Source organism: Pseudomonas sp. LS_2 (assembly GCF_042709235.1).
GTDB lineage: Bacteria > Pseudomonadota > Gammaproteobacteria > Pseudomonadales > Pseudomonadaceae > Aquipseudomonas.
Genome location: NZ_JAVAYC010000010.1, coordinates 1 through 114087 on the forward strand (window position 1 = coordinate 1; position 114087 = coordinate 114087).

A 114087-nucleotide genomic window follows, 5' to 3' on the forward strand; every position below is an offset into this window, starting at 1 on the left:
GCTTTGAAAGCGGGCTTTTTTGTATGGCGGACTCAGGAGGATTCGAACCTCCGACCGCTCGGTTCGTAGCCGAGTACTCTATCCAGCTGAGCTATGAGTCCGGGGTTGGTAGTTTTAGACCAGGTTACCACTGGTTGACTGAAGCACTTCGCAAGCAAAGCCACTTCAAGAAATGGCGGACCCAAGAGGATTCGAACCTCTGACCGCTCGGTTCGTAGCCGAGTACTCTATCCAGCTGAGCTATGGGTCCGTTTCGGTAGTTTTAGACCAGGTTACCACTGGTGGAATACAGCGTCTTCAGAAGAAAATCGCCATATTAAATGGCGGACTCAGGAGGATTCGAACCTCCGACCGCTCGGTTCGTAGCCGAGTACTCTATCCAGCTGAGCTATGAGTCCGTGTCTTGCCGCGCATTATAGTTCGCTTCATTCTTTTTCCAAGTACTTTTTCGTTTAATTTCAACGACTTAAGCAACTTGTTAGTTTCGAAGCGCCCTACACGAAAAATGGCGGTGAAGGGGGGATTCGAACCCCCGATACCCTTATGAGGTATACTCCCTTAGCAGGGGAGCGCCTTCGGCCACTCGGCCACCTCACCGCAACACGAGGCGAATATTAAACACACCCCTCCTCGTTTGCAACCCTTTTTTTGAAAAAAACTTCAAAAAAATTAAAGGCTTGGCTCCTCGTCCTTCTCTTTCTTGATCCGCAGGTAGATTTCCTCACGGTGGACGGCCACTTCCTTGGGCGCGCTCACGCCGATACGCACCTGGTTGCCTTTGACACCCAGGACCGTAACAGTGATTTCACCATCACCAATGATCAGGCTCTCGGCGCACCGACGAGTCAGAATCAGCATCGTTTTCTCCTCACGCAATTCATTCAGGGACAACAGTCTTTTGGTTTAGGGCCTGCGCTGGGGACGACAGCGCAGTCTTGCGCAACCGCATGGCGAATGAACACCACGACAGCCAGAAACACGAAGGGCGCGGCAGTAGCCGCGCCCTTGAGGCAATGCCTTACTCGCCCTGTCGGGCAGGTGCGTCCAGCTCGAAGGCGGTGTGCAGGGCGCGTACCGCCAACTCCAGGTACTTCTCCTCGATGACCACCGACACCTTGATCTCCGAGGTGGAAATCATCTGGATGTTGATGCTCTCCTTGGCCAGGGCCTCGAACATACGGCTGGCAACGCCCGCGTGGGAGCGCATGCCGACACCGACGATGGACACCTTGGCAATCTTGGTGTCGCCGATCACTTCACGGGCGCCGATCTCGCGCGCGGTATTCTCCAGCACGCTGTGGGCCTTCTCGTACTCGTTGCGGTGTACGGTGAAGGTGAAGTCGGTGGTGTTATCGTGCGAGACGTTCTGCACGATCATGTCCACTTCGATGTTCGCGGCGCTGATCGGGCCGAGGATCTTGAAGGCGACGCCCGGGGTGTCCGGGACGCCACGAATGGTCAGCTTCGCTTCATCACGGTTGAAGGCGATACCGGAAATGATCGGCTGTTCCATGGATTCCTCTTCATCAATGGTAATGAGGGTACCCGGACCCTCCTTGAAGCTGTGCAGCACGCGCAGCGGAACGTTGTACTTGCCGGCGAACTCCACCGAGCGGATCTGCAGCACCTTGGAGCCGAGGCTGGCCATTTCCAGCATCTCCTCGAAGGTGATCTTCTCCAGGCGGCGAGCCTGGGGCACCACACGCGGGTCGGTGGTGTAAACGCCATCGACATCGGTGTAGATCTGGCACTCGTCGGCCTTCAGCGCCGCAGCCAGGGCCACGCCGGTGGTATCGGAGCCGCCACGGCCCAGGGTGGTGATGCTGCCCTGCTCGTCGACACCCTGGAAACCTGCAACCACCACCACCCGGCCGGCCTTGAGGTCGGCACGGATCTTCTGATCGTCGATTTGCAGGATGCGCGCCTTGTTATGCGCGCTGTCGGTGAGAATACGCACCTGGTTCCCGGTGTAGGACACTGCAGGCACGCCACGCTTGATCAAGGCCATGGCCAGCAGCGCGATGGTCACCTGCTCGCCGGTCGAGACGATCACGTCCAGCTCACGCGGCTCCGGCTGATCGCTGATCTGCTTGGCCAGATCGATCAGGCGGTTGGTTTCCCCACTCATGGCCGACAGTACAACCACCAGGTCATCGCCAGCGTCACGGTGTTTCTTGACCTTGTCGGCCACCTGCTCGATCCGCTCGATGGAGCCGACGGAGGTGCCGCCAAATTTCTGTACGATCAACGCCATTTCAAAGTGCCTCAGCCCACGAAGGGCACCCAGTAATCAATCCAACATGAAGCGGCCGGTGCTAGACCACCGGCCGCTTCATCTTATAGCCCCTGCTCGGCGAACGGCACGGCCAGTGCCAGAGCCTGGTCCAGCGCAGCGACGTCGACGCCACCACCCTGTGCCATGTCCGGACGGCCACCGCCCTTGCCGCCAACCGCCGCAGCGGCCTGCTTCATCAGATCACCAGCCTTGAGTTGGCCGGAGAGGTCCTTGGTCACGCCGGCTACCAGCACGACCTTGCCCTCATGCTCGCTGCCCAGCAGGATCACTGCATGGCCGAGCTTGTTCTTCAGTTGATCGACCAGGGCCAACAGGGCCTTGCCGTCCTGACCATCCAGGCGTGCGGCGAGTACCTTGGCACCCTTGACCTCAACGGCCGCATTGGAGAGATCGTCCCCTGCGGCGCTGGCGGCCTTGGCCTGCAGCTGCTCGAGCTGCTTTTCCAACTGGCGGTTGCGCTCGAGCACAGCCGACAGCTTGTCGATCAGGTTTTCACGGTTGCCCTTGACCAGCTGGGCGGCTTCCTTGACCTGCTCTTCGGCAGCGTTCAGGTAGGCCAGCGCCGCAGCCCCGGTGACCGCCTCGATACGGCGTACACCCGAGGCCACACCGCCCTCGCTGATGATCTTGAACAAGCTGATGTCGCCGGTGCGCTTGGCGTGGATACCCCCGCACAGCTCCACCGAGAAGTCGCCACCCATGCTCAGCACACGCACGGTGTCACCGTACTTTTCACCGAACAGCGCCATGGCGCCCTTGGCCTTGGCGGTTTCGATATCGGTCAGTTCGGTCTCGACCGCGGTGTTCTTGCGCACTTCGCGGTTGACGATGTCTTCCAGGGCCTTGATCTGCTCGGGCTTGACGGCCTCGAAGTGGCTGAAGTCGAAACGCAGGCGCTGGCTGTCGACCAGCGAGCCCTTCTGCTGTACGTGCTCGCCCAGCACCTGGCGCAGCGCTTCGTGCAGCAGATGGGTGGCGGAGTGGTTCAGCGAGGTGGCGTGCTGGACCTCGGCATCGACCTTGGCCTCGACTGGCGAGCCGATCAGCAGCGCACCGCTGGCGACCACGCCGTGGTGCAGGAAGGCGCCGCCGGTCTTGGTGGTATCGCGCACATCGAAGCGCGCAGCGCCCGCTTGCAGGTACCCGGTGTCGCCCACCTGGCCACCGGACTCGGCATAGAACGGGGTGCGGTCCAGCACCACGACACCCTGCTCGCCCTCACCCAGCTGGTCGACGGACTGGCCGTCCTTGTACAGGGCAATGACCTTGCCCTGGCCTTCGGTGGCGTCGTAGCCCAGGAAATCGGTGGCCACATCGACCTTGACCAGGCTGTTGTAGTCCATGCCGAAGGCGCTGGCGGAGCGGGCGCGCTCACGCTGGGCATCCATCTCGCGCTCGAAGCCCGCTTCATCGATGGTCAGCTCGCGCTCGCGGGCGATGTCGGCGGTCAGGTCCATGGGGAAGCCATAGGTGTCGTACAGCTTGAACACCACGTCACCCGGCACGACCTTGCCCTGCAACTGGGCCAGGTCCGCCTCGAGGATGCGCAGGCCCTGCTCCAGGGTCTTGGCGAACTGCTCTTCCTCGGCCTTGAGCACGCGCTCGATGTGCGACTGCTGGTTCTTGAGCTCAGGGAAGGCCTCACCCATCTCGGCGGCCAGGGCGGCAACGATCTGGTAGAAGAAGCTGCCCTTGGCACCCAGCTTGTTGCCATGGCGGCAGGCGCGGCGAATGATGCGGCGCAGCACGTAGCCACGGCCTTCGTTGGACGGCAGCACGCCGTCGGCGATCAGGAAGCCGCAGGAACGGATGTGGTCTGCCACCACCTTCAAGGAAGCCTGGCCGTCGTTGCTGCAACCGATGGCCTTGGCGGCGGCCGCCAGCAGGTTCTGGAACAGGTCGATCTCATAGTTCGAGTGCACATGCTGCATCACCGCACTGATGCGCTCCAGGCCCATGCCGGTGTCCACCGAAGGCGCTGGCAGCGGGTGCAGGATGCCATCGGCGGTTCGGTTGAACTGCATGAAGACGTTGTTCCAGATCTCGATGTAGCGGTCGCCGTCTTCTTCCGGCGAGCCGGGTGGGCCGCCCCAGATGTCGGCGCCGTGGTCGTAGAAGATCTCGGTGCAAGGGCCGCATGGGCCAGTGTCGCCCATGGTCCAGAAGTTGTCGGAAGCGTACGGCGCGCCCTTGTTGTCGCCGATACGCACCATGCGCTCGGCAGGTACGCCGACTTCCTTGGTCCAGATGTCGTAGGCCTCGTCATCGCTGGCATAGACCGTGACCCAGAGTTTTTCCTTGGGCAGGTTCAGCCATTTTTCCGAGGTCAGGAAGGTCCAGGCGAAAGTAATGGCGTCGCGCTTGAAATAGTCACCGAAGCTGAAGTTGCCCAGCATCTCGAAGAAGGTGTGGTGGCGCGCGGTATAGCCGACGTTTTCCAGGTCGTTGTGCTTGCCGCCGGCGCGTACGCACTTCTGGCTGCTGACCGCGCGGGTGTAGGCGCGCTTTTCCTGGCCGAGGAAGCAGTCCTTGAACTGGTTCATACCGGCGTTGGTGAACAGCAGGGTCGGGTCATTGCCCGGAATCAGGGAGCTGGAGGCGACTCGGGTATGCCCCTGCTCCTCGAAGAAGCGGAGGAAGGCTTCACGGATTTCTGCGCTTTTCATAGGTTCTTCCACGGAAACGGCGGCCCTTTGGGCTAACTCGTCGGATCGACGAAACGACGGCAAAGGGCCGCATTATATCGGTCCTGCAGTTCGGGTGCAGTGTGTTTATGCGATAGAAACGATCAATCGGAGGCTTTTTATAGCGCCGATGGGCAAAAAGGGCATGAAAAGATGCCAAGGCCTGGGTTTTGCCGCTGACAAACCCATTAGCGCGCAGGTTGAGGCAAAAGGGAACAGGCGGGGGATGAAAGGAATTTCAGGGGAGCAGAAGCCTTGGAATATGCGCCGCCTTCTTCGCGGAGCAAGCCCGCGCCTGCAGGTAATTACAGCGGGTTCTCCCACGAAGAGGCAGGCACAGCGACCGCAACTAGCCCAGCCGCTGCCCGGAATCCGGCACAACCAGGATGCCCGCACGCAAGCCGTTCTTGACCTTGGGGTTGGGGAAGATGATCCGTGCGCCCTCCTCTTCGACCACCCAGCGCGTCTCGGCCAGGTCCTCGGCCAACAGGTAGCCCTTGCTCAGCTCGGAGAAATTCTCGATGTCCGCCGGCAGGTGCAGATGGAAGCTGTCGCTGTGCTTGATGATCTCGCGCGCCACGCTGAACAGCTTGAGGCCATCCAGGTTCTGCTCGGTCTCAGGCTCGGTGCCTTCGATCAGCTGAACCAGCCGCACTTCGAGCTTGTCGAGGTTGACCTGCTCGTTCTGCCCGAAAGGCCGCGCCTTGCCCAGTTCCAGGGTGAAGGCTTCGGCATCGAGCTGCTCGTAGGTGAACGCGCTGAAGGTGATCGACGGCTTGCTTTGCAGCAGCACCGCCTCCATTCCCGCCGCCGCCAAGCGTGCCAGCTCGCGGCGCGAATGCTTGCGTCCTTCCTTGAACGGATAGAGCGCGAACTGTTCGATCTTCGAACCGCGAATCGCAGTATGCAGGTCGTAATGCAGGCGGGTGCGCTCAGGCTTGCTGAAGAACACCCGGGCGAATTGCTCGAGTTCCGCAGCGCGTAACGCCTCGAACCCACTGGATAGCTCGTGACGGCCATTGAACAGGCGGTTGATGTCCTGCTCGATGTAGCGCTCGCCCTTGCGGATCGCCGCCGGGTTGCCGAACAGGAACAGCACCCGCGCACGCGGCTTGATGGTGCCGTTGGCCACCCCATGCAGGAGTTTTTCCAGCAGCTCGATCGGCGCGGTTTCATTGCCGTGGATGCCGGCCGACAACAGCAGGTCGAGGCCACAGTCGTCGTTCTCCGGCGGACGCACCTCCAGCGCCCCCTCCCCCAGCCAGCGCAGACGCACGCCCCGGGTGGTCACTTGGGTCTTCTCGGCCGGTTCGTGATCGGTCAGGGTCAGCTCAAGCAGTTTGCCAAGGGCGAGCATAGGGCGCTTCCTTAGTGGTGGTGACCGCAGTCCGGGCCGTGCACATGGTCGTCATCGTCGCCCAGGTCGGCAGGTTCCATCTCCAGCTCCAGGGTCACCAAATTGGTGGCCATCGGGCGCAGCAGCAGGTTGGCGTACTCGGTATCGCCCTCCTCCACGTCGACACCGATCAGCAGCTGGCCACGGCCATCCTGCTGGATCCACACTTCCTTGCCCTGCCAGATCACGGCAAAGCGGGTGCAGGAGGTTTCCAGCTGGGTGCCGTCTTCGTCTTCCAGGAGCAGGCGCAGGGCGTCGGACATTGCAAATTCTCTCTTCAAGGGTGGCGTTGGAAGGGATAGACCGAACCCAGCTTGAGGATCTGGGTCAGTTCATCCAGTGCCGTACGGCATTCGTCCAGCAGTTGCGGGTCGGCAAGGTCCGCTTCGCCAAGGCGATCGCGGTAGTGCTTGTCGACCCATTGCACCAGCGTGTCGTACAGCGAGGCGCTCATGATAACGCCTGGATTGACCGCCGCCAGTTCGGTTTCCTTCAAAGCCACGCGCAGGCGCAGGCAAGCCGGGCCACCGCCGTTCTGCATGCTCTGCTTGAGGTCGAATACCTTGACCTCTTTCACAGCGCCTCCCTGGCTGGTCAACTGCCCCAGGTAGCGCCAGACGCGCTCGTTGTTGCGGCATTCCTCGGGCACTACCAGCAACATGGAGCCATCTTCGCGAGACAGCAGCTGGCTGTTGAACAGGTAGGAACGCACTGCGTCCTCTACGCCGACCGCAGCACGCGGCACGCGAATGGCCTGGAAGTTACCGCCCTTGCTGGCCAGTTTAGCTTGCAGTTGGCCAAGTACCGCGTCGGTCTCGAGGAAGGCATCCTCGTGGTAGAACAGCACCTCGCCGTTGCCCACCGAAATCACGTCGTTGTGGAACACACCCTGATCGATCACCGCCGGGTTCTGTTGAGCGTAGACCACGCCATCCTCGCGCAGCCCATGCAGGCGAGCGACTGCCTGGGAGGCCTCGAGGGTCTGGCGCGCCGGGTACTTCTGCGGCGCCGGGTAACGGCTGTCGAAGGCGCTGCGACCATAGACGAAGAATTCCACGCCCGGCTCGCCGTAGGCGCGGCAGAACCGCGTATGGTTGGCGGCGCCTTCGTCGCCGAACTGCGCCACGGCTGGCAGCGCCTGGTGATGGGCGAAGTGCTGCTCATTGGCGAACATCGCGCCGAGCACGCGGCTGGTGGTGGGGTGCTCGATGCTGCGGTGGTACTTGCAATTGAGGTTGGCGGCGGTGAAATGCACGCGGCCGTCAGCGGTGTCGGCACTGGGGCTGACGGTGGCGGCGTTGGCCACCCACATGCTCGAGGCCGAGCAACTGGCCACCAGCAGCGGCATCGCCTCCTTGGCAGCGCGACGGATTACCTCGGCGTCGCTGCCGGTAAAGCCCAGGCGGCGCAGGGCGGCGACATCCGGGCGCTCCTGGGGGGCCAGCACGCCCTGCTTGAAGCCCATGTCGGCCAGGGCTTTCATTTTCGCCAGGCCCTGACGCGCTGCTTCCCGCGGATTGGAGGCTTGTTGGCTGTTGCTTTGCGAAGCCACGTTGCCATACGACAGGCCGCCGTAGTTGTGGGTCGGGCCCACCAGGCCATCAAAGTTCACTTCATAGGATTTCATCGGCTAACTCCGAGACCTGTTGTTATAGGGTGACGCCCGGCGTCAGGGTCGCCGGCAAGGCAAGGCTGGCGGTCTCCAGCGAGGCTACGGGGTAGGCGCAGTAGTCCGCCGCGTAGTAGGCGCTGGCGCGGTGGTTGCCACTGGCGCCCACACCGCCGAACGGCGCACTGCTGGCGGCGCCGGTAAGTTGCTTGTTCCAGTTGACGATGCCGGCCCGGCTGCGCAGCCAGAAGTGCTGGTAGCGGGCGTTGGAGTCCGACAGCAGGCCAGCGGCCAGGCCGTACTGGGTGTTGTTGGACTCGACGATGGCGGCATCGAAGTCGGCGTAGCGGATCACTTGCAGCAGTGGCCCAAAGAACTCTTCGTCGGGACGCTCGGCCACCTGGGTGACGTCGACAATACCGGGCGTCAGCAGCGCTGCCCCGGCCTGCGGCTGGGTCATTTCCAGCAACGCCACGGCACCCTTGGCAAGCAACTCGGCCTGGGCGGCAAGCAGCGCCTGGGCGGCCTGTAGCGAAATCACCGAGCCCATGAACGGTGGCGGCTGCTGGTCGAAGGCACCGACGCTGATGCTGCGGCTGACCTCGACCAGACGGGCGATCAAGCGGTCGCCCCAGGCGCCCTGGGGCACCAACAGGCGGCGCGCGCAGGTGCAACGCTGCCCGGCGGAAATGAACGCCGACTGGATGATGGTGTAAACGGCGGCGTCCAGGTCCTTGACCTCATCGACCACCAGCGGGTTATTGCCGCCCATCTCCAGTGCCAGGATCTTGTCCGGACGCCCGGCGAACTGCTGGTGCAGCAGGTTGCCGGTGCGGCTGGAACCGGTAAAGAACAACCCATCGATGCCCGGATTGGCCGCCAGCGCCACGCCGGTTTCACGGGCGCCCTGCACCAGGTTGAGCACACCGGCAGGCAGGCCTGCTTCGACCCAGCACTTGACCGTCAGCTCGGCTACCCCGGGGGTCAGCTCGCTGGGCTTGAACACCACACAGTTGCCCGCCAGCAGCGCTGGCACGATGTGCCCATTGGGCAAGTGGCCGGGGAAGTTGTAAGGACCGAACACTGCCACCACGCCATGGGGTTTGTGGCGCAGCACGGCGGTGGCATCAGCCAGCGGCCCGCTCTTCTCACCCGTGCGTTCGCGGTAGCTCTGCACCGAGATGGCCACCTTGTTGACCATGCTGGTGACTTCGGTGGCCGACTCCCAGAGTGGCTTGCCGGTTTCCTCGCCAATGCAGCGTGCCAGCTCCTCGGCCCTGGCCTTGAGCTTCTCGGCGAACGCCTCCAACACAGAGACTCGCGCTTGCAGGCTCAGTTGCGCCCAGGCCGGGAACGCCTCGCGCGCGGCCTGTACGGCGGCCTCGACCTGCCCGGCATTGGCGCCTTGTCCTTGCCAGACCACTGCCTGGGTAACGGGGTTCAGCGATTGCAGGGCCTCGCCCTGCCCGGCCTGCCACTGGCCTGCGATGTAATGCGTAGTCATTTACTGAGCCTCCCGGCCGGCGGACAACGGCACGCCGCGCACATGGTCGCCCGCGCCCAGGCGCAGGCGCTTGGCGGTCAATGGATCGACCACCAAGGTGCCAGCCGCCAGGCGGGCCGGGGCTGCGGTAATGCGGCAGTCTTCGCGCTTGCGGTTGTGGATGATATAGGGGGTGGCGTCGTCACCCGGCGTGCCCACGGCCAGCACCAGGGTCTGGCTATCACGCACCGCGCGGATCTTCGCGGTATCGCACTCGATGGCCGGGCCTGCGTCGAAGATGTCGACGTAGCCTTGGTAGTTGAAGCCCTCGCGCTTGAGCATGGCCAACGCAGGCTCGGTGTCCGGGTGCACGCGACCGATGACGGTGCGCGCAGCCTCCGACAGGAAACAGGTGTACAGCGGGAACTTGGGCATCAGCTCGGCGATGAACGACTTGTTGCCGACACCCGTGAGGTAGTCGGCCTGGCTGAATTCCATCTTGAAGAAGTGTCGCCCCAGGCACTCCCAGAAAGGCGAGCGTCCGGCAGCGTCGGACATGCCGCGCATCTCGGCGATGATCTTGTTGCCGAACAGCTCGGGGAACTCGGCGATGAACAACATGCGTGCCTTGGACAGCAGGCGGCCGTTAAGGCCGTTGCGATGGTCGCTGCGCAGGAACAGCGAGCACAGTTCGGAGTTGCCGGTCAGGTCGTTGGCCAGGAACAACGTCGGGATCTCGCGGTAGATCTTCAGTTCCTGGGAGGCGCTGACGGTCAACCCCACCCGGTAGTTGTACCAGGGCTCGCGCAGGCCGACCGCACCGGCGATGGCGCTGATGCCCACCACCAAGCCTTCATCGTTCTCCAGCACGAACAGGTAGTCGGTATCACCACGCTCGGCCTGGCCGCTGAAACTCTTCTCGGCCCAGCCGACCCGGTGCCCGAGGCGTTCCTCGTTGGCCGGCAAGGTGGTCAGCCCGGTGGTGCCGGTGCTGCGAGCCAATTCGATCAGCGCGGGTAGGTCGCTGCTGCGTACGGGACGAACGATCATGCTATCTCCTTGTGCGGCGGCCAGTGCCTGCCGCGAAACGCGCTTGCGTATGCGTGCGGGGGCTCAGGCGGCAACCAGGCGGACACTGCCGCCCTCGCCGACACCCAGTGCCTCGGCGGCCTCACGACTGAGGCTGACCGGCTTGCCGGGCACCCAGTCCAGGTCCAGCAGTACCGCGCGGTAGTCCTGCAACTGGCCGTTGCACACCAGGTACGGGCGCCCCCCCTTGACCTCGGCCTCGTCGAGCTTCACCGGCACCACGCGGCTCTGGGCGATGGAGCGAATGCTCGAGACCCGTGCATGCAGGGTCGGGCCACCGTCGAAGATGTCGATGTAGTGCTCGGTCTCGAAGCCTTCGCGCATGAGGATATCGAAGGTGATCTGCGCCCGTGGGTGTACCTGGCCCATGGCCTCCTGCGCCTCGTCGTGCAGCAGCGGCACGTAGATCGGGTAGTGCGGCATCAGCTCGGCCAGGAAGGTACGGCTCTTCAGACCGCAAAGGCGTTCGGCGTCGGCGTAGTTGAGGTCGAAGAAGTTGCGCCCGATGGCATCCCAGAACGGCGACTCGCCCGCCTCGTCGCTGTAGCCGACTATTTCGGTCACCACCGATTCGGCGAAACGCTCCGGGTGCGAGGCCATGAACAACAGCCGGCCACGGGAATTCAGCTCGGCCCAGCCGCTGTTCACCAGCTCCGGCAGTACATAGAAGCTGGTCAGCAGGCTGTTGCCGGTGAGGTCGTGGCACAGCGACAGGACGTGGATCTTGTTATGGATCTTCAGCTCTCGCGAGGCGTGCACGAAAGTCTCGTTGCGAAAGCTGTAGAACGGCTCGGAATAGCCGGCCGAGGCGACGATCGCCGAACAGCCGGCGAGCTTGCCGCTGGTGCTGTCTTCGAGCACGAAGAAGTAGCTTTCCTCGCCGTTGAAACTCACTTCGGCGGCGAACGAGGTTTCCGAGGCAGCGATCTTGTCGCCCAGGCGCCCGGCGTCGTCCGGCAACGAGGTGACACCAATGGGGCTGTCGGCAGCCATGCGCTGCACTTCGTTCAGATCAGCCATTTGCGCGGGGCGCATCACCAGCATGGTGTCACTCCTTTCGGGAAAGCGGGCCGAAACGGTCGGCACGAAAAAACGGCGGGTACCGTCAGGCAGGCACCCGCACTGGAATCCAGGTATCGCCGGCCCCAAGCAGCTTGGGGCTGGCGAAAGGGGCAATCAGCCCTGGGTCAGCTTGGCCACGGCGCGCTCGAAGCGGGCCAGGCCTTCGTCGATGTCGGCGTCCTCCACCACCAGGCTCGGGGCGAAGCGCACCACGTCAGGACCAGCCTGCAACACCATCACGCCTTCCTTCTCGGCGGCATTGAGTACGTCCTTGGCCTTGCCCTTCCAGGCTTCGGTCAGCACGCAGCCGATCAGCAGGCCAACGCCACGCACCTGGCTGAACAGGTGGTGCTGCTGGCCGATCTTTTCCAGACGCACCTTGAAACGCTCGTGCTTGGCCTTGATGCCGGCGAGAGTCTGCGGGGTATTGACCACATCCAGCACCGCGCAAGCCACGGCGCAGGCCAGTGGGTTGCCGCCATATGTGGTGCCGTGGGTGCCAACCGCCAGGTGCTTGGCAAGCTCGGTGGTGGTGAGCATGGCGCCAATGGGGAAGCCGCCGCCCAGGCTCTTGGCGCTGGTGAGGATGTCCGGGGTGACACCATAGTGCTGGTAGGCGTACAGCGAGCCGGTACGGCCGACGCCGGTCTGCACTTCGTCGAAGATCAACAGCGCGTTGTGCTCGTCGCACAGCTTGCGGGCGCCTTCCAGGTAGGCAAGGTCGGCCGGCACCACGCCGCTTTCACCCTGGATCGGCTCGATCACCACCGCACAGGTCTTGTCGGAGATCTGCGCCTTGAGCGCTTCCAGGTCGTTGTACGGCACGTGGCTGATGCCGGTGATCTTCGGGCCGAAGCCGTCGGAGTACTTCGGCTGGCCACCGACGCTGACGGTGAACAGGGTGCGCCCGTGGAAGCTGTTCAGGGTGGCGATGATTTCGTGCTTTTGCGGGCCGAAGCGGTCGTGACCGACACGGCGGGCCAGCTTGAAGGCGGCCTCGTTGGCCTCGGCGCCGGAGTTGCAGAAGAACGCACGCTCGGCAAAGGTTGCCTCGACCAGTTTGTGCGCCAGGCGCAGGGCCGGTTCGTTGGTGAATACGTTGGATACGTGCCAGAGGGTATTGGCCTGGTCGGTCAGGGCCTTGACCAGCGCGGGGTGGCAATGACCCAGGGCGTTGACCGCGATGCCGCCGGCAAAGTCGACCAGCTCACGACCGGCCTGGTCCCATACTCGGGAACCCTCGCCTCGCACAGGAATGAAGGCCGCCGGCGAATAGTTGGGAACCATGACCTGGTCGAAATCGGCACGTTGCACCGGGGCTTGCTCAACGGACATCTGAGTCTCCTGAAGAGGAACGCTGGCCTGGAAATGGCGAGCGATGGGGGGATTGTAAGGACTGATCGGCGCCTGTCCTTGCTGCCAGGCGACAACTTGTTACAGCGCCAAACCCTGTTTTACCTGGGTTTTCGGCAATGCGACAAACACTGTCGCAATCGCGCAGTGTAACGGGAGAGCGGGGTTGGGTGAACGGGTGTTCACACTGGATGTGGGTTGGACCTCGGACGCATTCGCGGGCACGCCCACTTCTACAGACAGAGCGCCGCTCTCGAGGTTACCGGCGCACCCATAGGTGCGGGCTTGCCGGCGAAAGGGCCGACGCAGACGCACAAGGACGTCAGCCCTTCTCCGCCGGCGCCGAGCTCAGCTCGAACGGGCTGCTGCTACGCCGCTGGTTACGGTCTTCGCGCGGCGTGGCGCCAAAGAAGTTGCGGTAGGCGCTGGAGAAATGCGGCCCGGAGGAAAACCCGCACGACAGGCCGATCTGGATGATCGATTTGCTGGTCTGCATCAGCATCTGCCGCGCCTTGTTCAGGCGCAATTCCAGGTAATACTGGCTGGGCACGCGGTTGAGGTACTGCTTGAAGATCCGCTCCAGCTGGCGACGCGACACGCACACATGCTGGGCGATCTCGTCGGTGGTCAGCGGCTCCTCGATATTCGCCTCCATCAACAGCACCGCCTGGGTCAGCTTCGGATGGCTGGAGCCCAGGCGGTTCTGCAGCGGAATGCGCTGGCGCTCGCCGCCCTCGCGGATACGCTCGACCACCAGCTCTTCGGAAACCGCCCCCGCCAGCTCCGCACCATGGTCGCGGGCCAGCACCGCCAGCAACAGGTCGGTGACGGCCATGCCACCACAGGCGGTCAGGCGGTCGCGGTCCCAGTCGAACAGGTGGCTGGTGGCGATGACCTTGGGGAAGCGCTCGGCGAAATCATCCTGCCAGCGCCAGTGCACCGCCGCCCGATAACCATCGAGCAACCCCAGCAACGCCAGCGGGTAGACCCCGGCGGACAGCCCGCCGATCATGCAGCCAGTGCGCGACAGTTGCTTGAGTGCCGCCGACAGTGCCGAGCCGACCGCCAGAGGCGTTTCGTCAGCCAACAGAAAAAGCTTTTGGCAACCCTCCAGGCGGCCGTTCCACGGCTCGCCGGGCATGCGCCAGGCCCCTTCCTGCGGCGCTTCGGCCTGCAGGAACACCAGCTCGTAGACCACATCCGGATGCACCCGCTGGGCAATCCGCAACACCTCCTCGGCAAGCGCCAGGGTCAGCGGCCGGGTGCCGGGCCAGAGGAGAAAACCGATGCGCTGGGTGGTCATAGGGCGTGGTCCGAAACCTGTTCGAGTCTGTAGCGGCGGGTCATGCCGCGCTCGCTGCGCAGCATGCCCTATTCTGGTGCAAAGGTGCAGCCTTTACTTCAGGCTGCCGGAAAGAAACTGCTTGAGACGCTCGGACTGCGGGTTCACCAGCACCTCGCGCGGGTTGCCACGCTCCTCCACCAGCCCCTTGTGCAGGAACACCAACTGGTTGGACACCTCACGGGCAAAACCCATCTCGTGAGTGACAACCACCATGGTACGCCCCTCCTGGGCCAGCGACTGCATGACCTTGAGCACGTCGCCGACCAGCTCGGGGTCGAGCGCCGAGGTCGGTTCGTCGAACAGCATTACCTCAGGTTCCATGGCCAGGGCACGGGCAATCGCCACGCGCTGCTGCTCGCCGCCGGACATATGGCCGGGGAAAGCATCCTTGCGGTGTGCCACGCCGACCTTGGCCAGGTAGTGCTCGGCCTTCTCCAGCGCTTCCTTCTTGCTTACGCCCAGCACATGCACCGGCGCTTCGATGATGTTTTCCAGAGCAGTCATGTGCGCCCACAGGTTGAAGTGCTGGAACACCATCGACAGGCGCGAGCGCATGCGTTGCAACTGCTTGGCGTCGGCGGCCTTCAGCGCACCGTCCTTGCCGGGCACCAGCTTCAACTCTTCGTTGTTGAGCAGGATCTTGCCGGCATGGGGCTGCTCGAGCAGGTTGATGCAGCGCAGGAAGGTCGACTTGCCCGAACCACTGGAGCCGATGATGCTGATCACATCACCCGCCTTGGCCTCGAGGGAGACGCCCTTGAGCACTTCATGGCTGCCGTAGCGCTTGTGCAGGTCTTGGACTTGGAGTTTGTACATGCTGTCGGTTCTCACAGAGCGTTCAGTGCTTGCGCGGCGCCAGGTAGCCGAGCCAACGGCGTTCGGCCAACTTGAACAGGCGCACGAGGATGAAGGTCAGGCACAGGTAGAACACGCCCGCCGTGATGTAGGCCTCGAAAGGCAGGTAGTACTGGGCGTTGACCGTACGTGCCGCGCCGGTGATGTCGATCAGGGTGACGATCGACGCCAGGCTGGTGGTCTGCAGCATCATGATCACTTCGTTGCTGTATTGCGGCAGCGCCCGGCGCAGGGCCGAAGGCAGCAGGATACGGCGGTACATCTTCACACGCGACATGCCCATCGCCTTGGCCGCCTCGATCTCGCCATGGGGCGTGGCCTTGAGGCTGCCGGCGATGATCTCGGCGGTGTAGGCGCTGGTGTTGATGGCGAAGGCCAGGCAAGCGCAGAAGCTCGCACTCGACAGCCAGGGCCACAGGACGCTTTCGCGCACCGCCTCGAACTGGGCCAGGCCGTAGTAGATCAGGAACAGCTGCACCAGCATCGGCGTGCCGCGGATCACGTAGGTGTACAGCCAGGCAGCGAAGTTGACCACAGGCTGCTTCGACACGCGCATCAGCCCCAGCGGCACCGCCGCCAGCAGGCCGAAGAACAGCGAGAACGCCAGCAGCTTCAAGGTGGTCAGCAAGCCGCCCAGGTACAGCGGCATGGCCTCCCAGATGACGTTGTAGTCGAAGATCATAGTTCAGCCGCCTTTACGCCCACCGAGTAGCGCTTCTCGAGATACTTCAGCGCCAGCAGCGAGACACTGGTGATCACCAGGTACAGCGCCGCTACCGCCAGGAAGAAGGTGAAGGGTTCGCGGGTGGCGTCCGCCGCCTGCTTGGCCTTGAACATCATGTCTTGCAGGCCGACCACGGATATCAGCGCGGTGGCCTTGGTCAGCACCAGCCAGTTGTTGGTGAAGCCGGGAATGGCCAGGCGGATCATCTGCGGCACCATGACTCGGAAGAACACCTGGCGGCTACTCATGCCATAGGCCATGCCCGCTTCGGCCTGGCCCTTGGGAATGCCGAGGAAGGCACCACGGAAGGTTTCCGACAGGTAAGCGCCAAAGATGAAGCCCAGGGTGCCGATACCGGCGATCATCGGGTTGAGGTCGATGTAGTCCTCGTAACCCACCAGCGGCGCGACACGGTTGATGATGTCCTGGCCGCCGTAGAAGATCAGCAGGATCAACACCAGGTCGGGGATACCGCGGATCACCGTGGCATACATATCGCCCAGCCAGGCCAGCCAGCGCACCGGCGACAGGCGCAGGGCCACGCCGATCAGCCCGAGCACGATGGCCAGGGCCATCGACGACAGGGCGAGCTGCAACGTCAGCCACGCGCCATCGAGGATCACCGCCCCGTAGCCTTTCAACATGATTGGGATACCTCAGGCTTGGAAATGAAAAATGGTGCAAACCTCAGAGATTCTGCTGTTTGCACCATTGCACAGATGGGACCGGACAGATTACTTGGCGTCTGGACCGTAGATGTCGAAGGCGAAGTACTTGTCCTGGATCGCCTTGTACTTGCCGTTGGCGCGGATCGCGTCGATGGCGGCATTGATACGGTCGGCGTTGGCCTTGTCACCCTTGCGCACGGCGATACCCACGCCGTCACCGAAGTACTTCACGTCGGTGAAGGACGGGCCAACGAAGGCGAAGCCCTTGCCAGCGTCGGTCTTCAGGAAACCGTCTTCCAGCAGGGTGGCGTCGGCCACGGTGCCATCCAGACGGCCGGCGGTAACGTCGAGGTAGATCTCGTTCTGGGTGCCGTAGGGCACGACGGTGGCGCCTTTCGGAGCCAGCACTTCCTTGGCGAAGCGATCGTGGATCGAACCGCGCTGTACGCCGATCTTCTTGCCCTTGAGCTCATCCAGGCTGTCGCTGACGGCGACGCCTTCCTTCATCACCAGGCGCGCTGGGGTCAGGTAGTAGCGCTTGGTGAAATCGACCGATTTCTTGCGGTCTTCGGTGATCGACATGGACGACAGGATGGCGTCGATCTTGCGCACCTTCAGTGCCGGGATCAGGCCGTCGAACTCCTGCTCGACCCACGTGCACTTGGCCTTCATCTCTTCGCACAGGGCGTTGCCGATGTCGTAGTCGAAGCCGGCGATGCTGCCATCGGGCTGCTTGAAGGCGAACGGTGGGTAGGCGGCTTCGATACCGATTTTCAGCGGTTTCTCATCGGCCTGCGATACCAGGGAAAACACGGACAGCGCCAGGGCGCCAAGCAGTGCGAGCTTCTTCATCAGGTAACTCCATCGGTACGGGGCAATACAAGGCAGTTTGCAACAGCTGCCCGATATGCGAATGGGTACAACGCGAGCCGCGCAGGTTTCGACCAAGGTCGCAGACCACGAGCGAGTGAGTGGCATTTTAACGACAGCCCGGTAGTCGATATTTCTTCAAAGCGACAACTAGTTACAGAAGCGCCTGAACCTGCAGCGGGCGATATTGACAGCCCTCACAAAACATGCAAGAGCTCAAGAGAAATAACCTTTAACCGAAGCAATAAGCGGGCCTATTATTGGCAAAGCCTTGTAATCCGGCAAGTCCGACGGAGCAAGAGCAGAAAACCCTACACATAGGCACCAAGAGAAAGCACTGGGTGTTTCCTCGCGCCCCGCTTTTGTGCGAAAGCGGTGACAGGCCGAGGTTACCGATGAAAGTCGGTAACAGAATGCAAAAACCCCGCCGGTCAGGGCGGGGTCTCGCGTCTACGCCAAGGGGCTGCCAGGCAGCCCTTGCTTCATCAGGCCGTAGCCAGGTTCATGGCCTTGTGGGTGTCGATCAGGTGCTGTACCACACCCGGGTCGGCCAGGGTGGAGATGTCTCCCAGCGCGTCGTACTCGGCCGTGGCGATCTTGCGCAGGATACGCCGCATGATCTTGCCCGAGCGGGTTTTCGGCAGGCCAGGCGCCCACTGGATGACATCCGGCGAGGCGATCGGGCCGATTTCCTTGCGCACCCAGTTCTTCAGCTCAAGACGCAGTTGCTCGCTCGGCTCCTCGCCAGCGTTGAGGGTGACGTAGACATAGATGCCCTGCCCCTTGATGTCGTGCGGCACACCCACCACCGCCGCCTCGGCGACCTTGGCATGGGCGACCATCGCGCTCTCGATCTCGGCGGTCCCCATGCGGTGCCCGGATACGTTGAGCACGTCGTCCACGCGGCCGGTGATCCAGTAGTAGCCATCTTCGTCGCGGCGCGCACCGTCGCCGGTGAAGTACATGCCACGGAAGGTCTTGAAGTAGGTGTCGACGAAGCGGTCATGATCGCCGTACAGCGAGCGCGACTGGCCTGGCCAGGAATCGAGGATCACCAGGTTGCCCTCGGCGGCGCCTTCGATCAGGTTGCCCAGGTTGTCCACCAGCGCCGGCACCACGCCGAAGAACGGACGGGTCGCCGAGCCTGGCTTGAGGCCGGTTGCGCCCGGCAGCGGGCTGATCAGGATGCCGCCGGTCTCGGTCTGCCACCAGGTGTCGACGATTGGGCACCGTTCCTTGCCGACCGTCTTGTAGTACCAGTTCCAGGCCTCGGGGTTGATCGGCTCGCCCACCGAGCCCAGCAGGCGCAGGCTCGAACCATCGGCGCCGGCGACGGCGGCTTGGCCTTCAGCCATCATCGCGCGGATGGCGGTAGGTGCGGTGTAGAGGATGTTGACCTGATGCTTGTCGACGATCTTCGACACGCGGGTGATGTCCGGGTAGTTCGGCACGCCCTCGAACAGCAAGGTAGTGGCGCCATTGGCCAGCGGGCCATAGACGATGTAGCTGTGGCCGGTGACCCAACCGACGTCGGCGGTGCACCAGTAGACATCGCCTGGGCGGTAGTCGAACACCCGCTCATGGGTCAGCGAGGCATACACCAGGTAGCCGCCGGTGGTGTGCAGCACACCCTTGGGCTTGCCCGTGGAGCCGGAGGTATAAAGGATGAACAACGCTTCCTCGGCGCCCATTTCCTTTGGCGCGCAGTGGCTGGCGGCGACCTTCATCAGGTCTTCGTACCAGATGTCGCGGTGCTGGTGCCAGGCGATGTCGCCACCGGTGCGCTTGCACACGATGATCTTCTGCACGCTGTTGGTTTCAGGGTTGGTCAGCGCCAGGTCGACGTTGGCCTTGAGCGGAGTCCGACGACCGCCGCGCACGCCTTCGTCGGCGGTGATCACCACCTTGGACTTGCAGTCGATGATGCGGCCGGCCAGGGCCTCCGGCGAGAAGCCACCGAACACCACCGAGTGGATCGCCCCGATACGAGCACAGGCCAGCATGGCCACCACGGCTTCCGGGATCATCGGCATGTAGATGGTCACCACGTCGCCGCGGTGCACGTCCTGGCCACGCAGGGCGTTGGCGAACTTGCAGACCTGCTCGTGCAGCTCGCGGTAGGTGATGTTGCGGTGCTCGGAAGGGTCATCGCCTTCCCAGATAATGGCGACTTGGTCGCCGCGCTCGGCCAGGTGGCGGTCGAGGCAGTTGTAGGAAACGTTCAGAGTGCCGTCAGCGAACCACTTGATATCCACGTGGTGGTCATCGAAGGAGGTCTGCTTGACCTTGGTGAAGGGCTTGATCCAGTCCAGGCGCTGGGCTTGCTCGCGCCAGAAGCCGTCCGGGTTGATCACCGATTGCTGGTACATGGCCTTGTAGGTGGCCTCGTCGGTCAGGGTGGTGGCCGCAACCTCGGGACGAACGGGATACAGTGGAGCCGCACTCATCTGTGTTACCTCGGTGTAATAGTTGTTTTTGTATGGGACCGTTTTTAACTGCACCAACGCGAACAAGGCCATTCGACGTTGGTAGTACCGACGCCCTCCGGCGCCGCTGAAAATCCATGAGAAGCCTCTGGATCAAGCCCTGCGTCAAGATGAAGAAATACCTGAACGGGTGTTCATGCAGGATTGTTACAGATTCTGTCAAAAGACCGAAAAACTTTATCAAAACGCCCTCTGTTTCATTACCCAGCCCGCCCATAAAATTCGTCTCGCCCACAAAGGCACACTGATTAACTTCGTTTAACTTTCTGTTACGCCCCCACGAAGGCAAGTTAATCCTCATCTAATCCAACCGCTGAAAACTGGTTGTCACGCGGCGCCACAAGTGCCGCGCGCCCCTTCACGACCTTAGACAGGTAATTGAAAATGAAAGCGTTACTGGCATTGGTACTTGGCAGTCTTTGCACCACGGCATTCGCCGATGAAGTGGCCAAGGATGTCGAGCAGATTCCGGTCGAGCAATACAGCTACTCACAGCACCTGGATGTCGCCCGGGTGATCTCCATGAGCGAAGTGCCCAACGTCTGCGAAGTGGTTCCTGCACGCATGACCTACGAGGACTCCAAGGGGCAGCGGCATATTCTCGAGTACCGCGTGATGGGGGGTGGTTGCTCCAACGGCTGATATCGCGCACCGACCGCTTCGCGCCCCGGAAAACCTTCTGCTACAGGTCTTGAATACCACACAAGACCTGTAGGAGCGGGCTCGCCCACGAAGAGGCCAGCACTGAAATCCGAACGCTTGGTTCATTACCCCAGCGACTTGTTCAATGAATAATCACGCAACTTGTTGGCAATCGTCGTATGTGAAACCCCCAGCCTTTTACCCAATGCCCGGCTCGTAGGAAACTCACTCATCAAACTTTCAAGCACCGCTTTTTCAAACCGCCCGACAATATCGCCAAGTTCCCCCTCCAGGGAAAACTCTCCCAACGGCTGGCGCACGCCATAATCCGGCAGCCGAATATGCTCGCCCTTGACCACGCCGCCCTCGCATAACGAAACCGCCTGAAACAACACGTTCTCCAGCTGCCGGACATTGCCCGGCCAGTGGTACTGCGCCAGCTTGTCCATTGCCGTAGGCGCCAAGCGTGGCAAGGCGCAGCCGATCTGGCGGCTGGCCTGATCGAGAAAATGCTGTACCAAACCGTCCAGGCCATCCATGCACTCGCGCAGCGGCGGAATGTGCAACGACAGCACATTGAGCCGGTGGTAGAGGTCCTGGCGGAATTCGCCTCGGGCGCACAGCTCGGAAAGGTCCACCTGGGTCGCACAGATCACCCGCACGTCCAGGTACACCTCTTCATCACTGCCTACACGACGGAAGCAGCCGTCCTGCAAAAAACGCAGCAGCTTCACCTGCAAACGCGGGCTCATCTCACCCACCCCGTCGAGAAACAGTGTGCCGCCCGCGGTCAGCTCCAGCAGCCCCAGCTTGCCTTCGGCCCGTGCGCCCTCGAAGGCGCCTGGGCCATAGCCGAACAGTTCGGTCTCGGCCATGGACTCCGGCAGCCCCGCGCAGTTGAGCGCCATCAACGGCGCCTGCCCTCGCGGGCTGGCGAGGTGGCAGGCGCGGGCGAGCAGTTCCTTGCCGGTGCCGGTCTCGCCTTCGATCAGCAGCGGCGCATCCAATGGCGCCATGCGCCGCGCCTCGCGCACCACCGCTGCCATTACCTTCGAGCTCTGGAAGATACTGTCGAAACCCCGCAGTTCCTGCTTGCGCACGTTGTAGATACGCTCGCCGATGCGGTCGGCGCGGTGCAAGGTGAGCACCGCGCCGGCCAGCGCCTCGCTGTCGTCGTGCTCGGACTGCAAGGGCGCGATATCGGCCAGGAATACGTCGCCATGCACCTTGATGCGCAGCCCATTGACCCGCGACTTGTTGGCCCGCACCAGCTCCGGCAGGTCGAAATCCTCGACGTAGCGCGCCAGCGGCATGCCTGGCACCTCGTCCACCCGCACCCCGAGCAACTGCGCGGCAGCACGGTTGGCGGCGACGATACTGCCGCCCATGTCCACCGACAGCACCGGGAACTCCAGAGCGCCGAGCAGCGCATTGAGCTCCATATGCCGACGCTCGCTGGGCATCAACCCCACACGCTTGACCCCGAACACGCCGGCGATCGACTCGAACTTGGGCCGCAACGCCTGGAACTGCAGGTTCATCAGGTTCGGGCAATGCAGGTAGATGGCGTTGCCGTGATCGCCCCCCACCTCTCCGCGCAGGACGTTGATGCCGTACTCCACCAGCAGGTTGAGGATGTCCCGCAGGATGCCGATGCGGTTCTGGCAGTGCACTTTGATACGCATGGAAGGCCTCGACGCGGCCAGATTTCTGATCGGCTCGCGGAAAATTCGTAAAGAAAAGCTGACAAATTCATCGCCATTGCCAGCCCGATAAACGCGATTTTCCGTCCACGAGGCGGTTTTGTAAAATTTACGTTACGAGAACCACAGAAAAGTCGCTGCCCAAGCCTCGTGCATGCGATGCAAAAAGAAGGATGAAGGGATATTCCTAAGGCATGTCGTGTTCATAACAAGAAAGCCCTCAGCAGGAGCGCCCCATGAAACAGACGCAATACGTGGCCCGCGAGCCCGATGCGCAAGGTTTTATCGACTACCCACAGCAAGAGCATGCGGTGTGGAACACGCTGATCACCCGTCAATTGAAGGTGATCGAAGGCCGGGCCTGCCAGGAGTACCTCGACGGTATCGAACAGCTCGCGCTGCCCCACGACCGCATCCCGCAACTGGGCGAGATCAACAAGGTGCTGGGCGCCACCACAGGTTGGCAGGTTGCCCGCGTGCCGGCGCTGATCCCCTTCCAGACCTTCTTCGAGCTGCTGGCCAGCAAGCGCTTCCCGGTCGCAACGTTCATTCGTACCCCGGAAGAACTCGACTACCTGCAAGAGCCCGATATCTTCCACGAGATCTTCGGCCACTGCCCGCTGCTGACCAACCCATGGTTCGCCGAATTCACCCACACCTATGGCAAGTTGGGCCTGGCGGCGACCAAGGAAGAGCGCGTATACCTGGCGCGCCTGTACTGGATGACCATCGAATTCGGCCTGATGGACACCCCGCAAGGGCAGCGTATCTATGGTGGTGGCATCCTTTCCTCGCCGAAGGAAACCGTCTACTGCCTGTCCGGCGAGCCTGAGCACCAAGCCTTCGACCCGATCGAAGCCATGCGCACGCCGTACCGCATCGACATTCTGCAGCCACTGTATTTCGTGCTGCCCAACCTCAAGCGCCTGTTCGACCTGGCCCATGAGGACATCATGGCCATGGTCCACCAAGCCATGCAGTTGGGCCTGCACGCCCCGAAATTCCCACCCAAGGCGGCCTGAGCCGTCTTGCCGACAACAACTCGAAGCGGAAAAAACCCATGAATGCCTTGAACCAAGCCCACTGCGAAGCCTGCCGCGCCGACGCCCCGCGGGTAACCGATGAAGAACTGGCCGAACTGATTCGCGAAATCCCCGACTGGAACATCGAAGTGCGTGACGGCCACATGGAGCTCGAGCGCGTATTCCTGTTCAAGAACTTCAAGCATGCCCTGGCTTTCACCAACGCCGTGGGCGAAATCGCCGAAGCCGAAGGCCACCACCCGGGGCTGCTGACCGAGTGGGGCAAGGTCACCGTGACCTGGTGGAGCCACTCGATCAAGGGCCTGCACCGCAACGATTTCATCATGTGCGCACGCACCGACGAGCTGGCCAAGACGGCTGAAGGACGTAAGTAACGCCTGACGCATCGCGTCGCTCTTTTCGCGGGCAAGCCCGCTCCTACAGGCCCTGCGTCGTTCGCGAAGCCTGTAGGAGCGGGCTTGCCCGCGAAGCATTTCCCGCCGCCACCCGTCCGCTGTTCGCCCGCAAAAACCGACAAACGCGGCGGAAAAAACTCAATCTGTCATCCAGACTGCTGTATCCTGCCCCAGCTTTTGAAGCTTCCGATACGCGCCTAGCGCTGCCCTTTCACTCACACTTGCGAGGAACGACGAGATGCATGAAATCCCGAATCTTCCCTTCCCAAGCCTGAAACCCGAAGAGCAAACCGCCACCGCCCATGCCGCCGAGCCGGCACCTGCCCAGCAGGATGGTGACGATCAGAACAGCGCCGACCAGGAATAATCGCGCATCCCTCCGACAGTGTGAAAACGGCTGGCTTGCGGACCACCGCCTTCATCACGTTTTCACACCGTCCAGCCAGGTCGTATCTCACTACCCCCATCGCCCTACCGCCTGTACCCATCGTGCGACTCCCCTCAACGGAGTACGCGCCATGCCCCCACTCGACCTGCTCATCGACGCCATCCGCCGACAAGACATCGTGTTGGAAAGTGACGTTTCTGGACCCTATGACCTGCGAACCTCGCTCAGCCTGCACTTCGACCGAGCGTTCGACATCGACGACCGGTTCCCCCAGCAGCTTCAGGACCACCAACTACGCGAAGCCCTGGAACAGGCGCTGAACGGCGAGAAAGCAGCGCGCTATCTGAATGCCTTTTTCAAACGTCCGTCAGACACCGCCGCCACCCCGCACGATTGCGCATTGTTCTTCAGAACCCTGGTAGCACGGGCAACCCCGCAAGCACTGCCATTCCCACCACCTGCCGCCAGTGGCTACCGCGCATGCAGCCTGGCCCAGAAGCTCTGGGCCGGACACCACAGCCTCAAGCACCGCGACGCTTTCCTCATGGCCACCTTGCTGCTGTACAGCGAATTGCCCGATCAAGCGGCGCCTGCCCTTGGCCCGGCCACACCCTTGCAACTCGCCGGTTATCTGGACCTCGATGCCCTGTTGAACGCTCTGCTGGCCATCCCTGCGGGCAGCAATCGCACCGAACACCTGTTCGCGACGCTCGAAGCGCAGTTGTACTTCCATGGCGTGCGCTACCGAGCGCCGACACCCCGCGAATGCGAGGCTGGCTACCAACCCAACGAACACGGCAAGGTCGCCCTGCCCGGCACGGCATTGAACGCGCCGGCCGCACAGGTACTGGATGCCGTGCTGCAATCACAATCGTTCAACCAGTGGGCCGAACGCCTGGCGAACGCTGCGCGGCTTGCAGCGCAGGTCAACCACCGCGACCTGGCCGAGCAGGCCATGGTCGACTGGTTGTACCCACCGCACAGACGGCGCGCAGGTGTCGTGCTGGACTTCGAATTGTTCAGCGAGGAAAACCGCGAGCTGCCCTTCGCCGACATTCGTCGGGACCTGGTCAATAGCCTGCAGAGCAGCCTGGATTGCCGCCCAGCCGCTGCCGAACTGGCCGCGGAACTGCTGTTGCGCCGGTTTGCCCCCGAGCTGCTGCTGGACGACGTCCCGCGCGACCTCCCTTACCAGCCAGACCTGAACTGGGCCAACCTGCGCCAGGGGGTGATGCTGCTGCGCGCCACGCAACGCCCCCTGGAATATGAGCAGGCCGACCAGGCATGTGGCCTGCCGCTCTCGGACATCAGCAGCGCCAGCGAAGCGCTGTACGACACGCTGAGCCAATGGGGCCCGTTGCTGGGCCACATCGACAGCCTGCCGCCGTGGTCGGCGAAGCAATGGCAAGGCATCTACGATCGCTACCTCAACGCCTGGGACCAGGAGCAACTGCAACAGCGTCCCGACCGCATGGCCGAGGCATACCGCCTGCTGGAGGCTGCCAACATCGACCCTGGCGCACGCAATGTCGATGGACAGCTTCACCTGGAGGCCTATATCGATACCCCCTCGACCTATGCGCAAAAAGGCCTGGCGAACGTCACGCAGTGGTTCGACAACGCTTTCGAACAGTGGCTGGAGTCGGCGGCAAAGATCCACGAACAGATGCTGCAACGGTTATTGTCGCAACTGCCCGCCAACTACCTCGAGGCGCTGAACAAAGGCCCGTGGACATGCCAGGCCGCCACCTGGCCCCGCTATGAGTTGGCAGGCCCGGTACCCGCGTACGCCGACAGCCCCGAAGCGCACTGGCGATGGGAAGTGGGCGTCGCAGGCATGCGCATAGTGCTGCCAGGGGAGCAGCACACGACGCTGCTGGAACTGTTCCCACAGACCTTGCAGTGGCGCGAGTCGGACATTCCCGCGAACGCGCCCAAGCACATCATCCTGGGACCGGAGCCCTGCTACGAGGACTACAATGGCGCCCCGCCGGCCTGGGAGGTCGCGCGCATCGCCGTGCGCCTGGTGGAAATCGGCCGCTCGCCTACGCAGCACCTGCTGCAGGCGTTGAAGCACACCTACGTGCAATCCGTGGCCCTGGCCAACGCTGCAACCCTGCGTGCGCTGTGCAAAGGCGCCACACGCCACGAAGCGTTTCTGGCCGAGAAACGCAGTGCCAGCAATTGGCGTTACGCCTGGAATCTGATCAAGAATATCGTGCCGGGCGCATCGTGCATCGCCCCCGAAAACGCAGAGGATGCGGCCGCCTGCATCCTCGACGTGCTGCTGGGAGCAGCCAAGACCACCGCGGCGCTTCGCCGTGCCGCAAGCCCGCTGGCTCGCCTGTATGGCAGCAACGCGCACACCGCAGGCAATGCACGCCTAGGGCTGGTGAAAGCGGCCAAGCGCTGGTCTGAACTTCCCGCCCTGCCCCAAGCGGTCTATGCCCGTCAGCTCGGCCCCAGGCGCTGGCATAGCCTGCCCGAGCTACCCGGCCAGACGTCCTGGCCGCAAACCTTCAAGATCGACCAACCACCTCCGCGCGGCCTGACACCTGAACAATTCAGGGGTGACCCAGCCAGGTCAGGAAGACCATGGCTGACGTGGGAGGGGCATCCATCACCCATCGCGATCGCCCGCAACGATGGCTCCATCGATGCGCTGATCAATGGCGGGGCCTACCGCTATCACCCCGACGAGCCCGGCTACCTACTGCGACGTATCGACACCGAAGCGCTGCCATCGGCACCCGCCCCAACCCTGCAGAGCGCCCCCTACCGCAATGAAGCAGGGCGCTACATTGCGTTGAACTTCGCGCCCCCGGCCAACGATGCGCGCACACCCGTGTTCGGCCAGCAGGTCAGCCATGCCTTCCAGACCCAGCGGATCGAACCGGCCCCCATACGCCTGCAGGACAGCCTGCATCCCGGCGACCGCTGGGCACAGGTCATGGTGTACCAGGGCAAGGTGGTCAGGCACACCGGCCAGCCCAACAAACCGTTACTGGCGCTCAAGGCGCAGGGAGCACAGGTTCAGTTGGGCGTCATCATTCCTCCCGTATACCACCGCACCATCACGGCCGACCCCCTGGCGGAATTCTGGTTCGGGCTACCCGACTCGCTAAGCCCTGCGCAAGTCCAGCTGATCGCACGCGTCTGCCCCCCTGTACACCTCGGTGGGCTGGCCAGGACCGTGCCGGACCGGCGCACCCTGCGCGCAGCGATGATCGACTGGCGGGGCCGTGACTGGATAATCGTAGAGGCGGATACCGGCGTGTTCTATGCCACTCAATGGGACCTTTCGAACTGGCAGGTCCGCCAGCTGAAAGCGCTGAGCGCCGGCACGCTGAGACCGGGCAATGCGCCTGCGCCACTTGCAGGCAACCGGCTGGTTCTGTCGCGAGTGCGCGAAGACAGCATGATCGCGCGCTACCTAGAGGTCAGCGAAACCTACCGCATCGTCGCGACCCGGCCAAACCTGCAACGCGACATCGACAACCTGACCTCACTGCTGCACGACTGGCTGGAACATGGCCGCCCCGCAGCGCCTCGGGGCCCCGACCTGTTCAAAGAGCTGCATGACGCCGCCGAGGCGCGCATGCTGCCCGAATACGCCAGGAACATCCTGACCAACCCAAGCGCCCAGGACGCGCTGACCGGTGTCGACAGAATGAGCCTGGCTGGCCTGAACCGGCAGATCATTCCCACCTCCCGCCCGCTCAGGCAAGCCGCGACAGGGGAACAGGCGCACGTGGCCGAAGTGCTCAACCGCTTGCTGCCCGCCAGCGGCAGCGCGTCGCCGTACACCTCGATGAGTGCCGCCCAACTGCTGAGCGAACCGGGTGCCCAGCAACTGCGCAAGCATCTGTCCGGCGCCAACCTGGCATTCGCCACAGTCACCTTGGACGATGACAGCCGCCGGGTTTATTTCGCACTGTCCGGCGGCGCCAGACATCGTACGATGGTCATCGACACACCACCAGAGACGCCACAGTCAAGGACGTCCTATATCGATGCTCGCCAGCGCATGGAGGGCCAGGCGCCTTCATCACGCTTTAGCGAACTGCCTACCCTGCGACGCCCCGAGCACCTGAACATCACCGAGCACCGTCGCCATCTGGATTCCGAGCGCCTGATCGCCACGGTGCTCAACGCCGATTTGCTCAGCGAGCACGAGCGCGTGCGCAGCATTGAGATATTCACCCTGTTCAGCGCCTGCCGTTCCTGTGGCGGCTACGTGCTGCCGCGCCTGCGCCTGGACTATGGCACCTCGTCCTTCAGCGTCAGTTGGCTTCTTGACTACAAGGAGTAGGCAGCAAGCTGTGGGCGGGGTCGCTGAAGCGAACCCCGCGCGCAGTTAACGCTGGGCGTACTGCAACACCACTTCCAGCGGGTGGCGCATCTGCCGCTCGGTCAAGCGTTTGACCTGGCTGCGGCACGAATAACCCGTGGCCAGCGGCTCGCCTTCGTTGCCCAGCTTGGTCGCCCAGGACTGCTCGAAGATGGTCTTCGACGTCGCCTGGTTGCGCGCCTCGTGGCCATAGGTGCCCGACATCCCGCAGCACCCCGTGGCCTCGGTGACCAGCTTCAGGCCCAAGCGTGCGAACACCTGCTCCCACTGCCTGGTGCTGGCCGGCACGTTGGTCTTCTCGGTGCAGTGGGCCATCAGACGGAAGTTGCCTGCCTGGGTAGCAGCCTGTTCCGGCAACACGTCCATCAACCACTCCTGCGGCAGCAGCACTTTGGGGCAACTCTCCAGCCCCTCCACCTTCTGGTACTCCTGGCGATACACCAGGGTCATGGCCGGGTCCAGTCCCACCAGCGGCACGCCGCAGTCGGCCAGGGCCTTGAGTTGGGTGGCAGTACGGATCGCCGTCTTGGCGAAGGCACCGAGCAAGCCCTGCACGTGCAGCGGCTTGCCATTGGCGCTGTACGGCGCGAGGAACACCCGATGGCCGAGGCGGTGCGCCAGCTCGATGAACGACGCCAGCAGCGGCGTCTCGAAGTAGCGAGTGAAAGCGTCCTGCACCAGCACGATGCTGCGCTCGCGCTGGGCCGGGGTCAGCTCGCGCAGCGCCGGCACGCTGGCCACGGAAACCCGGCAACGGGTCAGGGTGGCTTGGAAGTTGAAACGGCTGATCAGCGGGCTGTCGACCATGCCGACCTTGTCCGCCAGCAGTCGGCTCACCCACTTCGAGCCCATCACCGCGTTATACAGGCCTGGCGCACGGGCAAGGTACGGGATGCTGAACTCCAGCGAGCCGATCAGGTAGTCACGCAGCGGTCGCTGGTAACGACCGTGATACAGCTCCAGGAAGCGCGAACGGAAGTCCGGCACGTTGACCTTGATCGGGCATTGCCCGGCGCACGATTTGCACGCCAGGCAACCGGCCATGGCCTCGTACACCTCATGGGAGAAGTCGGCCTGGCCTTGATTGCGTGCGCGGTTGTTGCGCAGGCGCGCCGGCAGGCCTGTGAGCCACGGCACCCGATTGCGCGCCGCCGCCAGCACGTCGATGTCTGCCGCGCCTTGCAGGCGCAGCCACTCGCGAATCAGCGAGGCGCGCCCCTTGGGAGAGTGCTGGCGCTCGCGGGTGGCCTTCCACGATGGGCACATGGCGTCGTTGGGGTCGTAGTTGTAGCAGGCGCCGTTGCCGTTGCAGTGCACGGCGCTGGCGAAGCTCTGCCACACCCGCTCGTCGATGCTGCGGTCGAGGTCGCCACGCAGGGTCACGCCGTCGACCGGGGTCAGGCCCTCGACGCTGTCCGGTGGCGTGCAGATCTTGCCGGGGTTGAGCTGGTTATGCGGGTCGAACGCGCCCTTGAGGCGTTGCAGCGACGGGTACAGCTCGCCGAAGTACTCGGGTACGTATTCCGAACGCAGGCCCTTGCCATGCTCACCCCACAACAGGCCGCCGTAGCGCTGGGTCAGTGCCGCCACGGCATCGGAAATCGGCTTGACCAGCGCGGCCTGGGCCGGGTCCTTCATGTCCAGCGCCGGGCGCACGTGCAGCACGCCGGCATCCACGTGCCCGAACATGCCGTAGGCCAGGCCATGGCTGTCGAGCAGCGCGCGGAACTCGGCAATGTAGTCGGCCAGTTGCTCCGGCGGCACGGCGGTGTCTTCGACGAATGGCTGCGGCCGCACCTCGCCCTCCACGTTGCCCAGCAGGCCCACCGAACGCTTACGCATGGTATAGACACGGCTGACCGCCTCGGCGCCTTCGGCCAGGGTGTGGCCCAGGCGCTCGACGCTGGTGTCGTCTTGCAGGTGGGCGATGAATGCTTCGACCCGGGCGCGGACCTCGGCCGGCGCGTCGCCGCAGAACTCCACCAGGTTGATCCCCAGGGTCGGGCGCTCGGGGTCGGCTGGGAAATATTCGGCCACGCTGTGCCAGACGATGTCCTTCATTGCCAGCATCAACACCTTGGAGTCGACGGTCTCGATCGACAGCGGCTTGAGCGCCATGAGCGCATTGGCATCGCGCAGGGCGTCCATGAAGCTTGCGTAGCGAACGTTCACCAGCACTGCGTACTTCGGGATTGGCAGCACGTTGAGCTTGGCTTCCACCACGTAGCCCAGCGAGCCCTCGGCGCCGCACAGCACGCTGTTGAGGTTGAAGCGGCCCTGCTCGTCGCGCAGGTGCGCCAGGTCGTAGCCGGTCAGGCAGCGGTTGAGCTTGGGAAAGGTCGTTTCGATCAGCTCGGCCTGGGTTTCCTGGATCTGCCGCGCGGTGCGGTACACCTCGCCGGCTCGGCCCGGCGCGGCGCAGGCCTGCTCCAGCGCGGCATCGTCGATCGGCAGGCTGTGCAGGCGCTCACCGCCCAGCAGCACGCTGTGCAGTTCGAGTACGTGGTCGCGGGTCTTGCCGTAGGTGCAACTGCCCTGGCCGCTGGCGTCGGTGTTGATCATGCCGCCGACGGTGGCGCGGTTGGAGGTGGACAGCTCGGGGGCGAAGAACAGCCCATGGGGCTTGAGCGCAGCGTTGAGCTGGTCCTTGACCACCCCGGCCTGGACCCGCACCCAACGCTGCTCGACGTTGATTTCGAGGATGTTGTTCATGTGCCGCGACAGGTCGACGACGATGCCGTCGGTAAGCGATTGGCCGTTGGTGCCAGTGCCGCCGCCACGGGGCGTCAGGCGCACCTGGCGGAAGCGCTCTTCGCCCATCAGGGCGGCTACACGCGCCACATCGTCGGCATCCCGCGGAAATACCGCAGCCTGGGGCAGGCGCTGGTAGATCGAATTGTCGGTGGCCAGCACCGTGCGAGTGCCATAGTCGGCGCTGATCTGGCCTTGAAAACCGCTGGCACGCAGGGCTTCGAGGAATTTCGGGTAATCGGCGGCGAGCGCGTCGGTTTGCAGCGGGGCGATCATCGAAGGATGGCCTCTTGGTATGGGGCTGATCACGGAAAGCTTGTCTGGCTGGCATGAGTCTGCGTATGCCAGATGACGAATGTGCCAATGTTCCTGTAGTTTCCAGCCCAGGGCAAACGGATAATCCTGCCGCTATCAATGACTTTTATGAATGAATTACCGCCACCTGACACCGTCGATGTCGTTGCTGCTGGCCTTCGAGGCCGCCGCCCGGCATGAAAGCTATACCCGCGCTGCCGCCGAGCTGTCGCTGACCCAGAGCGCGGTAAGCCGCCAGGTGCAGGCGCTGGAGCAGCAACTGGGGCTGACGCTGTTCCGCCGCGAAGGTCGCCAGGTGCAACTGACCGATGTCGGGCGCTTGTACCAGCGCGAGCTCAGCGAAGCGCTCGGGCGCATTCGCAGCGCCACCTTGCAGGCACTGGCCTACCAGTCCGGCGTCGGCACCCTGCGCCTGGCGACCCTGCCGACCTTCGGCTCGAAATGGCTGCTGCCGCGCCTGCACGCTTTCTACGGCGCACACCCCGGCATGCTGGTGCACATTCATTCGCGTATCGAAGCGATCAACTTCGACACCAGCGAGATCGATGCGGCCATCGGTGTTGCCAGTCATGACCTGCCGGGGCTGATCTGTCATCGGCTGCATGCCGAAGAACTGGTGGTGATCCTGCCGCCCCAGGCGAAGGCCGAGGCCCACGGCTGGAGCCCGGCATGCATCAGCGAGCAAGTTCTGCTCAACGTGGCCAACAACCCCCATGCCTGGGGCGAATGGTTCTCCCACCATGCCCTGCCCCACCGGGCCATGCGCCTGGGGCCGAGCTTCGAGCTGACTTCGCACCTGATCCAGGCGGTGCGTGCGGGCATCGGTATCGGCCTGGTGCCCCGCATCCTGGTGCAGGAGGAACTGGCCAAGGGCGAACTGTTCAGCCCCGGGGAGCCGTTCGCCAGCCAGCGCAGCTACTACCTGATCTACCCGCCGCGCAACGAGGCGCTGCCCTCGTTGCGGGCGTTTCGTGGGTGGTTGCTGCAGCAGATCTGACTGACTGAGCGCCTCTACCGGCAACAAAAAACCCGATGCCAGCTGCCCAGCATCGGGTTTCATGTTTTCCATCCAGAGGTTTACTTGGCCACGGACCCCGCCGCCCCGTCAGCCTGCACCTGGCGCTTGCTCTTGACGACGTAGAACAGGTACATCACCACCAGCCACACCGGAATCGCATAGACCGAAACCTGGATGCCCGGGATCTGCAGCATGATCCCCAGGATCAGCACCACGAAGGCCAGGCACAGGTAGTTGCCGTAGGGGTACCACAGCGCCTTGAACAGCGGCTTCTGGCCGGTGCGGTCAAGGTGCTGGCGGAATTTAAGGTGCGAGTAGCTGATCATCGCCCAGTTGATCACCAATGCCGCGACCACCAGCGACATCAGCAGCTCCAGCGCATGATGCGGCATGAAGTAGTTGAGCAGCACCGCCACCAGGGTGAACGCCGCCGAGGCCAGGATCGCCCGCACCGGCACGCCACGCTTGTCGATCTTCGCCAGGCCCGCCGGGGCATCGCCCTGCTCGGCCATGCCATAGAGCATGCGCGCGTTGCAGTAGGTGCCGCTGTTGTACACCGACAGTGCAGCGGTCAACACCACGAAGTTCAGCAGGTGAGCGGCCACATCGCTACCCAGCAGCGAGAACACCTGAACGAACGGGCTGCTGCCGTAGCTGCCGCCAGAGGCGTCGATGCTGGCGACCAGGTTGTCCCACGGGGTCAGTGACAGCAACACCACCAACGCACCGATGTAGAAGATCAGGATGCGGTAGATGACCTGGTTGATCGCCTTCGGGATCACGGTTTTGGGCTTGTCGGCCTCGGCTGCGGTGAAACCGAGCATCTCCAGGCCGCCGAAGGAGAACATGATGATCGCCAGTGCCATCACCAAGCCGCTCACGCCATTGGGGAAGAAGCCGCCGTGCTCCCACAGGTTGGCCACCGAGGCATCAGGGCCGCCGCGGCCACTGGTCAGCAGGTAGGCGCCCAGGGCAATCATGCCGACGATGGCCGCGACCTTGATGATCGCGAACCAGAACTCGGCCTCGCCGAACACCTTCACGTTCATCAGGTTGATACCGTTGATGAGCAGGAAGAACGCCGCCGCGGTCACCCACACCGGGATCTCGGGCCACCAGTAGTGGACATATTTGCCGACGGCCGAAAGCTCCGACATCCCCACCAGGATGTACAGCACCCAGCAGTTCCAGCCCGAGAGAAAGCCTGCGAAACCGCCCCAATATTTATGGGCAAAGTGGCTGAAGGAGCCGGCCACCGGCTCTTCGACGATCATTTCGCCCAGCTGGCGCATGATCATGAAGGCGATGAAGCCGCAAATGGCATAGCCGAGGATCATCGACGGACCGGCGGACTTCATCACGCCGGCCGAGCCCAGGAACAACCCGGTACCGATGGCGCCACCCAGTGCGATCAACTGGATATGGCGGTTTTTCAGGCCACGCTTGAGTTCGCCTGACTGCTGCGAATTGTGTCCACTCATGAACGAAATCACCTGCTTGTTTTTATCTGTGACGAAATCGGACCCACCGCGCTCGTGGCGCAGCGGAATGAGCAAGGTAGCTACCTTGGTTTCTCAAGCTGGGGTATCGCGCCAGGCTCAGGTGCCGGGCAAAACCGCAAGGCTTCGGCGAGAGTGCGTTGTACGCAAGGGGGTCACAGATAAAACGCGGCGCATTGTATACCCCTGCAAGCGCGCAGGGGTCAACGCGCGCGTCATTTTCTGATGAAAAAACGCAGCGGTCCCGAGGAAAAGGCCTTCAAGGGCGAAGTGATCGGCGTGCATGGCGCCTCCATTTGTTGTTGTGATGCCAAGCTCTCCGGCCTGGCTGTTTGCGCTCGGCAATGGCGTTATCTCAACGCCTGGCGCGACGTTGGGCAAGGCATCGAGCAGCACTTGAAGAGGTCGGTAATGCCGAGCCTGGCAAGTTCTATTTACAGGAGGAGAAAAAGCGGAGCGCCGCGAGGGAAATAGATCAAAACCGTAAAGAAATTCTTACAAAGTGGTTCAAAAGGTTTCCACTGACGTGGAAAAAGCCTTGCATATCATCGAGTTGACGTAACTCCTGGAAACAACGGCCACAAAAAAGCCAGCCGAAGGCTGGCTTTTGCACCACAACCGAAGCGATCAGCCGCGCGGCTTACCATGGCCATGACCTGCGGGCTTGTCACCGCTTGGCTTGGCAGGGCGCTTGCGCATCTCGCTGGGACGCTCGGCGACCGCGCTGCCGCGGCTCCCCTTGCGCGCTGGCGCTTCTTCCCGGGCAGGCCGTGCCGGACGCTCGTCCGAGGCCTGCGGGCTGGCCGGGCGCAGAGTCCGAACGCGCTCGCCGCGACCCAGTGGGCGGGTCGATTTACGCTGCATGCGCTCGAGCTTGTCCTTGGCCTTGAGGTTCATCTCCGGCAGCGCAACCGGCTGCAAGCCGACTTCGGCAGAAAGAATGTCGATCTCGCCCTGGCTCATTTCGCGCCAGCGCCCCATCGGCAGGTCGGAGTTGAGGAACACCGGACCGAAGCGCACGCGCTTCAGGCGGCTGACCACCACCCCCTGGGATTCCCACAGGCGACGCACTTCACGGTTGCGTCCTTCCATCACCACGCAGTGATACCAGTGGTTGAAGCCTTCGCCGCCCGGTGCCTTCTGGATGTCGGTGAACTTGGCCGGGCCGTCCTCGAGCATCACACCCGCCTTGAGGCGTTCGATCATCTCGTCGTCGACCTCGCCACGCACACGCACCGCGTACTCGCGGTCCATCTCGTAGGAGGGGTGCATCAGGCGGTTGGCCAGCTCGCCATCGGTGGTGAACAGCAGCAGGCCGGTGGTATTGATGTCCAGCCGGCCGATGTTGATCCAGCGGCCTTCCTTCGGGCGTGGCAGGCGGTCGAACACGGTCGGGCGCCCTTCCGGGTCGTCACGGGTGCAGATCTCGCCATCGGGCTTGTTGTACATGATCACCCGGCGGGTCGCCTCGGCGGCTTCCACGCGTTTGATCAGCTTGCCATCGACGGCAATGGCATCGTGCAGGTCGACGCGCTGGCCCAAAGTGGCCTCGACGCCGTTGACCTTGATACGGCCCTGGCTGATCCAGGCCTCGACATCGCGGCGCGAGCCTACGCCGATGCGCGCGAGCACCTTTTGCAGTTTTTCGCCGGACGGCGGGGTTGGCTGGGTTTCTTGCAGGTCTTTGTCACTCATCTGGGCACCTCCCGGTGTACTAGCAGTGAAAGCGGTTTGGCGAGCGAATGCGCCAAGGGGCGCGAATCATACGTGGTTTGTTGGCGTAGCGCACTGGAGCGTAGAAGTTTTTCGCGGCCAGAACCGGGTTTTCTGCCAGGTGGTCGTGTCGGCATTACCGCCCCGTTCGCGGGCAAACCGGCTCCTACAGGGGGTGCGGCGCACCGTGCAGCAGCGGGCGTGCCCGCGAAAGAGGTTCGGACAAACGCCTCAGGGCTCCAGCTTGCCCTCGACCTGCTCAGCCTGCACGTCCTCGCGCAGGTCCTCGAAATCGGTCTTGAGCCCTTCTTCCATGGCATCCAGTTCCACCAGCAGGCTGCGGAAGCTGGTTTCCTCCTTCGGCGTCACTTCCGTACCCTCGTCCTCCTCCCGCAAGCTGGCATCGGCCAGGGCCTGCAAGTGCGCGGGCACTGGCGCGTCGTCCGGGTCAAGCAAAGGTGCCGGCTCCAGCTCGCGCAGCTCGGCCAGCGGCGGTAGCTCGTCGAGGCTCTTGAGGTTGAAATGGTCGAGGAATGCCCTGGTGGTGGCGAACATCGCCGGCTTGCCAGGCACTTCGCGGTAGCCGACGATGCGGATCCACTCGCGCTCCATCAAGGTCTTGATGATGTTGCTGTTCACCGCCACGCCCCGCACATCCTCGATCTCGCCGCGGGTGATGGGCTGGCGGTAGGCGATCAGCGCCATGGTTTCCAGCAGCGCACGGGAATAGCGCTGCGGCCGCTCTTCCCACAGGCGCCCGACCCAGGGCGCGTAGGTTTCGCGAATCTGCAGGCGATAGCCGCTGGCAACTTCCTTGAGCTCGAAGGCCCGGCCATTGCAGGACTTGGCCAGCACCTCGAGCGCCTTCTTGAACACCGTCGGCGCGGGGCGCTCGGCTTCCTCGAACAGCTCATAGAGACGCTCGAGCGATTGTGGCTTGCCCGAGGCGAGCAGGAAGGCTTCGATCAGCGACGCCAGGTCGCGGGGTTCATTGAGGTTCATGGCGGAAGGCTTGTGCTCTTGCTTCAGTCTGCCCGGGCGCGGACATGGATCGGGGCGAAGGGCTCATTCTGCACCAGTTCGATGAGCGATTCCTTTACCAGTTCAAGAATCGCCATGAAGGTGACCACCACGCCAAGCTTGCCCTCCTCGGCGGCGAACAGCTCGACGAAGGGTACGAAAGCCCCGCCCTTGAGACGTTCCAGCACCTCGCTCATGCGCTCGCGGGTGGACAACGCCTCACGGGTGATCTGGTGGCTCTCGAACAGGTCGTTACGCCGCATCACCTCGGCCATCGAGACCAGAAGTTCCTCCAGGCTGACCTCGGGTAGCAGCCTGCGCACTTTGGCCTGGGGGGCCTCCAGGCGTGGCACCACGACCTCGCGGCCCACCCGTGGCAGCTCGTCGATGCCTTCGGCGGCAGCCTTGAAGCGCTCGTACTCCTGCAAGCGGCGGATCAGCTCGGCGCGTGGGTCGCCCTCTTCTTCCTCGACCTCGCCGGAGCGCGGCAGCAACATGCGCGACTTGATTTCGGCCAGCATCGCGGCCATCACCAGGTACTCGGCAGCCAGCTCCAGGCGCACCGATTTCATCAGTTCGACGTAGCTCATGTACTGACGGGTGATCTCCGCCACAGGGATGTCGAGAATGTCGACGTTCTGCTTGCGGATCAGGTACAGCAACAGGTCCAGCGGGCCTTCGAAGGCTTCGAGGAACACCTCCAGGGCGTCCGGCGGAATGTACAGGTCCACCGGCAGCTCGGTCACGGCCTCGCCGTAGACCAGCGCCAGTTGCAGTTGCTGGGGCGTCTCGAGCAGCTCGGCCGGTGCTTCGGCCACTTCCAACTGACTCACGCGTTGGCCAGGAACGGCGTCGGGTCGCCGCAGCCTTCGCGGATCAGCTCCGGCTCATCGCCCGCCAGGCTGATCACCGTCGAAGCCTTCAGGTCGCCGAAACCGCCGTCGATGATCAGGTCGACATGGTGCTCCAGGCGCTGACGGATCTCGTAGGGGTCGGTCATCGGCTCGTCGTCGCCCGGCAGAATCAGGCTCACACTCATCAGCGGCTCGCCCAGCTCTTCGAGCAGGGCCAGGGCGATTGGGTTGGACGGTACGCGCAGGCCGATGGTACGGCGCTTTTCGTGCAGCAGCAGGCGCGGCACCTCGCGGGTGGCGTTTAGGATGAAGGTGTAGGGGCCGGGAATGTGGGCCTTGAGCAAGCGGAAGGTCGCCGTGTCGATCTTGGCGAACAGGCCCATCTGCGACAGGTCGCAGCACAGCAGGGTGAAATTGTGGTTTTTATCCAACTGACGCAGGCGGCGCACCCGCTCGACCGCACCCTTGTCGCCGATCTGGCAGCCCATCGCATAGGCCGAGTCGGTCGGGTACACCACCACCCCGCCCTTGCGGATGATCTCCACGGCTTGCTTGATCAGGCGCGCCTGCGGGTTTTCCGCATGAATCTGGAAAAATTGGCTCACGTAGTCTTCCTGTTCATACCGCCATAGGCTGTTCATGCTTGAATCGATGCCACAACGGTGGCAGGTCCTCGGGCAATGGCCGATAGGCACCGATCTCGCCCCAGGTGCCGGGGCCGTGGAAGTCACTGCCAGCGCTTGCCAGCAGGCCGAACTCACGGGTAAGGATGGACAGGGTGCCCACCTGTTCGGGCGGCATCATGCCATTGACCACTTCAAGCGCCTGCCCACCTGCCTGAATATAGTCGGCGACCAGCCTTCTGCGCTTGCTGCGTGTCAGTTCGTAGTGCATCGGGTGGGCAAGGCTGACCCATGCATTGGAGTCGCGCAACGTCGCCACAGTTTCCTCCAGGCTCGGCCAATGCAGCTTGACGTCACCCAGCTTGCCGGCGCCCAGCCATTTGCGGAAGGCCTCGCCGCGGTCCCTGACGTGCCCGGCGCGCACCAGGAACTCGGCGAAATGTGGCCGCGCCGGGGCGTTGCCGCTGTCGCCCAGTTCCTGCTGCACTGCCCGCGCGCCTTCCAGGGCGCCGGCCATGCCCTTGCTCGCCAAGCGCTTGGCGATGTCCTCGGCACGTAGCCAGCGCCCGCGATGCAGGGCCTCGATGGCGGCAAGCAGAGGTGGGGCATCCAGCGGGAAATTGTAGCCCAGGACATGAATGGTCGCACCGCCCCAGGTGCATGACAGCTCCACCCCACTGACCCAGCGCATCCCCAGCGCGGCACACGCCTGGCGGGCCTCGGGCAAGCCTTCGAGGGTATCGTGATCGGTCAGCGCCAGGGTCTGCACGCCGTGCTCATGGGCCCTGGCGACCAGTACCGAGGGCGCCAGGGCGCCGTCGGAGGCCGTACTGTGGCAATGCAGGTCAACATTCATGGGAGGAGCGCTTTCGCAGGAATCGATGTTTGTTATTATGCCGCCACATCCCGCTTCTGGCTGCCACCGTGAAACAATTCATCGATTTCATCCCGCTGCTGTTGTTCTTCATCGTCTACAAGCTCGACCCACGCCCCGTCGAAATTGCCGGGCATGGCTTCGAGTTCGGCGGCATCTACAGCGCCACGGCCATGCTGATAATCAGCTCGCTGGTGGTGTATGGCGCGCTGTTCCTGCGCCATCGCCGCCTGGAAAAGGGCCAGTTGCTGACCTTGGTCGCATGCCTGGTGTTCGGCGGCCTGACCCTGGCCTTCCACAGCGAAACCTTCCTCAAGTGGAAGGCGCCGGTGGTCAACTGGCTGTTCGCCCTGGGCTTTGCCGCCAGCCACTTCATCGGCGACCGGGTGCTGGTCAAGCGCATCATGGGCCACGCCCTGACCTTGCCCGATGCCATCTGGACCCGCCTGAACCTGGCCTGGATCGTGTTTTTCCTGGTATGTGGCGCGGCCAACCTGTTCGTCGCCTTCACCTTCCAGGACTTCTGGGTCGATTTCAAAGTGTTCGGCAGCCTGGGCATGACCGTGGTGTTCCTGGTCGCCCAGGGCCTGTACCTGTCGCGCCACCTGCACGACACCGACTCCACCACCCCCGAGACCAAGGACTGACATGCTCTACGCCATCATCGCCAGCGACGTCGAAAACTCCCTGGAAAAACGCCTGGCAGCGCGCCCGGCCCACATCGAGCGCCTGCAGCAGCTCAAGGCCGAAGGCCGCGTGGTGCTGGCCGGCCCGCACCCTGCGATCGACAGCAACGACCCAGGCGCCGCGGGCTTCACCGGTAGCCTGATCGTCGCCGAGTTCGACTCGCTGGCCGCGGCCAAAGCCTGGGCCGATGCCGACCCGTACATCGCGGCTGGCGTGTATGCCAACGTCGTGGTCAAGCCGTTCAAGCAAGTCCTGCCCTGACCCCCGCGCCCCTTCGCAACACTTGATGCGAAGGGGCCAAGCGTGCCCCTCATCAAATCCGACCAACGGCCGACAACCTTCTGAATCGACAAGAATCAGGAGTTCCAATGCGTCAAGGTCCGATGTCCCTGCTGCTTTGCCTGCTGCTGCTCACCCCGCAGGCTTTCGCCGAACAGCCGCTGTCGCTGGAGGCGGGAGCACGTATCACCGAGCTGCAGCAACGCCTGGAAGAAAGCGAGAAACAGCGCAGCGTCCTGACCCAGCAGTTGCAAAATGCCGACAGCGAGCGGGAAAGCGCCCAGCTCACCCGCCTGCGCCAGGAAAACCAGCGCCTGAAGCTTTCGCTCAAGGAAATGCAGGCCAGCGCCCCGCAGCAGCTGTTGAGCGAGCAACAACTGTGGTTCGTGATTGGCTCGGCGGTTGCACTGTTCTGCGTAGTCTGCGGTATCTTAGCCAGCGGTGGACACAGAAGACGCCGGCAATGGTTGAATTGAGTGAAACATGAGCGAGCTGTTACTGATTGATGATGACCAGGAATTGTGCGAGCTGCTGGGCAGTTGGCTGACCCAGGAGGGCTTTTCGGTACGCGCCTGCCACGATGGCGAGAGCGCGCGCCATGCCCTTGACAGCCACGCCCCGGCAGCCGTGGTGCTCGACGTGATGCTGCCCGACGGCAGTGGCCTGGAGCTGCTCAAGCAACTGCGCAGCGACCATGCCGAACTGCCCGTGCTGATGCTCTCGGCTCGCGGCGAGCCACTGGACCGCATCCTCGGCCTGGAGCTGGGTGCCGACGACTACCTCGCCAAGCCCTGCGACCCCCGCGAACTTACCGCCCGCTTGCGCGCGGTGCTGCGCCGCAGCCATCCGGCGGCCACCAGCACCCAGGTCGAGATCGGCGACCTCACCTTCAGCCCGGTGCGCGGGGTGGTCAATATCGACCAGCGCGAAATGACCCTGACCCTTTCCGAAAGCCGCATTCTCGAAGCCCTGCTGCGCCAGCCGGGTGAGCCGCTGGACAAGCAGGAACTGGCCCAGATCGGCTTGGGCCGCAAGCTGACCCTGTACGACCGCAGCCTGGACATGCACGTCAGCAACCTGCGCAAGAAGATCGGCCCGCACCCCGACGGCCGCCCGCGCATTGTCGCGCTGCGTAGCCGGGGCTACTACTACAGTCTGTGAACGCTGCAAGCCCTGTGCTTGCAGTCGGCCTTTACCGAGCCTTTACCCTCCCCTGACCGCCCTTGACCTTGATCTCCCTAGACTGGGCTCATCCGGTAACCACCGGCCCATGAAAGGAGAGATACCATGCGCAAGACCCTTATCGCCCTGATGTTCGCCGCCGCCCTGCCGACCGTGGCCCTGGCCATGCCCGACGGTGGCCCACGCCACGACGGCCCACATCACCGCGGTGGCGCGCCTTACGCCCAGCTGGACCTGACCCGCGACCAGCGCCAGCAGATCGGCAAGCTGATGGGCGAGCAGATGAAGCAGCGTCGCGACATCACCGAACGCTACATGGCCAAGCTGCCAGCAGCCGACCAGAAGGCCATGCAGGATGAGATCAAGGCCGGACACGACAAGACCCAGGGCCAGATCCGCGCACTGCTCAAACCTGAGCAACAGAAGCAGTTCGATGAACTGCAAAAGGAACGCGCCGAGCGCAAGGCCGAGTGGAAGGAGTTCCAGGCCTGGAAAGCTGAAAAAGCCAGCAAGGCCCAGTAAGCTGTCATGCCGATGCCCGGCTCACCCTCTCGGTGGGCCGGGCTTTCGTTATTCAAGGAGGTACTCGTCTTGCGCTCACTGTTCTGGCGGATCCTGGCCAGCTTCTGGCTGGCCATCGCCCTGGTCGCCGGGCTGTCCGTGTTGCTGGGTCACGCACTCAACCAGGACACCTGGATCCTCAGCCGCCACCCAGGCCTCAATACCCTGGCCGACCGCTGGGCCCGGCACTACGAACAGCAAGGCCAGGAGGCTTCGCAAAAATTCCTGGAGCGGCGCAAGCAGCGCTACAGGATCGACGTGCAAGTGCTCGACGACAGTGGCAATGCCGTGGTGCCGGGCACCTTCCCGCGCCGCGCCGCCGCCCTCGAGGCGCGCCAGCACAATGACGAGCGTCGCCTGCCCTGGCGTCGCCTGACCGAGGAGTACACCAGCCCCACCAGCGGTGAAACCTACCTGCTGATCTACCGTATCCCGCGCCCGGAGCTTGCGGCCTGGCACCGTGACAGCCTGCTTTGGCCGCTGAGCGCCATCGGCATCGCGCTAGTGGTACTGACCCTGTTCAGCCTGCTGCTGACCCTGTCCATCACCCGGCCGCTCAGCCGCTTGCGCGGCGCAGTGCACGACCTCGGGCAAACCAGTTACCAGCAGAACAGCCTGGCGCAACTGGCCTCCCGGCGCGACGAGTTCGGTGTGCTGGCCAACGACTTCAACAAGATGGGCGCACGCCTGCAAAGCCTGATCGGCAGCCAGCGCCAGTTGCTGCGGGATGTCTCCCACGAACTGCGCTCGCCGCTCGCTCGCCTGCGGATCGCCCTGGCCCTGGCCGAGCGCGCCGAACCCGAACAGCGTCAGGCGTTGTGGCCGCGCCTGACCCGGGAATGCGACCGGCTGGAAGACCTGATCAGCGAGATTCTCGCCCTGGCGCGGGTCGACGCCGAGCAAGCACACGCCGAGCCTGTGGACCTCAACGCGCTGCTGGGCAGCGTGCGCAAGGACGCCCAGCTCAGCGCGCCGGAGCAGGACATTCGCCTGGAAGCCGAGCCGGGCCTGACCCTGCAGGGCTGGCCGACATTGCTGGAGCGCGCAGTCGACAACCTGCTGCGCAACGCCCTGCGCTTCAGCCCTGCCGGCAAACCGATCGAGATCCACGCCCAGCGCGACGCGGCGCATATCGTGCTGAGCGTGCGCGACCACGGCCCTGGGGTGGCAGCGGAGCACTTGGCGCAGTTGGGTGAGCCGTTCTTCCGCGCCCCGGGGCAGGAAGCGCCTGGGCATGGCCTGGGCCTGGCCATTGCGCGCAAGGCTGGCGAACGTCATGGTGGCAGCCTGGTGCTGGAGAATCACCCGCAGGGCGGCTTCGTGGCTCGGCTGGAGCTGCCGCTGGCCGAAGCACCTGCTTGAAGGTCGATGCACGTGCTCCTACAGGACGCGGTGGCCGCGCGGCTCACGCCCCCCAGGCGCTGACGTACGCTTCGGTCGCCAGCACCGGCGCCTGGCGCGGCTCGCTGATGGGCGTGCCGAGATACAGGTAGCCGATCAACTCTTCGTTCTCGGCCAGGCCCAGCCCCTTGTGCACATGGGCATCGAATGCCATGTCGCCGGTACGCCATACAGCACCCACGCCCTGGGCATGAGCCGCAATGAGAATGCCGTGGGCGGCGCAGCCTGCGGCCAGGCGCTGCTCGGACTTCGGCACCTTGAAGTGATCCTGCAAACGGGCGATGACCACGATCAGCAACGGCGCCCGCAGTGGCATGGCACGGGCCTTGTCCAAGGCGGCCTGGCTGGCATCCCCCTTGGCCTGCACGGCCTCGGCGAACAGCTCGCCGAGCTTCTCGCGCGCCTGGCCCTCGATGGTCAGGAAGCGCCATGGCCGCAGCTGGCCGTGGTCCGGCGCGCGCAACGCGGCCTGGAACAGCGCTTCGCGCTGGGCGGCGTTGGGCGCGGGGTCGGTCAGGCGTGCCACGGAAACACGGTTGAGCAATGCGTCGAGAGCCTCCATCGGCTACCCTCCTGGCAGAAGAAAAGTGGCGCCATTCTCAAGCCGCGCCCGGCAAGCTGCAAGCGACAAGGTGCGCTTATCGCTTGCAGCTTGCCGGGCGCGCTTTAAAATGGCGCCCTTCCATTGCGAGTCAGAGCAGATCACATGGCGTTGCCGACCTTAAGGATCCTGGGTTTCATCATCGGCATCTTCCTGATCACCCTCGCCGTGAGCATGGCCGTGCCCATGGCCACCCTGGTGATCTTCGAGCGCACCGCCGACCTGCCGTCGTTCCTCTGGTCGAGCCTCATCACCTTTCTCGCCGGCCTGGCCATGGTCATCCCCGGTCGCCCCGAGCACGTGCACCTGCGCCCACGGGACATGTACCTGCTGACCGTCAGCAGTTGGGTGATCGTCTGTATTTTCGCCGCGCTGCCTTTCCTGCTGACCCAGCACATCAGCTATACCGATGCCTTCTTCGAGAGCATGTCCGGCATCACCGCCACTGGTGCCACGGTGCTCAGCGGGCTGGACAACATGTCGCCCGGCATCCTCATGTGGCGCTCGATGCTGCACTGGCTGGGCGGCATCGGCTTCATCGGCATGGCGGTGGCAATCCTGCCGTTGCTGCGCATCGGTGGCATGCGCCTGTTCCAGACCGAGTCCTCGGACCGCTCCGAAAAGGTGATGCCGCGCTCGCACATGGTCGCCAAGTTCATCGTGCTGGTGTACGTGGGCATCACCGTGCTGGGCAGCCTGGCCTTCTGGTGGGCGGGCATGGGCCCGTTCGATGCGATCAACCATGCCATGTCGGCCATCTCGACCGGCGGCTTCTCGACCTCCGACCAATCCCTGGCCAAGTGGGACATCCCGGCCGTGCACTGGGTGGCGGTGGTAGTGATGATTCTAGGCAGCCTGCCATTCACCCTGTACGTGGCGACCCTGCGCGGGCATCGGCGGGCCTTGTTCAAGGACCAGCAAGTGCAGGGCCTGCTGATCCTGCTGGTGAGCACCTGGCTGGTGCTGGGCACCTGGTACTGGGCCACCACCAACCTGCACTGGCTCGAGGCCTTGCGCCACGTGGCGCTGAACGTCACTTCGATCGTCACCACCACCGGTTTCGCCCTGGGCGACTACAGCCTGTGGGGCAACTTCTCGCTGATGCTGTTCTTCTACCTCGGTTTCATCGGCGGCTGCTCGGGCTCCACCGCTGGCGGCATCAAGATCTTCCGCTTCCAGGTGGCGTACATCCTGCTCAAGGCCAACCTCAACCAGCTGATCCACCCACGCGCGGTGATCAAGCAGAAATACAACGGTCACCGCCTCGACGAAGAAATCGTACGCTCGATCCTGACCTTCTCGTTCCTGTTCGCCGCGACTATCTGCGTCATCGCCTTGTTGCTGTCGCTGCTGGGCGTCGACTGGATGACTGCATTGACCGGTGCTGCCGGCACGGTTTCCGGGGTTGGCCCGGGCCTGGGCGAGGTGATCGGCCCTGCAGGCAACTACGCGACCCTGCCGGACGCCGCCAAGTGGATTCTCTCCGTCGGCATGCTGCTCGGGCGCCTGGAGATCGTTACGGTGCTGGTGTTGTGCATGCCTGCGTTCTGGCGTCACTGAGCGCCGTGCTTTCGAGCCGGGCGCGGTACTCGCTGGGCGTTGCGTCGAACCAGCGGCGGAATGCCCGGTAGAAATTGCTCGGGTCGGCAAAGCCCAGCAGGTAAGCGGTTTCCAGCAAAGTCATGCCGGGTTGCGCCAGGTACTGCTCGGCCAGTTCCCGGCGGGTATCGTCCAGCAGCGCCTGGAAGCTGGTGCCTTCCTCTTGCAGGCGCCGCTGCAAGGTGCGCTGGGACAGGTGCAGGGCCTGGGCGACCGATTCGCGCTTGGGCTCGCCCTGGGGCAGGATGCGGCATAGCGTCTGACGCACTCGGTGGATGACACGGCTCTCCGAAAAGCGCGCCAGGTATTCTCCTGCGAAGCGATCGTGCAGCAGCGCCATGGCCTCGTTGGCCGTGGGCAGCGGCGCCTCCATGTCGGCGCGTTCGAGCACCAGCGCATCGTGCTGCGCACCGAATACCAAAGGTGCACGGAAGGCGGTCCTGTAGGGCTCGATATCCTTGGGCTGCGGGCCTTGTATCAGCACCCGCCGCGGCTGCAAGGGCCGCCCGCTGAGCCAGCTGCACAAGGCCAGGGCACAGGCCAGCGACGCCTCGGCGCTGTGCCGGGTGGGGGTCAGGTGGTCACCCAGCACGGTAAGGGTCAAGGCATAGCCGTCTTCGCCCAGGCGGAAACTCACGTCAGCGCTTTCGGCAATGATGCGCTGGTAGCGCACCAGGCGCTCGAAGCCTTCGGCCAGGGTGCGGCTGGACATCAGCGCGTACCCCACCACGTGGAACGACGCCGGGCGCACCACCCGCGCCATGTTCAGGCCAATGGATTCGTTGCCCGACAGCTCCACCGCCAGGTGCCAGAGCCGGGTCATGGAGTCTTGGGTGAAGCGTGCATCGGGGTCGTCGAGGGCGGCGAAGTCCAGGCCTAGCTGCCTGAACATGGCCCGGCAATCGAGCCCTTCCAGCTCGAGCGCCTTCACTATCCCTGATGCCCAGCTGGCTGACGTGGTTCTTTCACTCATGACAGGCTTCTTGTGCAGACCGCTCCAGCGGTGAACCCCAAGGATACTCAATTGGCGCTTATTGTCACTGGTAGGCGTTCCCTCTGACTCTAGACTCGAAACAGGCTCCACGCCGTGTATCCTGAACAAAAACACACCTTACGGGAGCACAGCCATGAACAGCACCGTGCAGTTTCGCAGTTTTGCCGAGTTCTACCCGTACTACCTGGGCGAGCACGCCAACCCTACCTGCCGGCGTCTGCACTTCGTCGGCACCGCCCTGGTCATCGCCCTGCTGGCGTACACCATCGCCAGCGGCAAGTGGCTTTTGCTGCTGGCGGTACCGCTCGCCGGGTATGGTTTCGCCTGGGTGGGGCATTTCTTCTTCGAGAGGAACCGGCCAGCCACCTTCACCCACCCCCTCTATAGCCTGATCGGCGATTTCGCGATGTTCCGCGATGTTTTGCTCGGCCGCATCAGTCTGTGAAGGTGCGAGGCGCTTCTTCGTCTACGCCGGTTCGCGCAGTGCCGCCACCCTCGCCTGCGCGCGCGCCTGGGCATCGGCCAGGCGGTACAGCTCGATGCTGCCGTCCCAGTGCTCGATCAACGCCGTGCAGGACTCCACCCAATCGCCGCAATTGAGGTACTCCACCTCGCCCACCTTGCGGATCTCGGCATGGTGGATATGCCCGCACACCACGCCCTGGAAGCCGCGTCGCGTGCATTCGTGGGCAATCGCATCCTCGAAGTCGCTGATGAAGTTCACCGCGCCCTTGACCTTGTGCTTGAGGTACGCCGACAGCGACCAGTAGCCGTAGCCATAGCGAGCACGCCAATGGTTGAGCCAGCGGTTCAGCACCAGGGTGAACTCGTAGGCGCGGTCGCCGAGGAACGCCAGCCAGCGGTGGTAGCGGGTAATCACATCGAACTGGTCGCCGTGTATCACCAGCAGGCGCCTGCCGTCGGCTGTCAGGTGCTCGGCCTCGTCCACCAGCTGGATGTTGCCCAGGATGAGCTTCGAATAGCGGCGCAGGAACTCATCATGGTTGCCGGTGACGTAGATCACCTCGGTGCCGCGCTTGCTCATGGTCAGCAGGCGGCGGATCACATTGGTGTGCGCCTGGGGCCAGTAGATGCCGCCGCGCAGCTTCCAGCCGTCGATGATGTCGCCGACCAGGTACACCCGGTCGGCCTGGTAGCCCTTGAGGAATTGCGACAGGTGCTCGGCCTGGCAATCCCGGGTGCCCAGGTGCACATCGGAAATCCATAGGGTGCGCACGCGTTGCTTGCGTGACGGGCGGGCGAGTTCGGCGTGGGTCATGGGCAGGCTCCGGCGCTGTTTGCTGGAGACTGGCAGTTACACATTACCAATTGGTGGCAAGTTCGTGACGACTGATCTATCGCCTGCAGGTGTACACTGCCGACCTGCCCTTCGCGGATGCGAGGCTGGCGAGCGAACGTGTGAGGCCGGCTTGTGCACTGCTCGGACTATTTTGCAGCTTTACTGATCCTTTCGCGGCCGAGCCCGCGAAAAACCCTGCGCGAAAGGGCCTACAGCCACCACACCAGCCTCAGACGGACCTCCATGAACCACCGCACCGCCCTCGGCGCCCTGCACATCGGCGCGCTGTTCTTCGGCCTTACCGGGGTACTCGGCAAACTCGCCGCCAGCGCCACGCCATCGGTCATCGTCTTCGGCCGGGCGATCTTCGCCGTACTTGCCCTGGGCCTGTTCGCCAGCCTCGCACGCCAGGGCTGGCAGGCACTGCAACGCCAGGACCTGCGCCGCCTGCTGCTCGGCGGCGTGCTGCTGGCCGGGCATTGGGTGAGCTTCTTCATCGCGGTCAAGGTCGGTGGGGTGGCCATTGCCACCTTGGGCTTCGCCAGCTTTCCGGCGTTCACGGTGATCCTCGAGGGCCTGCTGTTCCGCGAACGCATCCGCCGCAACGAAGCCCTGCTGGTGCTGCTGGTCAGCATCGGCCTGGTGCTGGTGACCCCCTCCTTCGACCTGGCCAGCGAGGCCACGGGCGGGCTGCTCTGGGCGCTGTTGTCAGGCCTTTTGTTCTCGTTGCTGTCGCTCACCAACCGCGCAGGCTCCGGACGCGTGGGCGCGGTACAGGCCGCGCTGTGCCAGAACCTGGTGGTTGCCGCCTGCCTGCTCCCCTTCGCCCTGCCAAGCCTGGGCCAGGTGGCGCCTCTGGACTGGCTGTGGGTCGCCCTGCTCGGGGTGTTCTGCACCGGTGTCGCGCACAGCCTGTTCGTCGCCAGCCTGGCGGTGATCAAGGCGCGTACTGCGGCGGTGGTGTTCGGCATGGAGCCGGTCTATGGCATCGCCATGGCCTGGGTGGTGTTCGCCGAGACCCCGACCTTGCGCATGCTCGCCGGCGGTGCGCTGATCATCCTGGCGATCGTGCTCTGCAGCCGCCTCTCCTCCGGACAGGCGCGCAAACCCGTGGCGCAGGGCGCCTGAGTTACCGATCGTTGTGGCCCAGGTCGCGCTGCGGGTCGATCTGGTCGCGCACCCGCTGCTTGAGCACCTTGGCCTCGGGGAAGCCACCGTCGGCCTTGCGCTCCCAGATCTGCACACCGTCGCAGGTGACGCGGAACACCCCGCCGGTACCAGGCTGCAACGACACCCGGCCAAGGTCGTCGGCAAAGGTGCTGAGCAGCTCCTGGGCCAGCCAGGCGGCGCGCAGCAGCCATTGGCACTGGGTGCAATAGTTGATGACTATTTCCGGCTTGGCATTGGCCATGGGCAGACCTCTCTTACGTGATGAGCCGCTTATACTACCGGCCTTTGCCCATCGCTTTGAGACTCACGATGCATCGTCTGCTGTTACTTCTGTTGCTGGCGCTCACTTCGTTCACCGCTGTCGCCACCGAGGCAGTGCGCCCCAAGCTCGGCCTGGTGCTGTCTGGCGGCGCGGCCAGGGGCCTTGCGCATATCGGTGTGCTCAAGGCCCTGGAGGAACAGGGCGTGCGTATCGATGCCATCGCTGGAACCAGCATGGGGGCGGTGGTCGGTGGCTTGTATGCCTCTGGCTACAGCGTTGAGGAGCTGGAAAAGCTCGCCCTGACCCTCGACTGGCAACAGGCGCTATCCGACGCGCCGCCACGCAAGGACGTGCCCTTCCGGCGCAAACAGGACGACCGCGATTTCCTGGTGAAACAGAAACTGAGCTTTCGCGATGACGGCAGCCTTGGACTGCCGTTGGGAGTGATCCAGGGCCAGAACCTCGCGCTGCTGCTGGAGAGCACCCTGGCCCACACCGCCGATACCCGCGACTTCGACAAGCTGCCCATCCCCTTTCGCGCGGTGGCCACCGACATCGCCAGCGGCGAGAAGGTGGTGTTCCGCCGCGGCCACCTGCCCCAGGTGATCCGCGCCAGCATGTCGATCCCGGCGGTGTTCGCCCCGGTCGAGCTGGATGGCCGCTTGCTGGTGGACGGCGGCATGGTCGACAACATTCCTGTGGATGTGGTGCGCGAAATGGGCGTGGACCGTGCGATCGTCGTCGACATCGGCACCCCGCTGCGCAGCCGCAAGGACCTGGCCACGGTGGTGGACGTGCTCAACCAGTCGATCACCCTGATGACCCGACGCAACTCCGAGGAGCAACTGGCCAGCCTGCGCCGCGAGGACATCCTGGTGCAGCCGGCCCTGGCGGCCTTCGGCGTCACCGACTTCGGCCGCGCCCAGGATATGATCGACGCAGGCTATCGCGCCGCCCGCGCCCTTGATGGCCGCCTGGCGCCACTGCGCCAGCCGGGAGGCGACAGCGGCCTGGCGGTCGCCCGCTCACCGACGCAACGCACGCCAGTGATCAGCGCGATAAAGGTGGAGAACGACTCGAAAGTCAGCGACGACGTCATCCGCTACTACATCCGCCAACCGATCGGCGCGCCCCTGGAGCTCGACCGCCTGCAGACCGACATGGGCACGCTGTACGGCCTGGACTACTTCGACCGGGTGCAATACCGCGTAGTGCACAAAGGCGACGACAATACCCTGGTCATCACCGCCCGCGGAAAGCGCGGCGGCACCGACTACCTGCGCCTGGGCCTGAACCTCTCCGACGATTTGCGCGGCGACAGCGCCTTCAACCTGGGCGCCAGCTATCGGGTCAATGGCATCAACCGCCTGGGCGGCGAATGGCTGACACGCGCCCAGATCGGCGACGAACAGCGGCTCTACAGCGAGTTCTACCAGCCCCTCGATGTGGGCTCGCGCTACTTCGTCGCGCCTTACCTGGACCTCGGCTCGCAAAACATCGAAGCCACCCTGGACAACGACCCGATCGCCGAATACCGCCTGGAGCGCTATGGCTTTGGCCTCAACCTGGGCCGGCAGATCGGCACCTATGGCGAGGTACGCCTGGGCGTGGGCAAGGCGTGGGGCGAGGCCGAGGTGCGTATTGGCGAGCAGGACCTGCCCAAGGTCAGCTTCAATGAAGGCTTCTACGAGCTGACGTATTCGTTCGACACCTTGGACAATGTCTACTTCCCCCACAGCGGCGAAGACATCGGCCTGACCCTGCGCAAGTACGATCGTTCGCTGGATTCGGACACCGACTTCCGCCAATGGCAGTTCCACCTGGACAAGGCCCTGAGCAGCGGGCCGAACACCTGGGTACTGGGCGGGCGCTACGGGCGCACCCTGGATGAGACCGAAGTGGTGACCTCGAGCTTCGTGCTGGGGGGCGCGCGCCAGCTTTCGGGCTTCCGTCAGGACTCGCTATCGGGCCAGAACATGAGCCTGCTGCGCATGGTCTACTACCGACGCCTTACGCCTCGGGCCTACATGCCGCTGGACTTCCCGTTGTACCTGGGGGCCTCGCTCGAGCGTGGGCGCACGTGGAACAACGACAATGAGTTCGACAGCGGCTATATCAACGCCGCGAGTATCTTCCTGGGGATGGATACGCCACTGGGGCCATTGAATATCAGCTATGGATTCAACAGCGAAGACCAGAAGGCGGTGTACCTGAACCTGGGAAATACGTTCTGAGGCGCATGAAAAAAGCGGATCGCCAACAACGGCAGATCCGCTTTTTTCGTGGTGGGAGGTGGTGTTCAGGACTTCTCGAGGTTGGCGAGAATCTTCGCATGTACCCGCATGCATACTTCCATGTCGGCTTCGTCGATACCGCTGAACAGCTCGGCGCGCAAGGCGTTGGCGATGGTCTCGATCTGGTCGATCAACGGCTTGGCCGGTGGGCACAGCAGGATCTTCTTGGCGCGGCGGTCTTCAAGCACCGCCTGGCGGCGCACCAACCCCTGGCCTTCCAGGCTGTCGAGCAAGCGCGCCAGGGTCGGCCCTTCGACCCCTACGCTCTGCGCCAACTCGCGCTGGGTGGGCGACGCTTCGAAACGGGCCAGGTGCAACAACACCAGCCAGCGGGCCTGGGACAGGTTGAGCCCGGCCAGGCGGCGGTCCAGTTCAGCACGCCAGCCACGAGACATCTGGGCCAATTGCATGCCGAAGCGGTGTTGATTGTCGGTCAGGGGCATAAGCAACTCGATGGATAGAACCAATTACTAGTCAGATAATCACGCCCCGGACTATCAGGCAAGCTGCGGGCAATCAAGAGCGTTCGATAATCGTCAGAAAGAGTGACAAGGGTCAGAGTTCGAACTCCGCCGCCAACGCCGCACGTACGCAGTACAGCACGCCTTCCGGCACCCGCTGCCCGAACTGCGGCGCGATGACCGACACCGGTGGCAGCTCGCCCTCGCCATCGAGGAACGCATCCTGCACTTCCATCATCAGCTCTTCGGGCAGGTCCAGCGCCTGTTCCAGGCTCAGCTCCTGGCGACCAATGGCTTCGGCCAGCAGGCTGTAGACGTTCTTCTCGCTGCAATCGAGCTGCCCGGCGATCTGCGTCGGTGTCATGCCGGCCCGGGCCAGGCTGACCAGCTCGTGGCGCAGGTCGAGCACCACCTTCGGCGCCGCCTCGGTGCCACCCGCGCCATTGAGCACCTCGAGGAACGCCTGGCCATAGCGCTCCAGCTTGCGCGCCCCGACGCCACTGACCTGGGCCATATCGCTGAGGCTGCCGGGCTGGCTGCGCAGCATTTCCAGCAACGTTGAGTCGGGGAAAATGACGTAGGGCGGCACGCTGTGCTCCTCGGCCAGCTTGCGCCGCAGGGTACGCAGCGCCTCCCACAGCTCCCGCTCCTCGGCACGCACCAGTTGGCTCGCCGGGCTACCGCCACTGCTGCTGGAGGACTTGGCGGTGGTCTGTGGCTTGAGGTCGCGGCGCAGTTGCAAGGTCACCTCACCGCGCAACAAGGGCCGGCAGCTGTCCGACAGGCGCAGGCCGCCATAGCCTTCCAGGTCGATGTCTACCAGGCCGCGCGCCACCAACTGGCGGAACAACGAGCGCCACTCATGCTCACCCAGCGACTTGCCGACGCCGAACACCGAAAGCTTCTCGTGGCCGAAGCTACGTACCTTTTCGTTGTCCTTTCCTACCAGCACATCCACCAGGTGGCCGACGCCATAGCGCTGGCCGGTGCGGAACACCGCCGACAGGGCCTGGCGCGCAGGTTCGGTGGCATCCCAGGTCTGCACCTTGTCGACGCAGTTGTCGCAGTGCCCGCAGGGCTGCTCCAGCACCTCGTCGAAATACGCCAGCAGCGACTGCCGGCGGCAGCGGGTTTCCTCGCACAGTGCCAGCATGGCGTCGAGCTTGTGCTGCTCCACGCGCTTGTGGCGCTCGTCGCCTTCGGAGTTCTGCAGCATCTGCTTGAGCATCACCATGTCCTGCAGGCCGTAGGCCATCCAGGCATCCGAAGGCAGCCCGTCACGGCCGGCGCGGCCGGTTTCCTGATAATAGGCTTCCATCGACTTGGGCAGGTCGAGGTGAGCGACGAAACGTACGTTGGGCTTGTCGATGCCCATGCCGAAGGCGATGGTCGCAACCATGATCAGCCCTTCCTCGTTGAGGAAGCGGTGCTGGTTGGCCGAACGGGTCTCGGCGGCCAGGCCTGCATGGTAAGGCAGTGCCGGAAAGCCCTGTTCGCAGAGGAAGGCCGCAGTTTCGTCGACTTTCTTGCGTGACAGGCAATAGACGATGCCTGCGTTGCCACGCCGCTCGCCGAGGAACGCCATCAACTGCTTGCGCGGCGACTCCTTGGGCACGATGCGGTAGAAGATGTTTGGCCGGTCGAAGCTCGACAGGAAGCGCTCGGCACCTTGCAGGTGCAGGCGCTGGACGATTTCCTCGCGGGTGCGCATGTCGGCGGTGGCGGTCAGGGCAATGCGTGGCACCTGGGGGAACAGCTCGGCCAACTGGCCCAGTTGCAGGTATTCCGGACGGAAGTCGTGGCCCCATTGCGATACGCAGTGAGCCTCGTCGATGGCGAACAGCGCGATGTCGAGGGTGCGCAGGAAGTCCAGCATGCGCGGCTGCACCAGGCGCTCAGGGGCCAGGTAGAGCATCTTCACCTCGCCGCGGCGCAGGCGCCCGGCCAATTCGCGCTGCTGCTCGGCGCTCAGGGTGGAGTTCAACGCAGCGGCGGCCACGCCCAGCTCGTCGAGGGTGGCGACCTGGTCGTCCATCAGCGCGATCAGCGGCGACACCACCACCGTGAGGCCTGGGCGCAACAGCCCGGGCACCTGGAAGCACAGCGACTTGCCCCCCCCGGTGGGCATCAATACCAGCGCATCGCCCCCATTGGCCACGCACTCGATGATCGCCGCCTGGCGTCCCCGGAAGCTGTCGTAGCCAAAAATGTCCTTGAGGACGCGCTGAGCCTGTTCGAGCATGTGCCACTCCAAAATCGCCGTTCCATCCTGGATACAGGCTGGACGATAAATCCGCTGCTCACGCTGCCAATACGTAAGCGGCTTTTGCCGGGCAGGCGAACGACACTGCCGGGGCATGAAAAGTGGCGGAGTATACCCCACTGCCCTGGGCTGCGGCAGGCTGCGGTGACAGACGTTCCCTTTGCCCCGCCAGGGCCGCAAGGTGCTAGAATCCACTATCGTTTATTCCCCCAAGGTAGCCCTGTAATGTCCTTCGCCGAGCAACTGACCCGCCTGCAAGCCTTCCTCGACGCCGACGAGCTGCACGAAGAAGCGCTGGACTACGTCGCCGCCCACGGCTACCTGACCGCGCTGTCGATCAGCGCCGAAGACATTCCCGAGCGCGAATGGATCGACGCGCTGTTCGCCGAAGAGCCCCATTACGCCAGCGAAGCCCAGCGCACCGAGATCGAGGCCACCCTGGTGGCGCTCAAGGCGCACATCGCCCGCCAGCTGGCCAGCGACGAGGAATTCGACCTGCCGTGCGAGCTGGACCTGACCGACGAGCCGGACGACTCCGACCTGCGCGGCTGGTGCATCGGCTTCATGGAGGGGGTATTCCTGCGTGAAGAGGCGTGGTTCGAGAACGCCGAGGAAGAAGTCAGCGAAATGCTGCTGCCGATCATGGTCGGCTCGGGGCTGTTCGACGAGCAGCCAGAATTCGCCGACATCGCCAGCAATGCCAACCTGCAGGACGATATGATCGTGCAGATCCCCGAGGCCCTGAGCGCGCTGTTCCTGCTGCTGCACGCCCCGGACGAAAAACCTGCCCTGCTCAAGCCACGCCACCACTGAGTACCGTGGTGCGCTACCTGCTGCTGGCCGTCGGCTGGCTCAGCGTCGCGCTGGGGGTGCTGGGGATCTTCCTGCCGGTATTGCCCACCACCCCATTCCTGCTCCTCGCCGCGGCGTGCTTCGCCCGAAGCTCGCCGCGTTTTCATGCCTGGCTGGTCAACCACCCAAGGCTCGGGCCCTGGATTCGCGACTACCTCAATGGTGACGGCATTCCGCTCAGGGCCAAGGTCTATGCCATCGGTCTGATGTGGGTAAGCATCAGCGTGTCGTGCTACCTGGTGCCGCTGTTCTGGGCGCGGGTGTTCATGCTGACCAGTGCGGTGCTGGTGACGCTGTATATCCTCAAGCAGAAGACCTTGCAGCGGCCTTGAGCTGACTCGAGGCATGGCACGGGCTGAGCCCGTGCCATCCAGTGATGAACCCCTTACACCGTATCCACCTTCAACGAATGGTCATTGAGCATGCCGTTGATGATGGTCGCGGTGTCCTGCCCCGCCGCAATCAGCCCGCACGCCCCGGCCGTGACCCCATAGTGCTGGGCCAGGTCGATGCCCGCCAGGTCGATGGTCTGGGTAGGCGCGGCACCCGCCACGCTGCTGACCTCGATGGTGGACACCACATTCACCCCGGAACCACTGACCTTGAAGTGCAGATAGTCATCCAGTGAACTGGCACTCGCCGCCTCCCCCTGCAACAGCTGCGACAGATCGAGGCGGTCGCTGCCGGGCTGGAAATCGGTGACCATGTCATGTCCGACATCGCCTTTCTGCCATACGAAGGTGTCGTTACCCGCGCCCCCGGTCATGGTGTCGTTGCCCAAGCCACCGATCAGAGTGTCGTTACCACCGCCCCCTTTGAGAATGTCGTTACCCAGCCCGCCATTGAGGACATTGTCTGCGCCATCGCCGATCAGTGTGTCGTTGTAGTCCGAGCCGATCAGGTTCTCGATACCGGTCAGGGTGTCGACACCTGCGCCAACGGTGTTCTGTGCGCCGACATGGCTCAGGTCGACGCTGACCCCAGCCGTCGCTCCGGCGTAGCTGGCAGTATCGATACCCGCCCCGCCATCGAGCAGGTCGTTGCCTGGCCCACCGATCAACAGGTCGTTCCCCTCGCCACCATACAGCTTGTCGTTGCCCTCCCCGCCCACCAGCACATCGTTGCCATCACCCGCCACCAAGGTGTCGTTGCCGGCGCCTGCCAGCAACACATCGTCGCCCGACGTACCCGTGAGCGTGCTGCCGGCCTGGTAGGTGATATCCACCGCTCCGGTGGCGCTGCCGCCGTGGTTGTCACTGACCGTGTAGGTGCTGTGGTAGACCTCGTTCTGCGCGTTGCTGTAGTCGATGACCATGCTCAGTTGGTAGGTCTCGGCCGCTTTGCTGTTGCCGATGGCGTTCTCGCTGTTGACCACATGGATGCTGTACACCCCATCACGGCTGGCGGTGAAGCTGCCGCCGTCGGCGATCGGCTGGTAGCCGCCGTCGGTGCCTTTCCACTCCAGCATCAGGTTGCCGACCGGGCGGTCGTGGTCCAGGGTCAGGGTCTCACCCTTGCGCAGGGTGACGGTCAGGGTGTCCGCGTCGTTGGCATTGCCATTGCTGATCGAGCCAAGGTAGCCAGCGATCACCAGGGCAGCGGTCATCGAGCCCGACAACGCGGTGAAGTCCCCACGGGCCAGGTCCTTGAACTGGTTCTCTGGCTTGTTGTGGGTGCCTTCGAACTTGAGGGTCTGCGCCTGGGTGCCCGGGGTGAAGCCTGCGCCCTTGTCGGCGAAGCCAGTGTTGAAGGTGATCGGCGCCGCGCTCAGGCGGTCGTGGTCCGGATCGCGGTCGTTGGCCAGCAGGGCCTCGGCCGGCACGGTCAGGCTGGCACCGCTGATATTGGTGGTGATGTGGTCGGCGCCAGCCACCGGCGAACTGTTGGTATTGACCTTCACCACCAGGCTGGCATTGCGGGTATCGCCGTCGTTGTCACTGACGGTGAAACCGAATTTCTCCACCTGTTGGCTGCCATTGTCCTTCGGCGGCGTGTAGGTGAATTCGCCGTTGTCCATGTCCACCAGCAGCGTGCCACCTAGGGCGGTCTTGACCGAAAGGGTGTTGCCAGTGGTGTCGAAGGTGGCCTTGTCCGGGCCGCCAGCCACCGAGTAACCACCTTGCCCGCCGTTGGCTTTCGGGTCGAAGGTGTAGGTGACGCCATCGACCAGCAGCGCCTTGATGAAGCCGCCATCGGCGCCGAAGTGGCCGCCATCCATCAGGCTGCCAGTGATCGGCGCGCCCTGCACGGTGCCCGAAAGCACCGCGTTGAGCTGGCTGAGGTCGGTGACCACCACCGCGTTGGTGTCGGTATGGCTGTTGCCATCGTAGGCCAGCGGGTTGAGGTTGCCCTGGTTGACCCCAGTGCCCAGGCCAATGGCGTAGGACTTGATGCCATTGTTGTCGAGGAAGGTTTCCCAGGCTGCTTCACGGACCGCCGTCATCGAATGGCCGCTGGTAGGCACGCCATCGGAGAAGAAGTAGCTGACGTTCTGCGCCCCGTCGAGCTTGCCACTGGTGTTGAACGCTTCCTGCGCCTTGGTGGCAGCCGCGTCGTAGTAGGTCGAGCCGTCCGCGCTCAAGCCGGCGACGATGGCCTTGGCTTCGACGATCGACACCCATTGCGCGCTCTTGACCGTGGCACCGGTGGCGAAGGTGACGATCTGCACCTTGATGTCGCCCATCTCGTCGTACTTGTCCAGCAGTGCACCGATGGCCTGCTTGGCCAGGTCCAGGCGACTCAGGCCAGGCACGCCGGAGGCATCGTTCATGCTGCCGGACACATCGATCACCAGCAGGATGTTGGAGTCCACCTGGCCCGGGGTGATGCTGCGCTCGGCGCACACGGCTTTGGGCACGTCGTCGACGATATTGATGGCGATGGTGCTGGTGACGCTGTTGCCCAACGCGTCGGTGGCCTTGTAGGTGAAGTATTCGACCAAGGTGTTGGCGCCATCGTTGGCACCGCCCGGCGTTTTCGGCGCCGAGGTGAGGGTGTAGGTGTAGGAGCCATCGGCGTTGACCTGGATCTGCCCGAACTGACCTACAGGGTCGCCCACCAGGCTGTAGGTCAGCGCCCCAGTACCGCCGCTGACGGAACCGACCAGACTGCCGGATGCGGTCTCGGCGGGCGAGCTGGGGTCGCTGCCGACGACCGTGCCCGCTGCAAGGTCATTGCCATCCTTGCTCAGGTCCAGGGCTTTTTCGTACACCTTCACGTCGCTGTCTTCACAAGCGACCAGCTTGCTGTCCTGGACATTGATGGTGATGGTGGTAGTGCTCTCGTCACCATCGGAATCGCGGATGGTGTAGACGAACACATCACTGGCCCCCGCCGGGGCGACGCTGTCGGGGTTGGCGTGATAGGTGGCGTTGCCCTGGGCATCGAGGGTCAGGTAACCATACTGGCCCATCACCTGGGTGCCGAGCTGGCCGTGGGCGGAGGTGGAGGTATCGGAACCTGCACGCACACCCACCACGTACTTGCCGTCAGCCGGTACATCGGCACCGATCACGTCGTTGACCAACACATTACCGCTCACCGAGCCGCCCTCGGTCACGTTGACCTCGTCGCAGTGGGCCTTGGGCACATCGTCGACGATGGTGATGGTGATGGTACTGGTGGTAGTGTTGCCCAGCGAATCCTTCACCTCGTAGGTGAAGGTTTCGGTCATGCTGTTCGGCCCGTCGTTGGCGGGGGTCGACGACTGCGGTGGGGAGGTCAGCGTGTAGGTGTAGGAACCATCGGCATTGAGCTGAATCTGCCCATATTGTCCGCTGGCGGTGCCCACCAAGGTGAAGGTGAGCGCACCGATGCCTCCACTGACAGTGCCTGCCAGCGAACCGCTGGCGGTTTCACCATTCGAGCCTGGCTGGCTGCCGGTGACGGTACCCGGCGCCAGGTCGTTGCCGTCCTGCACCAGGTCCAGCGCTTTCTCATACACCGTCACCCCTGCGCCCGGCGCCACCACCAGCGAGCAGTCGTGGATATCGATGGTGATGGTCGTAGTGCTTTCGTCGCCATCGGCATCGCGGATGGTATAGACGAACACATCGGTGGCCCCTGCCGGCGCCACGCTGTTGGGGTTGGAGTGATAGGTGGCGTTGCCCTGGGCATCGAGGACCAGGTAGCCGTACTGGCCTGACACCTGGGTACCGAGCTGACCACTGGCAGAGGTGGAGGTGTCGGAACCTGCGCGCACGCCCACCACATACTTGCCATCGGCCGGTACGTCGGCGCCGATCACATCGTTGACCAGCACATTGCCACTGACCGTGCCGCCTTCGAAGACGTTGGCGAAGTCACTGTGGGCCTTTGGCACGTCGTCGACGACGGTGATGGTGATGGTGCTGGTGGTCGAGTTGCCAAGCGAATCCTTCACCTGGTAGGTGAAGGATTCGGTCACCGTGTTCGGGCCATCGTTGGCCGGGTTCGGCGACTGTGGCGGCGAGGTCAGGGTGTAGGTGTAGGAGCCATCGGCATTGACCTGAATTTGCCCGTACTGGCCGTTGGCATTGCCCACCAGGCTGTAGGTCAACGCGCCTACGCCACCGCTGGCGGAGCCGACCAGCGACCCCGAGGCGGTTTCAGCGGTCGAGCCTGGCTGGCTGCCGTTGACGGTGCCGGGGGCCAGGTCGTTGCCGTCCTGGATCTTGTCCAGGGCCTTCTCGTACACCGTGACCTCGCTGTCAGGCCCGGCGACCAGCGAGCAGTCCCTTACGTCGATGGTGATGGTGGTGGTGCTTTCGTCGCCATCGGTATCGCGGAGGGTGTAGACGAACACATCGGTGGCACCCGCAGGCGCTACGGCGTTCGGGTTGGCCTGGTACACGGCATTGCCGGCGGCATCGATGGTCAGGGTGCCGTACTGGCCGACGATCGCGGTGTTGAGGTTGCCGATGGCCGAGGTGGAGGTATCGCTGCCTGCCCGTGTGCCCACCACCACATTGCTGGTACCGGCCTGGTCGGCACCGAGCTGGTCGTTGCCCAGCACATTGCCGCTGACGGTACCGCCCTCGACCACGCTGGCCGAGTCGGCCTCGGCCTTGGGCACATCGTCGATGATATTCACGTCCAGGCTGGCCGTCGCGCTGCTGCCATCGGTGTCCTGGGCGATGACCGGGAAACTTTCGGTCAGGCCATTGGTAGCGTTGCCATTGGGATGGGTCTCGTTGTCGAGCAAGGTGTAGCTGTAGCTCACCACGCCGGTTGCCGGGTTATAGCCGGTGATCGTCAGGGTGTTGCCCAGCGCGGTGGTGACCGACTGTGGGAAGCCTGCGACCACACCGCCGCTGACCACGGTAATGCCGCCGACGGTCAGGGTTTGCAGGCCATCCGGCGCGGTGACGGTGAAGGTGCCGTTCTGGGTCAGCGCGGCGCTGTCAGGGGCGCTGCCATCGCCAAGGTTCTTTTCGTAGACAGTCAGCTCGCCGCCGTTCACATCCAGGCCACCGAGCGTGACCGGGTCGTTCAGGTTGGTGATGTTCAGGGTCAGGGTCGCGGTACTGGTATCGCCGTCGGCATCGTTCAGGGTGTAGGTGAAGTTCTCCACCCCATTGCCGCCGCCCTTCAGGCCGATGAAGTCCGGGTCGTCGGTGTTGAGCGTATAGGTGTAGGAGCCGTCGGCGGCCAGCACCAGGGTGCCGTAGGTGCCGACGAAGGTACCGGCCACTACCGGGCCGCTGGGGATGCGGTCGGCGCCCTGCACGTCGTTGGTCAGGACGTTGCCGGTCAGGGCGGTCTGCTGCTCGGTGGCGGTGCTGGCGTTGCTGTCGTCGAGGGCCCTGGGCAGGTCATCGCGGATGATCACGTCCAGCGTACCACTGGCGACGTCACCATCGGTGTCGCTGACCAGCACGGGGAGCTGCTCGCCGAGTTCGTTGGCACCAGCGCCATTAGGATGCTGCTCGGCACCGGTGAGGGTGTAGCTGTAGCTGACCACCCCAGTGGCCGGGTTGTAGCCGATGATGGTCAAGGTGTTGCCAAGCGCCGTGGTGATGGACTGACCGACACCGGTCACCATGCCTGCGGTCACCACGTTGATGCCACCAACGCTGAGGTTGAACACACCATCCGGCGCGACCACGGTGAAACTGCCCTGCTGGGTCAATGCCGTGGAATTGCTGGCCGAGCCCTGGGGCAGGTTGGCTTCGTCGAGGGTCAGCTCGGAGGGGCTCAGGTCCAGGCCTAGCAGGCCGACCGGATTATCTGGCGGCGGCGTGATCGGCGGCAGGCCAACCTGGTCGGGGTTATTGTCGACATCCAGGGTGCCGATGTACTCATTAGCCAGTTCCGGAATGCCATTGAAGCCGGCAGTGGGGAAGCCAACCGTAGGGTCGACCCGCGCCGCCACCTCGCTCAGCATCACGAAGCTGTGGCCACCGCCCAGCGCCCCAGGTGCCCCGGTGCCATTCGGGCCGGCGGCCGGTGCCTCGGCCTCTTCGGTCGGGTCGGCGCCTGCGGCAATGGCCTGCTGCAAGCGCTCGACATCACTCAGTTGCGCATCGCTGGGCGCGGTGTCAGTGGTGCGCACTTCGGGCGCCCGGTTGGCCAGCAGGCCCTCGGTCATCTCCAGGCTGCTGCCGCGCCCCAGGGTGAGTTCGGCACCATTGTGCAAGCGTACCGCGACCGCTCCCGTGGCGCCGGTTTCCAGCTGCTCGCCTGCGAAGAGACGGTCGCCTTCCACGAGCAAGCGACGTTGGCCGTCGTCAGCCACTGCGAATACCTGGCCAACCACCTTGCTGACCACACCGACTAATTTAGCCATGAGCACACGCCTCCCCTGCCGATTAGGCTCTCGCAGTCGTGGACGGGCGGGGAATGCAAGGAACAACGTCGACACGAGCAGTAATGGGAATTGGCCACCATTCGCATGCCAATTTTTTGTCGCCAATTTCTGCCGTTATCGTCCTCTCCTGTGTCCTTAGCTGCAAAAAATCTTGAACTTGATGTGAGGCCCGGAAACCGCTTGCTACAGCCTTGTTACCGAACCACCTGGTAAGAACAATGTCCCGGAATCCTTAGACCGCATAAGTTTTTTTTCGCATAGACATTATGAAAAAATCTTCTTAGCTCGGCCGTTAAATGTTCTTAGCTCTGTTGTTACAAACCTGAAACGGTTTAAACCTCATTTTTCGTCACTTTTTTGACGAATGCAGGACAATTTTCGAGACCAGGGAGATGTACCCCATGCGCGTTCCAACCCCCATTACCCGTGCGATTTTGTTGGCCATGGCCTGTGGGCAGGCCCAGGCGATGTCGATCAACGAGGCCGTCCAGAACGCCGTGGACCATCACCCTGAAATCAGCGAGAGCCGCAACAGCAGGTTGTCCGCCGATGAGGATGTGAAGTTCGCCAGGGGCGGCTACTACCCCACCGTCGACCTGATCGCCGGCTACGGTCGCCAACGCTCGGACAACGTCAATACGCGCGGTTTCAATGCCGACGGTACACGCAGCCACAACAAGGAAACCTTGAACTACACGCAGTCGGAACTGCGCCTGCGACAAATGCTGTTCGACGGTTTCAATACTTCCAACGAAGTAGGTCGCACCCAGGCCGTGGCCACCTCTCGCGCCTATTACACCCAGGCTACCGCCGAGTCCATCGCCCTGCGTGCCATCGAGGTGTACCTGGAAGTGCTGAAGCGCCGCGAGCTGGTGACCCTGGCCCGCAACAACCTGCAGGCGCACCTGCGGGTCAACGACCAGATCGGCCTGCGTAGCGAACGAGGCGTGGGCAGCACTGCCGACCTCGACCAGTCCCGCGCGCGCCGGGCGCTGGCGGAAAACAACATGGACACCGCCGAAGTCGACCTGGCCGATGCCGAGGCAAACTTCTTCAGCGTGGTCGGACGCATGCCCGACGAGCTGGAAACCCCGGTGAGCATCAAGGCCGAAGTGCCCGCCAACCTGCAGGACGCCCGCCAGAGCCTGCTGCAGAACAACCCCTACCTGAAATCGGCCCAGGCCGACATCCAGGCCGCCGAGCAGCAGTATGAAGTGGCCAAGTCGCCGTTCTACCCACGCCTGGACGCAGTGCTTGCCACTGGCGCCAACAACAACCTGGGCGGCGAACGCGGGCACAGCAACAACGACTGGCAGGCCGGCGTCGAGCTCAGCTACAACCTGTTCCGTGGCGGCAGCGACAAGGCACGCCTGCAATCGGACGCGCACAAGATCAACCAGGCCATGGACATCCGCAACAATGCCCTGCGCGAGCTGAACGAGAACCTCAGCCTTGCCTGGAACGCCATGAACAACGCCCGCAAGCAGACCCCGACCGCACGGGAATACGCCGAAACCACGCAGCGGGTACGCGGCGCCTACCAGGACCAGTTCGGCCTGGGCCAACGCACCCTGCTCGACGTGCTCGACAGCGAGAACGAGCTGTACAACGCCAACCGTCGCTACACCGAGGTGCGCTACACCGAGGAATACTCGATGTACCGCGTGCTGGCGACCATGGGCGAGCTGCTGAGCAAGCAACGCATTTCGCTGCCACCGGAGGCCATTGCGAAAACCGAAGTGCGCAACGAAGCCCGGTTGCCCGACATGCGCTGACGCCCACCAGGCACCCCAGGTTCCCGTCCACCGCGACAGGAGTAGGCCATCGTGACCAACCTGCAAAGCGCGTCGCCGCGCCTGGAAGTCGATGATCCGTTGCTCGATGGCCTGCTGATCCTGTGCAAGGTGCACGGCTGCCCCGCCAGCCGTGCCAGCCTGTGCAGCGGCCTGCCCCTGGCCGAGCAGCGCCTGGGCCTGGACCTGCTGCCGCGCGCCGCCGCCCGGGCAGGCTTGCAGGCGCGGGTGCTGCAACGCCCGCTGGCGGATATTTCCACGCTGAACCTGCCGGTGCTGCTGATACTCAACGACGGCCGCAGCGCCGTGCTGCAACGCTGGAGCGACGACGGCCGGGCGCTGATACTGCCGTGCGAGGCCGAAGGCGGCGAGCAGTGGGTCGAGCGCCAGGCACTGGAGCAGGCCTACGGCGGCCAGGCCCTGTTCGCCCGTCCTCGGCACACGCTCGAAGACCTGCGCACGCCCCTGCTGCCACGGGTAGAAGCCTGGTTCCGCGACACCCTGCGTCACTCGCGCAAGCTGTACGGCGATGCCTTGCTGGCGAGCCTGCTGATCAACCTGCTGGGCCTGATGGTGCCGTTGTTCGTCATGCAGACCTACGACCGCGTGGTGCCCAACCAGGCGCTGTCGACCTTGTGGGTGCTGGTGATCGGCCTGTTCATCGGCACTGCCTTCGAGCTGATCCTGCGCATGGTGCGGGCCCACTTGCTGGACCAGGCCGGCAAGAAGACCGACCTGATTCTTTCGGCCACCCTGTTCGAACGCATCACCGGCATGGCCATGAAGGCCCGCCCAGCCAGCGTCGGTGGCTTCGCCCAGAGCATCCATGACTTCCAGGGCCTGCGCGAATTTCTCACCGCAGTGACGCTGACCAGCATCATCGACCTGCCCTTCGTGGCGCTGATGCTGCTGGTGATCGGCCTGCTCGGCGGCTGGCTGGTTGTGATCCCGCTGGTAGCCTTCCCGCTGGCGGTGGGGGTTGCATTGTTCATCCAGCTGCGCCTGCGCGACACCGTGCAGAAAAGCCTGAGCCTGGGCGCGGTGCGCCAGGCGCTGTTGATCGAGACCATTGGCGGACTGGAAACCCTCAAGGCCTGCAACGCCGAGAGCGAACGCCAGTACCAGTGGGAACACACCAACGGCGCCATCGCCCGCCTCGACGCCCACGCCCGCAACCTGTCGGCCCTGGCCAGCAACGGCACGCTGTTCATCCAGCAGTTCTGCGGCATGGCCACCCTCGTCGCCGGGGTCTACGCGATCATCGCCGGCAGCCTCAGCGTGGGGGCCCTGGTAGCCTGCTACATGCTCGGCAGCCGGGTACTGGCTCCGCTCGGGCAGATCGCCGGGTTGATCACCCGCTACCAGCAGGCGCAGTTGACCATGCGCAGTACCGATGCACTGATGTCGCTGCCCCAGGAGCGCCAGAGCCAGCAACAGGGCCTGGAGCACACCGCACTGCATGGCGGGGTGACCATCAGCCACGTCACTTTCCGCTACCCCGCCCAGACCAACGCCGCGCTCAATGACGTCAACCTCACCATCAAGCCGGGCGAGCGCGTCGGCATCATCGGCCGCAGCGGTTCGGGCAAGAGCACCTTGGCGCGCCTGCTGATGGGCTTCCATCACCCGGACGAAGGCCAGGTGCTGCTGGACAACCTCGACCTACGCCAGCTGGATATCGCCGACCTGCGCAACCAACTGGGCTATGTTGCCCACGACCTGCCGCTGCTGGCCGGCAGCCTGCGCGACAACCTCACCCTGGGCGCCCGTCACGTCAGCGACGCGCGCATGCTGGAAATGGCCGAGCTGACCAATGCCAGCGAGTTGGCCCGCCAGCACCCGCAGGGTTTCGACCGGCCCCTGGGCGAGCGCGGCATGCTGCTCTCCGGCGGCCAGCGCCAGGCCGTGCTGCTGGCCAGGGCGCTGCTGCTGGAACCGCCGATCCTGATTCTCGACGAGCCCACCAGCCACATGGACAACAGCAGCGAAGAACAACTGCGCCAGCGCCTGGCGGCCTGGGTACCGGGCAAGACACTGCTGCTGGTCACACACCGCAGCTCGATGCTCAGCCTGGTGGAGCGACTTGTGGTGTTGGACAACGGCAAGATCGTGGCCGACGGGCCGAAGGATGCGGTCATCGATGCACTGCGCAAGGGCCGCATCGGCGCGGCGCTGTAGTTCATCACAAGAACGCAGCGGTCCCTGTGGGAGCGGGTTTACCCGCGAAACAGACACCGCAGTGGATGGCACGGGCTGCGCCCGTGTTCGCGGGTAAACCCGCTCCCACAGGAGGTAGACCATGACCACGAGCCACAGCGTGCGCAGCCGCCTCCCCGGTACCGACAAGCGTGCCGAGCGCGACTACATGCCGGAATTGGCCGGTGCCACCCTGGACGACTCGTCGCGCCTGTCGCGCCTTACCGTGTGGCTGGCCGGGGCGCTGATCCTGGTAGCGCTGGTATGGGCCAACTTCGCGGTGCTGGACGAAGTCACCGTCGGCGAAGGCAAGGCCATTCCTTCGAGCAAGGTGCAGGTGGTGCAGAACCTCGAAGGCGGGATCGTCACCGAGATATTCGTGCGCGAAGGACAGATGGTCGACAAGGGCGCCACGCTGCTGCGCCTGGACGACACCCGCTTCAAGTCGAACAAGGGTGAGAGCGAGGCCGACCGCTATGCCCTGACGGCGCAGGTCGAGCGTCTGTCGGCCGAAGCCGAGGGCCGCCCGTTCGAGCTTTCCCAGGAAGTGCGCGCCAAGGCGCCGCAGGTGGCCGAGGATGAAATCGCCCTGTACGGCTCGCGCCAGCGGCGTCTGGCCAGCGAGAAGCAGACACTCAACGAGCAACTGCGGCAGAAGACCCAGGAGCTCGCCGAGTTCCGCTCCAAGGTCGAACAATACCGTTCGGCACTGGCTCTGCTGCAACAGGAACTGAACATGTCCTCGCCGCTGGTGGGCACCGGAGCCATTTCGCCGGTGGAAATCCTGCGCCTCAAACAACGTACCGTCGAAGCCCGCGGCCAGCTCAACGCCACCAGCCTGGCCATTCCCCGCGCCGAGGCGGCGGTGGCGGAAATCCGCAGCAAGATCCAGGAGTCCGAGGCCAGCTTCCGCTCGGATGCGGCCAAGGAGCTCAACGACAAGCGCACGGAGCTGTCGAAGATCACCGCCACCAGCATCGCCATCGACGACCGGGTCAACCGCACCACGGTCGTGTCGCCGGTGCACGGCATCATCAAGTTGCTCAAGATCAACACCATCGGCGGCGTGGTGCAGCCGGGCAGCGACCTGGTGGAGATCGTGCCGATCGAGGACAACCTGCTGATCGAGGCCAAGGTGCGCCCGCAGGACGTGGCATTCCTGCACCCGGGGCAGGTGGCGATGGTCAAGTTCAGCGCCTACGACTACACCATCTATGGCGGGCTCAAGGCCAAGCTGGAGCTGATCGGCGCCGACACCGTCACCGACGACAAGGGCAACGCGTTCTATCTGATCCAGGTGCGCACCGAGAAGAACCACCTGGGCGGAGATAACAAGCCACTGCTGATCATTCCAGGGATGACCGCCACGGTGGATATCATCACCGGGCAGAAGAGTGTGCTGGATTACCTGTTGAAGCCGGTGCTCAAGGCGCGGACCGAAGCGATGCGCGAGCGATGATGGAAGAATACCGCGCTGCATGGCCAGGGCTTCGCCCTGGTTCGCGGGTGAACCCGCTCCCACAGGTTCCGCGCCACTCTTAAACTCGGCTTAGATCCTGTAGGAGCGGGTTTACCCGCGAAGAGGCCCGCACTGACACCTTTAATCCCGCCCAGTGTGATTACGCTCGAACGTCTCCACGCCCATGGCCCTTATCTGCCCCTCGATCAACGCCTCGAACGGCCGCAACAGCGCATCGAACCGCCCCGCCCCCTCCAGCACGTTCAACGCCTGCACCACCGCCTCCAGCGTCGACAGCGCCCCCGCCTGCGGCGCCTTGCGCAACCGATAGCGCGACGGCGCCACCTGCCCCAGGGTCATCCGGGGCAACGCCTCCAGCAGCGGGTTGAGGTACAGCAACTTGCGCGCCTTGCGCCAGGTGCCGTCGGGCACGATCAATAGCAGCGGCAGCTCGTCCCCGCTGCCGTAGGCCGCCAACGCCTGGGCCTGCTCGCCGGGGAACAGCAAGGCCACGCGATACCCAGGCGTTTGCAGCAGCGCGGGCAACTCAGCGAACACCTCGCCCACGCGCAACTCGGCATTGACCAGCCCCAAGGCAGCCAAACGAGCAGTGTTCAAGGCGTGGGAAGATTCACTCGGATGTTGCAGCAGCACCACACGGGTACGGCTGTCGAGGCGGGGAATCAGCGCGCAAAGGCAGTGGTCCAGCGGACGCTGGCAGCGCTCGCAGCGGGGTCTGGGCATCGGTATCTCCTTACCGCGCGCAGTGTGCCACAGCCTTGCGAAAAAGCCCCACGTCCTTGTGGGAAAAGACGACGTCAACGGTTGAAGCGTTCGGCCAGGCTGTGCAGGTACTCGGCCATGCGCTCCAGGTCCTGGCTGATCTCGGCGCCCTGCTGGGCCTGCCCGGCACTCTGGTCGCAGAGCTGGGCGATGCGCACGATCTGCTGGTTGATGTCCTCGGCCACATGGCTCTGCTGCTCGGAGGCCGTGGCCATCTGCTGGCTCATGCCGGTGATGCGGCTCACCGCCTGGACGATGCCACACAGCGCCGACTGTACCGCCTCGACGCTGTGCACGCTGTCGCGGGAGATCTGCTCGCCCCGACTGGCGCTGCTGACCGCCCGTTCGGCGCCCGCGCGCAGGGAGGCGATGATCTGGTGGATTTCCTCGGTGGAGGAGCGGGTGCGCTGGGCCAGCGAACGCACCTCGTCTGCCACCACCGCGAACCCCCGGCCCTGCTCACCCGCCCGCGCTGCCTCGATGGCGGCGTTGAGTGCCAGCAGGTTGGTCTGCTCGGCAATCGAGGTGATCACATCCACCACGCTGCCGATCGACTGGGTCTGCTCGGCCAGGGCATTCACCGCCTGGCCGATATCCCCCACCGCCTCGCTCATGCTGCCCATGGCCTTGAGGCTCTGCTCGGCCAGTTCACTGCCCTGCTGCGCCAGCTGGTCGCAGTCGCTGGCGGCGTGGGCGGTGCTCTGCACGTTATGGGTGACCTGCTGGATGGTCGCGGCCATCTGCGCGATGGCGGTGGCCGACTGGTCGGTTTCGCTGCGCTGGCGGTCGAGCATCTGCGCCTGGGCGTCGGACAGCTCGGCGGACTGCGCGGCCCGCGACTTGACCCCGACACCGGCATCCACCAGGCGGGTCAGGGCCGTTTGCAAACGTGCCTCTTCGCTGACGATGGCCAGATCCAGTTGCCCACGCAGCCCAGGGTTGTCGCTGTAGGTCAGGGCCACCAGCGGGCTGGTGAAGGCCTTCGGGTGCTGCGCCAGGGTGCGGCGAATGGCGCTGTTCTGCCGTTGCTCGATCAGGAACCAGGCACCCAGCAGGCTGGCCATCAACACCGCCAGCGCGGCATAGGCCGGCAGCCACAGGTAACCGGTGGCCGACAGCAGCCCGGCCACGACCAGTGGCCAGCCTTCACCCAAGTGATGCAGCGCGCGCGCCGCCCAGGGCACAGGTCGACGCCCCTCGCGCAACCGCGCGTAAAGTGCCTCGGCGCGGCGAATCTGCTCGCGGCTGGGCACCGAACGTACCGACTCGTAGCCACTGATGCGGCCGTTTTCGTAGACCGCCGTGACGTAGGCGCTGACCCAGTAGAAATCGCCGTTCTTCGCACGGTTCTTGACCACGCCCATCCACGGCTTGCCTTGTTTGAGGGTGTCCCACATATGGCCGAACACCGACGGCGGCATGTCAGGGTGGCGCACCAGGTTGTGCGGCTGCCCCACCAGCTCGTCGTAGGTGAAACCGCTGATCGCCACGAAGGCGTCATTGCAGTAGGTGATGCGGCTGTTGAGGTCGGTGGTGGAAATGAGTCGCTGCTCGCTGGGGAAGGTTCTTTCATGCTCAGTGACGGGCAAGTTCATGCGCATCGTGGCGATCCTTGCTTGATTAGAGGGGGAAATTCCAACAAAGCAAGTAAAGGTTTAGCAGAGCTTTTTCAGGCCGGTGATAAGGATTTTGTCGGAAGTTCCCCATCTGACGGAATGTATCCAAAGGGCATATCCACGCATTTGAATACCAACAGCGGCTGTAACCTTTCACCCGACGTTCAGTTGCGACTTGAGCAGGTCGCGGAAGGTCTGGATCAGCGGCTCCCGACTGCGCCCGCGGCGGATGATCAGCGAGAACGGCGCCTGGTAGCCAAAGGTGGAAGGCGACAGCACGCGCAGGTCGCCCTTGTCGACCCAGGCCTGGGCGTAGTGCTCAGGCAGGTAGCCGATGTAGGCACCGGAAAGAATCAGGATCAGTTGCGCCTCCATGCTCTCCACTGTCGCCGCGCTGTGCTTGAAGCCATGGCGCGCCAGCTCCGCCTGGCTCCAGTAGCCTCGACCGACCATGCGCTGCTGGGTAATCACCTGGGCGGGAATACGTCGCTCGCTGAACAGCGAATGGCGGCTGCTGCAGTACAGCCAGTGTTGCTCGCGGTACAAAGGCTGGTAGACCAGCCCGCTCATGCGTGAGGAGAACGCGCCGATGGCCAGGTCCAGGCGGTTGTCCTGCACACCCAGCTGCAACTCGTAGGGGCTGGACACCGACAGGTGCAGGTGCACGCCCGGGTGCTCCTGGCTGTAGGCACCGATAGCTTCGGCCAATGGCAAGGCACGGTCGCCGACCGTAGAGTCGATCACTCCCAGGTTCAGCGTGCCCCGCAGTTCACCCTTGAGTGCGGCGGCATATTGCTCGAAACCATCGAGCTCGCCGAGCAGGCGCAAGGTCTCCTGGTGGAACAGCTCCCCCTTGCTGGTCAGGCTGAAACCGCCACGCCCCCGGTGGCACAGCACCAGGCCCAGGGCGCTCTCCAGCTGGCTCATGTAGGTGCTGATGGCCGAAGTGGACAGGTTCAGCTCGCGCTGGGCATTGGCGAAACCCTGGTGACGCACCACGCTGACGAAGATGCGCAGCAGTTTCAGGTCGGGCATGGAGGACGCCATGGTGCAAGGGTTCCGCAGGCTGGAAATGCGCAGAGTCTACCTCGCTCGCAGGCCTTTAGTTCAGAAATTCCTGAAGTAAGTATTTGCCGGTAGCGATTCTTCCCGACCACCACCTTGCGCAGACTGCGGCGAAATGTCCCTGCTCCACGGCAATAGCGCCGCGGCAGAGGTACTGACAAACAGAACAATCGATCGACTGATGAGGCCCACCGTGGACAAGATTCTCCACCAACCACTGGGCGGCAACGAAATGCCGCGCTTCGGCGGCATCGCCACCATGCTCCGTCTGCCCCACCTGCAAAGCGCCGAAGGCCTGGACGCCGCCTTCATCGGCGTGCCGCTGGACATCGGCACCTCGCTGCGCTCCGGCACCCGCTTCGGCCCGCGACAGATCCGCGCCGAATCGGTGATGATCCGCCCGTACAACATGGCCACCGGCGCCGCTCCGTTCGACTCGCTGTCGGTGGCCGACATCGGTGACGTGGCGATCAACACCTTCAACCTGCTCGACGCCGTGCGCATCATCGAAGAGGCCTACGACGAGATCGTCGAGCACAATGTCATCCCCATGACCCTGGGGGGCGACCACACCATCACCCTGCCGATCCTGCGGGCCTTGCACAAGAAGCATGGCAAGATCGGCCTGGTGCACATCGACGCCCACGCCGACGTCAACGACCACATGTTCGGCGAGAAGATCGCCCACGGCACCACTTTCCGCCGCGCCGTGGAAGAAGGCCTGCTCGATTGCGAGCGCGTGGTGCAGATCGGCCTGCGCGCCCAGGGCTACACCGCCGACGACTTCAACTGGAGCCGCCGTCAGGGCTTTCGCGTGGTGCAGGCCGAAGAGTGCTGGCACCAGTCGCTGGCGCCACTGATGGCCGAGGTGCGGGAAAAGGTCGGCGGCGGGCCGGTGTACCTGTCCTTCGACATCGACGGCATCGACCCCGCTTGGGCACCGGGCACCGGCACCCCGGAAATCGGCGGCCTGACCACCATCCAGGCCATGGAGATCATCCGCGGTTGCCAGGGCCTGGACCTGATCGGCTGCGACCTGGTCGAAGTCTCGCCCCCCTACGACACCACCGGCAACACCTCGTTGCTGGGCGCCAACCTGTTGTTCGAGATGCTCTGCGTACTCCCAGGCGTGGTGCGCCGCTAGGCCGAACGAAACACCGCTGTGCAGGCACATTGCAAGCCTTGAGAAAGACCCCGGGCAGGAGCCGTCAGGGAGGGCCATTGAGGCCCACCAACACAACACGAAGACCGTTGGGCGCGGTGAGCCCGCCCGAGCGGTCGATCTCGCCATAATAAAGATAATCGGAGACACCCATGGCCTTGGACATCATCGTTGTAGTGCTTTATGCCGCCGCCATGCTCGGGCTTGGCTACTACGGCATGCGACGCGCGAAAACCCACGAAGACTACCTGGTAGCCGGGCGCAACCTCGGCCCGACCCTGTACATGGGCACCATGGCCACCACCGTGCTGGGCGGTGCCTCCACCGTCGGTACCGTGCGCCTGGGCTACGTGCACGGCATTTCCGGCTTCTGGCTCTGCGCCGCGCTGGGCCTGGGCATCATCGCCCTGAACCTGTTCCTCGCCAAACCCTTGCTGCGCCTGCGCATCTTCACCGTGACCCAGGTGCTGGAGCGGCGCTACAACCCCATGGCGCGCCAGGCCAGCGCGGTGATCATGCTGGCCTACGCGCTGATGATCGGCGTGGTCTCCACCTTGGCCATGGGCACCGTACTGCAAGTGTTGCTGGACGTGCCGTTCTGGATGGCGCTGCTGTTCGGCGGCGGCGTGGTGGTGGCTTATTCGACCATCGGCGGCATGTGGTCGCTGACCCTGACCGACATCGTGCAGTTCGTCATCAAGACCGTGGGGCTGATGTTCATCCTGCTGCCGGTGTGCGTATACAAGGCCGGCGGCTGGGACACCCTGGTGGCCAAGCTGCCGGCGGCCAGCTTCCAGCTGACCACCATCGGCTGGGACACCATCGTCACCTACTTCCTGATCTACTTCTTCGGCATCCTGATCGGACAAGACATCTGGCAGCGCGTGTTCACCGCCCGCGACGAGAAGGTCTGCCAGCGTGCCGGTACCGCCGCCGGTATCTACTGCGTGCTGTACGGCCTGGCCTGCGCGATGATCGGCATGGCCGCCCATGTGCTGATGCCGGACCTGGCCAACCCGAACAACGCTTTCGCCGAGATGATCAAGACCACGCTGCCCGACGGCATCCGCGGCCTGCTGATGGCGGCGGCACTGGCGGCGATGATGTCCACCGCGAGCGCCGGCCTGCTGGCAGCCTCCACCACCCTGACCGAAGACCTGCTGCCCAAGCTGCGCGGCGGCAAGCAGTCGAGCCTTGGCGTGAACCGTCTGTTCACCCTGCTCACCGGCCTGGCGGTGCTGGCCATCGCCCTGGCAGTGAACGACGTGATCGCGGCCCTGACCCTGGCCTATAACTTGCTGGTCGGCGGCATGCTGATCCCGCTGATCGGTGCGATCTTCTGGAAACGTGCGACGACCGCTGGGGCCATCGCCAGCATGTCGCTGGGCTTCATTACTGCGCTGTTCTTCATGTTCAAGGACGGCATGGAGGCCAACTCGCCGATCTACTACAGCCTGGCGGTGGGCCTGGTGAGCTTCGTGCTGGTCAGCCTGCTGTCGCGCAAGCCGGTGGCGGCGGTGAACCTGGCCTGAGGCCATTCAATGCCACCCCGCGCTGATTGACTCATTGATTTAGCAGGGCTGTGTGGGAGCGGGTTTACCCGCGAAGAATCCAACACGGTGTATGGCCGGGGCTATGCCCCGGTTCGCGGGTAAACCCGCTCCTACAGGGGCTCCACCTGCCTCAGAACGGGGTGCAATAAAAAGGCCGCTGCATCGGCAAGATGCAGCGGCCTTTCTCATGGCTTTCAGCGGCGACGCGGCTGGCGTTTGCGCTGTTCTTCGTCAGTCGGTATCGGCACCGGCTGCAATGGTGGCGGGAGCAAGCCCAGGGCGACGGCAAGGTCGTGGAGCCAGTTGTACATGCGCTTGTTCATAGTGCCCCCTTTACGGGTCAGCCTCACGGCAAATCCAATTCTTGCGATGCTTCATACAGATCATAGTCCGATGTTCTGTATTGCGCATGCCTCTACTCCTACAGATAAGGCCGAGTTTGACGCGGATCAAGCGGAAAGCGCAGGTGCCGACGGCCGGTCAACTGTTTCTGTTTGTTGCACATCGATCCACGCCTGCAAATTTGCTCCGCACATGCCCTGGCGCCACATCAGCCAGGTGACCGCCTGGTCGAACGGCGCCTGCAACCGGTGGGCAGTGACTTGATCACGCCCCGGCAGGCTATCGAGCATCGAGCGCGCCATCATTGCCACCCCGGCGCCGGCAATCACACAGGCCAGCATGCTCTGGTAGGACTCGATCTCCAGCACCCGCCCCATGGGCGTATGGGCATGGGCGTACCAAGCCTCCAGGCGCATGCGGTACGAGCAACCCTGCCGAAAGGTGAATACCGCCTTGCCCGCCACGTCCCGCGCACTGTGCACGACCGGGTGCTCGGGGCTGGTGAGCATGACCAGCTCCTCGACGCACAGCGGGATGCCATCCAACCCGGCCAGGCGCGGAGGACCGTCCAGCAGGGCGGCGTCCAGGCGATGGTTGAGCAACCCCTCGAGCAATTCGTTGCTGGGCGCCGCCTGCACTTGCAGGTTCACCGCCGGATAGGCCTGGTGGTAGCGCGCCAACAGCTTCGGCAAATGAATCGCCGCCGTGCTGTACATCGTGCCCAGCACGAAATCACCTGCAGGCTCACCGCCCTGTACAGCGGCGATCGCCTCGTCGCGCAAGGTCGACAAGCGGTTGGCGTAATCCAGCAGCACTTTGCCAGCAGGTGACAGCTGCAAGCGCTGGCGCTCGCGCAGAAACAACTCCACGCCCAATTGCTCTTCCAGCTGGCGCAGGCGGGTGGACAGGTTCGACGGCACACGATGCAAGCGCTCGGCGGCGCGCGTCACCGAACCCTCTTCGGCCACGGCCTGGAAAATACGCAGCTGGCTGAACTCCATGACATTCTCCAAAACAGAATAACTTCATCATCATTATTCAATTTTATTGAAAGTCAATACGCCCTAACCTGCCATCCATCGCTTATCACCGCGCAGGAGTTTTCTTCATGTCGCCCGTCCTACAACTGCTGGCCAGCGCCGTGGCCCTGATGATGGCCATGGGCATTGGCCGCTTTGCCCTCACTCCACAACTGCCTGGCCTGATCAGCGAAGGCCAGTTCGACCTCACCGCCGCTGGCCTGGTGGCCGCCGCCAACTACCTGGGCTACCTGCTCGGCGCGATCGATGCCATGTTCGCCCGCCAACCCCGGCAGGTCCGCCTGCGCCTGCATCTTGGCCTGTGGCTGTGCGTGCTGCTGACCCTGGCCTCATGGCTCGCCCACGGTTTCTGGAGCCACCTGATGCTGCGCTTGGGCACCGGCGTGGCCAGTGCCTGGGTGCTGGTGATGCTGACCAGCCTCAGCCAGCACGTCGCGGCCACCCATGGCCGGGCACGCCTTGGCGCGCTGGTGTTCGCCGGGCCTGGCGTGGGGATCGCGGTCACAGGTGTCTTGGCGTTGGTGGCGCACCTGCTGGGCCTCGGCTCGGCAGCACTGTGGTTGATCTATGCGGCGACCGCGCTGGCGATGCTGCTGGCTGTGCTGCCATGGCTGCCACGCGCCCAAGGCGTGCCGAACGCTCCAATGCGAGGCGTCGAGGGCCGGCCTCGTCGTACCGGCATCGGGCGGCTGGGTCTGGTGTACATGCTTTACGGCATTGGCTACATCCTGCCCGCGACCTTCCTGTCGCAGATGGCCAACCACCAGTTCCAGGGACAATGGCAGGCCGACCTGTTCTGGCCGGCGTTCGGCATGGCGGCGGCGCTGGGCGTGTTGCTGGTGAGCCTACGCAAGCCGGGACACACCTCGACCTGGTTGACCGCCACGTTGTGGCTGCAAGGCCTGGGCGTACTTGCCTGCCTGATGGGTGGCGGGTTGGGCCTGACGCTGGGTGTGTTGTTGTGTGGCGCGCCATTCCTGGCCTGCATGCAGCTGGTGATGCAACGTTCGCGGGAGCTGGCGCCCCATGCCGCGCAACGCAATGCCGGGCTGCTGACCGCCTGCTTCGCCATTGGTCAACTGAGCGGGCCATTGCTGGCAACGCTGAGCAACCACTTCGCAGGAGGGTTGCAGCCAGCGCTGGTGCTGGCCGCTTCGGGACTGGGTATCGCGGGGGTCCTGGTGCTGACCAGCGCCCGCGTTTATCGAGATGCAGGCACGCTGGCGCAGTGCATCAGCCGATAACCCGTCGCAATTGCCGACGTACCCAGGGCTCGGCGCTGACCATCACCACGCCTAGCAGCACCATCAGCGCCCCCAGCACGAAGTTCAGGCTCAGCGGCTCGTCCAGCAGCAGTACGCCGAAGGTCACCCCGAACAGCGGGGTGATGAACGAGAAAACCGCCAGGTTCGAAGCCAGGTACTTGCGCAGCAACCAGAACCAGGTCAGGTAACTGAAGAATGACACCACCAGCCCTTGGAACAGCACGCTGCCGATGGCCAGCGGTGTCACTACCACGGCGCCGATCTGCCCGCTGAGCAACGCCATCAGCAGCAGCCCGACGAAACCGACCGCCAGTTGGTAGAACAGCGTCAATGTCGCAGGGGCCTCGGACAAGCGCGATGCGCGCACCACCACCGTGGTCGCCCCCCAGGCCAACCCGGCGAGCACGCCCAACGCATCACCCCACAGCATGGAAGCATCGAGGGCATCGAACGACATGCCACCGGCGAATGCCGTGGCAATACCCCCGAACGCCAGCAGGATCCCCAACCACTGCAATGGCCGCAGCCGCTCGTTGGGCAGCAAAAGGTGCAGGCCTAGCGCGGTGAATACCGGAGCGGTGTAGAGAAACACCGACATATGTGCAGCAGAGGTCAGCTTCAAGCCTTCGGCGATGAACAGGAACTCCAGGCCGAACAACCCACCGGCCAGCAACCCGGCACGCCAAGTGCTGCCGACCTGCCCCCAGCCTCCGCGCCAGCAGATCATCAGGCCCACCAGCGCAGCGGCGATACCAGAGCGCAGCGCAGCCTGCATTACCGGCGCGATATCGGCAGCGGCCCATTTGATCAGTACCTGCTGGCAACCCCAGATCAGGCAAAGCCCGAGCATGACCTGCAGGGCGAAGGCATCGGGGTGTTTGCGGGCCGCGCTCATGGGCGGCCCCCACAGTTCAGGGTTGGCATCGGCAACGCTCGGCAGTGGCGAAAGGACTGCCGATTATCGGGTGTGCCGCCCGCTGATGACCAGCCTCGAACGCGTGGTCAGGCTATCTGCGCCTTGGCCGACACCCGCTCGAAGGTGCTTTCGTCCAGCGCATCTTCCTGATCGTCCAAAACCTGGCGTGGGTGCTCGAAGCCGGGGATGCTGCTATCGATCAGGCTGAGCAGGCGCGAACCGCGCTCGGTGAGCACGAAATTCTCGCCGTTGCCCCCCTCCTCTGGCGGTCGCATGTCGATGAAACCCCGCTCGAACAAGAGTTTTTCATACTCACAAGCGCGAGTCTTCAGGTGGTCGATATCGCCCACCGCCTCGCCTTTGGCAGCCACCGCCGCGGCGTGCTGTTCGGCATAGGGGCGAGGGGTGAAGCTGTGACCGGCGCCATTCTGCACCTCGTGCAGCAAGCGTTCGATCAGGTCCCAGTCGTAGGTGCTCATGGTGGTGGCCTCTTGCTGTGGACAGGGGTACACAGTTTCGGACTCACTGGGCCTGGGCAACGTTCAAACAGAATCAGCGTTGGCGTTGCTGTGCCTGCATGTATTGGCGCAGCAATTGGTTGATGCGCGTCTGGTAACCGCTGCCCTGCTCCTTGAACCAGGCCAGCACATCGGCGTCCAGGCGAATCGTCACGGCTTTCTTGGCCGGGACCTGCAACTGGGCCTGTTGGAAGAATGCATCGTCCAGCTCGGGAATATCCGAGGTGTCGATGTCGTGGTCCTGCTGCCGGGCCAGGCGGCTCCAGTCAGTTCTGGATGGTTCGGTCATAACGTATGGCCTCCTTTCTGGTGGCTTTTCGGGCAGAAATGATGCGAATCACATCACCACGCCGCTCGGTATATACAACCACGCCAACCAGCCCTCTCAGCCATCCGAGGCTGACCCAGCGGGCCTCGTCGTAGTCATGTCGGTCATCGCACACGCTCAACATCGGATGCAGGAACATTTCTGGCACGTCGTTGAAATCGATACCGTGCTTGCGGATGTTGAGCAGGTTCTTGCGCTCATCCCATTCAAACTGCATGGGACTGCACGTATTTACTTTTGTACATACACGATACGCCCTCCTGGCAACGAAGGCTAGAAGAGACATGAGGCACCCTTCAACGGAGCAAACGGCCGAAAGTGGCGATAAGGAAAAGCCCCACACAGGATGGGGACCACAGCTACAAGTACTCCCTAGTTCACTTGAACTTTCCCACTGCGTGAGTGCTCAACCCTTCAACCCTGTTGCAGAGGCTGTCGCCATGAAGATCGTGCACCGCATCACGCTGGTCACTACCCTGCTCTTCACCGTCCCCACCTGGGCCTGCACCCCGGAAGAAGCCACGCAAAAACGTGAAGAGCTGGCCAAGCTGGTCACTCAGCTGACCGAGCAGGACCCTCGCAAGGCCAAGGAAATCAACGATGAACTGCAAGGCATGGATCTGGGCACGGCGAGCAAGGACCTGCCGGACAAGTGCCAACTGATCGACAAGCGCATCGCGGAATTGAAAACAGCAGAAAAGAAAGCCGAGTGATCAAAGCCTCATCGCGGCATTGCACCGCGATGAGGCTGTAAAAGCCGTTACTCGGCAGCCGGGGTACGTTTCTTCAGCGGCGCCATGCCGTCGGCGCTGGCCAGCGGCTTGGCTTTAGGCTTGCCTGCCGGCTTGCGCTTGGCTGTGGCCTTCTTGTCGCCACCGCCCTTTTTCTCGACCTTTTTCTTCTTGCTACCGGCAGCCTTGCCCGAGGCCTTGACCTTCTTCGGCCCGCTGTATGTACCCTTGACCTCCTTGATGACCCGGCGCTCGAACTGCTGCTTGAGGTAGCGTTCGATGCTCGACATCAGGTTCCAGTCGTTGTGGGTGATCAGCGAGATGGCCAGGCCTTCGCCCCCGGCACGGCCAGTGCGGCCCACGCGGTGCACGTATTCGTCGCCACTGCGCGGCATGTCGAAGTTGATCACCAGGTCCAGGCCGTCGATGTCCAGGCCACGGGCCGCCACGTCGGTGGCCACCAGCACTTTGGAGCTGCCCTGCTTGAAGCGCTCGATGGCCAGCTTGCGGTCCTTCTGGTCCTTCTCGCCGTGCAGCACGAAGGCTTTCACGTCCTTGGCCACCAGGTGCCCGTAGATACGGTCGGCCAGGGCGCGGGTGTTGGTGAAGATGATCGCCTTGTCGAAGGTCTCGTTGGCCAGCAACCACTGCACGATCTGCTCTTTGTGCTGGTCGTGGTCGGCGGTGATGATCTGCTGGCGGGTGCCCTCGGCCAACTGCGAGACGCTGTTGAGCATCAGGTGCTCAGGGTCCTTGAGCACCTTGCCGATCACCTCGCGCAGGGCTGCACCGCCAGTGGTGGCGGAGAACAGCAGGGTCTGCTCACGGTTCTCGCACTCCTTGCACAGGCGCTCCATGTCCTCGGCGAAGCCCATGTCGAGCATACGGTCGGCTTCGTCGAGCACCAGCACCTGCACGTGGGACAGGTCGAGGTTGCCGGCATTGAGGTGTTCGAGCAGGCGGCCCGGGGTGCCGATCAGCACGTCCGGCACCTTGCGCAGGAGCGCGGCCTGTTCCTTGAAGTCTTCGCCGCCAGTGACCAGGCCCGACTTGATGTAGGTGAACTGCGAGAACAGCTGCACCTGCTTGAGGGTCTGCTGGGCCAGCTCCCGGGTCGGCAACAGGATCAACGCGCGGATCTCGACCCGAGGGCCGCTCAGGTCGACCAGGCGGTTGAGCATGGGCAGCACGAAGGCGGCGGTCTTGCCGCTGCCGGTCTGCGCCGTCACCCGCAGGTCGCGCCCTTGCAGGGCCAGGGGAATGGCCGCCGCCTGCACCGGGGTCGGCTCGACAAATTTCAGCTCGGCCACGGCTTTGAGCAGGCGTTCGTGCAGGGCGAATTGGGAAAACACGGGTGTACCTCAGGCAGATGCGGACAATTCGGTTGCATAGGGTAACGTTTTCCATCGCCTTAGCCGAATTTCTTTTGGCATCCTGCCCCGCTTCCACGCTCTAATGGCGCCTCGTTTCACACTGCATGGCATTTGGTTTCACATGGATATCCAACGACTCTGGCACGACTCCCTGGACCTCTGGGGCACCCTCGACCAACATCCTTTGCTCCACGCAGCCCTGGGCCTGGCGGTCCTGCTGCTGGTTTCCCTGCTGGTCGGGCGCCTGGCGCGTCTGCTGGTGATGCATGGCTCGCGCCTGCTGGCCCGGCAACCGGCGCTGCGCTGGCTGGACGACCTGCGCCACAACAAGGTGCTGCAACGCCTGGCGCAAACCACGCCGTCCCTGGTGATCCAATTCGGCCTGCGCCTGGTGCCGGAGCTGTCCGACAACGCCCAGCACTTCCTCGGCAACGTCGCCCTGGCCTTCACCCTGCTGTTCATGACCCTGGCGGTGTCGTGCCTGCTCGACGCCCTGCTGGACATCTACGCCCGCACCGAACACGCCCGCACCCGCTCGATCAAGGGCTATGTGCAATTGGCCAAGATGGTGCTGTGGGTATTCAGCGCGATCGTCATCGTCGCCACCCTGATCGACCGCTCGCCGTTGTTGCTGCTGTCGGGCCTTGGCGCGATGTCGGCGGTGCTGCTGTTGGTGTACAAGGACACCCTGCTGTCGTTCGTCGCCAGCGTGCAACTGACCAGCAACGACATGCTGCATGTAGGCGACTGGATCGAGATGCCCCAGGTTGGCGCGGACGGCGATGTGGTGGACATCACCCTGCACACGGTCAAGGTGCAGAACTTCGACAAGACCATCGTTTCCATCCCTACCTGGCGCCTGATGAGCGAGTCGTTCCGCAACTGGCGCGGCATGCAGCAGTCCGGCGGGCGCCGCATCAAGCGCAGCCTGTTCATCGATGCCGCCGGCATCCGTTTCCTCACCCGCGAGGAAGAACAGCGCCTGAGCCAGGTGAGCCTGCTGACCGACTACCTGGCCCAGAAGCGCCAGGAACTGATGCACTGGAACGAGTCCCTGGGGCCGGTGGCAGAGCTTTCGGCCAACCGCCGCAAGCTGACCAACATCGGCACCTTCCGCGCCTTTGCCCTGGCCTACCTCAAGCAGCATCCGCATGTGCAACAGGGCATGACCTGCATGGTGAGGCAGATGCAGACCACCGCCGAGGGCGTGCCGCTGGAGATCTACTGCTTCACCAACACCACGGTGTGGGCCGAGTACGAGCGTATCCAGGGCGATATCTTCGACTATCTGCTGGCGGTGCTGCCGGAATTTGGCCTGAGCCTGTACCAGCAGCCGAGCGGCAATGACATGCGCCTGGGGTTGGCGGGGCGTAGCGCCGCAGATGCTGTGCCACACCCTGCACAGGCGATGAACGAAGCCTGAAACCGGCGTGTCGATGCAGCCGTCAGGCGTTTCCGGGCTGCACCGCCCGCTGGGTTCCCAGGCGGCTCATCCACACCGAGGCGAGAATCACCGTCCCGCCCAATAGCAACCGCCCCAGCGGCTCGTCCTGGTTCCAGATCATCAGGTTCAGCAACAGCCCCACCGGCACATGCAGGTTGTTCATCACCGCAAGCGTCGCACCCGGCACCATGCACGCGCCCTTGTTCCACCAGTACAGGCCCAGCGCGGTCGGGCACAGGCCCAGGAACAGCAACACCAGCCACTGCACATCGGTGCTCGGCAAATGCTGGGTATTGCCGAACAGCAGGAACGCCGGCAGCACCACGATCAGCGCGCCCAGGTAGAAATAGCCGAAACGCTTGTAGTGCGGCAGGTCGCTGGGGTGACGGGCGACCAGGTGGCGATACAGCACCTGGCCGGCGGCGTAGGTGAAGTTGGCCAGTTGCAGCAACAGGAAGCCAATGAAGAAGTCGCCACTGATGCTGTCGAAACGAATCACCGCCGCTCCGGCCACCGCCACCAGCGCTGCCAGCAGCGCCCAAGGGTTGAAGCGCCGGTTCAGGGCATCCTCGATCAGGGTCACGTGCAGCGGCGTGAGGATGGTGAACAGCAGCACCTCCGGCACCGTCAGCACGCGGAAGCTCAGGTACAGGCAGACATAGGTGATGCCGTATTGCAGCGCTCCGATCAGCAGCATCGAGCGCATGAAGCGCGGCTCGACCTGGCGCCAGCGGGTCAGCGGGAGGAACACCAGCCCGGCCAGCACGACCCGCGCCAGCACCGCGAAATAGCTGTCGACATGACCGGCCAGGTATTCGCCGATCAAGCTGAAGGAAAACGCCTGGATCAGCGCGACGATAATCAGGTAGCCCATGGTTGCCTCTCGAAAATCAAGGCGGCGACCTTAGCGGGTTGCGGGGTGCCAGGGCAACTGCGGCGTCTGGTTCGCGCGCAGTCCCTGTAGAAGCGGGCTTTGCTGCTGACAATCAAGCTTTCCAGTCGATCTCCCGTGCCAGCACTTCGACCAGTTGCGCGGCAGGCATCGCGCGGGCCAACGGCGCGCCCTGCCCGGCCCATTGCACGGCGAAGTCGCTGTTGCCCTGGGCGCTGGCAGCGGCGGTGAGGGCCTTGTTGGCGTCGTAGGTATAGGGGTAGTCCGGCAAGGCCAGGGCCGGCAGGCTGAAGTTGCGATTGACCATGCCTCGCGCGGGCCTGCCGGAAATGGCGCTGGTCACCTGGGTATGGTGCGCACGCGGGCCGTGCAGCGCTTCGCGGAAGGCCGCATTGGCCGCCGATTCCGGGCACAGGATGAACGCGGTGCCCATCTGCGCGGCGGCGGCTCCCAGGCCCAGCACGCTCGCAATACCCGCGCCGTCCATGATCCCGCCCGCCGCGATGATCGGCAGCTTGCAGTGCTGCTTGAGCACCCGCACCAAGGCCAGTGTCCCCATGCAGGTGTCTGCATCGGGCTCGAACACCCCTCGGTGCCCGCCGGCCTCGTAGCCTTGCGCCACCAGCGCATGCACACCGGCACGCTGCGCAAGCTCGGCCTCGGCCAGGGTCGTCACGCAGCACAGCAGCACGATGCCGGCGGCCTTCAGGGCATCGACGAACGGCTGCGGCGGCAGGCCGAAATGAAAGCTCACCACTGCCGGCTTTTCTTCCAGCAGCATCTGCAACATGGCCGGGACCTCGACGAAGGACGGGTAGATTTCCTTCAGGGTCTGCGGCGGTTGCGCCCCGAACTCGGCGAAATACGGCGCCAACGCGTCGAGCCAGGCCGCCTCGCGCTGCTCGTCGCGCAGCGCAGGCCGGTGGCAGAACACGTTGACGTTGAACGGCCGACGCGTAAGGGCGAAGGTCTCACGGATCAGGGTCCGCGCCTGCTCCACCGAACTTGCGCCGATACCAATGGAGCCGAGGGCGCCGGCATTGGAAACCGCCGCGGCCAGGGCCGGCGTCGACACCCCGACCATAGGTGCCTGGATGATCGGAAGCCTGATACCCAACAGTTCCAGCAGTTCATCGCTCATGCTTTGCTCCGCAACAGTCCACTAAAGCTCGCCCGTGAGGAATTGCGCCCGCCCCCGGCCAAACGACCAGTCGGCATCGCCGTTTTCCACCATGGACACGATCAGGTCGTCGGCATGCAGCCCGCAGGCGAATTGCAGCTTCTCGGCCAACAGATGATAGAACGCCACCTTTTCATCGGTACTGCGCTTGCGCGAAACCACCGTCAACAGCACCACATCGTGCGAGCGCCGGTAACCGAGCCCAGTGTCGCACAGCACCAGCTCGCCGGCCTTGTGCTGGGTAACGCATTGATAGCGGTCGCTTTCGGGTACGCGAAACGCCTCTACCATGGCCTGGTGGGCAGCATCGAGCAGTTGCTGCAATTGCCGCTCGTCGCGGCCTTGGATCACATCGAACTTCAACAACGGCATGTCTGTTGACCTTGTCGAGCGGGTGCGCACATCCCTGCGAACAGCCAGGCTCTGGTTGATCGGCTATCGGGCGAGTGCCCGACGCAACTTTACGCGCCAAAAAACACCCACGTAAAATGATGATTAGATATCCCATGAATCACAAATAGTGATAGGTAGGCAGCCCATGGAAATGCGTCAGTTGAAGATCTTCTGCGCCGTGGCCGAGTGCGGCAGCTTCACCGCCGCTGCGGCGAAGATAAACACCGTACAGTCCAACGTGACCATGCGTATCAAGGAGCTCGAGGCCGAGCTGCAACGGGAGCTGTTCATCCGCAGGAAAACCGGCGTCACGCTTACTGCGGCGGGCGAGACCTTTCTCGGCTATGCCAGGCGCATCCTGCAACTGACCGAGGAAAGCCGCAGCGCCCTGCTGGACACCGGCGTCCCCACAGGCCCCTTGCGCCTGGGTTCCATGGAAACCACCGCGGCCATCCGCCTGCCGAAGATTCTTACCCATTACCGCGAACGGCACCCCGATGTGCAACTGTCACTGCTTACCGGCACCACCGCCGAGCTGATCAAGGCTATCGAGAGCCACCGCATCGACGGGGCATTCGTGGGAGGCTTCCACCAGAACGCCACGCTCGCCCAGCAAGAAATGTTCAACGAAGAGCTGATGCTGGTCAGCAGCGACCAGTTCAACTCGCTGCAGGCGTTGATGGCCAAGATGCCATCCCAGACCGTGCTGGTGTTTCGCACCGGCTGCTTCTATCGCTCCACGCTGGAGAACTGGTTCTATCGGGTGGGCGTGGTGCCCAACCAGATCATGGAGCTGGGTACGCTCGATGGCATCCTCACCTGCGTGGCCGCCGGCATGGGGGTGACTCTGCTGCCCAAGTCGGTGGTGCAGAACTGCAGCGTGCGCGAGTCGCTTCGTTGCCATGCGCTGCCGGCCGAGTTCGCCCATATTTCCACGGTATTCATCCGCCGCGCCGATGCAACGCCAACCTCGGCCATGAATGCCTTCGTCGCGCTCGCGCAGCAGAAAGCTGCAGCGACTGGCTGACAGGCAAAAAAAAGCCCAGCCACCATTGGCCGGGCAGGTACACCTAAGGAGCAACAGGTGTCAGGGTTGGGAATTCGGATTACGCCACTGCCGCCAGCTTCGCCTTGGCCTGGTTCAGGCCCTTCTCATGGAAGTCGCCGCTCATGTTCAGGCCTTCGGCGTGGATGAAGTCCACATCGTGGATGCCGATAAAGGCCATGACCTGACGCAGGTAGGGTTCCTGATGATCGCTGCTGGCGCCGGCATGAATGCCGCCACGGGCGGTCAGCACGATGGCGCGCTTGCCGACCAGCAGCCCCTGCGGGCCGGTGGGGGTGTACTTGAAGGTGATGCCCGCACGCAGCACGTGGTCCAGCCAGGCCTTGAGGGTGCTGGGGATGGCGAAGTTGTACATCGGCGCGGCCATTACCAGCACATCGGCGGCCAGCAATTCTTCCGTCAGCTCGTTGGAGCGAACCAGTGCCTCGGCCTCGGCGGCGCTACGCTGATCCTCAGGTTTCATCCAGCCACCGAGCAGGTTGGCATCCAGGTGCGGCACCGGAGTCACGGCCAGATCGCGTACGGTGATCGGGTCGCTCGGGTGGGCGGCCTGCCATTGCTGGATGAAGTCGCGTGTCAGCTGACGGGATACGGAATCCTGCTGGCGGGCGCTGCTTTCGACGATCAGTACGCGGGACATGGGGGTGCCTCCATCGGCAATAAAGGGTTGCGATTCGATGGAGGTGAGATTAAGGCTTGACCTATCGATAAAAAAGCGTAAAAAGTCGCTTCAATCTATCGATTAAATTGTTTTATTCCGGTTTGCAGCTCAAGGCAATGCGCAGCTTGATGATCTGCCGATTGAACTTGGCGGTCACATCCACGCTCTTGCCAGCGGGCACATTGACCCGACGCACGCGCGGTGCCTCGGGGCCATTGCGCATGGTCACCTTGCACGCGGCGGCAACCTGCCCATAGTTGTTCAGGGTGATCGAACCGATGTCGTAGGCCGTATCGTAGGCGGTGTAGTCGAGCTTGACCCCTTCGATGTCCTTCTCCACATCGATGGGGTAGGCCATGGCGCTCAAGGGCAGGAACATCAGCAATACCGCACAACATTTCTTCATTTGGCGCTCTCCTTGTGAGAGCGCAGCTTAGGACAACAGGAGCCGAAGATGAAAGCGCCGCGCGTGACCCTGGACCAGTGGCGGACCCTGCAGGCGGTGGTCGACCACGGCGGTTTCGCCCAGGCCGCCGAGGCCATGCACCGCTCGCAATCCTCGGTGAGCTATACCGTGGCGCGCATGCAGGAGCAACTGGGCGTGCCGCTGCTGCGCATCGACGGGCGCAAGGCGGTGCTGACCGAAGCGGGCAGCGTGCTGCTGCGCCGCTCCCGGCACCTGGTCAAGCAGGCCAGCCAGCTGGAAGACCTGGCCCACCACATGGAGCAAGGCTGGGAAGCCGAGGTACGCCTGGTGGTCGATGCCGCCTACCCCAGCGCCCGCCTGGTACGTGCCCTGAGCGCCTTCATGCCGCAAAGCCGCGGCTGCCGGGTGCGGTTGCGTGAAGAGGTGTTGTCGGGGGTCGAGGAAGTGCTGCACGAAGGTATCGCCGACCTTGCCATCAGCAGCTTCAACATCCCCGGCTACCTGGGCACCGAACTCAGCGCGGTGGAGTTCGTCGCCGTCGCCCACCCTGAGCACGGCCTGCATCGCCTGGGCCGCGAAATCACCTTCCAGGACCTGGAAAGCCAGCTGCAGGTGGTGATCCGCGACTCGGGCCGCGCGCAGCCACGCGACGTTGGCTGGCTCGGCGCCGAACAGCGCTGGACCGTGGGCAGCCTGGGCACAGCCGTCACCTTCGTCGGCAGCGGCCTGGGCTTTGCCTGGCTGCCCCGGCACATGATCGAGCGCGAGCTGCGCGAAGGCGTGCTCAAGCCGCTGCCGCTCGACCAGGGTGGCAGCCGCCATCCACTGTTCTACCTTTATTCGAGCAAGGAAAAGACCTTGGGCCCGGCCACGCAGATTCTTATCGAACTGCTGCGCAACTTCGACACCGCGCCGCTGGACGTGCCCTTCGCAGCCCCCCCGCAAGCTTGAGAGGACCGCGCCCATGGCCTGTTTCGAACACGACGGATGCCGTTTGCATTACGAGGAACATGGCCAGGGCGAACCCCTGGTGTTGCTGCATGGCCTGGGCTCGAGTAGCCAGGACTGGGAAATGCAGGTACCCGAGCTGAGCCAGCGCTACCGGGTCATCCTCATGGACATCCGCGGCCATGGGCAATCGTCCAAGCCGCGCTCAGGCTACCGCATCAAGACCTTCAGCGAAGACCTGCTGGCCTTGCTCGAGCATCTGAACACCGGGCCGGTGCACTTCACCGGGCTGTCCATGGGCGGCATGGTTGGCTTTCAGTTCGCCGTCGACCACCCGCGCTGGGTGCGCAGCCTGTGCATCGTCAACAGCGCCCCGGAGGTCAAGCGCCGCACCCGCGCCGACTGGATATGGTGGGCCAAGCGCTGGGGCCTGGCGCGCATTCTCAGCGTCGAGACCGTTGGCAAGGGCCTGGCCGAGCGCCTGTTCCCCAAGCCCGAGCAGCATGAGCTGCGGCGCAAGATGGCCGAGCGCTGGGCGCGCAATGACAAGCGCGCCTACCTGAAAAGCTTCGATGCCATCGTCGACTGGGGCGTGCAGGAACGCATCAGGCAGATCGCCTGTCCTACCCTGGTGATCGCTGCCGACCACGATTACACCCCGATACAGTTGAAGGAGCGGTACGTGGCAATGATTCCCCAGGCAAGGCTGGCGGTGATCGAAGATTCCCGGCACGCTACGCCCCTTGACCAACCCGAGGTCTTCAACCAGACCCTGCTGCAGTTCCTCGCCGCAGCCTCCACCTCTCAAGGATCTTTGAGCCCATGCTGAAAAAACTCCTGCTCACCGCCTGCTCGGTCGCCTTCGCCACCAGCGTCATGGCGTCGGACAAGACCCCTCACGTGCTGCTGGACACCAGCTTCGGCCAGGTGGAAATCGAGCTCAATGCCGAAAAAGCTCCGCTCAGCACCAAGAACTTCCTCGCGTACGTCGACGCAGGCTTCTACAACAACACCATCTTCCACCGCGTGATCCCGGGCTTCATGGCACAGGGCGGCGGCTTTACCGACCAGATGGTGCAGAAGTCCACCCGCGACCCGATTCGCAACGAAGCCAGCAACGGCCTGCAGAACACCCGCGGTACCCTGGCCATGGCCCGTACCTCCGATCCGAACTCGGCCACCAGCCAGTTCTTCATCAACGTGGCCGACAACGATTTCCTCAACCCAGGCCGCGACCGTGGCTACGCGGTGTTCGGCAAGGTCACCAAGGGCATGGAGGTGGTCGACCAGATCGTCAACTCGCCCACCACCGTCAAAAAAGGCATGCGCGATGTGCCGGCCGACCCGGTCTACATCAAGTCAGCCAAACGCATCGACTGATCGCGGGTCTCACAAGGACGTGACACCTCCCGCCAGTCGGGCCCGACAGGAGTTTCCATGCTGTACCGTCGTTTCGAGCAGTTGATCGACATCTTCCGCGAGGCGCCCAGCGAGTCGCCGCCGGGCAAGGTGCTGCCGTTCTACCTCTATTACCTGCGCCAGGTGTGGCCGAGCTTTCTTGCCCTGCTGCTGGTAGGCCTGGTGGCCTCGATCATCGAGGTCGCCATGTTCAGCTACCTGAGCCGCATCATCGACCTGGCCCAGGGCACGCCGAACGCCAACTTCTTCAGCGACCACAGCGGCGAGCTGATCTGGATGCTGGTAGTGGTGCTGTTGTTGCGCCCGGTGTTCTTCGGCCTGCACGACCTGCTGGTGCACCAGACCATCAATCCCGGCATGACCAGCATGATCCGCTGGCAGAACCACACCTACGTGCTCAAGCAGAGCCTGAACTTCTTCCAGAACGACTTCGCCGGGCGCATCGCCCAGCGCATCATGCAGACCGGCAACTCGTTGCGCGACTCGGCGGTGCAGGCAGTGGACGCGCTGTGGCACGTGCTGATCTACGCGGTCAGCGCGCTGGTGCTGTTCGCCGAGGCCGACTGGCGCCTGATGCTGCCGCTGCTGGCCTGGATCGCCTGCTACATCGCTTCGCTGTGGTACTTCGTGCCCAGGGTCAAGGAGCGCTCGGTGATCTCTTCCGATGCCCGCTCCAAGCTGATGGGGCGCATTGTCGACGGCTACACCAACATCGCCACGCTCAAGCTGTTCTCCCATACCGACTACGAGCAGCAATACGCCCGCGAGGCAATCCGCGAACAAACCGAGAAAACCCAGCTGGCCGCCCGCGTGGTCACCAGCATGGACGTGGTCATCACCACCCTCAACGGCCTGCTGGTGGTCACCACCACGGGCCTGGCGCTATGGCTGTGGAGCCAGTCGCTGATCACGGTCGGCGCCATCGCCCTGGCCACAGGCCTGGTGATTCGTATCGTCAACATGTCCGGCTGGATCATGTGGGTGGTCAACGGCATCTTCGAGAACATCGGCATGGTCCAGGACGGCCTCGAGACTATCGCCCAGCCAGTCTCCGTAAAAGACCGGCCCAACGCCCCGGCGCTCAAGGTCAGCCGCGGCGCGGTGCGCTTCGACAACGTGGACTTCCACTATGGCAAGGGTCGCAAGGTCATCGAGGCGCTGAACCTGGACATCCGCCCTGGCGAGAAGATCGGCCTGATCGGCCCGTCCGGCGCGGGCAAGTCGACCCTGGTCAACCTGCTGCTGCGCTTGTACGACATCGACGGTGGACGCATCGCCATCGACGGCCAGGATATCGCCACGGTCAACCAGGCCAGCCTGCGCGCGCAGATCGGCATGATCACCCAGGACACCTCCCTGCTGCACCGCTCGATCCGCGACAACCTGCGCTATGGCCGGCCTAATGCCAGCGACGAGGAGATCTGGGATGCGGTGCGCCGGGCCAAGGCCGACGAGTTCATCCCCCAGCTTTCCGATGCCCAGGGCCGCACCGGCTTCGACGCGCACGTGGGTGAGCGCGGGGTCAAGCTCTCCGGCGGGCAACGCCAGCGCATCGCCATTGCCCGGGTACTGCTGAAGAACGCGCCGATCCTGATCATGGACGAAGCCACCTCGGCGCTGGACTCGGAGGTCGAGGCGGCAATCCAGGAGAGCCTGGAAACCCTGATGCAGGGCAAGACCGTGATCGCCATCGCCCACCGGCTTTCCACCATTGCACGCATGGACCGCCTGGTGGTGCTGGACAAAGGCCATATCGTCGAGACCGGCAGCCACACGGAACTGTTGGCCCAGCGCGGCCTGTATGCGCGGTTGTGGCATCACCAGACCGGTGGGTTCGTCGGCGTCGACTGAGTAGCGCCGCTTTGCGGCCCTCCGCGGGCCAGCCCGCTTCTACAGGTTCAGCGCATAACCGGTAGGAGTGGGCTTGTTCTCCCGTCTCAATCTCGCCGATACGGCAACATCCCTCGCGCCTGCTCGGCATATTCGCGAACCCCTTCCCGCTCCTCGGCCAGGAATTCATCCACCGCGCGCTTGAGCCCCGGATGCAGCAGGTAGTGCCACGACCGCGTCAGCACCGGTTCGAAACCGCGTATCAACTTGTGCTCGCCCTGGGCACCGGCATCGAAGCGCTGCAACCCGGCGGCGATGGCGAAGTCCATGCCCTGGTAGAAGCAGGTCTCGAAATGCAGCCGGTCGAATTCGTCCAGGCAGCCCCAGTAGCGGCCATACAGACTGTCGCCACCCACCAGGCTCAAGGCCATGGCCACGTCACGCCCGCCCTGGCGCGCCACCACCACCCTTACAGCCTCGGGCATGCGCTCGGCCAGCAGGCTGAAAAACGCTCGGGTCAGGTACGGGGCGCGGCGACGCACGGCGTAGGTATTGGCGTAGCACAGGTAGATGAAGTCCCAGCGCGCCTCGTCCAGCTCGTCGCCACGCAGCCACTGGAAGTCGATGCCCTGCCCGGCCACCTGCTCGCGCTCCTTGCGCATCTGCTTGCGCTTGCGCGAACTCAAGGTGTCGAGGAAATCCTGGAAGTCGCGATAGCCCGGGTTGCGCCAGTGGTACTGGCAGCCGAGCCGCTCCATCCAGCCCGCCAGCCCGGCGATCCGCTCATCCAGGGCACTGTCGGTGAAGTTGATATGCGCCCCGGACAGCCCGCCCTTGACCAGGTATTCGGGGATGGCTTGCAACAACAGCAGGCCGTCCTCGGCGTTTTCGGCCAGCAGACGCGGCCCGCTCACCGGGCTGAATGGCACCGCGCCGAGCAGCTTGGGGTAGTAGGCAATGCCCGCGCGCTCACAGGCATCGGCCCAGCCATGGTCGAACACGTACTCACCGAACGAATGCCATTTGCGGTAGGCCGGCAGTAGCGCACGCACCTGCCCGTCACGCTCCAGCACCAGGTGCTCGGCGGCCCAGCCGGTGTCAGGCACGACACTGCCGCTGTCTTCCAGGGCACTGAGGAAGGCATGGCGCAGGAAGGGCTGGCCATCCGGTACCAAGGCGTCCCAGGTGGTCGCCGGCAGGTCACGCAGGTGGGCGAGGCTGTACAGGCTGATCACGATATCAACTCGCTGCGAAGAGGTTGCCAGTATCCCGGATGTACACCGCGACACTCAAATCGAGTGCAGCGAAGAACAAAAGTATTAATCACAGTGCCACTAAATAGACATCGTTCTGTCATTGCCCCTCGCAATACTTGCGCCTGTTTTCCGGAACCCCAGAACCTGTCTAGCCAGGCGTTTTCCGAAGACATGCCAACTTGGGGGTGGGCGCAAAAGCCTCCCCATTTTTTCCAACAGGGAGAACCTTATGCGTCTTGTTTCTACACTTACTGGAGTAAGCCTCACCGGCATGATGCTGGCTCTGAGTACTCCAGCCAGTGCTGCTGTCGACGCCAAGCTGCTCGAAATCCTCCGCGCCAATGGCTCGATCAACCAGGCGCAGTACACCGAGCTGCAAGCCGATCTGGCAAAGGAAACCAAGGAAAAGGCCGACTTGAAGGCACAGTCCGAGCGCATGAGCTCGTTCGAACAGAAAGTGGCCTGGGCCGCCAAGACCCAGGTCAAGGGTGATGTGCGCCTGCGTTACGAAGACGTAAACGTCGACAACCCACGTAGCGGCAGCGGCAACCAGGACCGCGAGCGTGTGCGTGCTCGCGTTGGCTTCTACAGCCAGATCAACCCGCAGGTCGACGCTGGCGTTCGCATCGCCACCGGCAGCGGCGCCGATGGCCGCTCGACCAACCAGAGCCTGGACAACTACTTCGAGAAGAAATCGCTGTGGGTCGACCTGGCCTACCTCGACTGGCACCCGACCGCCGTACCCAACCTGCACCTGATCGGCGGCAAGATGCCACAGCCCTGGGTGAGCATGGGCGACATCATCTGGGACAGCGACCTGAACCCAGAAGGCGTGGCCGTCACCTACAAGACCGACCTGGGCGGCGCCGAACTGTTCGGTAGCGCCGGTCACTACACCCTCGACGACAACGTCGACGGCGACGGCGTGCAGTTCAAGCATGACACCCAGCTGTACCACGGCCAGTTGGGCGCCAAGTTCAACGCGGCCGACACCGTCAAGGTCACCGTCGGCGGTAGCATCTACGCCTACGACAACGACAAGGAAGCGACCGCACTGCGTGCGTTCGGCAACACCACCAACGAGTTCAACCTGGTGGAAGGCTTCGGTCAGATCGACTTCACTGGCTTCGCCATCCCGCTGTCGGCTTATGGCCAGTACGTCAAGAACACCGAGAGCACCGACGACCGCGACCAAGCCTGGTTGGCTGGCCTGAAAACCAAGGTCGGCGCCTGGAGCCTGGACTACAACTACCGCGACGTACAGCGTAACGCGGTAGTCAGCGCCTTCACCGACTCGGACTTCGGTAACGGCTTCACCGGCTCGCGTGGGCACAAGTTCAAGGTCGGTTATGAAATCGACAAGAACTTCTCCCTGGGCGCGGCCTACCTGATGGCCAAGACCGACTTCTCGCAGACGCCGAACACCAATGCCGACGTAGATACCCTGCAAGTCGACCTGGAAGCCAAGTTCTAACGCGTCAAGCGCCTTTGCTTCACTCAGCGGGAAGTGCCGACCCCATCGGGCACTTCCCGCTTTTTTTGCCTGCTACAAATGCGGCGGCCTCTTTGCGGGCAACTCCGCTCCGACAGGTATTCCATCGAACCTGTAGGAGCGGAGTTGCCCGCAAAGAGGCCGCCGCCGATATCAGACCTTGCGCAGAATCACGCTGCCAATCGAATACCCCGCTCCGAACGAGCTCAGCACCGCCACCGAACCTTCGGCCAGGTCGTCCTGGTACAGGTGGAACGCGATCACCGACCCGGCAGAGCTTGTGTTGGCATAGCGATCGAGGATCACCGGCGCGTCTTCCTTGGCCACTTCACGCCCCATCAACTTCTTGACGATCAACTGGTTCATGCTCAGGTTGGCCTGGTGCAACCAGAAGCGCTTGACGTCCGAAGGTTGCAGTTCGTTCTCGGCCAGATGCTTGCCGATCAGCTCGGCGACCATCGGGCAGACTTCCTTGAACACCTTGCGGCCTTCCTGCACGAACAGCTTGTCACGTGCACCCTCGCCCTCTTCCGCCGCGCGGTTGAGGAAGCCGAAGTTATTGCGGATGTTGTTGGAGAACGCGGTCAGCAGCTTGGTGCTGACAACCTCGAACTGGTGCTTGGAGGTGGCTTGGTCGGCGCGCTCCAGCAATACGGCTGTGGCGGCATCGCCAAAGATGAAATGGCTGTCGCGATCACGGAAGTTCAGGTGACCGGTGCAGATTTCCGGGTTGACCATCAGGATAGCGCGGGCTTGGCCGAGCTGAATGCTGTTGGCGGCATTCTGGATACCGAAGGTGGCCGAGGAGCAGGCCACGTTCATGTCGAAGCCGAAACCCTGGATGCCGAGCGCCTGCTGCACTTCGATGGCGACAGCCGGGTAGGGGCGTTGCAGGTTGGAGCAGGCGACGATCACGCCATCGACATCGGCCGCCGTACGGCCGGCGCGCTCGAGGGCCTGGCGGGCGGCAGCCACGGCCATTTCACAGAGGATCGACTGCTCGTCATTGGAGCGCTCCGGCAGGTTCGGCTTCATGCGCTGCGGGTCGAGGATGCCGGCCTTGTCCATGACGAAGCGGCTCTTGATGCCCGAGGCTTTCTCGATGAAGGCGGCATCGGACAGCGGTGCGGCTTCGACCTCTCCACGCTCGATGGCGTCAGCGTTGTCCTGGTTGAACTGGGTCGCCCAAGTATTGAACGAGGCCACCAGTTCTTCGTTGGAAATGCTCTGGGCCGGGGTGTAAAGGCCGGTGCCGCTGATCACGACGTTATGCACGGTCGTTCCTCTGGTTCGTGGCCAACGCCTGTCGGGCGGTAGGCCGGGGCAGATTAATGGCACCTTCGTGCCAATTTGAAATCGCAATGCGCGGGGCTGCGCCCGTGTTCACAGGGCCGCAAAGCGGCCCGAAAATTTCGCAAGTGTGCCACAAATCGGCAGGTTTAACCCTCTACCTGGGCCCACTGTTTGCTCAGCCTTTTATCGGAAACCGCCACCTTGGTGCCCAACTGCTGGGCGAACAGCGACACGCGATATTCCTCGAGCAACCAACGGTAGAGCGTCAACTGCTCATCACGCTTGCCTTCCTGGGCGTGCTTCTCGGCGCGCGTCTTGTATTGCGTCCAAAGGTTACCCAGCTCGCCACTCCAGACCCGGTCCTTCTGGACCTGCGCGCCGAGTTTTTCCAGGCGCAGCTCGATGGCCTTGAGGTAGCGCGGCAGTTCCCTGAACCACGCGCCCGGGGTCTCGCGCACGAAGCCTGGGTACACCAGGTTGCCCAACTGCTGCTTGATGTCGTTCAGCGCCACCGCCTGGCTGAGGTCGATCTTGCCCTTGAAGCGCTTTTGCAGGCCGTGCCACAGCTTGAGCACCTCGAGGGTCTGACGGGCAAGGCGCTCGGCATGCTCGGCCCAACTGCCACGCTTGCGTTCGGCCAGCGAGGCCAGGGTCGCGCCATCGCGCGGCATGTGCGTCTCGCCTTCGAGCACGCAGCTGTCCAGGCTGGCCAGCAGGATGTCCTCGACCAGCGACTCGACCCGGCCCAGCTCGCGGTACAGCAGGCCCAGCTCGGTCAACCCCGGTAGCTTGCCGCGCAGATACTTGGCGGGCTCGGCCAGTTGTTGCAGCAACAGGCGCTGCAAGGCGCGACGGTGCTGGAACTCGGCCTCGGCCTGGGTCGAGAAGCGCCCTTCGCGCACCGTGCCGTTGTCTTCGACCAGCGCCGGGTAGACCGTCATCGACAGCCCGGCGATCTTCTGCTGGGCGGTCTGCGCCACTTGCGAAAAGGCCTTGGCCTGCACCGGCTGCTCGGCCTTTTCGTTGCGCGGCAAGGCCAGGGCGGCCTGGCTGGCGGCGGCGAAACGCGCGGTCAGCTCGGCAAGGTCGCGGCCTTCGCCGAGGAATTTTCCCTGGCCGTCGACCACTTCGATGTTCATTCGCAGGTGCCCTTCGACCAGCCCGGACGCCTCCGCCCACGCCTCATCGGACACTCGCGCGCCGGTCATGCGCAGCAGCTCCTGGCCCAAGGCCTGGGGCAAGGCGCCCTGACCGAAGCTCATGCGCGAAAGTGCGGCCTTGACGAAGTCCGGCACGGGCACGAAGTTCTTGCGCAAGGCCTTGGGCAGGTTGCGTACCAGCGCCACGCACTTGGCCTCCAGCAGGCCCGGCACCAGCCACTCCAGGCGCTCGCCCGGCAGGTTCGGCAGCAGCGGCGCGGGTACTCGCACCGTGACGCCGTCACGGGGGTGGTTGGGCTCGAAGTGGTAGCTCAGCGACAAGCGCAGCTCGCCTACTTGCAGGTGGTCGGGGTACTGTGCGGCGGTAACTTCGCTGGCTTCGCGAGCCAGTACGTCTTCCTCGCGCATGATCAGCAGGTTGGCGTCCTTCTGGCAGGTCTGGCGGTACCAGCTGTCGAAGGTCGCGGCCTGATGGATTTCCGCCGGCAGACGCGCTTCGTAGAACGCGTAGAGGGTTTCCTCGTCGGCCAGGATGTCGCGTCGGCGCGCCTTGGCCTCCAGCTCATCGAGCTGCTCCAGCAGACGCTTGTTGGCCGCCAGGCACTTGGCCTTGGACTGGATTTCGCCCCCCACCAGGCCCTCGCGGATGAACAGCTCGCGCGACACCACTGGGTCGATGGGGCCGAAGTGCACCGGGCGACGGCCCACCAGAATCAACCCGTACAGGGTGATCTGCTCGTAGGCCACCACCTGGCCGCGCTTCTTCTCCCAATGCGGTTCGAAGTGGTTCTTCTTGATCAGGTGCGTGGCCAGCGGCTCGATCCAGTCGGGCTCGATCTTGGCCACCATGCGCGCATACAGCTTGGTGGTCTCCACCAGTTCCGCGGCCATCAACCACTGCGGGCGCTTGCGACCGAGGCCGGAAGATGGGTGCACCCAGAACCGCCGCTGGCGCGCGCTCTGGTAATCGCCTTCCTCGGTCTTGTGGCCGATCTGACTGAGCAGTCCGCTCAGGATCGCCTTGTGCACGCGCGGGTAATCCGAGGCGTCCTTGTTCACCGCCAGTTGCAGATCGCGACAGATCAGCGCCAGCTGGCGGTGCGCATCGCGCCACTCGCGCAGGCGCATGTAACTTAGGAAATTCTTGCGGCACCAGGTGCGCAGCGGGTTGGCGGTGAGCGCCTGGCGTTGTTCTTCGAAACCGCGCCACAAATTGACCAGCGCGGCGAAGTCGGAATCGACGTCCTTCCACTGGGCATGGGCCTGGTCGGCGGCCTGCTGGCGCTCTGGCGGCCGCTCGCGGGGATCCTGCACCGACAACGCACTGGCGACGATCAGCACCTCTTGCAGGCTGCCCTGGCGTGCGCCTTCGAGCAGCATGCGGCCCAGGCGTGGGTCGATCGGCAGGCGCGCCAGTTGGCGACCGAGCGGGGTCAGCTGGTTCTCGCGGTTGACCGCCGACAGCTCCTGCAACAAGTTGAAGCCATCGCTGATGGCCTTGCCATCCGGCGGCTCGATGAACGGGAAAGCGTCAATGGCGCCCAGGCGCAGGTGCAGCATCTGCAAGATCACCGCCGCCAGGTTGGTACGCAGGATCTCAGGGTCGGTGAAAGCCGGTCGGCTGTTGAAGTCTTCCTCGCTGTAAAGGCGGATGCAAATGCCCGGCTCGACCCGGCCGCAACGGCCTTTACGCTGGTTGGCGCTGGCCTGGGACACCGCCTCGATGGGCAAGCGCTGGACCTTGGCGCGGTAGCTGTAGCGACTGATGCGCGCAGTGCCGCTGTCGATCACGTAGCGGATGCCCGGCACGGTCAGCGAGGTCTCCGCGACGTTGGTGGCCAGCACCACGCGTCTGCCGCTGTGGGACTGGAAGATCTTCTGCTGCTCGGTCGGGGTCAGGCGTGCGTAGAGCGGCAGTACCTCGGTGTGACGCAGTTGCGCCTTGCGCAGGATCTCCGCCGCGTCGCGAATCTCGCGCTCGCCGGGCAGGAACACCAGTACATCGCCCGGCCCCTTGCCGGCGCTGCGTTCGTGCTGGGCGATCTCGTCCAGGGTGGCGAGGATCGCCTGGTCGACGGTCAGGTCGTCCTCGATCCGATTGCCCTCCTCGTCCTGCTCGCTGGTCAGCGGGCGGTACCAGGTTTCCACCGGGTAGGTGCGGCCGGACACCTCGATGATCGGCGCGTTGTCGAAATGCTTGGAGAAGCGCTCCAGGTCGATGGTCGCGGAGGTGATGATCAGCTTGAGATCGGGACGGCGGTGCAGCAGGGTCTTGAGGTAACCGAGCAGAAAATCGATGTTCAGGCTGCGCTCGTGGGCTTCGTCGACGATGATCGTGTCGTAGCGCTCGAGAAAGCGGTCGTGCTGGGTCTCGGCCAGCAGGATACCGTCGGTCATCAGCTTGACCAGGGTGTTCGAATCGCTCTGGTCCTCGAAGCGCACCTGGTAGCCGACCAGCGCCCCCAGCGGCGTGCCCAGTTCCTCGGCAACCCGCGTCGCCACGCTGCGCGCGGCGATACGCCGCGGCTGGGTGTGGGCGATCAGGCCATGGCTGCCACGGCCCAGCTCAAGGCAGATCTTCGGCAACTGGGTGGTCTTGCCCGAACCGGTTTCGCCGGCGATTACCAGCACCTGATGCTCGGCCAGGGCCTTCTTGATCTCGTCGCGCTTGGCCGCGATCGGCAGGCTGTCGTCGTAGCGAATGGTCGGCACGCTCTGCTGGCGTGCCTGTACTTGGGCGAAGGAGGCCTGGGCCTTTTCCACCCACTGCGCCAGCCTGGCTTCGTCGGGTCGCTTGCGCAGTTCGTGCAACTGCCGGCGCAGGCGGTGGCGGTCGGCGATCATGGCGTGGTCGAGGTTGTTCAGCAGCTGGTCGATGGCGTGGTCTGTCATGGGGCTTTTTAAATAGTGCAGGTGAGCCTGCTTTTTCATGATCGGCATTGGCAAGGGGTGGGATTGTCGCAGATTTTGCCGGCCTCTTCGCGGGTAAACCCGCTCCCACTGGGTTATCGCTGTTCTTGAGGACAGCGCAATACCTGTGGGAGCGGGTTTACCCGCGAAGCAAACGCCGCAAATGTTTAGCCAACCGCGAACTGAACATCGCCATTCGCTGCTTTAATCAACCTTACCCGGCATGTGAGTATCCAAAGCATGATTCCCGACCCGACAGCCCCCCACGCCCTACCCCGCCCTTCCCAGCCGAAGGCCAGGGCTCGCGCTGGTGAAAACCCGTTGGTCCACATCATCCTCGCCTTCTGGGCCTTGTGGCACTGCCGCCACGCGCGCCCACCGGATACCTCGCTCGTTTCGCACTGACGTCAACCGCAGCCCGCCCGGCTGCCTGAAACCCGTCCGACGCACCGCACAACCTGCGGTGGTCCTGCATGCCCCTGGCGAAAAGGGGCGCGAGCGAACCCATCATGCACTTTGCCAACCCCGAGCAAGCCCGACGCTTCCTGGCCGACAACCCCGATATCGAGCTGTTCGAGCTGTTCATCCTCGACGCCAACGGGGTGCCACGCGGCAAGCTGCTGCACCGCGACGAACTGCTCGCCGTGTACGACAGCGGCCGGCCACTGCCCAGCACCATCCTCGGCCTGACCCTTAACGGCGACGATGTGGAGAACTCCGGCCTGGTCTGGGACGTGGGCGATATCGACTGCCGCGCCTACCCCCTCGAAGGCAGCCTGGTGCGCCTGCCCTGGCGCCGCGTGCCGACCGCTGCGGTGCAGGTCAGCATGCACCCCAGCGACGGCCTGCCGGCCAGCGTCGCCGACCCGCGCCATGTGCTGCTGCGTACCATCGAGGCGCTCAAGGCCGACGGTTACCACCCGGTCATGGCCTGCGAGCTGGAGTTCTACTTGCTCGACCAGCAACGCGATGCCCAGGGCCGACCACAGCCTGCGCTGGACAACGACGGCGGGCGCCCACGCACCACGCAGGTGTACGGGCTGCGCGAGCTGGAGCAGATCGAGCCGTTCCTGGCCGACCTCTACGCCGCCTGCAAGGCCCAGGGCATTCCCGCGCGCACGGCCATCTCGGAGTACGCCCCCGGCCAGGTGGAAATCACCCTCGAACACGGCGACGCACTCAGCGCCATGGACCAGGCGGTGCGCTACAAACGCCTGGTCAAGGGCATCGCCCACGCCCACGGCATGCAGGCCTGCTTCATGGCCAAGCCGTTCGCCAACCTTGCTGGCACCGGCATGCACATGCACCTGAGCCTGGCCGATGCCGAAGGCAACAACCTGTTCGCCAGCCAAGACCCGGCCGGCACCCCGCTGCTGCGTCAGGCGGTGGCAGGCATGCTGCGCCACTTGCGCGACTCGCTATTGCTGTTCTGCCCCAACGCCAACTCGTTCCGCCGCTTCCAGGCCAACAGCTACGCACCGCTGGCGCCCACCTGGGGCGTCGACAACCGCACCGTGAGCCTGCGCGTGCCGGGCGGCCCGGCCAACAGTCGGCACATCGAACACCGCATCTGCGGCGCCGACGCCAACCCCTACCTGGCCGCCGCCGCCATCCTCGCCGCCACCCACGCGGGGCTGCGCGGGCAACTGGACCCCGGCGCGCCGGTGCAGGGCAACGGCTATGCCCAGGCCACCGAGCACCTGCCCACCGACTGGCTCACCGCCCTGGACGCCCTGGAGCGCTCCGCCTGGGCGCGCGAAGCCCTGGGCGCGGCGTTCCTGGACGTTTACCTGAAGGTCAAACGCGCCGAGTACCGCCAGTTCATGGCAGAGGTCAGCGAGCAGGACTGGCGTTGGTACCTGCACCAGGCCTAGCCCCCCCTATTGCAATGAAGGAAACCTGCATGAACGCAGCATCGAACAACGGACCGGCCCAGCGCGCGCCGTCCTACTACAGCGCCACCCTCAACGACCACACCGAATACCCCACCCTCAAGGGCATCGAGCAAGTCGATGTGGCCATCATCGGCGGCGGCTTCACCGGCGTGGCCACCGCAGTGGAGCTGGCCGAACGCGGCCTGAAGGTCGCCATCGTCGAGACCAACCGCATCGGCTGGGGCGCCAGCGGGCGTAATGGCGGGCAGGTCACCGGCAGCCTGTCGGGCGACGAGGCCATGCGCAGCCAGATGCGCGCACGCCTGGGCAGCGAGGTGGACGACTTCATCTGGCACCTGCGCTGGCGCGGGCACCAGATCATCGAACAGCGCGTGGAGCGCTATGGCATCCAGTGCGATCTCAAACGCGGCCATTTGCACACGGCCATGAAACCTTCGCACATGGATGAGCTGCGCGCCTTCGAAGCCGAGGCCCAGCGCCGCGGCATGGGCGAGCAGGTCGAGCTGCTCGACCGCGACGCCGTCGCCCACCACCTGCAAAGCCCGCTGTACATCGGCGCGCTGAAGAACCGCCGCAACCTGCACCTGCATCCGCTCAACCTGTGTTTGGGCGAAGCCCGCGCGGCGCGTGGCATGGGCGCATTGATCTTTGAAAATTCCGAGGTATTGGAGATCGTCCATGGACCGCGCCCCGCGGTGGTCACCGCCCAGGGGCGGATCGAGGCGCGCCAGGTGATGCTGGCCGGCGATGTGTACCACAAGCTGGAAAAGCCCCAGCTCAAGGGCAAGATCTTCCCGGCGATGGGCGGCATCGTCACCACCGCGCCGCTGGGCGAGCTGGCCGAGCAGATCAACCCGCAGGACCTGGCCGTGTACGACTGCCGCTTCGTGCTCGACTACTACCGCCTGACCGCCGACAAACGCCTGCTGTTCGGCGGTGGCGCCAATTATTCAGGACGTGATTCGCGGGATATCGAAGCGGAACTGCGCCCCTGCATCGAACGCACCTTCCCAGCCCTCCAGGGCGTGCCGATCGAATTCCAGTGGAGCTGCGCCATGGGCATCGTGGTCAACCGCATCCCGCAGTTGGGCAAGCTCTCAGACAACGTCTGGTACTGCCAGGGCTATTCGGGTCATGGCGTGGCCACCAGCCACATCATGGGCGAGATCATGGCCGAGGCGTTGACGGGCACGCTGGAGAAGTTCGACACCTTCGCCGCGTGCAAGCACATCAAGGTGCCGATGGGAGACCTGCTGGGAAATCCGCTGTTGGCGGCGGGGATGTGGTATTACCAGATGCTCGAGAAACTGCGCTGATTTCGCCGGCCCATTCGCGAGCAAGCCCGCTCCTACAGGTCTGGTTGTAGGAGCGGGCTTGCCCGCGAACATGCGCTGCGGTCTATCAGGCGATCTTCTTCAGGCCCTGCTTCTTCATCTCTTCGTCACGCAGTTCGCGACGCAGGATCTTGCCAACGTTGGTGGTCGGCAGCGCATCGCGGAACTCGATGAAGCGCGGCACCTTGTAGCCGGTGACATTGGCACGCATGTGCTCCATCACCTGCTCCTTGGTCAAGGTGGTGCCCGGCTTGGCCACGATGAACACCTTGATCACTTCGCCCGACTTCTCGTCCGGCACGCCGATGGCCGCGCATTGCAGTACGCCCGGCAGGGAGGCCAGCACGTCCTCGAGCTCGTTGGGGTACACGTTGAAGCCCGAGACCAGGATCATGTCCTTCTTGCGGTCGACGATGCGCATGTAGCCGTCCGGCTGGATCAAGGCGATATCGCCGGTCTTCAGCCAGCCCTCGCCATCGAGGATCTCGGCGGTGGCCTCCTCGCGCTGCCAGTAGCCCTTCATCACCTGCGGGCCCTTGACGCACAGCTCGCCCACTTCGCCCAGCGCCAGCTCCTGGCCGTTGTCGTCGATGATCTTGCACAGGGTGGACGGCACCGGAATGCCGATGGTGCCGATCTGGTTGGCCTCGGATGGGTTGACCGTGGCCACCGGGCTGGTCTCGGTCATGCCGTAGCCTTCGCAGATGGAGCAACCGGTCACGGTCTTCCAGCGCTCGGCCACGCTCAGTTGCAGGGCCATGCCGCCGGACAGGGTGATCTTCAACGAGGAGAAATCCAGGGCGCGGAACGCATCGTTGTTGCACAGCGCGACGAACAAGGTGTTCAGCCCGACAAAGCCGGTGAACTTCCACTTGCCCAGCTCCTTGACCATCGCAGGCAGGTCGCGGGGGTTGCTGATGAGCACGTTGTGGTTGCCGATCAGCATCATCGCCATGCAATGGAAGGTGAAGGCATAGATGTGGTAAAGCGGCAACGGTGTGATGAGGATCTCGCAACCTTCCTTGAGGTTCGAGCCCATCAGCGCACGGCATTGCAGCATGTTGGCCACCAGGTTGCGGTGGGTCAGCATCGCGCCCTTGGCAACGCCGGTGGTGCCGCCGGTGTATTGCAGCACGGCCACGTCATTGGGCTTCGGGTTGGCCTCGGTGACCGGCTGGCCCTTGCCCAGGGTCAGCGTGTCGTTGAAGCGCACGGCCTTGGGCAGGTTGTAGGCCGGGACCATTTTCTTCACGTACTTGATGACGCTGTTGACCAGCACGCGCTTGAGCGGCGGCAGCAGGTCGGCCACCTCGGTGACGATGACATGCTTGACCTGGGTTTTGGGCACCACCTTCTCGGCCAGGTGCGCCATGTTGGCCAGGCACACCAGGGCCTTGGCGCCGGAATCGTTGAACTGGTGCTCCAGTTCGCGCGCCGTGTAGAGCGGGTTGGTATTGACCACGATCAAGCCAGCGCGCATGGCACCGAACACGGCGACGGGGTATTGCAGTACATTAGGCAGTTGCACGGCGATGCGGTCGCCGGGCTTCAAGTCGGTATGCTGTTGCAGCCAGGCAGCGAACGCCCCGGACAATGCATACAGCTCGCCATAGGTGAGGGTCTTGCCCAGGTTGCTGAAGGCCGGCTTGTCGGCAAAGCGTTGGCAGGATTGCTTCAGTACGGTCTGGATATTGGGGAATTCGTCAGGATTGATTTCCGCCGTAATTCCGGCTGGGTATTTATCCTTCCAAAAATGTTCGATCATGGAAGCCCACTCCTTTAGCAACAGCGAATTCGTTACGCGTCGATGCGTTTATTATTGATATGGGATGACTCGGTCCATTGCAAACCGTATCACCTGAAAGCGCGCCGAGAGTAACAGCTTTGCCAAAGGTCGCCTAGAGGCCTGAGCAGCCCTGATCGGTCACTAAAATGACTCAAAGAATTATATTGGTCATTTTTAGAGTATTTAACCAAAATGTCGCAAATCGGGCTGAAAACCTCGTAGTAGAGGGCGCCACAAAAACTGTAGGAGCGGGCTGTCCGCGAACCAGGCACGGGCGTTGCCGGTGTTCGCGGGCAAGCCCGCTCCTACAGGGGGCTGCGCCATTTCTACGATCAGGCGATGTCGCGCAACTCTCGCCGCAGGATCTTGCCCACCGGCGTCATCGGCAACGACTCGCGCAACACGATGTGCTTGGGTACCTTGTAGCCGGTGAAGTTGGCTTTGCAGAAGGCCTTGAGCTCATCGACGCTGAGGTCGCCCTCACGAGGCACGACGAACAGCTTGACCGCCTCGCCAGAGCGCTCGTCTGGCACACCGATGGCCGCGCAGTTGGCCACCTGCGGGTGGCTCATCACCACCTCCTCGATCTCGTTGGGATACACGTTGAAGCCCGAGACGATGATCATGTCCTTCTTGCGGTCGACGATGCGGGTAAAGCCGTCCGGCTCGATCACCGCGATATCGCCGGTCTTGAACCAGCCTTCGGCATCCAGCGCCTGGGCGGTGGCCTCTGGCTGCTGCCAGTAGCCCTTCATTACCTGCGGGCCCTTGATGCACAGCTCGCCGCGCTCGCCCAGCGGCAGGTCGTTGCCGTCGTCGTCGGTCACCTTGAACGCGGTGCCGACCACCGGGATACCCACCGTGCCCAGGCGCGCCAGCTCGCCATAGGGGTTGGTGCTGGCCACCGGCGAGGTCTCGGTCAGCCCGTAGCCCTCGACGATACGACAGCCGGTGAGGCTCTCCCAGCGCTCGGCGGTGGCCTTGACCAACGCGGTGCCGCCGGAGTTGGTGACCTTGAGCGCCGAGAAATCCAGAGACTTGAAGCCAGGGTGGTCCATCAGCGCGACGAACAGCGTGTTCAGCCCCAGCAACGCGGAGAACTGCCACTTGCCCAGCTCCTTGATGAAGCCAGGGATATCACGGGGGTTGGTAATGAGCACGTTGTGGTTGCCGGTGACCATCATGCACATGCAGTTCGCGGTGAAGGCGTAGATGTGGTAAAGCGGCAGCGGCGCGATCATCACCTCCTGCCCTTCCTTGATCAGCGCCTGCCCGTCCGGGCCGTGCTGGGCGAAGCAGGCCAGCACCTGGAGCATGTTCGCCACCAGATTGCCATGGGTGAGCATGGCGCCCTTGGCCAAGCCCGTGGTGCCGCCGGTGTATTGCAGCACGGCGATGTCTTCGAGGCTGCGCGGCACCGCCTTGTGAGTCAGTTCGCGGCCTTGGCGCAGCACCTGCTTGAACGGCACCGCCTGGGGCAACCGGTAGGCTGGGACCATCTTCTTGACCTTGTCGACCACCGTGTTCACCAGCCAGCCCTTGGCCGTCGGCAACAGGTCGCCCATCTTCGCTTCGATCAGGTATTCGATATCGGTATCGGGCAACACCTGCTGCACACGGTTGCCGAACATGTTCAGGTAGACCAGGGCACGGGCGCCGGAGTCCTTGAACTGGTGGCGCATCTCGCGCTCGGTGTACAGCGGGTTGGTATTGACCACGATCAGCCCGGCGCGCAGCGCGCCGAATACCGCGATGGGGTATTGCAGCACATTGGGCATCTGTACCGCGATGCGATCGCCGGGTGCCAGGTCGGTGTGTTGCTGGAGCCAGGCGGCGAAAGCCGCCGAGTGGCGCTCAAGGTCCGTGTAGGTGAGGGTTACCCCCAGGTTGCTGAACGCCGGGCGATCGGCAAAGCGCTTGCAGGAGCGCTCGAATACCTCGACCACGGATTTGTAAGCATTGATGTCTATCGTGGAGGGAACGCCCGCCGGGCGTTTGTCATTCCAGAATTCGGCTTGCATTTATTATTGTTCCTCTGCCTGGACCTGCTGTTGATCCCTCTTGCGAGGGCGCTGCCCGTGTCCTTGATCCGTTCGCCTGATGGCAAAAGGACGTTCAGCCGACGTTAGCAGTTAAGTCAGGGGCGGCAAATACGCCAAGGGCTGCCATTAACATTGTGAATCTTATTTGTTCACTTCCTGCAATCCCGGTCATTGTGCATACACTGTGCTCAAACCCGTGCGCAAAGGATCCGCCATGCCCCACGACGCCTTCTGGCTGCCTGCCAGCGAGCATTGCAGCCTGTATGTCCACCAGTGGTTGCCTGAGCAACCGGTCAAGGCGGTGGTGTTGCTGGCCCATGGCATGGCCGAACATGCGGGCCGCTACCGGCGCCTGGGCCATGCCCTGAACGCTGCCGGTTTCGCCTTGTTCGCCCCGGATTTGCGCGGCCATGGGCGTACCGCCGAACTGGGCAGCCTGGGCCTGTTCGCCCGGGAGCAGGGCTGGAGTACCGTGGTCAACGACCTGGGCCTGCTGGCCCAGCACATTGGCCAGCTATTCCCCGGCACGCCGCTGTTCCTGTTTGGCCACAGCATGGGCAGCTACATCGCCCAGGCCTACCTGTTGCACCACAGCGCCAGCCTGCAAGGGGCCATCTTCAGCGGCTCCAACTTCCAACCGGCGGCGCTGTATCGTGCGGCCCGGCTGATCGCCCGCCTGGAAGCCTGGCGCCAGGGCAAGCTAGGCAAGAGCGCACTGATCGAGTGGCTGTCGTTCGGCTCGTTCAACAAGGCCTTCAGGCCCAACCGCACGGCCTTCGACTGGCTCAGCCGCGATCCCGACGAGGTCGACCTTTACGTCAACGACCCACTGTGCGGCTTTCGTTGCAGCAACCAGCTGTGGCTCGACCTGCTTCAGGGCCTGGCGCAAATAAGCCAGCCCAGGCACCTGGCGCAGATCGACCCGAACCTGCCGATGCTGGTAATCGGTGGCGAATGTGATCCGGTGAGTGCCGGCAAGCGTCTCACCCACCTGGCCGACGCCCTGCGCGCGACCGGCAACCGCCACGTGCAGTTGCGCGTGTATCCTGATGCGCGCCACGAAGTGCTCAACGAAACCAACCGCGACGAGGTCACCGCCGATATCATCGGCTGGCTGGAGCAGGCGCTGGCCCTTGGCCGCCCCGCCCGCAGCGAATGATCGATGCCCTCGCCCCCTTTAAGGAAGCCTCGATGACCCAGGTCACCAACACCCCTTACGAAGCCCTCGAAGTCGGCCAGACGGCCAGCTACGAAAAGTCCGTGGAAGAGCGCGACATCCAGCTGTTCGCCGCCATGTCCGGTGACCACAACCCGGTGCACCTGGACGCCGAGTTCGCTGCCAAGAGCATGTTCCGCGAGCGTATCGCCCACGGCATGTTCAGCGGTGCATTGATCAGCGCGGCGGTAGCCTGCACCCTGCCTGGGCCGGGCACCATCTACCTGGGTCAGAAAATGAGCTTCCAGAAGCCGGTGAAGATCGGCGACACCCTGACCGTGCGCCTGGAAATCCTCGAGAAGCTGCCCAAGTTCAAGGTGCGTATCGCCACCAACGTGTACAACCAGAACGACGAGCTGGTGGTCGAAGGCGAGGCCGAGATCCTGGCGCCGCGCAAGCAGCAGACCGTCGAGCTGGTGTCGCCGCCGAACTTCGTTGCCAGCTGAGGTAACAACTCACCCCAATTCGCGCAGGCAGCGCTCGATATGCCGCCGCTCCGGCCCCTGCCGGGTCAGTACCAGCGCCTGCTGCCAGGCCTCGCGCGCCTGTTGCGTGTTGCCCAGTTGCCGATGCAGTTCGGCACGGGCGGCATGGGCCAGGTGATAATCGTGTAACTCCCCCCGCGCCAATATTGCCTCGATCATCTGCAGCCCCGCCGCCGGCCCGTCGCGCTTGGCCAGCGCAGCGGCAAGGTTGAGTTCCACCACTGGCGACGGCCAGTGTCGCTGCAACACCGCGTACAGCCCGACGATTTCATTCCAGTCGGTCGCCTCGCTGCTCGCTGCCTCGGCATGCACCGCCGCGATCGCGGCCTGCAGGCTGTAGATACCGATGCTCCCGGTCCCCAGCGCCTGGCGCACCAGCTGGCAGCCCTCTTCGATCTGCGACCGGTCCCATACGCTGCGATCCTGCCGGTCAAGCACCACCAGCTCGCCTTGTTCGTCGCTACGCGCCTTGAGCCGAGAAGCCTGCAGCAGCATCAACGCAAGCAGGCCGAGCACCTCGGGCTCCGGCAGCAACTGCGCCAGCAAGCGCCCCAGGCGGATAGCCTCGTCACACAACTCGCCCTGCACCAGCGCTTCGCCCGACGAAGCCGAGTAGCCCTCGTTGAACACCAGGTAGATCACCCGCAACACGCTTTGCAGGCGCTCGGGCAGCTCGCTCAAGCTCGGCACCTGATAGGGAATGCGTGCATCGCGGATCTTCGCTTTGGCCCGCACGATGCGCTGGGCGATGGTCGAGGGCTGTTGCAGGAAGGCGCGGGCGATCTGCTCGGTGGTCAGGTCGCAGACCTCGCGCAGGGTCAGCGGCACCTGCGCATCGGCGGCCAAGGCCGGGTGGCAGCAGGTGAAGATCAAGCGCAGGCGGTCGTCGGCCAGCAGCTCTTCTTCGCTGGGATCCTGTGCCTGGCCGTCGAGCAGCATGGCGAGGTCCGCCTGGGAGCGGTCGAAACGGGCGCGCCGGCGCAAGGTGTCGATGGCCTTGAAGCGGCCCGTTGATACCAACCAGGCCCGGGGGTTGTCAGGCATGCCATCGCGCTGCCAACGCTCGACGGCGACGAAGAAGGCCTCGTGCAAGGCCTCCTCGGCGAGGTCGAAGTCGCCCAGCAGGCGAATCAATGTCGCCAGGATGCGTCGGGAGTCGCGGCGGTATACCACCTCGACCTGAGCGCGTACCTGGGCGGCGTCGACCATCAGCCTGGCCCCCCAGGGGCCAGGCGCTTGCCCTGCATCGCAAAGGGTGGAACGCACATGCTCACGGCTCTCCGCCTGTCAGGGTTGCAGTTCACGCACCGGCCGCACTTCGACGCTGCCGACCCGCGCCGCCGGAATACCCCGGGCGATGTTCAGCGCCTCGTTGAGGTCGCGGGCATCGACCAGGTAGAAGCCGGCCAACTGCTCCTTGGTCTCGGCGAACGGGCCGTCGGTCAGGCTCATCTGGCCGCTGCGCACACGCACGGTGGTGGCAGTCTGCACCGGCTTGAGCGCCTCGGCGGCAAGCATTCGCCCGGAGCGGTGGATGGATTCGGCGTAGGCCATGCATTCTGCATCTTCAGGGCTGTCGGGCAGGCTATGCAGCAGCCCCTCGTCACAATAGACCAGGCACAGGTATTTCATGGTCGTCTCCAGCGCAGGGAAAGGGGCGTTTGCCGATGAGCGGTGCGCTCAAGGCTTGAGGTCGAACAATGCCTTCTGGGTTTGCATGTCGAACGGCGCCGACCAATGCTCATGGATCACCTGCCATTGCCCGGCTTTACGACGATAGCCCACGGTGGCGCGCATGAAGCCGCACTGGCTGTCGTCGTCGCCCGGGCCGCAGCGGTTGAGCCAGTGCGCCAAGGCCAGGTCGCCGTCGGCATGCACGGTCAGTTGCGCCACTTCGAAGACCATGGGCCCGGTGCAAAAGCCCATGCACATTTCCCAGTGCTCGCGGTAGGCGGCCTTGCCCTTGAATTGCAGCTCCTGGATGGCATCGAAGGCGACGATGTCGTCGGCGTAGGGCGCAGCGATGCCATCCAGGTCTCGCTCGCGCACCGCGAGTACCCAGCGCTCGATCAATTGGCGAATTTCGGTTTCGGCGGCAGTGCTCATGGGATGTTCCTCAGTCGCTCAGCAAAGGTGGGCGCCGGTGTGTCCGGCGCCTTCACTCAATGGTCGATGGGGGAAAGAGGAAATCGACACGCCGCAAAAATTTTTTGGGTGGGAGTCTTCGACCGCCCTACCCCAACAACACCCGCGCATATCGTTCACGGTCAACGTTCGCCCCACTGAGCACCACCCCCACGCGCTTGCCGACCTGACGCCGGCGCTCTTGCATGAGCGCCGCCAACGCCGCCGCGCCCGCGCCTTCGGCGGTGTTGTGGGTAGCCTCGTGATACAGGCGCATGGCGCTGGCGATTTCTTCATCACCGACCCGCACGATACGTGCCGCGTGCTCGCGCACCATTTCGAAGGCATCGGGGTGCGGCACGCGGCAGGCCATGCCGTCGGCAAAGGTGTCGGCGGTGGCGGTGGTGACGATGCGTCCTTGCTCGATGCTTTGTGCATAGGCATCGGCCTGGGTCGACACCACGCCGACGATCTCGGTGCGCAGCCCAAGCAGGTTGCGGGCCTGGATCAGCCCACAGATGCCCGAGCCCATGCCGATAGGTACATAGACGCAATCGAGGTCGGCCACTGCCTCGAACAGCTCCAACGCATAGGTGGCCACCCCGCGCACCAGCTCCGGGTGGAACGACGGCACCATCAGGTAGCCGCGCTCCTGGGCGAGCCGCCCGGCGAACTCGCGGGCCACGTCGAAATCCACGCCGTGCTCTACCAGCTCGGCACCAAGGGCGCGCATGGCGGCGTTCTTTTCTCGCGAGTTGCCCTCCGGCACCACGATGATCAACGGCAGGCCTGCCTGGCGCGCGGCGAGAGCCATGCTCTGGCCATGGTTGCCCCGGGTAGCGGTAACCAGCCCCCGTGGCGGCTCGCCGCTGGCCAGCAACGAACGCACGTACAGCAGGCCGCCGCGCACCTTGAAGGCGCCAGTCGGTGCGTGGTTCTCATGCTTGACCCACACCTCGCAGCCCAACTGCTCGGCCAGCAGCGGCCAGGCGCGCTGTGGGGTGGCGGGAACATGCTGATGCACGAAGGCAGCGGCTTCGCGCAGGGCGGACAAGTCGAACATGGCGGTCAATCCTTCGTCGAGGGTGATTGAACCGATCCTAAGCGCCGGGCATTGTATGGGTAAAACCTTATATTGCATGGGCAGCAATTGCATGTGGATTCCCAACCTGCCGGATGACGACCAGCCGCGCTACCTGGCCCTGGTCGAAGCCATCGCCAACGCCATCGAACGGGGCGAGCTCAAGGTCGGTGAGCGTCTGCCGCCACAGCGCCGCCTGGCCTGGAAGCTCGGCCTGAACCCCAGCACCACCCAGCAGGCCTACCGTGAAGCCGCCGCCCGGCACCTGGTGGCAGGCGAAGTGGGCCGCGGCACCTATGTGCTGGCCAGCAGCCAGGAGGCGACCTTGTTTCACCTCAAGCAGCATGACCCGTCGGGTACGGTCATCGACTTGTCCACCAACGTACCCGTGGCCGACCCGCATAACCTCGACCTGCGCCATAGCCTTGAACACGTGCTCGAGGGTAACCCCAGCGCCCTGCTCGACCATTACCTGCGGCCGGCCGATCTGCTGCTTGGCCGCGTCCACGGCGCGCGCTGGCTGGCCCAGCGTGGCCTGACGCTATCGCCCGACGAACTGTTGCTGTGCAGCGCAGCGCAGCAGGCCCTGGCGACGGTTTTGCAGTCGCTGTGCCAGGCGGGCGAGCCGGTCATGCTGGAGGCCTTGGCCGCGCCCGGCATCAAGGCCGCCTGCCGCCAGCTGCGCCTGCCGGTGCATGGCGTGGCCCTCGATGCACAAGGCCTGCGTCCGGACGAGCTGGACCGGGTAGCGCGGGCCAGCGGCGCACGCGTGCTGGTGACCACGCCCACCCTGCACAACCCCACCGGCGCCAGCATGGATGCGCAACGCCGCCAAGCCATCGCCGAAGTGGTCAAGCGTCACGGCCTGCGGGTAATCGAGGACGATGTGTACGGTGCGTTGAGCCAGCACCCTGCGCTTTACCCGCTGCTCGATGGCCACGGGGTATTGGTCACCAGTTTGTCCAAGACCGTCGCCGCCGGGCTGCGCCTGGGTTGGATCGTCGCCCCGCAGGCCGTGCTCGAACAGATCGACCCGCACGCCCGGGCTACCCACTGGTCGGTCTCCCCCTTGAACCTGCAGGTCGCCGGCCAATGGCTCGCCGATGGCACGGCGGCGCGGCGCCTGGCTTGGCAGCGTGAGCAAGTTGGGGAGCGTTGGAAACTGGCGCGGCGGGTGTTGGGCGGCGCGCTGATCGGCAGCGGCGAGCCATCGCCGCATGCCTGGGTGGCCACGCCGGGTAGCGCCGAAGCGGTGGTCGCCGGTTGTCGCGCGCGTGGGGTGGAGGTGGTGCCTGCCAGCGTGTTCGCGGTGGGTGCCAATGAAGTGCAGGCCGTGCGCATCAGCCTATCGGCGGCGGACAGCCGGGCTCAGCTCAAGCACGGTTTGGAGGTGGTGAGCGCGGTGCTGGATGCACGGTGAGGGTCCCGTTGGTGACGGCCTCGCCGCGGACAAGGCCGTGACGAGGCCGTTACCGACGCACCAAGCGATCAACCCTGGTTGCAACCTTCGCCCATGACGCGGTACTGGAGCGTGTGCACCTGACCCTGATGGTCTTCATAGGTCATGGTGGCCGGCTCTACCTGGCAGGTTTCGGGAACGCCGGAAAGGTTGATGACCCGCTTGATATCCAATTTCATGCCGTACTCGTACTGCACGACCGGCTGGCTGGAAGTGGTTTGTGTCGATGCGGCAGCCTGGTTCGCGAAGGCGAACGACGACATACCGACCAAGGCAAGTATCAGGAGTGGTTTCATTTAGGTGGGCCTTCTAGGCAGTCAAACTCGTCGATTGACTTCTATGCCATCCTGGCGCGGAGAAGTTGTCATCGAACGGCGATGACACGAAGCACCGATCCCGCTTCACCTAACTGCGGAAGGGATACGCAAAATTCTACGCCTGCCCTGGAATACTTGAACCCCACAGTCGGATATTCACCCTTGCCAGTTTTGCAACAATCTGCGACAAAGCCGCCCTATGAACAGCCCCCAATACAGCCTGCTGGAAGGCACGCAACGTCGCGTGCTGACCCATTTCTACCGTGAGCATGGCTCGCGCATGCGCCCGGCTGCCGAGGGCGTACAGTGGGTGGCTCGTGCCGATGCGCTGGTGGGAGCCTTGAACCTTAGCGCCGTCGCAGAAGGTCACTGGCTGACCGGGCTGTTCACCGCCCCTGACTGGCGCGGTCGCGGCATTGCCGGTGAGTTGCTGGAGGCCGCCCTGGCCCACAGCTGCGGCCCGACCTGGCTGTTCTGCCACCCGGACCTGCAAGGCTTCTATCAACGCCGCGGCTTTGCCTGCACCGAGGCACTGCCCGGCGAGCTGGCCTCGCGGCTGGCGCGGTATCGGCGTGGCAAGGCCCTGGTGGCGATGGTGCGGGGTCAGTCGTCGCTGTTGGGGTCCAAGCCGGGGAACAGCACGTCGGTGTAGCCGAACTTGGCGAAGTCCTTGATGCGCGAGGGGTAAAGGCGGCCGATCAAGTGGTCGCACTCATGCTGCACGACACGAGCGTGGAAGTCGTCGGCAAAGCGATTGATCGGGTTGCCCTGGGGGTCCACGCCGTCGTAGCGGATGTGCTTGTAGCGCGGCACCACGCCGCGCAGGCCAGGCACCGACAGGCAGCCTTCCCAGCCATCCTCGACCTCATCAGACAAAGGCGTGATGACCGGGTTGAGCAGGATGGTACGCGGCACCGGCTCGGCATCCGGATAGCGCTCGCTGCGCTCGAAACCAAAGATCACCAGTTGCAGGTCGATGCCGATCTGCGGTGCGGCCAGGCCTACGCCACCCACGTGGGCCATGGTCTCGAACATGTCGTCGATCAATTGCTGCAATTCGGCGCTGCCGAGCATGCGCTCGGGCACCGGCTGGGCAATGCGCAACAGGCGCTCATCGCCCATTTTGAGAATGTCACGGATCATCTGGGGTTCGGCTCGCGTGTCTGGGGCTCGGGCTCTGGTTCTACAGGATGCTCATGCCCCAGCACAGTGATGGTGTCCTTGGGCTTTTCACCGGCGAAATCTTTCTCGCCAGGGTCCTTGCCCTCGGCCGACATGTGCTCGATCACGGCATTCATCTCCGCGCCCAGCAATAGCACGGCGGCAGAAATATAGAAATACAGCAGCAGCACGATGATTGCCCCGATGCTGCCGTACATGGCGTTGTAGTCGGCGAAGGTCTTCACGTAGTAACCAAAGGCCAGCGAGGCGATGATCCACACCACCACCGCCAGCACCGAGCCTGGGGTAATGAAGCGGAATTTCTGCTTCACATCGGGCATTACGTAGTAGATCAACGCCACCGCCACCATCATCAGGATGATGATCGCCGGCCAGCGCAGGATGGTCCACACCGTGACGATCACCTCCTGCATGCCGATCTGCGAAGCGATCCATTCCATCACCTGTGGACCCAGCACCATCAGCGCAGCCGCCGCCAACAGCATGCCGGCAATGCCGACCGTGTAGAAGATCGACAGCGGGATGCGCTTCCACACCGGGCGCCCCTCGGGAACATCATAGGCGGCATTCATCGCGCTCATCATCAGCCGCACACCGGCCGAGGCAGTCCACAGGGCGATGACGATACCCACCGACAGCAACCCGCCCTTGGACTGCTGCAACTGGTCGATCACCGGGTTCACCTGCTCCAGCGCCTGCGGCGGCAGCACCAGTTCGGACTGCAGGCGCAGCCAGGAGAAGAAGTCGGGCAAGTGCAGGAAGCCAATCAGGGCAATCAGGAACAATAGGAAGGGGAACAGCGAGAACAGCATCTGGTAGGCCAGCGCGGAGGCATAGGTGGACATCTCGTCGT

97 protein-coding genes and 4 tRNA genes (1 of these 101 only partly in view) are annotated in these 114087 nt (G+C 63.9%); 39 read left to right on the forward strand and 62 right to left on the reverse strand.

The window, feature by feature from the left end; translation table 11 throughout:
* Window positions 1-24: 24 nt before the first annotated feature.
* From RAC97_RS11230 to acs, 20 genes are all read right to left on the reverse strand, one after another.
* A tRNA-Arg gene (locus RAC97_RS11230) sits at window positions 25-101 on the reverse strand.
* A 72-nt stretch (window positions 102-173) separates the two neighbouring features.
* Window positions 174-250, reverse strand: a tRNA-Arg gene (locus RAC97_RS11235).
* 71 nt (window positions 251-321) lie between these two features.
* Window positions 322-398 (reverse strand) — tRNA-Arg (locus RAC97_RS11240).
* Between the two features lie 108 nt (window positions 399-506).
* Window positions 507-597 (reverse strand) — tRNA-Ser (locus RAC97_RS11245).
* Between the two features lie 72 nt (window positions 598-669).
* Window positions 670-858 carry a carbon storage regulator CsrA gene (gene csrA, locus RAC97_RS11250; RefSeq protein ID WP_003254503.1) on the reverse strand — a complete coding sequence of 63 codons (189 nt, stop codon included), beginning with the start codon at window positions 856-858 and terminating at the stop codon, window positions 670-672.
* Window positions 859-1018: 160 nt separating this feature from the next.
* Window positions 1019-2254 (reverse strand): aspartate kinase, encoded by a 1236-nt coding sequence (locus RAC97_RS11255; RefSeq protein ID WP_375101586.1) that lies wholly within the window; start codon window positions 2252-2254, stop codon window positions 1019-1021.
* Window positions 2255-2337: 83 nt separating this feature from the next.
* Window positions 2338-4962 (reverse strand): alanine--tRNA ligase, encoded by a 2625-nt coding sequence (gene alaS / locus RAC97_RS11260; RefSeq protein WP_375101585.1) that lies wholly within the window; start codon window positions 4960-4962, stop codon window positions 2338-2340.
* A 367-nt stretch (window positions 4963-5329) separates the two neighbouring features.
* Window positions 5330-6337 (reverse strand): succinylglutamate desuccinylase, encoded by a 1008-nt coding sequence (gene astE, locus RAC97_RS11265; RefSeq protein ID WP_375101584.1) that lies wholly within the window; start codon window positions 6335-6337, stop codon window positions 5330-5332.
* Window positions 6338-6348: 11 nt separating this feature from the next.
* Window positions 6349-6639 carry a topoisomerase II gene (locus RAC97_RS11270; protein WP_375101583.1) on the reverse strand — a complete coding sequence of 97 codons (291 nt, stop codon included), beginning with the start codon at window positions 6637-6639 and terminating at the stop codon, window positions 6349-6351.
* Window positions 6640-6653: 14 nt separating this feature from the next.
* Window positions 6654-8003: an N-succinylarginine dihydrolase gene (astB, locus tag RAC97_RS11275; protein WP_375101582.1), complete on the reverse strand. Its 1350-nt coding sequence runs from the start codon at window positions 8001-8003 to the stop codon at window positions 6654-6656.
* Between the two features lie 22 nt (window positions 8004-8025).
* Window positions 8026-9489: a succinylglutamate-semialdehyde dehydrogenase gene (gene astD, locus RAC97_RS11280; RefSeq protein WP_375101581.1), complete on the reverse strand. Its 1464-nt coding sequence runs from the start codon at window positions 9487-9489 to the stop codon at window positions 8026-8028.
* Window positions 9490-10518: an arginine N-succinyltransferase gene (gene astA / locus RAC97_RS11285; RefSeq protein ID WP_375101580.1), complete on the reverse strand. Its 1029-nt coding sequence runs from the start codon at window positions 10516-10518 to the stop codon at window positions 9490-9492.
* Window positions 10519-10581: 63 nt separating this feature from the next.
* On the reverse strand, window positions 10582-11601 hold the full coding sequence (gene aruF / locus RAC97_RS11290) for an arginine/ornithine succinyltransferase subunit alpha (protein ID WP_375101579.1): 1020 nt from the start codon (window positions 11599-11601) through the stop codon (window positions 10582-10584).
* A gap of 132 nt (window positions 11602-11733) precedes the next feature.
* Entirely contained in the window at window positions 11734-12954 is a 1221-nt protein-coding gene (locus tag RAC97_RS11295; protein ID WP_375101578.1) for an aspartate aminotransferase family protein, read from the reverse strand.
* Window positions 12955-13294: 340 nt separating this feature from the next.
* Window positions 13295-14275 (reverse strand): transcriptional regulator ArgR, encoded by a 981-nt coding sequence (gene argR / locus RAC97_RS11300; RefSeq protein WP_375101577.1) that lies wholly within the window; start codon window positions 14273-14275, stop codon window positions 13295-13297.
* A gap of 93 nt (window positions 14276-14368) precedes the next feature.
* Complete coding sequence (locus RAC97_RS11305; RefSeq protein ID WP_375101576.1) at window positions 14369-15133, reverse strand: ABC transporter ATP-binding protein; 765 nt, start codon at window positions 15131-15133, stop codon at window positions 14369-14371.
* Between the two features lie 22 nt (window positions 15134-15155).
* Entirely contained in the window at window positions 15156-15854 is a 699-nt protein-coding gene (locus RAC97_RS11310) for an ABC transporter permease (RefSeq protein WP_375101575.1), read from the reverse strand.
* Window positions 15851-16540 carry an ABC transporter permease gene (locus RAC97_RS11315; RefSeq protein ID WP_375101574.1) on the reverse strand — a complete coding sequence of 230 codons (690 nt, stop codon included), beginning with the start codon at window positions 16538-16540 and terminating at the stop codon, window positions 15851-15853. The genes RAC97_RS11310 and RAC97_RS11315 overlap by 4 nt, the downstream gene beginning before the upstream one ends.
* A gap of 90 nt (window positions 16541-16630) precedes the next feature.
* A complete protein-coding gene (locus RAC97_RS11320) occupies window positions 16631-17416 on the reverse strand; it encodes an ABC transporter substrate-binding protein (protein ID WP_375101573.1) in 786 nt (261 codons plus the stop codon).
* 503 nt (window positions 17417-17919) lie between these two features.
* The gene (acs, locus tag RAC97_RS11325; RefSeq protein ID WP_375101572.1) at window positions 17920-19881 is read right to left on the reverse strand and encodes an acetate--CoA ligase; all 1962 of its coding nucleotides are present in this window, start codon (window positions 19879-19881) and stop codon (window positions 17920-17922) included.
* A 423-nt stretch (window positions 19882-20304) separates the two neighbouring features.
* Here acs and RAC97_RS11330 point away from each other — a divergent pair, with 423 nt between their 5' ends.
* Complete coding sequence (locus tag RAC97_RS11330) at window positions 20305-20562, forward strand: DUF2790 domain-containing protein (RefSeq protein ID WP_375101571.1); 258 nt, start codon at window positions 20305-20307, stop codon at window positions 20560-20562.
* Window positions 20563-20687: 125 nt separating this feature from the next.
* Here the strand turns inward: RAC97_RS11330 and RAC97_RS11335 are convergent, their stop codons facing one another.
* A complete protein-coding gene (locus RAC97_RS11335; RefSeq protein WP_375101570.1) occupies window positions 20688-22247 on the reverse strand; it encodes a sigma-54-dependent transcriptional regulator in 1560 nt (519 codons plus the stop codon).
* A gap of 254 nt (window positions 22248-22501) precedes the next feature.
* Here RAC97_RS11335 and phhA point away from each other — a divergent pair, with 254 nt between their 5' ends.
* The 4 genes from phhA (at window position 22502) to RAC97_RS11355 (ending at window position 28403) form a co-directional block, all read left to right on the forward strand.
* Window positions 22502-23287, forward strand: coding sequence for a phenylalanine 4-monooxygenase (gene phhA, locus RAC97_RS11340; protein WP_375101569.1), 786 nt, complete (start codon window positions 22502-22504; stop codon window positions 23285-23287).
* 38 nt (window positions 23288-23325) lie between these two features.
* Window positions 23326-23682, forward strand: coding sequence for a 4a-hydroxytetrahydrobiopterin dehydratase (locus tag RAC97_RS11345; RefSeq protein ID WP_375101568.1), 357 nt, complete (start codon window positions 23326-23328; stop codon window positions 23680-23682).
* 259 nt (window positions 23683-23941) lie between these two features.
* Window positions 23942-24070 carry a hypothetical protein gene (locus RAC97_RS11350; protein WP_375101567.1) on the forward strand — a complete coding sequence of 43 codons (129 nt, stop codon included), beginning with the start codon at window positions 23942-23944 and terminating at the stop codon, window positions 24068-24070.
* A gap of 151 nt (window positions 24071-24221) precedes the next feature.
* On the forward strand, window positions 24222-28403 hold the full coding sequence (locus tag RAC97_RS11355; protein ID WP_375101566.1) for a deaminase domain-containing protein: 4182 nt from the start codon (window positions 24222-24224) through the stop codon (window positions 28401-28403).
* 45 nt (window positions 28404-28448) lie between these two features.
* On the opposite strand, the gene RAC97_RS11360 is transcribed toward RAC97_RS11355, so the two are convergent.
* A complete protein-coding gene (locus tag RAC97_RS11360; RefSeq protein WP_375101565.1) occupies window positions 28449-31469 on the reverse strand; it encodes an FAD-binding and (Fe-S)-binding domain-containing protein in 3021 nt (1006 codons plus the stop codon).
* A gap of 151 nt (window positions 31470-31620) precedes the next feature.
* On the opposite strand from RAC97_RS11360, the gene RAC97_RS11365 reads away from it, so the two are divergent.
* Window positions 31621-32505, forward strand: a complete 885-nt coding sequence (locus tag RAC97_RS11365; protein ID WP_375101564.1) for a LysR substrate-binding domain-containing protein — start codon at window positions 31621-31623, stop codon at window positions 32503-32505.
* A gap of 80 nt (window positions 32506-32585) precedes the next feature.
* Here RAC97_RS11365 and RAC97_RS11370 read toward each other — a convergent pair whose 3' ends face one another.
* Entirely contained in the window at window positions 32586-34007 is a 1422-nt protein-coding gene (locus RAC97_RS11370) for an amino acid permease (protein ID WP_375101563.1), read from the reverse strand.
* Window positions 34008-34250: 243 nt separating this feature from the next.
* Here RAC97_RS11370 and RAC97_RS11375 point away from each other — a divergent pair, with 243 nt between their 5' ends.
* A complete protein-coding gene (locus RAC97_RS11375; protein WP_375101562.1) occupies window positions 34251-34499 on the forward strand; it encodes a hypothetical protein in 249 nt (82 codons plus the stop codon).
* Between the two features lie 153 nt (window positions 34500-34652).
* On the opposite strand, the gene rluB is transcribed toward RAC97_RS11375, so the two are convergent.
* The 5 genes from rluB to RAC97_RS11400 all read right to left on the reverse strand — a co-directional run bounded on the left by rluB (window position 34653) and on the right by RAC97_RS11400 (window position 39091).
* Window positions 34653-35720: a 23S rRNA pseudouridine(2605) synthase RluB gene (gene rluB, locus RAC97_RS11380; protein WP_375101561.1), complete on the reverse strand. Its 1068-nt coding sequence runs from the start codon at window positions 35718-35720 to the stop codon at window positions 34653-34655.
* Window positions 35721-35969: 249 nt separating this feature from the next.
* Window positions 35970-36740 carry an SMC-Scp complex subunit ScpB gene (scpB, locus tag RAC97_RS11385; RefSeq protein ID WP_375101560.1) on the reverse strand — a complete coding sequence of 257 codons (771 nt, stop codon included), beginning with the start codon at window positions 36738-36740 and terminating at the stop codon, window positions 35970-35972.
* A gap of 23 nt (window positions 36741-36763) precedes the next feature.
* A complete protein-coding gene (locus tag RAC97_RS11390) occupies window positions 36764-37462 on the reverse strand; it encodes a segregation and condensation protein A (RefSeq protein ID WP_375101589.1) in 699 nt (232 codons plus the stop codon).
* 125 nt (window positions 37463-37587) lie between these two features.
* On the reverse strand, window positions 37588-38217 hold the full coding sequence (locus RAC97_RS11395) for an L-threonylcarbamoyladenylate synthase (protein ID WP_375101559.1): 630 nt from the start codon (window positions 38215-38217) through the stop codon (window positions 37588-37590).
* Window positions 38218-38230: 13 nt separating this feature from the next.
* Entirely contained in the window at window positions 38231-39091 is an 861-nt protein-coding gene (locus tag RAC97_RS11400) for a PHP domain-containing protein (RefSeq protein WP_375101558.1), read from the reverse strand.
* 68 nt (window positions 39092-39159) lie between these two features.
* On the opposite strand from RAC97_RS11400, the gene RAC97_RS11405 reads away from it, so the two are divergent.
* From RAC97_RS11405 to RAC97_RS11430, 6 genes are all read left to right on the forward strand, one after another.
* Entirely contained in the window at window positions 39160-39756 is a 597-nt protein-coding gene (locus RAC97_RS11405; protein ID WP_375101557.1) for a septation protein A, read from the forward strand.
* A gap of 1 nt (window position 39757) precedes the next feature.
* Complete coding sequence (locus RAC97_RS11410) at window positions 39758-40057, forward strand: YciI family protein (RefSeq protein WP_375101556.1); 300 nt, start codon at window positions 39758-39760, stop codon at window positions 40055-40057.
* A gap of 122 nt (window positions 40058-40179) precedes the next feature.
* On the forward strand, window positions 40180-40551 hold the full coding sequence (locus RAC97_RS11415) for a translation initiation factor 2 (protein ID WP_375101588.1): 372 nt from the start codon (window positions 40180-40182) through the stop codon (window positions 40549-40551).
* A 7-nt stretch (window positions 40552-40558) separates the two neighbouring features.
* Entirely contained in the window at window positions 40559-41236 is a 678-nt protein-coding gene (locus tag RAC97_RS11420) for a response regulator transcription factor (RefSeq protein WP_375101555.1), read from the forward strand.
* Window positions 41237-41362: 126 nt separating this feature from the next.
* Complete coding sequence (locus RAC97_RS11425; RefSeq protein ID WP_375101554.1) at window positions 41363-41779, forward strand: Spy/CpxP family protein refolding chaperone; 417 nt, start codon at window positions 41363-41365, stop codon at window positions 41777-41779.
* A 12-nt stretch (window positions 41780-41791) separates the two neighbouring features.
* Complete coding sequence (locus RAC97_RS11430) at window positions 41792-43180, forward strand: ATP-binding protein (RefSeq protein ID WP_375101553.1); 1389 nt, start codon at window positions 41792-41794, stop codon at window positions 43178-43180.
* A gap of 43 nt (window positions 43181-43223) precedes the next feature.
* On the opposite strand, the gene RAC97_RS11435 is transcribed toward RAC97_RS11430, so the two are convergent.
* A complete protein-coding gene (locus RAC97_RS11435) occupies window positions 43224-43781 on the reverse strand; it encodes a nitroreductase family protein (protein ID WP_375101552.1) in 558 nt (185 codons plus the stop codon).
* Between the two features lie 144 nt (window positions 43782-43925).
* Here RAC97_RS11435 and RAC97_RS11440 point away from each other — a divergent pair, with 144 nt between their 5' ends.
* A complete protein-coding gene (locus RAC97_RS11440; RefSeq protein WP_375101551.1) occupies window positions 43926-45380 on the forward strand; it encodes a TrkH family potassium uptake protein in 1455 nt (484 codons plus the stop codon).
* On the opposite strand, the gene RAC97_RS11445 is transcribed toward RAC97_RS11440, so the two are convergent.
* Window positions 45337-46392, reverse strand: a complete 1056-nt coding sequence (locus tag RAC97_RS11445) for an AraC family transcriptional regulator (RefSeq protein ID WP_375101550.1) — start codon at window positions 46390-46392, stop codon at window positions 45337-45339. The genes RAC97_RS11440 and RAC97_RS11445 overlap by 44 nt on opposite strands.
* A gap of 154 nt (window positions 46393-46546) precedes the next feature.
* On the opposite strand from RAC97_RS11445, the gene RAC97_RS11450 reads away from it, so the two are divergent.
* Window positions 46547-46858 (forward strand): Mpo1-like protein, encoded by a 312-nt coding sequence (locus tag RAC97_RS11450; protein WP_375101549.1) that lies wholly within the window; start codon window positions 46547-46549, stop codon window positions 46856-46858.
* 21 nt (window positions 46859-46879) lie between these two features.
* Here the strand turns inward: RAC97_RS11450 and RAC97_RS11455 are convergent, their stop codons facing one another.
* Window positions 46880-47692, reverse strand: a complete 813-nt coding sequence (locus RAC97_RS11455; protein ID WP_375101548.1) for a UDP-2,3-diacylglucosamine diphosphatase — start codon at window positions 47690-47692, stop codon at window positions 46880-46882.
* 264 nt (window positions 47693-47956) lie between these two features.
* On the opposite strand from RAC97_RS11455, the gene RAC97_RS11460 reads away from it, so the two are divergent.
* A complete protein-coding gene (locus RAC97_RS11460; protein ID WP_375101547.1) occupies window positions 47957-48841 on the forward strand; it encodes a DMT family transporter in 885 nt (294 codons plus the stop codon).
* Window position 48842: 1 nt separating this feature from the next.
* Here the strand turns inward: RAC97_RS11460 and RAC97_RS11465 are convergent, their stop codons facing one another.
* Window positions 48843-49124 (reverse strand): SelT/SelW/SelH family protein, encoded by a 282-nt coding sequence (locus RAC97_RS11465; protein WP_375101546.1) that lies wholly within the window; start codon window positions 49122-49124, stop codon window positions 48843-48845.
* Window positions 49125-49192: 68 nt separating this feature from the next.
* Here RAC97_RS11465 and RAC97_RS11470 point away from each other — a divergent pair, with 68 nt between their 5' ends.
* Window positions 49193-51379, forward strand: coding sequence for a patatin-like phospholipase family protein (locus RAC97_RS11470; protein WP_375101545.1), 2187 nt, complete (start codon window positions 49193-49195; stop codon window positions 51377-51379).
* Between the two features lie 65 nt (window positions 51380-51444).
* Here the strand turns inward: RAC97_RS11470 and RAC97_RS11475 are convergent, their stop codons facing one another.
* Together RAC97_RS11475 and recQ are read right to left on the reverse strand one after the other, a co-directional pair.
* Window positions 51445-51882 carry a MarR family transcriptional regulator gene (locus tag RAC97_RS11475; RefSeq protein WP_375101544.1) on the reverse strand — a complete coding sequence of 146 codons (438 nt, stop codon included), beginning with the start codon at window positions 51880-51882 and terminating at the stop codon, window positions 51445-51447.
* Between the two features lie 112 nt (window positions 51883-51994).
* Window positions 51995-54142 carry a DNA helicase RecQ gene (recQ, locus tag RAC97_RS11480; protein WP_375101543.1) on the reverse strand — a complete coding sequence of 716 codons (2148 nt, stop codon included), beginning with the start codon at window positions 54140-54142 and terminating at the stop codon, window positions 51995-51997.
* Window positions 54143-54388: 246 nt separating this feature from the next.
* Between recQ and RAC97_RS11485 the strand changes: the two genes are divergently transcribed.
* A complete protein-coding gene (locus tag RAC97_RS11485) occupies window positions 54389-54976 on the forward strand; it encodes a YecA family protein (RefSeq protein ID WP_375101542.1) in 588 nt (195 codons plus the stop codon).
* A complete protein-coding gene (locus RAC97_RS11490; protein ID WP_375101587.1) occupies window positions 54973-55347 on the forward strand; it encodes a YbaN family protein in 375 nt (124 codons plus the stop codon). Before RAC97_RS11485 ends, RAC97_RS11490 begins: the two co-directional genes overlap by 4 nt.
* 53 nt (window positions 55348-55400) lie before the next feature.
* On the opposite strand, the gene RAC97_RS11495 is transcribed toward RAC97_RS11490, so the two are convergent.
* A complete protein-coding gene (locus RAC97_RS11495) occupies window positions 55401-61781 on the reverse strand; it encodes a retention module-containing protein (protein ID WP_379671489.1) in 6381 nt (2126 codons plus the stop codon).
* A 422-nt stretch (window positions 61782-62203) separates the two neighbouring features.
* On the opposite strand from RAC97_RS11495, the gene RAC97_RS11500 reads away from it, so the two are divergent.
* The 3 genes from RAC97_RS11500 (at window position 62204) to RAC97_RS11510 (ending at window position 67250) form a co-directional block, all read left to right on the forward strand.
* Window positions 62204-63577 carry a TolC family outer membrane protein gene (locus tag RAC97_RS11500; RefSeq protein WP_375099404.1) on the forward strand — a complete coding sequence of 458 codons (1374 nt, stop codon included), beginning with the start codon at window positions 62204-62206 and terminating at the stop codon, window positions 63575-63577.
* A 51-nt stretch (window positions 63578-63628) separates the two neighbouring features.
* Window positions 63629-65773 (forward strand): type I secretion system permease/ATPase, encoded by a 2145-nt coding sequence (locus tag RAC97_RS11505; RefSeq protein WP_375099405.1) that lies wholly within the window; start codon window positions 63629-63631, stop codon window positions 65771-65773.
* Window positions 65774-65894: 121 nt separating this feature from the next.
* Window positions 65895-67250, forward strand: a complete 1356-nt coding sequence (locus RAC97_RS11510; RefSeq protein WP_375099406.1) for an HlyD family type I secretion periplasmic adaptor subunit — start codon at window positions 65895-65897, stop codon at window positions 67248-67250.
* A gap of 141 nt (window positions 67251-67391) precedes the next feature.
* On the opposite strand, the gene RAC97_RS11515 is transcribed toward RAC97_RS11510, so the two are convergent.
* The 3 genes from RAC97_RS11515 to RAC97_RS11525 all read right to left on the reverse strand — a co-directional run bounded on the left by RAC97_RS11515 (window position 67392) and on the right by RAC97_RS11525 (window position 70696).
* Complete coding sequence (locus RAC97_RS11515) at window positions 67392-67994, reverse strand: tRNA-uridine aminocarboxypropyltransferase (protein WP_375099407.1); 603 nt, start codon at window positions 67992-67994, stop codon at window positions 67392-67394.
* Window positions 67995-68068: 74 nt separating this feature from the next.
* A complete protein-coding gene (locus RAC97_RS11520; protein ID WP_375099408.1) occupies window positions 68069-69634 on the reverse strand; it encodes a methyl-accepting chemotaxis protein in 1566 nt (521 codons plus the stop codon).
* A 168-nt stretch (window positions 69635-69802) separates the two neighbouring features.
* Window positions 69803-70696 (reverse strand): LysR family transcriptional regulator, encoded by an 894-nt coding sequence (locus RAC97_RS11525; RefSeq protein ID WP_375099409.1) that lies wholly within the window; start codon window positions 70694-70696, stop codon window positions 69803-69805.
* Window positions 70697-70907: 211 nt separating this feature from the next.
* On the opposite strand from RAC97_RS11525, the gene speB reads away from it, so the two are divergent.
* Both speB and RAC97_RS11535 read left to right on the forward strand, forming a co-directional pair.
* Window positions 70908-71858 carry an agmatinase gene (gene speB, locus RAC97_RS11530; RefSeq protein WP_375099410.1) on the forward strand — a complete coding sequence of 317 codons (951 nt, stop codon included), beginning with the start codon at window positions 70908-70910 and terminating at the stop codon, window positions 71856-71858.
* 170 nt (window positions 71859-72028) lie between these two features.
* Window positions 72029-73408, forward strand: coding sequence for a sodium:solute symporter (locus RAC97_RS11535; protein WP_375099411.1), 1380 nt, complete (start codon window positions 72029-72031; stop codon window positions 73406-73408).
* A 215-nt stretch (window positions 73409-73623) separates the two neighbouring features.
* Here RAC97_RS11535 and RAC97_RS11540 read toward each other — a convergent pair whose 3' ends face one another.
* A complete protein-coding gene (locus RAC97_RS11540; RefSeq protein WP_256815133.1) occupies window positions 73624-73752 on the reverse strand; it encodes a PA1414 family protein in 129 nt (42 codons plus the stop codon).
* A 126-nt stretch (window positions 73753-73878) separates the two neighbouring features.
* Window positions 73879-74772, reverse strand: a complete 894-nt coding sequence (locus tag RAC97_RS11545) for a LysR substrate-binding domain-containing protein (RefSeq protein ID WP_375099412.1) — start codon at window positions 74770-74772, stop codon at window positions 73879-73881.
* Window positions 74773-74879: 107 nt separating this feature from the next.
* Here RAC97_RS11545 and RAC97_RS11550 point away from each other — a divergent pair, with 107 nt between their 5' ends.
* Window positions 74880-76055 carry an MFS transporter gene (locus tag RAC97_RS11550; protein ID WP_375099413.1) on the forward strand — a complete coding sequence of 392 codons (1176 nt, stop codon included), beginning with the start codon at window positions 74880-74882 and terminating at the stop codon, window positions 76053-76055.
* On the opposite strand, the gene RAC97_RS11555 is transcribed toward RAC97_RS11550, so the two are convergent.
* From RAC97_RS11555 to RAC97_RS11570, 4 genes are all read right to left on the reverse strand, one after another.
* Window positions 76045-76971 carry a DMT family transporter gene (locus tag RAC97_RS11555; RefSeq protein ID WP_375099414.1) on the reverse strand — a complete coding sequence of 309 codons (927 nt, stop codon included), beginning with the start codon at window positions 76969-76971 and terminating at the stop codon, window positions 76045-76047. The two genes, RAC97_RS11550 and RAC97_RS11555, sit on opposite strands and share 11 nt — an antisense overlap.
* A 107-nt stretch (window positions 76972-77078) precedes the next feature.
* A complete protein-coding gene (locus RAC97_RS11560) occupies window positions 77079-77471 on the reverse strand; it encodes a transcriptional regulator (protein WP_375099415.1) in 393 nt (130 codons plus the stop codon).
* Window positions 77472-77544: 73 nt separating this feature from the next.
* Window positions 77545-77799 (reverse strand): BrnA antitoxin family protein, encoded by a 255-nt coding sequence (locus tag RAC97_RS11565; protein WP_375099416.1) that lies wholly within the window; start codon window positions 77797-77799, stop codon window positions 77545-77547.
* Complete coding sequence (locus tag RAC97_RS11570) at window positions 77777-78055, reverse strand: BrnT family toxin (protein ID WP_375099417.1); 279 nt, start codon at window positions 78053-78055, stop codon at window positions 77777-77779. The genes RAC97_RS11565 and RAC97_RS11570 overlap by 23 nt, the downstream gene beginning before the upstream one ends.
* 223 nt (window positions 78056-78278) lie before the next feature.
* Here RAC97_RS11570 and RAC97_RS11575 point away from each other — a divergent pair, with 223 nt between their 5' ends.
* On the forward strand, window positions 78279-78551 hold the full coding sequence (locus tag RAC97_RS11575; RefSeq protein WP_375099418.1) for a hypothetical protein: 273 nt from the start codon (window positions 78279-78281) through the stop codon (window positions 78549-78551).
* 47 nt (window positions 78552-78598) lie between these two features.
* On the opposite strand, the gene RAC97_RS11580 is transcribed toward RAC97_RS11575, so the two are convergent.
* Entirely contained in the window at window positions 78599-79921 is a 1323-nt protein-coding gene (locus RAC97_RS11580; RefSeq protein ID WP_375099419.1) for a DEAD/DEAH box helicase, read from the reverse strand.
* 142 nt (window positions 79922-80063) lie between these two features.
* On the opposite strand from RAC97_RS11580, the gene RAC97_RS11585 reads away from it, so the two are divergent.
* Window positions 80064-81365 carry a mechanosensitive ion channel family protein gene (locus tag RAC97_RS11585; protein WP_375099420.1) on the forward strand — a complete coding sequence of 434 codons (1302 nt, stop codon included), beginning with the start codon at window positions 80064-80066 and terminating at the stop codon, window positions 81363-81365.
* A gap of 22 nt (window positions 81366-81387) precedes the next feature.
* Here RAC97_RS11585 and RAC97_RS11590 read toward each other — a convergent pair whose 3' ends face one another.
* The 3 genes from RAC97_RS11590 to RAC97_RS11600 form a co-directional block, all read right to left on the reverse strand.
* Window positions 81388-82260, reverse strand: a complete 873-nt coding sequence (locus RAC97_RS11590; protein ID WP_375099421.1) for a carboxylate/amino acid/amine transporter — start codon at window positions 82258-82260, stop codon at window positions 81388-81390.
* Window positions 82261-82372: 112 nt separating this feature from the next.
* Complete coding sequence (locus tag RAC97_RS11595) at window positions 82373-83419, reverse strand: NAD(P)H-dependent flavin oxidoreductase (protein WP_375099422.1); 1047 nt, start codon at window positions 83417-83419, stop codon at window positions 82373-82375.
* 21 nt (window positions 83420-83440) lie between these two features.
* On the reverse strand, window positions 83441-83830 hold the full coding sequence (locus RAC97_RS11600) for a tautomerase family protein (protein WP_375099423.1): 390 nt from the start codon (window positions 83828-83830) through the stop codon (window positions 83441-83443).
* A gap of 166 nt (window positions 83831-83996) precedes the next feature.
* On the opposite strand from RAC97_RS11600, the gene RAC97_RS11605 reads away from it, so the two are divergent.
* The gene (locus RAC97_RS11605) at window positions 83997-84878 is read left to right on the forward strand and encodes a LysR family transcriptional regulator (protein ID WP_375099424.1); all 882 of its coding nucleotides are present in this window, start codon (window positions 83997-83999) and stop codon (window positions 84876-84878) included.
* Between the two features lie 79 nt (window positions 84879-84957).
* Here the strand turns inward: RAC97_RS11605 and RAC97_RS11610 are convergent, their stop codons facing one another.
* Complete coding sequence (locus RAC97_RS11610; protein WP_375099425.1) at window positions 84958-85557, reverse strand: FMN-dependent NADH-azoreductase; 600 nt, start codon at window positions 85555-85557, stop codon at window positions 84958-84960.
* A 112-nt stretch (window positions 85558-85669) separates the two neighbouring features.
* A complete protein-coding gene (locus tag RAC97_RS11615) occupies window positions 85670-85984 on the reverse strand; it encodes a 3-phosphoglycerate kinase (protein ID WP_375099426.1) in 315 nt (104 codons plus the stop codon).
* 48 nt (window positions 85985-86032) lie between these two features.
* Between RAC97_RS11615 and RAC97_RS11620 the strand changes: the two genes are divergently transcribed.
* From RAC97_RS11620 to RAC97_RS11635, 4 genes are read left to right on the forward strand one after another with little or no spacing between them, the layout of a single operon-like run.
* Window positions 86033-86956, forward strand: coding sequence for a LysR family transcriptional regulator (locus tag RAC97_RS11620; RefSeq protein ID WP_375099427.1), 924 nt, complete (start codon window positions 86033-86035; stop codon window positions 86954-86956).
* Window positions 86957-86969: 13 nt separating this feature from the next.
* A complete protein-coding gene (locus RAC97_RS11625; RefSeq protein WP_375099428.1) occupies window positions 86970-87782 on the forward strand; it encodes an alpha/beta fold hydrolase in 813 nt (270 codons plus the stop codon).
* A complete protein-coding gene (locus RAC97_RS11630; protein WP_375099429.1) occupies window positions 87776-88333 on the forward strand; it encodes a peptidylprolyl isomerase in 558 nt (185 codons plus the stop codon). Before RAC97_RS11625 ends, RAC97_RS11630 begins: the two co-directional genes overlap by 7 nt.
* Before the next feature lie 57 nt (window positions 88334-88390).
* Window positions 88391-90223: an ABC transporter ATP-binding protein gene (locus RAC97_RS11635; protein ID WP_375099430.1), complete on the forward strand. Its 1833-nt coding sequence runs from the start codon at window positions 88391-88393 to the stop codon at window positions 90221-90223.
* An 86-nt stretch (window positions 90224-90309) separates the two neighbouring features.
* On the opposite strand, the gene RAC97_RS11640 is transcribed toward RAC97_RS11635, so the two are convergent.
* Window positions 90310-91437, reverse strand: coding sequence for a GNAT family N-acetyltransferase (locus RAC97_RS11640; protein WP_375099431.1), 1128 nt, complete (start codon window positions 91435-91437; stop codon window positions 90310-90312).
* 250 nt (window positions 91438-91687) lie between these two features.
* On the opposite strand from RAC97_RS11640, the gene RAC97_RS11645 reads away from it, so the two are divergent.
* A complete protein-coding gene (locus RAC97_RS11645) occupies window positions 91688-92932 on the forward strand; it encodes a putative porin (protein WP_375099432.1) in 1245 nt (414 codons plus the stop codon).
* A gap of 171 nt (window positions 92933-93103) precedes the next feature.
* Here the strand turns inward: RAC97_RS11645 and RAC97_RS11650 are convergent, their stop codons facing one another.
* On the reverse strand, window positions 93104-94225 hold the full coding sequence (locus RAC97_RS11650; RefSeq protein WP_375099433.1) for a beta-ketoacyl-ACP synthase III: 1122 nt from the start codon (window positions 94223-94225) through the stop codon (window positions 93104-93106).
* 164 nt (window positions 94226-94389) lie between these two features.
* Window positions 94390-98295: an ATP-dependent RNA helicase HrpA gene (gene hrpA, locus RAC97_RS11655; protein ID WP_375099434.1), complete on the reverse strand. Its 3906-nt coding sequence runs from the start codon at window positions 98293-98295 to the stop codon at window positions 94390-94392.
* A gap of 527 nt (window positions 98296-98822) precedes the next feature.
* Here hrpA and RAC97_RS11660 point away from each other — a divergent pair.
* Together RAC97_RS11660 and RAC97_RS11665 are read left to right on the forward strand one after the other, a co-directional pair.
* Window positions 98823-100187: a glutamine synthetase family protein gene (locus tag RAC97_RS11660; RefSeq protein WP_375099435.1), complete on the forward strand. Its 1365-nt coding sequence runs from the start codon at window positions 98823-98825 to the stop codon at window positions 100185-100187.
* 29 nt (window positions 100188-100216) lie between these two features.
* Window positions 100217-101524, forward strand: coding sequence for an NAD(P)/FAD-dependent oxidoreductase (locus RAC97_RS11665; protein WP_375099436.1), 1308 nt, complete (start codon window positions 100217-100219; stop codon window positions 101522-101524).
* Between the two features lie 85 nt (window positions 101525-101609).
* On the opposite strand, the gene fadD1 is transcribed toward RAC97_RS11665, so the two are convergent.
* Entirely contained in the window at window positions 101610-103307 is a 1698-nt protein-coding gene (gene fadD1 / locus RAC97_RS11670; RefSeq protein ID WP_375099437.1) for a long-chain-fatty-acid--CoA ligase FadD1, read from the reverse strand.
* Window positions 103308-103660: 353 nt separating this feature from the next.
* Window positions 103661-105349 carry a long-chain-fatty-acid--CoA ligase FadD2 gene (gene fadD2 / locus RAC97_RS11675; protein ID WP_375099438.1) on the reverse strand — a complete coding sequence of 563 codons (1689 nt, stop codon included), beginning with the start codon at window positions 105347-105349 and terminating at the stop codon, window positions 103661-103663.
* 235 nt (window positions 105350-105584) lie between these two features.
* Here fadD2 and RAC97_RS11680 point away from each other — a divergent pair, with 235 nt between their 5' ends.
* Both RAC97_RS11680 and RAC97_RS11685 read left to right on the forward strand, forming a co-directional pair.
* A complete protein-coding gene (locus RAC97_RS11680; protein WP_375099439.1) occupies window positions 105585-106529 on the forward strand; it encodes an alpha/beta hydrolase in 945 nt (314 codons plus the stop codon).
* A 32-nt stretch (window positions 106530-106561) separates the two neighbouring features.
* On the forward strand, window positions 106562-107032 hold the full coding sequence (locus RAC97_RS11685) for a MaoC family dehydratase (RefSeq protein ID WP_008098003.1): 471 nt from the start codon (window positions 106562-106564) through the stop codon (window positions 107030-107032).
* A gap of 9 nt (window positions 107033-107041) precedes the next feature.
* On the opposite strand, the gene RAC97_RS11690 is transcribed toward RAC97_RS11685, so the two are convergent.
* The 4 genes from RAC97_RS11690 to RAC97_RS11705 all read right to left on the reverse strand — a co-directional run bounded on the left by RAC97_RS11690 (window position 107042) and on the right by RAC97_RS11705 (window position 110258).
* Window positions 107042-108280, reverse strand: coding sequence for an RNA polymerase sigma factor (locus RAC97_RS11690; RefSeq protein WP_375099440.1), 1239 nt, complete (start codon window positions 108278-108280; stop codon window positions 107042-107044).
* A 78-nt stretch (window positions 108281-108358) separates the two neighbouring features.
* Complete coding sequence (locus tag RAC97_RS11695; protein ID WP_375099441.1) at window positions 108359-108703, reverse strand: YciI family protein; 345 nt, start codon at window positions 108701-108703, stop codon at window positions 108359-108361.
* 48 nt (window positions 108704-108751) lie between these two features.
* A complete protein-coding gene (locus RAC97_RS11700; RefSeq protein ID WP_375099442.1) occupies window positions 108752-109177 on the reverse strand; it encodes a YybH family protein in 426 nt (141 codons plus the stop codon).
* Window positions 109178-109304: 127 nt separating this feature from the next.
* Entirely contained in the window at window positions 109305-110258 is a 954-nt protein-coding gene (locus tag RAC97_RS11705; RefSeq protein WP_375099443.1) for a threonine dehydratase, read from the reverse strand.
* A 91-nt stretch (window positions 110259-110349) separates the two neighbouring features.
* Here RAC97_RS11705 and RAC97_RS11710 point away from each other — a divergent pair, with 91 nt between their 5' ends.
* Window positions 110350-111696, forward strand: a complete 1347-nt coding sequence (locus RAC97_RS11710) for a PLP-dependent aminotransferase family protein (RefSeq protein WP_375099444.1) — start codon at window positions 110350-110352, stop codon at window positions 111694-111696.
* A 68-nt stretch (window positions 111697-111764) separates the two neighbouring features.
* On the opposite strand, the gene RAC97_RS11715 is transcribed toward RAC97_RS11710, so the two are convergent.
* Window positions 111765-112031 carry a DUF2790 domain-containing protein gene (locus RAC97_RS11715; protein WP_375099445.1) on the reverse strand — a complete coding sequence of 89 codons (267 nt, stop codon included), beginning with the start codon at window positions 112029-112031 and terminating at the stop codon, window positions 111765-111767.
* 220 nt (window positions 112032-112251) lie between these two features.
* Between RAC97_RS11715 and RAC97_RS11720 the strand changes: the two genes are divergently transcribed.
* Window positions 112252-112704: a GNAT family N-acetyltransferase gene (locus RAC97_RS11720; RefSeq protein WP_375099446.1), complete on the forward strand. Its 453-nt coding sequence runs from the start codon at window positions 112252-112254 to the stop codon at window positions 112702-112704.
* Here RAC97_RS11720 and def read toward each other — a convergent pair.
* On the reverse strand, window positions 112656-113195 hold the full coding sequence (def, locus tag RAC97_RS11725; protein ID WP_375099447.1) for a peptide deformylase: 540 nt from the start codon (window positions 113193-113195) through the stop codon (window positions 112656-112658). The genes RAC97_RS11720 and def overlap by 49 nt on opposite strands.
* Window positions 113192-114087, reverse strand: the 3' portion of a protein-coding gene (locus RAC97_RS11730; protein WP_375099448.1) for a YihY/virulence factor BrkB family protein. 70 nt of this gene lie beyond the right edge of the window; the window shows 896 of its 966 coding nt (coding positions 71-966); its start codon lies beyond the right edge, outside the window; it ends in the stop codon at window positions 113192-113194. The genes def and RAC97_RS11730 overlap by 4 nt, the downstream gene beginning before the upstream one ends.

What these genes read in the sequence shown, in the direction of transcription:
- astA (WP_375101580.1), bottom strand. Translation starts at nt 10,518, where the DNA reads ATGATCGTTCGTCCCGTACGCAGCAGCGACCTACCCGCGCTGATCGAA.
- RAC97_RS11420 (WP_375101555.1), top strand. Translation starts at nt 40,559, where the DNA reads ATGAGCGAGCTGTTACTGATTGATGATGACCAGGAATTGTGCGAGCTG.
- RAC97_RS11690 (WP_375099440.1), bottom strand. Translation starts at nt 108,280, where the DNA reads ATGGTCGACGCCGCCCAGGTACGCGCTCAGGTCGAGGTGGTATACCGC.
- alaS (WP_375101585.1), bottom strand. Translation starts at nt 4,962, where the DNA reads ATGAAAAGCGCAGAAATCCGTGAAGCCTTCCTCCGCTTCTTCGAGGAG.
- RAC97_RS11545 (WP_375099412.1), bottom strand. Translation starts at nt 74,772, where the DNA reads ATGGAGTTCAGCCAGCTGCGTATTTTCCAGGCCGTGGCCGAAGAGGGT.
- RAC97_RS11575 (WP_375099418.1), top strand. Translation starts at nt 78,279, where the DNA reads ATGAAGATCGTGCACCGCATCACGCTGGTCACTACCCTGCTCTTCACC.
- RAC97_RS11400 (WP_375101558.1), bottom strand. Translation starts at nt 39,091, where the DNA reads ATGAATGTTGACCTGCATTGCCACAGTACGGCCTCCGACGGCGCCCTG.
- RAC97_RS11465 (WP_375101546.1), bottom strand. Translation starts at nt 49,124, where the DNA reads ATGGCCAATGCCAAGCCGGAAATAGTCATCAACTATTGCACCCAGTGC.
- RAC97_RS11685 (WP_008098003.1), top strand. Translation starts at nt 106,562, where the DNA reads ATGACCCAGGTCACCAACACCCCTTACGAAGCCCTCGAAGTCGGCCAG.
- RAC97_RS11630 (WP_375099429.1), top strand. Translation starts at nt 87,776, where the DNA reads ATGCTGAAAAAACTCCTGCTCACCGCCTGCTCGGTCGCCTTCGCCACC.
- RAC97_RS11720 (WP_375099446.1), top strand. Translation starts at nt 112,252, where the DNA reads ATGAACAGCCCCCAATACAGCCTGCTGGAAGGCACGCAACGTCGCGTG.
- RAC97_RS11615 (WP_375099426.1), bottom strand. Translation starts at nt 85,984, where the DNA reads ATGAAGAAATGTTGTGCGGTATTGCTGATGTTCCTGCCCTTGAGCGCC.
- RAC97_RS11410 (WP_375101556.1), top strand. Translation starts at nt 39,758, where the DNA reads ATGCTCTACGCCATCATCGCCAGCGACGTCGAAAACTCCCTGGAAAAA.
- RAC97_RS11310 (WP_375101575.1), bottom strand. Translation starts at nt 15,854, where the DNA reads ATGATCTTCGACTACAACGTCATCTGGGAGGCCATGCCGCTGTACCTG.
- RAC97_RS11460 (WP_375101547.1), top strand. Translation starts at nt 47,957, where the DNA reads ATGAACCACCGCACCGCCCTCGGCGCCCTGCACATCGGCGCGCTGTTC.
- RAC97_RS11715 (WP_375099445.1), bottom strand. Translation starts at nt 112,031, where the DNA reads ATGAAACCACTCCTGATACTTGCCTTGGTCGGTATGTCGTCGTTCGCC.
- RAC97_RS11620 (WP_375099427.1), top strand. Translation starts at nt 86,033, where the DNA reads ATGAAAGCGCCGCGCGTGACCCTGGACCAGTGGCGGACCCTGCAGGCG.
- aruF (WP_375101579.1), bottom strand. Translation starts at nt 11,601, where the DNA reads ATGCTGGTGATGCGCCCCGCGCAAATGGCTGATCTGAACGAAGTGCAG.
- RAC97_RS11500 (WP_375099404.1), top strand. Translation starts at nt 62,204, where the DNA reads ATGCGCGTTCCAACCCCCATTACCCGTGCGATTTTGTTGGCCATGGCC.
- RAC97_RS11440 (WP_375101551.1), top strand. Translation starts at nt 43,926, where the DNA reads ATGGCGTTGCCGACCTTAAGGATCCTGGGTTTCATCATCGGCATCTTC.
- RAC97_RS11270 (WP_375101583.1), bottom strand. Translation starts at nt 6,639, where the DNA reads ATGTCCGACGCCCTGCGCCTGCTCCTGGAAGACGAAGACGGCACCCAG.
- RAC97_RS11635 (WP_375099430.1), top strand. Translation starts at nt 88,391, where the DNA reads ATGCTGTACCGTCGTTTCGAGCAGTTGATCGACATCTTCCGCGAGGCG.
- RAC97_RS11470 (WP_375101545.1), top strand. Translation starts at nt 49,193, where the DNA reads ATGCATCGTCTGCTGTTACTTCTGTTGCTGGCGCTCACTTCGTTCACC.
- recQ (WP_375101543.1), bottom strand. Translation starts at nt 54,142, where the DNA reads ATGCTCGAACAGGCTCAGCGCGTCCTCAAGGACATTTTTGGCTACGAC.
- RAC97_RS11255 (WP_375101586.1), bottom strand. Translation starts at nt 2,254, where the DNA reads ATGGCGTTGATCGTACAGAAATTTGGCGGCACCTCCGTCGGCTCCATC.
- RAC97_RS11590 (WP_375099421.1), bottom strand. Translation starts at nt 82,260, where the DNA reads ATGGGCTACCTGATTATCGTCGCGCTGATCCAGGCGTTTTCCTTCAGC.
- RAC97_RS11365 (WP_375101564.1), top strand. Translation starts at nt 31,621, where the DNA reads ATGAATTACCGCCACCTGACACCGTCGATGTCGTTGCTGCTGGCCTTC.
- RAC97_RS11525 (WP_375099409.1), bottom strand. Translation starts at nt 70,696, where the DNA reads ATGGCGTCCTCCATGCCCGACCTGAAACTGCTGCGCATCTTCGTCAGC.
- def (WP_375099447.1), bottom strand. Translation starts at nt 113,195, where the DNA reads ATGATCCGTGACATTCTCAAAATGGGCGATGAGCGCCTGTTGCGCATT.
- RAC97_RS11485 (WP_375101542.1), top strand. Translation starts at nt 54,389, where the DNA reads ATGTCCTTCGCCGAGCAACTGACCCGCCTGCAAGCCTTCCTCGACGCC.
- RAC97_RS11710 (WP_375099444.1), top strand. Translation starts at nt 110,350, where the DNA reads ATGTGGATTCCCAACCTGCCGGATGACGACCAGCCGCGCTACCTGGCC.
- RAC97_RS11425 (WP_375101554.1), top strand. Translation starts at nt 41,363, where the DNA reads ATGCGCAAGACCCTTATCGCCCTGATGTTCGCCGCCGCCCTGCCGACC.
- RAC97_RS11560 (WP_375099415.1), bottom strand. Translation starts at nt 77,471, where the DNA reads ATGAGCACCTACGACTGGGACCTGATCGAACGCTTGCTGCACGAGGTG.
- RAC97_RS11370 (WP_375101563.1), bottom strand. Translation starts at nt 34,007, where the DNA reads ATGAGTGGACACAATTCGCAGCAGTCAGGCGAACTCAAGCGTGGCCTG.
- RAC97_RS11570 (WP_375099417.1), bottom strand. Translation starts at nt 78,055, where the DNA reads ATGCAGTTTGAATGGGATGAGCGCAAGAACCTGCTCAACATCCGCAAG.
- RAC97_RS11645 (WP_375099432.1), top strand. Translation starts at nt 91,688, where the DNA reads ATGCGTCTTGTTTCTACACTTACTGGAGTAAGCCTCACCGGCATGATG.
- RAC97_RS11610 (WP_375099425.1), bottom strand. Translation starts at nt 85,557, where the DNA reads ATGTCCCGCGTACTGATCGTCGAAAGCAGCGCCCGCCAGCAGGATTCC.
- RAC97_RS11375 (WP_375101562.1), top strand. Translation starts at nt 34,251, where the DNA reads ATGAAAAAACGCAGCGGTCCCGAGGAAAAGGCCTTCAAGGGCGAAGTG.
- RAC97_RS11355 (WP_375101566.1), top strand. Translation starts at nt 24,222, where the DNA reads ATGCCCCCACTCGACCTGCTCATCGACGCCATCCGCCGACAAGACATC.
- RAC97_RS11360 (WP_375101565.1), bottom strand. Translation starts at nt 31,469, where the DNA reads ATGATCGCCCCGCTGCAAACCGACGCGCTCGCCGCCGATTACCCGAAA.
- RAC97_RS11550 (WP_375099413.1), top strand. Translation starts at nt 74,880, where the DNA reads ATGTCGCCCGTCCTACAACTGCTGGCCAGCGCCGTGGCCCTGATGATG.
- RAC97_RS11330 (WP_375101571.1), top strand. Translation starts at nt 20,305, where the DNA reads ATGAAAGCGTTACTGGCATTGGTACTTGGCAGTCTTTGCACCACGGCA.
- RAC97_RS11320 (WP_375101573.1), bottom strand. Translation starts at nt 17,416, where the DNA reads ATGAAGAAGCTCGCACTGCTTGGCGCCCTGGCGCTGTCCGTGTTTTCC.
- RAC97_RS11535 (WP_375099411.1), top strand. Translation starts at nt 72,029, where the DNA reads ATGGCCTTGGACATCATCGTTGTAGTGCTTTATGCCGCCGCCATGCTC.
- fadD1 (WP_375099437.1), bottom strand. Translation starts at nt 103,307, where the DNA reads ATGATCGAACATTTTTGGAAGGATAAATACCCAGCCGGAATTACGGCG.
- RAC97_RS11600 (WP_375099423.1), bottom strand. Translation starts at nt 83,830, where the DNA reads ATGCCGTTGTTGAAGTTCGATGTGATCCAAGGCCGCGACGAGCGGCAA.
- RAC97_RS11450 (WP_375101549.1), top strand. Translation starts at nt 46,547, where the DNA reads ATGAACAGCACCGTGCAGTTTCGCAGTTTTGCCGAGTTCTACCCGTAC.
- RAC97_RS11435 (WP_375101552.1), bottom strand. Translation starts at nt 43,781, where the DNA reads ATGGAGGCTCTCGACGCATTGCTCAACCGTGTTTCCGTGGCACGCCTG.
- RAC97_RS11595 (WP_375099422.1), bottom strand. Translation starts at nt 83,419, where the DNA reads ATGAGCGATGAACTGCTGGAACTGTTGGGTATCAGGCTTCCGATCATC.
- RAC97_RS11605 (WP_375099424.1), top strand. Translation starts at nt 83,997, where the DNA reads ATGGAAATGCGTCAGTTGAAGATCTTCTGCGCCGTGGCCGAGTGCGGC.
- RAC97_RS11555 (WP_375099414.1), bottom strand. Translation starts at nt 76,971, where the DNA reads ATGAGCGCGGCCCGCAAACACCCCGATGCCTTCGCCCTGCAGGTCATG.
- RAC97_RS11520 (WP_375099408.1), bottom strand. Translation starts at nt 69,634, where the DNA reads ATGCGCATGAACTTGCCCGTCACTGAGCATGAAAGAACCTTCCCCAGC.
- RAC97_RS11625 (WP_375099428.1), top strand. Translation starts at nt 86,970, where the DNA reads ATGGCCTGTTTCGAACACGACGGATGCCGTTTGCATTACGAGGAACAT.
- argR (WP_375101577.1), bottom strand. Translation starts at nt 14,275, where the DNA reads ATGACCACCCAGCGCATCGGTTTTCTCCTCTGGCCCGGCACCCGGCCG.
- RAC97_RS11430 (WP_375101553.1), top strand. Translation starts at nt 41,792, where the DNA reads ATGCCCGGCTCACCCTCTCGGTGGGCCGGGCTTTCGTTATTCAAGGAG.
- RAC97_RS11305 (WP_375101576.1), bottom strand. Translation starts at nt 15,133, where the DNA reads ATGTACAAACTCCAAGTCCAAGACCTGCACAAGCGCTACGGCAGCCAT.
- RAC97_RS11695 (WP_375099441.1), bottom strand. Translation starts at nt 108,703, where the DNA reads ATGAAATACCTGTGCCTGGTCTATTGTGACGAGGGGCTGCTGCATAGC.
- RAC97_RS11700 (WP_375099442.1), bottom strand. Translation starts at nt 109,177, where the DNA reads ATGAGCACTGCCGCCGAAACCGAAATTCGCCAATTGATCGAGCGCTGG.
- scpB (WP_375101560.1), bottom strand. Translation starts at nt 36,740, where the DNA reads ATGAACCTCAATGAACCCCGCGACCTGGCGTCGCTGATCGAAGCCTTC.
- RAC97_RS11515 (WP_375099407.1), bottom strand. Translation starts at nt 67,994, where the DNA reads ATGCCCAGACCCCGCTGCGAGCGCTGCCAGCGTCCGCTGGACCACTGC.
- csrA (WP_003254503.1), bottom strand. Translation starts at nt 858, where the DNA reads ATGCTGATTCTGACTCGTCGGTGCGCCGAGAGCCTGATCATTGGTGAT.
- fadD2 (WP_375099438.1), bottom strand. Translation starts at nt 105,349, where the DNA reads ATGCAAGCCGAATTCTGGAATGACAAACGCCCGGCGGGCGTTCCCTCC.
- hrpA (WP_375099434.1), bottom strand. Translation starts at nt 98,295, where the DNA reads ATGACAGACCACGCCATCGACCAGCTGCTGAACAACCTCGACCACGCC.
- RAC97_RS11495 (WP_379671489.1), bottom strand. Translation starts at nt 61,781, where the DNA reads ATGGCTAAATTAGTCGGTGTGGTCAGCAAGGTGGTTGGCCAGGTATTC.
- astE (WP_375101584.1), bottom strand. Translation starts at nt 6,337, where the DNA reads ATGCTCGCCCTTGGCAAACTGCTTGAGCTGACCCTGACCGATCACGAA.
- RAC97_RS11455 (WP_375101548.1), bottom strand. Translation starts at nt 47,692, where the DNA reads ATGACCCACGCCGAACTCGCCCGCCCGTCACGCAAGCAACGCGTGCGC.
- RAC97_RS11680 (WP_375099439.1), top strand. Translation starts at nt 105,585, where the DNA reads ATGCCCCACGACGCCTTCTGGCTGCCTGCCAGCGAGCATTGCAGCCTG.
- RAC97_RS11415 (WP_375101588.1), top strand. Translation starts at nt 40,180, where the DNA reads ATGTCCCTGCTGCTTTGCCTGCTGCTGCTCACCCCGCAGGCTTTCGCC.
- acs (WP_375101572.1), bottom strand. Translation starts at nt 19,881, where the DNA reads ATGAGTGCGGCTCCACTGTATCCCGTTCGTCCCGAGGTTGCGGCCACC.
- RAC97_RS11315 (WP_375101574.1), bottom strand. Translation starts at nt 16,540, where the DNA reads ATGTTGAAAGGCTACGGGGCGGTGATCCTCGATGGCGCGTGGCTGACG.
- RAC97_RS11565 (WP_375099416.1), bottom strand. Translation starts at nt 77,799, where the DNA reads ATGACCGAACCATCCAGAACTGACTGGAGCCGCCTGGCCCGGCAGCAG.
- astB (WP_375101582.1), bottom strand. Translation starts at nt 8,003, where the DNA reads ATGAAATCCTATGAAGTGAACTTTGATGGCCTGGTGGGCCCGACCCAC.
- RAC97_RS11295 (WP_375101578.1), bottom strand. Translation starts at nt 12,954, where the DNA reads ATGTCCGTTGAGCAAGCCCCGGTGCAACGTGCCGATTTCGACCAGGTC.
- RAC97_RS11540 (WP_256815133.1), bottom strand. Translation starts at nt 73,752, where the DNA reads ATGAACAAGCGCATGTACAACTGGCTCCACGACCTTGCCGTCGCCCTG.
- RAC97_RS11475 (WP_375101544.1), bottom strand. Translation starts at nt 51,882, where the DNA reads ATGCCCCTGACCGACAATCAACACCGCTTCGGCATGCAATTGGCCCAG.
- phhA (WP_375101569.1), top strand. Translation starts at nt 22,502, where the DNA reads ATGAAACAGACGCAATACGTGGCCCGCGAGCCCGATGCGCAAGGTTTT.
- astD (WP_375101581.1), bottom strand. Translation starts at nt 9,489, where the DNA reads ATGACTACGCATTACATCGCAGGCCAGTGGCAGGCCGGGCAGGGCGAG.
- RAC97_RS11585 (WP_375099420.1), top strand. Translation starts at nt 80,064, where the DNA reads ATGGATATCCAACGACTCTGGCACGACTCCCTGGACCTCTGGGGCACC.
- RAC97_RS11350 (WP_375101567.1), top strand. Translation starts at nt 23,942, where the DNA reads ATGCATGAAATCCCGAATCTTCCCTTCCCAAGCCTGAAACCCGAAGAG.
- RAC97_RS11335 (WP_375101570.1), bottom strand. Translation starts at nt 22,247, where the DNA reads ATGCGTATCAAAGTGCACTGCCAGAACCGCATCGGCATCCTGCGGGAC.
- RAC97_RS11705 (WP_375099443.1), bottom strand. Translation starts at nt 110,258, where the DNA reads ATGTTCGACTTGTCCGCCCTGCGCGAAGCCGCTGCCTTCGTGCATCAG.
- RAC97_RS11510 (WP_375099406.1), top strand. Translation starts at nt 65,895, where the DNA reads ATGACCACGAGCCACAGCGTGCGCAGCCGCCTCCCCGGTACCGACAAG.
- RAC97_RS11665 (WP_375099436.1), top strand. Translation starts at nt 100,217, where the DNA reads ATGAACGCAGCATCGAACAACGGACCGGCCCAGCGCGCGCCGTCCTAC.
- RAC97_RS11445 (WP_375101550.1), bottom strand. Translation starts at nt 46,392, where the DNA reads ATGAGTGAAAGAACCACGTCAGCCAGCTGGGCATCAGGGATAGTGAAG.
- RAC97_RS11345 (WP_375101568.1), top strand. Translation starts at nt 23,326, where the DNA reads ATGAATGCCTTGAACCAAGCCCACTGCGAAGCCTGCCGCGCCGACGCC.
- RAC97_RS11660 (WP_375099435.1), top strand. Translation starts at nt 98,823, where the DNA reads ATGCACTTTGCCAACCCCGAGCAAGCCCGACGCTTCCTGGCCGACAAC.
- rluB (WP_375101561.1), bottom strand. Translation starts at nt 35,720, where the DNA reads ATGAGTGACAAAGACCTGCAAGAAACCCAGCCAACCCCGCCGTCCGGC.